The 111,804-nt window shown below is 63.2% G+C and carries 113 protein-coding genes, 1 tRNA gene and 1 riboswitch (1 of these 115 only partly in view); of the genes, 34 read left to right on the top strand and 80 right to left on the bottom strand.

Going from position 1 to position 111,804, the window contains the following annotated elements:
- The 11 genes from kefC to hppD all read right to left on the bottom strand — a co-directional run.
- Positions 1–234, bottom strand: the beginning of a protein-coding gene (kefC, locus tag RTQ46_RS00570) for a glutathione-regulated potassium-efflux system protein KefC (protein ID WP_312433954.1). The gene continues 1,578 nt to the left of window position 1, outside the view; the window shows 234 of its 1,812 coding nt (coding positions 1–234); its start codon is at positions 232–234; its stop codon lies beyond the left edge, outside the window.
- 52 nt (positions 235–286) lie between these two features.
- Positions 287–862: an SRPBCC family protein gene (locus RTQ46_RS00565; RefSeq protein WP_312433953.1), complete on the bottom strand. Its 576-nt coding sequence runs from the start codon at positions 860–862 to the stop codon at positions 287–289.
- Positions 859–1,440 (bottom strand): dual specificity protein phosphatase family protein, encoded by a 582-nt coding sequence (locus tag RTQ46_RS00560; RefSeq protein ID WP_312433952.1) that lies wholly within the window; start codon positions 1,438–1,440, stop codon positions 859–861. Before RTQ46_RS00560 ends, RTQ46_RS00565 begins: the two co-directional genes overlap by 4 nt.
- Entirely contained in the window at positions 1,437–1,919 is a 483-nt protein-coding gene (locus RTQ46_RS00555; RefSeq protein WP_312433951.1) for a hypothetical protein, read from the bottom strand. Before RTQ46_RS00555 ends, RTQ46_RS00560 begins: the two co-directional genes overlap by 4 nt.
- Positions 1,916–3,058, bottom strand: a complete 1,143-nt coding sequence (locus RTQ46_RS00550) for an MGDG synthase family glycosyltransferase (RefSeq protein WP_312433950.1) — start codon at positions 3,056–3,058, stop codon at positions 1,916–1,918. Before RTQ46_RS00550 ends, RTQ46_RS00555 begins: the two co-directional genes overlap by 4 nt.
- A gap of 79 nt (positions 3,059–3,137) precedes the next feature.
- Positions 3,138–4,283 carry an ankyrin repeat domain-containing protein gene (locus RTQ46_RS00545; RefSeq protein WP_312433949.1) on the bottom strand — a complete coding sequence of 382 codons (1,146 nt, stop codon included), beginning with the start codon at positions 4,281–4,283 and terminating at the stop codon, positions 3,138–3,140.
- A 116-nt stretch (positions 4,284–4,399) separates the two neighbouring features.
- Entirely contained in the window at positions 4,400–6,172 is a 1,773-nt protein-coding gene (locus RTQ46_RS00540) for a M14 family metallopeptidase (protein ID WP_312433948.1), read from the bottom strand.
- A gap of 225 nt (positions 6,173–6,397) precedes the next feature.
- Entirely contained in the window at positions 6,398–9,118 is a 2,721-nt protein-coding gene (locus RTQ46_RS00535; protein ID WP_312433947.1) for a TonB-dependent receptor domain-containing protein, read from the bottom strand.
- Positions 9,119–9,243: 125 nt separating this feature from the next.
- A complete protein-coding gene (locus tag RTQ46_RS00530) occupies positions 9,244–10,746 on the bottom strand; it encodes a S41 family peptidase (RefSeq protein ID WP_312433946.1) in 1,503 nt (500 codons plus the stop codon).
- Between the two features lie 127 nt (positions 10,747–10,873).
- On the bottom strand, positions 10,874–14,470 hold the full coding sequence (locus RTQ46_RS00525) for an indolepyruvate ferredoxin oxidoreductase family protein (RefSeq protein WP_312433945.1): 3,597 nt from the start codon (positions 14,468–14,470) through the stop codon (positions 10,874–10,876).
- A 354-nt stretch (positions 14,471–14,824) separates the two neighbouring features.
- Entirely contained in the window at positions 14,825–15,943 is a 1,119-nt protein-coding gene (gene hppD, locus RTQ46_RS00520; RefSeq protein ID WP_312433944.1) for a 4-hydroxyphenylpyruvate dioxygenase, read from the bottom strand.
- Between the two features lie 125 nt (positions 15,944–16,068).
- Here hppD and RTQ46_RS00515 point away from each other — a divergent pair, with 125 nt between their 5' ends.
- Positions 16,069–16,599 carry an Lrp/AsnC family transcriptional regulator gene (locus tag RTQ46_RS00515; protein ID WP_312433942.1) on the top strand — a complete coding sequence of 177 codons (531 nt, stop codon included), beginning with the start codon at positions 16,069–16,071 and terminating at the stop codon, positions 16,597–16,599.
- On the opposite strand, the gene RTQ46_RS00510 is transcribed toward RTQ46_RS00515, so the two are convergent.
- Genes RTQ46_RS00510 through RTQ46_RS00495 form a run of 4 tightly spaced genes read right to left on the bottom strand, consistent with a single transcriptional unit; the run spans position 16,600 to position 21,151 of the window.
- Entirely contained in the window at positions 16,600–17,301 is a 702-nt protein-coding gene (locus tag RTQ46_RS00510) for a GNAT family N-acetyltransferase (protein WP_312433941.1), read from the bottom strand. It lies immediately after the preceding gene.
- Entirely contained in the window at positions 17,298–18,413 is a 1,116-nt protein-coding gene (locus tag RTQ46_RS00505; RefSeq protein WP_312433940.1) for a multifunctional CCA tRNA nucleotidyl transferase/2'3'-cyclic phosphodiesterase/2'nucleotidase/phosphatase, read from the bottom strand. Before RTQ46_RS00505 ends, RTQ46_RS00510 begins: the two co-directional genes overlap by 4 nt.
- Before the next feature lie 9 nt (positions 18,414–18,422).
- Positions 18,423–19,139 carry a glutathione S-transferase family protein gene (locus RTQ46_RS00500; protein ID WP_312433938.1) on the bottom strand — a complete coding sequence of 239 codons (717 nt, stop codon included), beginning with the start codon at positions 19,137–19,139 and terminating at the stop codon, positions 18,423–18,425.
- Positions 19,140–19,153: 14 nt separating this feature from the next.
- Entirely contained in the window at positions 19,154–21,151 is a 1,998-nt protein-coding gene (locus RTQ46_RS00495) for a transglycosylase SLT domain-containing protein (RefSeq protein ID WP_409518278.1), read from the bottom strand.
- Between the two features lie 31 nt (positions 21,152–21,182).
- Between RTQ46_RS00495 and RTQ46_RS00490 the strand changes: the two genes are divergently transcribed.
- On the top strand, positions 21,183–21,782 hold the full coding sequence (locus RTQ46_RS00490; RefSeq protein WP_312433935.1) for a 5-formyltetrahydrofolate cyclo-ligase: 600 nt from the start codon (positions 21,183–21,185) through the stop codon (positions 21,780–21,782).
- Between the two features lie 13 nt (positions 21,783–21,795).
- Here RTQ46_RS00490 and metF read toward each other — a convergent pair whose 3' ends face one another.
- The 5 genes from metF to metK all read right to left on the bottom strand — a co-directional run bounded on the left by metF (position 21,796) and on the right by metK (position 26,538).
- Entirely contained in the window at positions 21,796–22,626 is an 831-nt protein-coding gene (gene metF, locus RTQ46_RS00485) for a methylenetetrahydrofolate reductase [NAD(P)H] (RefSeq protein WP_312433934.1), read from the bottom strand.
- Positions 22,613–22,969, bottom strand: coding sequence for a phage holin family protein (locus RTQ46_RS00480; protein WP_312433932.1), 357 nt, complete (start codon positions 22,967–22,969; stop codon positions 22,613–22,615). The genes metF and RTQ46_RS00480 overlap by 14 nt, the downstream gene beginning before the upstream one ends.
- A 195-nt stretch (positions 22,970–23,164) precedes the next feature.
- Complete coding sequence (gene ahcY / locus RTQ46_RS00475; protein ID WP_312433931.1) at positions 23,165–24,589, bottom strand: adenosylhomocysteinase; 1,425 nt, start codon at positions 24,587–24,589, stop codon at positions 23,165–23,167.
- A gap of 26 nt (positions 24,590–24,615) precedes the next feature.
- Positions 24,616–24,684: riboswitch (S-adenosyl-L-homocysteine riboswitch) on the bottom strand.
- Positions 24,685–24,747: 63 nt separating this feature from the next.
- Positions 24,748–25,248 (bottom strand): hypothetical protein, encoded by a 501-nt coding sequence (locus tag RTQ46_RS00470; RefSeq protein WP_312433930.1) that lies wholly within the window; start codon positions 25,246–25,248, stop codon positions 24,748–24,750.
- Positions 25,249–25,371: 123 nt separating this feature from the next.
- Complete coding sequence (gene metK, locus RTQ46_RS00465) at positions 25,372–26,538, bottom strand: methionine adenosyltransferase (protein WP_312433929.1); 1,167 nt, start codon at positions 26,536–26,538, stop codon at positions 25,372–25,374.
- 186 nt (positions 26,539–26,724) lie between these two features.
- Here metK and RTQ46_RS00460 point away from each other — a divergent pair, with 186 nt between their 5' ends.
- From RTQ46_RS00460 to dapF, 3 genes are read left to right on the top strand one after another with little or no spacing between them, the layout of a single operon-like run.
- The gene (locus tag RTQ46_RS00460; protein WP_312433927.1) at positions 26,725–27,594 is read left to right on the top strand and encodes a lysophospholipid acyltransferase family protein; all 870 of its coding nucleotides are present in this window, start codon (positions 26,725–26,727) and stop codon (positions 27,592–27,594) included.
- On the top strand, positions 27,591–28,472 hold the full coding sequence (locus RTQ46_RS00455) for a lipid A biosynthesis acyltransferase (protein WP_312433926.1): 882 nt from the start codon (positions 27,591–27,593) through the stop codon (positions 28,470–28,472). The genes RTQ46_RS00460 and RTQ46_RS00455 overlap by 4 nt, the downstream gene beginning before the upstream one ends.
- Before the next feature lie 5 nt (positions 28,473–28,477).
- Entirely contained in the window at positions 28,478–29,341 is an 864-nt protein-coding gene (gene dapF, locus RTQ46_RS00450; protein WP_312433925.1) for a diaminopimelate epimerase, read from the top strand.
- Here dapF and RTQ46_RS00445 read toward each other — a convergent pair.
- A complete protein-coding gene (locus RTQ46_RS00445; protein WP_312433923.1) occupies positions 29,338–30,801 on the bottom strand; it encodes a hypothetical protein in 1,464 nt (487 codons plus the stop codon). The two genes, dapF and RTQ46_RS00445, sit on opposite strands and share 4 nt — an antisense overlap.
- 130 nt (positions 30,802–30,931) lie before the next feature.
- Between RTQ46_RS00445 and RTQ46_RS00440 the strand changes: the two genes are divergently transcribed.
- The 10 genes from RTQ46_RS00440 (at position 30,932) to RTQ46_RS00395 (ending at position 39,597) form a co-directional block, all read left to right on the top strand.
- Positions 30,932–31,141 (top strand): hypothetical protein, encoded by a 210-nt coding sequence (locus tag RTQ46_RS00440; protein WP_312433922.1) that lies wholly within the window; start codon positions 30,932–30,934, stop codon positions 31,139–31,141.
- 84 nt (positions 31,142–31,225) lie between these two features.
- Complete coding sequence (locus RTQ46_RS00435; protein WP_312433920.1) at positions 31,226–32,305, top strand: porin; 1,080 nt, start codon at positions 31,226–31,228, stop codon at positions 32,303–32,305.
- A 153-nt stretch (positions 32,306–32,458) separates the two neighbouring features.
- Positions 32,459–33,130, top strand: coding sequence for a DUF484 family protein (locus RTQ46_RS00430; RefSeq protein WP_312433918.1), 672 nt, complete (start codon positions 32,459–32,461; stop codon positions 33,128–33,130).
- Between the two features lie 7 nt (positions 33,131–33,137).
- Entirely contained in the window at positions 33,138–34,085 is a 948-nt protein-coding gene (locus tag RTQ46_RS00425; protein WP_312433917.1) for a tyrosine recombinase XerC, read from the top strand.
- A gap of 145 nt (positions 34,086–34,230) precedes the next feature.
- A complete protein-coding gene (locus RTQ46_RS00420; protein ID WP_312433915.1) occupies positions 34,231–35,316 on the top strand; it encodes a GTP-binding protein in 1,086 nt (361 codons plus the stop codon).
- A gap of 482 nt (positions 35,317–35,798) precedes the next feature.
- A complete protein-coding gene (dksA, locus tag RTQ46_RS00415) occupies positions 35,799–36,251 on the top strand; it encodes an RNA polymerase-binding protein DksA (RefSeq protein ID WP_312433914.1) in 453 nt (150 codons plus the stop codon).
- A gap of 179 nt (positions 36,252–36,430) precedes the next feature.
- A complete protein-coding gene (gene hslV / locus RTQ46_RS00410; protein ID WP_312433912.1) occupies positions 36,431–36,967 on the top strand; it encodes an ATP-dependent protease subunit HslV in 537 nt (178 codons plus the stop codon).
- A 35-nt stretch (positions 36,968–37,002) separates the two neighbouring features.
- On the top strand, positions 37,003–38,355 hold the full coding sequence (gene hslU, locus RTQ46_RS00405; protein ID WP_312433910.1) for an ATP-dependent protease ATPase subunit HslU: 1,353 nt from the start codon (positions 37,003–37,005) through the stop codon (positions 38,353–38,355).
- A gap of 18 nt (positions 38,356–38,373) precedes the next feature.
- On the top strand, positions 38,374–38,565 hold the full coding sequence (locus RTQ46_RS00400) for a hypothetical protein (protein ID WP_312433909.1): 192 nt from the start codon (positions 38,374–38,376) through the stop codon (positions 38,563–38,565).
- A gap of 246 nt (positions 38,566–38,811) precedes the next feature.
- Positions 38,812–39,597 carry a helix-turn-helix transcriptional regulator gene (locus RTQ46_RS00395; protein WP_312433908.1) on the top strand — a complete coding sequence of 262 codons (786 nt, stop codon included), beginning with the start codon at positions 38,812–38,814 and terminating at the stop codon, positions 39,595–39,597.
- Here the strand turns inward: RTQ46_RS00395 and RTQ46_RS00390 are convergent.
- The 17 genes from RTQ46_RS00390 to gpmA all read right to left on the bottom strand — a co-directional run bounded on the left by RTQ46_RS00390 (position 39,570) and on the right by gpmA (position 57,763).
- Positions 39,570–41,807, bottom strand: a complete 2,238-nt coding sequence (locus tag RTQ46_RS00390; protein WP_312433906.1) for a patatin-like phospholipase family protein — start codon at positions 41,805–41,807, stop codon at positions 39,570–39,572. The genes RTQ46_RS00395 and RTQ46_RS00390 overlap by 28 nt on opposite strands.
- Before the next feature lie 29 nt (positions 41,808–41,836).
- On the bottom strand, positions 41,837–42,424 hold the full coding sequence (locus RTQ46_RS00385; protein ID WP_312433904.1) for a type II secretion system protein N: 588 nt from the start codon (positions 42,422–42,424) through the stop codon (positions 41,837–41,839).
- A gap of 32 nt (positions 42,425–42,456) precedes the next feature.
- On the bottom strand, positions 42,457–43,677 hold the full coding sequence (gene gspF / locus RTQ46_RS00380) for a type II secretion system inner membrane protein GspF (RefSeq protein WP_312433903.1): 1,221 nt from the start codon (positions 43,675–43,677) through the stop codon (positions 42,457–42,459).
- A gap of 10 nt (positions 43,678–43,687) precedes the next feature.
- Positions 43,688–45,109, bottom strand: coding sequence for a type II secretion system ATPase GspE (gene gspE / locus RTQ46_RS00375; RefSeq protein ID WP_312433901.1), 1,422 nt, complete (start codon positions 45,107–45,109; stop codon positions 43,688–43,690).
- Positions 45,110–45,119: 10 nt separating this feature from the next.
- Entirely contained in the window at positions 45,120–47,381 is a 2,262-nt protein-coding gene (gene gspD, locus RTQ46_RS00370; RefSeq protein WP_312433900.1) for a type II secretion system secretin GspD, read from the bottom strand.
- A complete protein-coding gene (locus RTQ46_RS00365) occupies positions 47,378–48,154 on the bottom strand; it encodes a type II secretion system protein N (RefSeq protein ID WP_312433899.1) in 777 nt (258 codons plus the stop codon). The genes gspD and RTQ46_RS00365 overlap by 4 nt, the downstream gene beginning before the upstream one ends.
- Entirely contained in the window at positions 48,151–48,681 is a 531-nt protein-coding gene (locus RTQ46_RS00360) for a type II secretion system protein M (protein WP_312433898.1), read from the bottom strand. The genes RTQ46_RS00365 and RTQ46_RS00360 overlap by 4 nt, the downstream gene beginning before the upstream one ends.
- Complete coding sequence (gene gspL / locus RTQ46_RS00355; protein ID WP_312433896.1) at positions 48,678–49,907, bottom strand: type II secretion system protein GspL; 1,230 nt, start codon at positions 49,905–49,907, stop codon at positions 48,678–48,680. The genes RTQ46_RS00360 and gspL overlap by 4 nt, the downstream gene beginning before the upstream one ends.
- 19 nt (positions 49,908–49,926) lie before the next feature.
- Complete coding sequence (gene gspK, locus RTQ46_RS00350) at positions 49,927–50,895, bottom strand: type II secretion system minor pseudopilin GspK (protein WP_312433895.1); 969 nt, start codon at positions 50,893–50,895, stop codon at positions 49,927–49,929.
- A complete protein-coding gene (locus tag RTQ46_RS00345; protein ID WP_312433894.1) occupies positions 50,892–51,542 on the bottom strand; it encodes a prepilin-type N-terminal cleavage/methylation domain-containing protein in 651 nt (216 codons plus the stop codon). The genes gspK and RTQ46_RS00345 overlap by 4 nt, the downstream gene beginning before the upstream one ends.
- Positions 51,542–51,925 carry a type II secretion system minor pseudopilin GspI gene (gspI, locus tag RTQ46_RS00340; protein ID WP_312433892.1) on the bottom strand — a complete coding sequence of 128 codons (384 nt, stop codon included), beginning with the start codon at positions 51,923–51,925 and terminating at the stop codon, positions 51,542–51,544. Before gspI ends, RTQ46_RS00345 begins: the two co-directional genes overlap by 1 nt.
- The gene (gspH, locus tag RTQ46_RS00335; protein WP_312433891.1) at positions 51,925–52,401 is read right to left on the bottom strand and encodes a type II secretion system minor pseudopilin GspH; all 477 of its coding nucleotides are present in this window, start codon (positions 52,399–52,401) and stop codon (positions 51,925–51,927) included. The genes gspI and gspH overlap by 1 nt, the downstream gene beginning before the upstream one ends.
- Before the next feature lie 21 nt (positions 52,402–52,422).
- Positions 52,423–52,875 carry a type II secretion system major pseudopilin GspG gene (gene gspG, locus RTQ46_RS00330; RefSeq protein WP_308923444.1) on the bottom strand — a complete coding sequence of 151 codons (453 nt, stop codon included), beginning with the start codon at positions 52,873–52,875 and terminating at the stop codon, positions 52,423–52,425.
- A gap of 99 nt (positions 52,876–52,974) precedes the next feature.
- A complete protein-coding gene (locus RTQ46_RS00325; RefSeq protein ID WP_312433888.1) occupies positions 52,975–53,736 on the bottom strand; it encodes a molybdopterin-synthase adenylyltransferase MoeB in 762 nt (253 codons plus the stop codon).
- Positions 53,737–53,842: 106 nt separating this feature from the next.
- Positions 53,843–55,345, bottom strand: coding sequence for a S41 family peptidase (locus RTQ46_RS00320; RefSeq protein ID WP_312433886.1), 1,503 nt, complete (start codon positions 55,343–55,345; stop codon positions 53,843–53,845).
- Positions 55,346–55,376: 31 nt separating this feature from the next.
- Positions 55,377–56,924 (bottom strand): murein hydrolase activator EnvC family protein, encoded by a 1,548-nt coding sequence (locus RTQ46_RS00315; RefSeq protein ID WP_409518284.1) that lies wholly within the window; start codon positions 56,922–56,924, stop codon positions 55,377–55,379.
- A 92-nt stretch (positions 56,925–57,016) separates the two neighbouring features.
- Positions 57,017–57,763 (bottom strand): 2,3-diphosphoglycerate-dependent phosphoglycerate mutase, encoded by a 747-nt coding sequence (gene gpmA / locus RTQ46_RS00310; RefSeq protein WP_312433885.1) that lies wholly within the window; start codon positions 57,761–57,763, stop codon positions 57,017–57,019.
- 106 nt (positions 57,764–57,869) lie between these two features.
- On the opposite strand from gpmA, the gene RTQ46_RS00305 reads away from it, so the two are divergent.
- From RTQ46_RS00305 to RTQ46_RS00285, 5 genes are all read left to right on the top strand, one after another.
- Positions 57,870–58,301, top strand: coding sequence for a rhodanese-like domain-containing protein (locus RTQ46_RS00305; protein ID WP_312433883.1), 432 nt, complete (start codon positions 57,870–57,872; stop codon positions 58,299–58,301).
- Between the two features lie 26 nt (positions 58,302–58,327).
- Positions 58,328–58,594 (top strand): glutaredoxin 3, encoded by a 267-nt coding sequence (gene grxC, locus RTQ46_RS00300; protein ID WP_312433882.1) that lies wholly within the window; start codon positions 58,328–58,330, stop codon positions 58,592–58,594.
- Positions 58,595–58,765: 171 nt separating this feature from the next.
- Positions 58,766–59,236, top strand: coding sequence for a protein-export chaperone SecB (gene secB / locus RTQ46_RS00295; protein WP_312433881.1), 471 nt, complete (start codon positions 58,766–58,768; stop codon positions 59,234–59,236).
- 238 nt (positions 59,237–59,474) lie between these two features.
- On the top strand, positions 59,475–59,918 hold the full coding sequence (locus RTQ46_RS00290) for an SH3 domain-containing protein (RefSeq protein ID WP_312433880.1): 444 nt from the start codon (positions 59,475–59,477) through the stop codon (positions 59,916–59,918).
- A 4-nt stretch (positions 59,919–59,922) separates the two neighbouring features.
- Positions 59,923–60,963, top strand: coding sequence for an NAD(P)H-dependent glycerol-3-phosphate dehydrogenase (locus tag RTQ46_RS00285; protein ID WP_312433878.1), 1,041 nt, complete (start codon positions 59,923–59,925; stop codon positions 60,961–60,963).
- 2 nt (positions 60,964–60,965) lie between these two features.
- Here RTQ46_RS00285 and RTQ46_RS00280 read toward each other — a convergent pair whose 3' ends face one another.
- Genes RTQ46_RS00280 through mscL form a run of 4 tightly spaced genes read right to left on the bottom strand, consistent with a single transcriptional unit; the run spans position 60,966 to position 63,706 of the window.
- Positions 60,966–61,310, bottom strand: coding sequence for a hypothetical protein (locus RTQ46_RS00280; protein ID WP_312433877.1), 345 nt, complete (start codon positions 61,308–61,310; stop codon positions 60,966–60,968).
- Positions 61,311–61,324: 14 nt separating this feature from the next.
- The gene (locus RTQ46_RS00275) at positions 61,325–62,029 is read right to left on the bottom strand and encodes a DUF2461 domain-containing protein (protein WP_312433876.1); all 705 of its coding nucleotides are present in this window, start codon (positions 62,027–62,029) and stop codon (positions 61,325–61,327) included.
- Positions 62,030–62,049: 20 nt separating this feature from the next.
- Positions 62,050–63,213, bottom strand: coding sequence for a Do family serine endopeptidase (locus tag RTQ46_RS00270; protein WP_312433875.1), 1,164 nt, complete (start codon positions 63,211–63,213; stop codon positions 62,050–62,052).
- 40 nt (positions 63,214–63,253) lie between these two features.
- Positions 63,254–63,706, bottom strand: coding sequence for a large conductance mechanosensitive channel protein MscL (mscL, locus tag RTQ46_RS00265; protein WP_312433874.1), 453 nt, complete (start codon positions 63,704–63,706; stop codon positions 63,254–63,256).
- Positions 63,707–64,117: 411 nt separating this feature from the next.
- Between mscL and petA the strand changes: the two genes are divergently transcribed.
- The 8 genes from petA (at position 64,118) to RTQ46_RS00225 (ending at position 70,450) form a co-directional block, all read left to right on the top strand.
- A complete protein-coding gene (petA, locus tag RTQ46_RS00260; protein ID WP_312433872.1) occupies positions 64,118–64,726 on the top strand; it encodes a ubiquinol-cytochrome c reductase iron-sulfur subunit in 609 nt (202 codons plus the stop codon).
- A gap of 2 nt (positions 64,727–64,728) precedes the next feature.
- Entirely contained in the window at positions 64,729–66,141 is a 1,413-nt protein-coding gene (locus tag RTQ46_RS00255; protein ID WP_312433871.1) for a cytochrome bc complex cytochrome b subunit, read from the top strand.
- 36 nt (positions 66,142–66,177) lie between these two features.
- Positions 66,178–66,942, top strand: coding sequence for a cytochrome c1 (locus tag RTQ46_RS00250; protein ID WP_312433870.1), 765 nt, complete (start codon positions 66,178–66,180; stop codon positions 66,940–66,942).
- A 122-nt stretch (positions 66,943–67,064) separates the two neighbouring features.
- On the top strand, positions 67,065–67,676 hold the full coding sequence (locus tag RTQ46_RS00245; RefSeq protein ID WP_010394154.1) for a glutathione S-transferase N-terminal domain-containing protein: 612 nt from the start codon (positions 67,065–67,067) through the stop codon (positions 67,674–67,676).
- 207 nt (positions 67,677–67,883) lie between these two features.
- Positions 67,884–68,399, top strand: a complete 516-nt coding sequence (locus RTQ46_RS00240; protein WP_312433864.1) for a ClpXP protease specificity-enhancing factor — start codon at positions 67,884–67,886, stop codon at positions 68,397–68,399.
- Between the two features lie 26 nt (positions 68,400–68,425).
- Positions 68,426–68,501 (top strand) — tRNA-Thr (locus tag RTQ46_RS00235).
- 204 nt (positions 68,502–68,705) lie between these two features.
- Positions 68,706–69,839 carry a helix-turn-helix transcriptional regulator gene (locus RTQ46_RS00230; protein WP_312433863.1) on the top strand — a complete coding sequence of 378 codons (1,134 nt, stop codon included), beginning with the start codon at positions 68,706–68,708 and terminating at the stop codon, positions 69,837–69,839.
- Positions 69,840–70,039: 200 nt separating this feature from the next.
- Entirely contained in the window at positions 70,040–70,450 is a 411-nt protein-coding gene (locus RTQ46_RS00225) for a hypothetical protein (protein ID WP_312433862.1), read from the top strand.
- 11 nt (positions 70,451–70,461) lie between these two features.
- Here RTQ46_RS00225 and RTQ46_RS00220 read toward each other — a convergent pair whose 3' ends face one another.
- Complete coding sequence (locus RTQ46_RS00220; RefSeq protein ID WP_312433860.1) at positions 70,462–71,028, bottom strand: recombinase family protein; 567 nt, start codon at positions 71,026–71,028, stop codon at positions 70,462–70,464.
- Positions 71,029–71,217: 189 nt separating this feature from the next.
- On the opposite strand from RTQ46_RS00220, the gene RTQ46_RS00215 reads away from it, so the two are divergent.
- Complete coding sequence (locus RTQ46_RS00215; protein WP_312433859.1) at positions 71,218–71,538, top strand: hypothetical protein; 321 nt, start codon at positions 71,218–71,220, stop codon at positions 71,536–71,538.
- Positions 71,539–71,695: 157 nt separating this feature from the next.
- Here the strand turns inward: RTQ46_RS00215 and RTQ46_RS00210 are convergent, their stop codons facing one another.
- The 21 genes from RTQ46_RS00210 to RTQ46_RS00110 form a co-directional block, all read right to left on the bottom strand.
- Positions 71,696–72,871: an AAA family ATPase gene (locus RTQ46_RS00210; protein WP_312433858.1), complete on the bottom strand. Its 1,176-nt coding sequence runs from the start codon at positions 72,869–72,871 to the stop codon at positions 71,696–71,698.
- Positions 72,868–73,185, bottom strand: coding sequence for a hypothetical protein (locus tag RTQ46_RS00205; RefSeq protein ID WP_312433857.1), 318 nt, complete (start codon positions 73,183–73,185; stop codon positions 72,868–72,870). Before RTQ46_RS00205 ends, RTQ46_RS00210 begins: the two co-directional genes overlap by 4 nt.
- Positions 73,182–73,637 carry a hypothetical protein gene (locus RTQ46_RS00200; protein WP_312433856.1) on the bottom strand — a complete coding sequence of 152 codons (456 nt, stop codon included), beginning with the start codon at positions 73,635–73,637 and terminating at the stop codon, positions 73,182–73,184. Before RTQ46_RS00200 ends, RTQ46_RS00205 begins: the two co-directional genes overlap by 4 nt.
- Positions 73,634–73,864 carry a hypothetical protein gene (locus tag RTQ46_RS00195; RefSeq protein WP_312433855.1) on the bottom strand — a complete coding sequence of 77 codons (231 nt, stop codon included), beginning with the start codon at positions 73,862–73,864 and terminating at the stop codon, positions 73,634–73,636. Before RTQ46_RS00195 ends, RTQ46_RS00200 begins: the two co-directional genes overlap by 4 nt.
- Positions 73,861–74,145: a hypothetical protein gene (locus tag RTQ46_RS00190; protein ID WP_312433854.1), complete on the bottom strand. Its 285-nt coding sequence runs from the start codon at positions 74,143–74,145 to the stop codon at positions 73,861–73,863. The genes RTQ46_RS00195 and RTQ46_RS00190 overlap by 4 nt, the downstream gene beginning before the upstream one ends.
- On the bottom strand, positions 74,142–74,420 hold the full coding sequence (locus RTQ46_RS00185) for a hypothetical protein (RefSeq protein ID WP_312433853.1): 279 nt from the start codon (positions 74,418–74,420) through the stop codon (positions 74,142–74,144). Before RTQ46_RS00185 ends, RTQ46_RS00190 begins: the two co-directional genes overlap by 4 nt.
- A 409-nt stretch (positions 74,421–74,829) precedes the next feature.
- Positions 74,830–75,135, bottom strand: a complete 306-nt coding sequence (locus RTQ46_RS00180; protein WP_312433852.1) for an STAS-like domain-containing protein — start codon at positions 75,133–75,135, stop codon at positions 74,830–74,832.
- Positions 75,113–75,976: an ATP-binding protein gene (locus RTQ46_RS00175; RefSeq protein ID WP_312433851.1), complete on the bottom strand. Its 864-nt coding sequence runs from the start codon at positions 75,974–75,976 to the stop codon at positions 75,113–75,115. The genes RTQ46_RS00180 and RTQ46_RS00175 overlap by 23 nt, the downstream gene beginning before the upstream one ends.
- A gap of 800 nt (positions 75,977–76,776) precedes the next feature.
- Positions 76,777–77,097 carry a hypothetical protein gene (locus RTQ46_RS00170; RefSeq protein WP_312433850.1) on the bottom strand — a complete coding sequence of 107 codons (321 nt, stop codon included), beginning with the start codon at positions 77,095–77,097 and terminating at the stop codon, positions 76,777–76,779.
- A 146-nt stretch (positions 77,098–77,243) separates the two neighbouring features.
- A complete protein-coding gene (locus RTQ46_RS00165) occupies positions 77,244–77,657 on the bottom strand; it encodes a DUF2280 domain-containing protein (protein WP_312433849.1) in 414 nt (137 codons plus the stop codon).
- A 206-nt stretch (positions 77,658–77,863) separates the two neighbouring features.
- Entirely contained in the window at positions 77,864–78,499 is a 636-nt protein-coding gene (locus tag RTQ46_RS00160) for a DUF6651 domain-containing protein (RefSeq protein ID WP_312433848.1), read from the bottom strand.
- Positions 78,500–78,583: 84 nt separating this feature from the next.
- On the bottom strand, positions 78,584–78,892 hold the full coding sequence (locus RTQ46_RS00155; RefSeq protein ID WP_312433847.1) for a hypothetical protein: 309 nt from the start codon (positions 78,890–78,892) through the stop codon (positions 78,584–78,586).
- A complete protein-coding gene (locus tag RTQ46_RS00150) occupies positions 78,873–80,303 on the bottom strand; it encodes a plasmid recombination protein (protein ID WP_312433846.1) in 1,431 nt (476 codons plus the stop codon). The genes RTQ46_RS00155 and RTQ46_RS00150 overlap by 20 nt, the downstream gene beginning before the upstream one ends.
- Positions 80,304–80,423: 120 nt before the next feature.
- Positions 80,424–80,822, bottom strand: a complete 399-nt coding sequence (locus tag RTQ46_RS00145) for a hypothetical protein (protein WP_312433845.1) — start codon at positions 80,820–80,822, stop codon at positions 80,424–80,426.
- Positions 80,822–81,064, bottom strand: coding sequence for a hypothetical protein (locus RTQ46_RS00140; protein WP_312433844.1), 243 nt, complete (start codon positions 81,062–81,064; stop codon positions 80,822–80,824). The genes RTQ46_RS00145 and RTQ46_RS00140 overlap by 1 nt, the downstream gene beginning before the upstream one ends.
- A 126-nt stretch (positions 81,065–81,190) precedes the next feature.
- On the bottom strand, positions 81,191–82,105 hold the full coding sequence (locus RTQ46_RS00135) for a hypothetical protein (RefSeq protein ID WP_312433843.1): 915 nt from the start codon (positions 82,103–82,105) through the stop codon (positions 81,191–81,193).
- A gap of 114 nt (positions 82,106–82,219) precedes the next feature.
- Positions 82,220–83,527, bottom strand: coding sequence for an integrase family protein (locus tag RTQ46_RS00130; RefSeq protein ID WP_312433842.1), 1,308 nt, complete (start codon positions 83,525–83,527; stop codon positions 82,220–82,222).
- Positions 83,528–83,978: 451 nt separating this feature from the next.
- A complete protein-coding gene (locus tag RTQ46_RS00125; protein WP_312433841.1) occupies positions 83,979–84,263 on the bottom strand; it encodes a hypothetical protein in 285 nt (94 codons plus the stop codon).
- Between the two features lie 7 nt (positions 84,264–84,270).
- Positions 84,271–84,600, bottom strand: coding sequence for a hypothetical protein (locus RTQ46_RS00120; RefSeq protein WP_312433840.1), 330 nt, complete (start codon positions 84,598–84,600; stop codon positions 84,271–84,273).
- Between the two features lie 84 nt (positions 84,601–84,684).
- The gene (locus RTQ46_RS00115; protein ID WP_312433839.1) at positions 84,685–86,094 is read right to left on the bottom strand and encodes an amidase family protein; all 1,410 of its coding nucleotides are present in this window, start codon (positions 86,092–86,094) and stop codon (positions 84,685–84,687) included.
- Positions 86,095–86,174: 80 nt separating this feature from the next.
- Positions 86,175–87,422, bottom strand: coding sequence for a cytochrome c peroxidase (locus RTQ46_RS00110; RefSeq protein ID WP_312433838.1), 1,248 nt, complete (start codon positions 87,420–87,422; stop codon positions 86,175–86,177).
- Between the two features lie 201 nt (positions 87,423–87,623).
- Here RTQ46_RS00110 and acpA point away from each other — a divergent pair, with 201 nt between their 5' ends.
- Complete coding sequence (acpA, locus tag RTQ46_RS00105; protein WP_312433837.1) at positions 87,624–89,756, top strand: acid phosphatase; 2,133 nt, start codon at positions 87,624–87,626, stop codon at positions 89,754–89,756.
- Positions 89,757–89,759: 3 nt separating this feature from the next.
- On the opposite strand, the gene RTQ46_RS00100 is transcribed toward acpA, so the two are convergent.
- Entirely contained in the window at positions 89,760–90,059 is a 300-nt protein-coding gene (locus RTQ46_RS00100; RefSeq protein ID WP_312433836.1) for a hypothetical protein, read from the bottom strand.
- 155 nt (positions 90,060–90,214) lie between these two features.
- On the opposite strand from RTQ46_RS00100, the gene RTQ46_RS00095 reads away from it, so the two are divergent.
- Complete coding sequence (locus RTQ46_RS00095; protein WP_312433834.1) at positions 90,215–91,189, top strand: EDSAP-1 family PEP-CTERM protein; 975 nt, start codon at positions 90,215–90,217, stop codon at positions 91,187–91,189.
- Positions 91,190–91,193: 4 nt separating this feature from the next.
- Here RTQ46_RS00095 and RTQ46_RS00090 read toward each other — a convergent pair whose 3' ends face one another.
- From RTQ46_RS00090 to RTQ46_RS00025, 14 genes are all read right to left on the bottom strand, one after another.
- Positions 91,194–92,168, bottom strand: coding sequence for a LytR C-terminal domain-containing protein (locus RTQ46_RS00090; protein ID WP_312433833.1), 975 nt, complete (start codon positions 92,166–92,168; stop codon positions 91,194–91,196).
- A gap of 11 nt (positions 92,169–92,179) precedes the next feature.
- Positions 92,180–93,121, bottom strand: coding sequence for a type II secretion system F family protein (locus RTQ46_RS00085; RefSeq protein WP_312433832.1), 942 nt, complete (start codon positions 93,119–93,121; stop codon positions 92,180–92,182).
- 13 nt (positions 93,122–93,134) lie between these two features.
- Positions 93,135–94,112, bottom strand: a complete 978-nt coding sequence (locus RTQ46_RS00080) for a type II secretion system F family protein (RefSeq protein ID WP_312433831.1) — start codon at positions 94,110–94,112, stop codon at positions 93,135–93,137.
- An 11-nt stretch (positions 94,113–94,123) separates the two neighbouring features.
- Positions 94,124–95,470 (bottom strand): CpaF family protein, encoded by a 1,347-nt coding sequence (locus tag RTQ46_RS00075; RefSeq protein WP_312433830.1) that lies wholly within the window; start codon positions 95,468–95,470, stop codon positions 94,124–94,126.
- 20 nt (positions 95,471–95,490) lie between these two features.
- A complete protein-coding gene (locus RTQ46_RS00070; protein ID WP_312433829.1) occupies positions 95,491–96,660 on the bottom strand; it encodes an AAA family ATPase in 1,170 nt (389 codons plus the stop codon).
- A gap of 30 nt (positions 96,661–96,690) precedes the next feature.
- Entirely contained in the window at positions 96,691–97,287 is a 597-nt protein-coding gene (locus tag RTQ46_RS00065) for a pilus assembly protein (RefSeq protein WP_312433828.1), read from the bottom strand.
- 1 nt (position 97,288) lies between these two features.
- Positions 97,289–97,771 carry a pilus assembly protein gene (locus RTQ46_RS00060; RefSeq protein WP_312433827.1) on the bottom strand — a complete coding sequence of 161 codons (483 nt, stop codon included), beginning with the start codon at positions 97,769–97,771 and terminating at the stop codon, positions 97,289–97,291.
- Complete coding sequence (locus RTQ46_RS00055; protein WP_312433826.1) at positions 97,768–99,177, bottom strand: pilus assembly protein TadG-related protein; 1,410 nt, start codon at positions 99,175–99,177, stop codon at positions 97,768–97,770. Before RTQ46_RS00055 ends, RTQ46_RS00060 begins: the two co-directional genes overlap by 4 nt.
- 28 nt (positions 99,178–99,205) lie before the next feature.
- A complete protein-coding gene (locus RTQ46_RS00050; protein WP_312433825.1) occupies positions 99,206–99,517 on the bottom strand; it encodes a hypothetical protein in 312 nt (103 codons plus the stop codon).
- Positions 99,518–99,533: 16 nt separating this feature from the next.
- The gene (locus RTQ46_RS00045; protein WP_312433824.1) at positions 99,534–100,976 is read right to left on the bottom strand and encodes a type II and III secretion system protein family protein; all 1,443 of its coding nucleotides are present in this window, start codon (positions 100,974–100,976) and stop codon (positions 99,534–99,536) included.
- A gap of 29 nt (positions 100,977–101,005) precedes the next feature.
- The gene (cpaB, locus tag RTQ46_RS00040; RefSeq protein WP_312433823.1) at positions 101,006–101,866 is read right to left on the bottom strand and encodes a Flp pilus assembly protein CpaB; all 861 of its coding nucleotides are present in this window, start codon (positions 101,864–101,866) and stop codon (positions 101,006–101,008) included.
- Positions 101,863–103,230 (bottom strand): ATP-binding protein, encoded by a 1,368-nt coding sequence (locus RTQ46_RS00035; protein WP_312433821.1) that lies wholly within the window; start codon positions 103,228–103,230, stop codon positions 101,863–101,865. Before RTQ46_RS00035 ends, cpaB begins: the two co-directional genes overlap by 4 nt.
- Positions 103,231–103,325: 95 nt before the next feature.
- Positions 103,326–103,859, bottom strand: a complete 534-nt coding sequence (locus tag RTQ46_RS00030; protein WP_312433820.1) for an A24 family peptidase — start codon at positions 103,857–103,859, stop codon at positions 103,326–103,328.
- Positions 103,860–103,914: 55 nt separating this feature from the next.
- A complete protein-coding gene (locus RTQ46_RS00025) occupies positions 103,915–104,097 on the bottom strand; it encodes a Flp family type IVb pilin (RefSeq protein WP_312433819.1) in 183 nt (60 codons plus the stop codon).
- Between the two features lie 459 nt (positions 104,098–104,556).
- Between RTQ46_RS00025 and RTQ46_RS00020 the strand changes: the two genes are divergently transcribed.
- A complete protein-coding gene (locus tag RTQ46_RS00020) occupies positions 104,557–105,603 on the top strand; it encodes a GGDEF domain-containing protein (protein ID WP_312433817.1) in 1,047 nt (348 codons plus the stop codon).
- 25 nt (positions 105,604–105,628) lie between these two features.
- On the opposite strand, the gene RTQ46_RS00015 is transcribed toward RTQ46_RS00020, so the two are convergent.
- A complete protein-coding gene (locus tag RTQ46_RS00015) occupies positions 105,629–106,855 on the bottom strand; it encodes an HD-GYP domain-containing protein (RefSeq protein WP_312433816.1) in 1,227 nt (408 codons plus the stop codon).
- Positions 106,856–107,003: 148 nt separating this feature from the next.
- Between RTQ46_RS00015 and RTQ46_RS00010 the strand changes: the two genes are divergently transcribed.
- Together RTQ46_RS00010 and RTQ46_RS00005 are read left to right on the top strand one after the other, a co-directional pair.
- Complete coding sequence (locus RTQ46_RS00010) at positions 107,004–107,945, top strand: LysR substrate-binding domain-containing protein (protein WP_312433815.1); 942 nt, start codon at positions 107,004–107,006, stop codon at positions 107,943–107,945.
- A gap of 162 nt (positions 107,946–108,107) precedes the next feature.
- Entirely contained in the window at positions 108,108–111,695 is a 3,588-nt protein-coding gene (locus RTQ46_RS00005) for an indolepyruvate ferredoxin oxidoreductase family protein (protein ID WP_312433814.1), read from the top strand.
- The last annotated feature ends 109 nt before the right edge of the window (positions 111,696–111,804 follow it).

Below are 111,804 nucleotides of genomic sequence, written 5' to 3'. Positions count from 1 at the left end.
CTTCGGCTCCAGCTCCAGCCCGATCAGGAACATCAGCAGCACCACGCCGAACTCGGAAAAGCTCAGGATCACTTCGACGTTCTTGATCAGGCCCAGGCCCCACGGGCCGATCACGACGCCGGCCACCAGATAGCCCAGCACGGCGCCCATGCCCAGGCGCTTGGCCAGCGGCACGGTGACGATGGCGGCGACCAGGTAAAACAGGATGTTCAATAAAAAGCTGTGGTGTTCCATGCGAATTCCGGAAAAACGTGACGGGAATCGCAATCATGCCTGAACTGGCCGATCAGCGTGAAGAAGCCGCCACCCGCGCCCGCAAGGCATCGAACATCGTCGGAATGCTGTCGCGGCTCATGCTGTCGACGATCCAGCCAAACCCCATCGGCACCGGCCCCGGGTCCGTGTACACCTGGTACTTGACGGCGGTCCTGGACGGATCTTTCGCGTCGGGCGCCAGCTGCCACGCGCCGCTGGTGTCGGCGATGGTCTCGTCGGGTTTCAGGCCTTCCATCGGCACCAGCTTCCACGCCAGCTGGCAGCTCGCATCCGTGACCCTGGGGGTCATCTTCAGGCGGTAGCGCTTGGTCTTCCCCATCGGCAGCTTGAGGGTGATATCGACCAGCGAGGTGCCGGCGCCGCCCGGCGCCACCGTGATCTTGTCGACGTTCGGCATGAACTGCGGGTAGCCGGCAAAATCCTGGATGGTGGCGCACACGGTGGCGACACTGGCCGCCATGGTGGTGCTGGCGGCAAAGGTCTTGCCCGGCATGCCAGGCTTGCTGATGTCCTGCAGGGCGACGTCGGCGGCGGCCAGGGCAAACAACGGGGCGCAGGCGGCGACAGCAATCAATAATCTCTTCATGGGGTTCCCTGGTCGATGCGCGCGCGGATGTCCTCGACATTCACGCGCGACAGATAACGTTCAATATTCTTCCACACGGCGTGATAGCCATAGCCGCCGTTTTTCAGCTCGTCGATCGCCTTGTCGCGCGGCCAGTCCTGGTACAGCATGCGGTACATGGCGATCATCATGCCGGTGCGGTCGGCGCCGTGCAGGCAGTGCAGCAGCACCGGGCCTTCCTGCTCGGCGGCGCGGATGCTGCGCATCGCCTCGATCACATGGCGGTCGCGGATGGCCCAGGTGTTGATGGGAATGCGCACGGTGCGGATGCCGCTGCCTTCGAGCACTTCGGTATCGGAGTGGAACGAGCGCAGGCTGATCACGGTTTTCACGCCCAGCGCCTGCAGCTGCGCCACGTCGACGCTATCGAGCCGCGCGCTGCGATACAGGGCGGGCGTGACCTGGTGCAGGTTCGAGACATGCGGCAGCGGCGTGGCCCAGTCGGGATTGCGCTCGGGCGCCCCAGGCTTCTGTGCGCCTGCCGGGGCCATCATCATGCAGAACGACAGCGCCAGCAACATCGCGGGTATCGACGTCATGATTTTCTCCGGTATGAAAAGAACAGCAGCACGGCAGCGACCAGCAGCGAGACCCAGTAGTCGGTCGGCGCAAATAACAGCCAGTGCTTGTGCCAGGCGATATGCGCCGGGCTGAAATGCGCCACGCCGTACGCAGGATTCATGACGAACCACAGATAGTCCTCGACCACCCAGAACAGCATGATGCAGCCGATCGCGCGCGCTTCCAGGCGCCACGACCACTGCGCCAGGAACAGCAGCGGAAAATGGAAGAACAGCGCGACAAACGGGAACACCCAGGCGTGGTAGCCCGTCATCGGCCGTCCGCCCCAGAAGATATCGAGCAGCCAGTGGTGTTCGATGCGCCAGGTGGGCAGGTTGGCGGCCCAGCCGGCCGCGCCTTCGATCTGGATTTCGACCTGCGCGAAAAACAGGCCCAGCAGACAGACCCAGGCCAGCGTCAGCGCGATCTGCCACGGCTTGACTACCGTGCCCTTCATGCTGGCGTTCCCAGTACCTGGGCCAGCACGTCCAGCGCCGCGCCCGGGCGGCCCAGCGCCAGTGCCTTGTCGCGCATCGATTGCAGCCGTTCGGGATGGTCGAGCAGATGGCGCACGCGGTATTCCAGCGTCACGCCGTCGAACGCTTTCAGCGCCACGCCCTGCTCCAGCAGGTAGTCGGCATTGCGCTCTTCCTGGCCGGGGATCGGCGAATTGACGATCATCGGCAGGCCCAGCGCCAGGCATTCGGAGGTGGTCAGGCCGCCCGGCTTGGTGATCACCAGGTCGGCGCAGGCCATCAGCCGCTCCACTTCGCTGGTAAAGCCCTGCGCCAGCAAACGGCCCGGATACTGCGCGGCCAGTTTTTGCAGTGCCGCCAGTGCCGCGGCGTTTTTCCCGGCCAGCACGATCAGCTGGAAGCCGCCATCGAGCGCCAGCAGGCGCGCGGCGATGGTGTCCAGGCTGCCCAGGCCCGCGCCGCCGCCCATCAGCAAAATCGTCTTGCGGGCGGGATCGAGTCCGAATGCCTGCGCGCATGCGCTGCGATCGAGCGCTTTGGCAAACGCCGGCATCACGGGGATGCCCGTCACGTGGATGCGCTCGGCCGGGATGCCTTCGTGGCGCATGCGGAACGCCACTTCGTCGGTGGCGGCAAAATAGCCCTGCATATGGTCGTGTACCCACATGCGGTGCAGGTCGAAGTCCGTCACCTGCACCCATACCGGACAGGCCAGCTGGCGTTCGCGCAAGGCGCGCGACAGCAGTTCGGCCGGCAGGAAATGGGTGCAGATAATGGCGTCCGGCGCAAACGCCGCGATCTGCGCCATCAGCGCGCGCGTATTGAGGCGCTCGACGCCGCGGCGCAGGCGCTGCATGGTGCTGTCCTTCGGTGCGTCGTGCGTGGCGTGGTACAGATAACCCCACAGCGCGGGCGCCTTGTTGACCAGCTTGATATAGAAATCCGTGTACATCTTGCGAAACGCGGGCGTGACGAATTCCATCACGTCGAGATGGCTGGCAATGGCGCGCGGACCGTGGCCGTCGTCCTGCGTGGCATACGCCTCGATGGCCTGCGCGGCGCGCATATGGCCGGCGCCGGCCGAGACGCTGAGGATAAGAATTTTTTTCTGCTGTGTCATGGAAACCGATGGGTTGAACAATGGGTTGGACAGGAGGCCGCCTGAGGCGGAAGGAGAAAATGTTTGCATGGCATGCCGGCTAGCCCTGGACGGTGTACGGCAAGGCCGACACTTTCCAGCTGCCTTTGAGCTTGCGTTCCATCAGGGCCTGCAAGGCAGCGCCATGCGGTGCGCCTTTTTTGGGGTATGTGACCGGTACCAGCAGATAAATGGTCACCTTGTCGTCGACGGGAATCTCTTCCTGCTGCGCTTCGCCATTCCAGCGCTTGTCGATGGCCAGCAGCGCATCGACGCCGTCGGGCCAGGCCAGGTCCGCCAGCAGTGGATCGTCGCGCCGCAGCAGCGCGCCTGCCGCCAGGCTGGCCTGGTCGAGCGTGGCGCGGCCCAGGCGCGCCAGCAGTTCGACCGGAAAGCGCCATCGGCTGTGCGCGGCAAAGCCGTTGACGGTCAGCGGCCAGCGGGTCGGCAGGCAGACGGCCAGTTCGGTCATCGGCATTTGCCGGAACAGGCCGACCGTAAACAGCAGCTTGAAATCGCGCTTGCCGCCGATGCAGCTGATGCCCAGTGAAAAACGCGCGTCGCCGCTGTCCGGGCTGCACACGGCCGGCAAGACCCAGCCGGCGCTGTTGTGCATGAAGGTGCGGATCGATTCCTGCGGCGAGCCGGCAGTCTGCGGCGGCACGTCGCCGATGCTGACGCCGCCGGCAGCGGCCAGCAGCGCGGCGATCTCGGGAAAGCCCCAGCCGGTCGCCATATCGAGCGGGGCGGTATTCCAGCGCGTATGCAGGCGGTTCGGATTGGCGCCTTGCTGCAGCAGCAAGGCGACCACGGCCTGGTGCCCGCCGATGCAGGCGCTGGCCAGCGGCGACAGGATATTGTCCGGCAGGCCGTCGACGGCGGCGCCATGGGCGAGCAGCCAGCGGCACGTGTCGAGGTGGCCATCGCCTGCCGCCGCGCACAGCGGAGTCGAGTTGCGGTGGCCCGGCAAAGGCAGGTCGACATCCATGCCCAGCGACACCAGCAAGGCGCACGCGTCGCTGCTGCCACTGGCCGCAGCGACGTGCAGCAGGGAGTCGCCATCGTCCATATTGAGCGAGCGCAGGGTCAGCAGTTGCGGCGCGGCCGCCAGCAGGCTGCGCAGCTGCTGCGCCTGATTGCCGCGCGCGGCGTCGCAGGCACTGAAAAATGCGTCCCGGTGCTGGTGGTACACGGTTTTGTTGCCCATCGCTGGCCCTTGCTGGTCATGGCGGCGCCATCATCGGGCGCAGAATAACATTTCTTAATATTAATCTACATGATTTGACAACTGCGGTGTGCGCCCTGCCCGGCTTGCCGGCGCTGCTATGGGGCCGGCGTCGCGTCGGTGCGCAGCACCGGGTACAGGTTCAGGCGCTCGTCCCACGAGCTGTGGCGGCGCGCGAAAAACTCCAGGCGCGCGTGCGGGCTGTTCGCAAAGGCCGGGTCGCTGGCCAGCCTGTCGCGGAACTGCGCCGCCAGTTGCGGATCGGCCGCCAGTTGCTTGCGCGCCACGTCTTCGGCCACGTATTCCTCCATGTACTCCTTGGACTCATACGCGGTATTGAAACTGCCCCAGGCCTGCAGCGAATCGGGCGCGCGCGGCTCCAGCAAGGCCACTACAAGGCGCGCCTTGGGCTGGTTGACCGGCACATACAGCGCGCCGGCGCCGATCTCGCGCTGTTCGCGCTGCCACTCGCCCGTCACCTGCGCCGTCTGGCGGCCTTCGAACGATTTCGCGCCGAACTTGACCTGCGTGGCGCGGAAGGTTTCGACCGGCAAGCGGCCCGGCGCGCCGGCCAGCACCTGGAAGCGCACGCCATGCTGGCGCAGCTTGGCGCCCACCATCGCCGCCTGCGCGGCCGGCACCAGGTAGCCGGCTTTTGGCGCCACTACGTTCAGGTCGGGCACGATCTCTTCGCGCAGAGGTACCGTCCATACCTGCGGCGTGGTTTCGTCATAGCGCGTCATCAGCGCGCCCGACACCTCGGACGGCGTGCGTGTGTAGGCGTAGCCGCGAAAATCGATCAGGCGGCTCTTGTCGGTGGTCCGGTAGCTGAGTGGCAGTTCGCTGCCGGCCAGCTTTTCCGCGCGCGCATCGGCCTCCAGCGCCGTCTTGCGCCAGCCGGCGCCATGCTGCGCCATCTGCTCCAGCAGCGAGACGATGGTGTTGCGCGTGATGCGCACGCGGGTCGGATAGTCCTTCCACGAATGGGTTTCCACCAGCATCGCGAAGCGGTTGCGCAATTGAAAATAGCCGGTGGAAAAGCGCGGGTTCGACACGGTATCGACAAAGCCCGACTGCGGATTGTCGTTTTCGGCAAACGAGATGTAATATGGTTTCGGATCCGAACCCTGTTTCGCCAGGTCGGCCATCACGTTGTCGCGCAAGGCAGCTCCGGCCACGCGCAGTGCGGCGTCGCCCGCATGCACGGGTTCGACCTGGATCGACACGTCAGGCTCGAACTGCGCGCCATCGGTCACGTGCAGGTCGACATAGGCCAGCGGGTCCCAGGCGTTGACCAGCGCCAGCATGTGCTGCATCTCGGGCGCATCGGCCTTCATGTAGTCGCGGTTCAGGTTGTAGTTTTGCGCCGTGCTGCGCCAGCCCATTTCCACCGGACCGCGCTGGTTCGGACGGTTCCACCGGCCGAATCGTTCGTGGCCGTCGACGTTAAACACGGGCACGAACAGCAGCACCTGTTTGTCGAGTGCACCGCGCGCCGCCTTGCCATCGAGCGCTTCGCGCAGCGCCAGGAAGCCCGCGTCCTTGCCATCGATTTCACCCGCATGGATGCCGCCCTGTACCAGCAGCACCGGCAGCTTGCGCCGCTGCGCTTCCTGCGCCGTCAACGCGCCCGTATTCGACACGGCCAGCGCCAGCATCGGGCGGTTTTCCGGCGTGCGGCCGAATTCAAGGCAGCGCACCTGTTTCGGATAGCGGGCCTGGAACTGTTTGCACAGGGTTTCCACTTCCGCATAGCGGCCGGTGCTGGCAAAGCCCGAGCGTTCGGCCACCGTGGTCAATGGCGAGGCGGCGTATGCAGAAGAAGCAAAAACGGATAACAAAGCGGCGGACAGCAGGACGGGGCGTAGCATGGGGAAGGCTCCAGCATCGGATGGGGAAGCCGGCAATTATATGGCCAAATGCCAAGGGTAAATATGGGGGAAAATAAAAGCCGGGAGAGCTGTTTGCTGTCCCGGCTTTCATATTGAACCCCAACGTCAAAGTGCCGGGGTCGGTCGCTTCGCGATCGGAATACGCCCCACTGGGACGTATTCCCCCTGAGGGTCCGACCCCAGGTCTTGCTGTTGGGTTAGAAATCAGCTACCAAAGTGGTAATTGAATTCCACCCAGCCCTGGCGTCCCACGGGGCTGTAGTTACCGATCGGATAGTACGGCCAGCCATTGCTGCTGTCGCGCTTGATCTTGTCGAACACGTTGTTGACAATGAGCGACACGGTGGCGCGGTCGTTGATGCGGTAGACGCTGCTGATATTGGCCAGCGCCGTCGGCGTCAGGTAGGCCGTGCCGGCGGAGTTCGGCACCTTGCCATAGCGGCTCACCAGCAGCGTGTTCGACCAGTCGCCCGCGCCCCAGTTGACGCTCAGGTTCAGCTTGTCAGGCCAGTCCATATTGGTCATCGATTTGGTTTCGTCGATTTCCTCGTCGCCCGCGAACTGCTGCGACTTCTTGCTCAGCACCTTCGCGTAGTTGGCCTTGAAGGCAAAGCGGCCGTAGTTGCTGGTGCGCAGCAGGTATTTCAGGCTGACGTCGATGCCGCTGCTGCTTTGCTTGGCAGCATTGATCGGGTTGACCGTGATGGTCTTGATTTCGCCTGCCTTGTTCAGCGCCGTAGCCGAGTAGCGCTCGATGCGGCCCAGCGTGTCGATGCAGGTCGGCGACGTGATGTCGGTCTTGCCCAGGCGGCAGTCGGCTTCGTCGCGCAGCAGCTTGTCGTCACTCAGGTTGGTGACCAGGTCATCGATCTTGATGTTCCAGTAGTCGACCGAGACGTCGAAGTTCGAGCTGGGCGACCAGACGGCGCCGATGCCGAACGACTTGCCTTTTTCCGACTGCAGGTCGCGGCTGCCGTTCTGCACGTAGTCGGCGCCCGGCGACTTGTTGGCGAACTCGCAGGTCTCGATCGGCTGGCCGGCGGCGCCGCAGCGGTAGTAGTCGGTGGTGCTCGAATAGTAGCCGGTGCCGCGCGCCTGGTAGATGTAGTTCATGTCCGGCGCGCGGAAGCTGGTGGCGTAATTGGCGCGGAACAGCAGTTCGGGCGCGGGACGCAGTTCCAGTCCGCCGTTGTAGGTGAACTTGCCTTCCTTGCGGCCGGCAAAGCTGTAGCGGTCATAGCGGCCGGCCAGCGTGCCGGTCAGCTTGTCGTGCAGCGGCAGGTTGACCTCGGCACCCAGCGCCGAACGCGAACGGGTGCCGGTGGTGAGGTTGGCGCCGCTGGCGATATTGAAATAGCCTTCGTTGATGCGCGCATCGGGTTCGTTGCGGAAGCCCTGCTTGCCCACTTCGGCAATCGTGGCGATCTTTGCCATGCCGGCCGGCATCTGGAACAGGTCGCCGTTGGTGGCCAGGCTGAGGGTATTGGTCCAGGCCTTGTCTGCGCTGTCGGCGTAGCCGGTGATGCCGTTGAATTCTTCCGGCGTCAGGCGGCGCGACAGGCGCGACGCATCGGGTGCATAGATCGCCACGCCATTGGCGTCGGTGCCCAGTTTGGGTCCCAGGAAGAAGCTGTCGATATTCGAGCGCATGCGCGGCACATGGCCTTCGCTCTTGTAGATCGAGGCGTTGTAGTTCGCTTCATACTGCCAGGCGGTACCGGGAATGCGGCCCTTGGCGCCCAGCGACACGGCGGTGGCCAGGTCGTCCCAGCTGCGGTTGTAGCGCTGCACGCCGCCGATTTCCTCGGGCGAGATAAAGCGCGTCCACTCTTCGTACGCGCCCGTGTTCTGGTTGTAGAACGAGTTGCCGTTCAGCGAAGCCGAGGTCCACGACGGGCCGCGCGTGTTGTTGACGGTCTTGTTCTTGCCGATCAAAAAGTCGGCAAACAGCGTGGTGTCGGCATCGAGCTCATAGTTGGCACTGCCGAACACGTTCTGGCTGCTGTTTTTCGTTTGCGTGGTCCAGAAGGTCGGACGCGCTTTCGGGCTGGCGCAATAGCTGCCGTTCTTTGCCGTATAGCTCGATACGCTGCCGCCGAACATGTCGCCGAACTGATTGCAGGTGTCGCCCAGGTCCACATAGCTGCCGGCCGTGCCGGCGCCCAGCGTGCGGCGCGAGGCCACCGTGGTCGGCACGCCCGAGCGGGTGGTCATGAAGTCGCGCTGCATGCTCGTCAGGGGATCGCGTTCGCTCAGTTCCACGCTGAACAGCGTATGGAGCTTGTCGAAGTTGCCGCCGCCCGTCAGCTGCACGCGCTGGCTGTTGGCGCCGCCGCGCGAGGTGCCGCCGGCCTTGACGTTGATGTCGAACCCTTCGGTCTGTTTTTTCAGGATCACGTTGACCACGCCGGCGATCGCGTCCGAGCCGTAGATGGCGGAGGCGCCACCGTTCAGGATCTCGATGCGATCGACGATGCTCGACGGGATATTGGCCAGGTTGGTGAAGTTGACCGCGCCGTCATAGGCGATCGGAAAGTCGGCCAGGCGCCGGCCGTTCAGCAGGATCAGCGTGTGGTTGGGGCCCAGGCCGCGCAGGCTGATGGTATTGGCCGATGGCGTATAGGTATTGCCATAGTCTTCGCCCTGGGTAAAGCCGCTGTTCTGCACCTGGTTGTTGAGCGCGTCGAACACGTTCTTGTAGCCCTGCTTGGTGATCTCGTCGCCGGTCAGGATGGTGACGGACGAAGGACCTTCCAGGCTGGCGCGCGGAATGCGCGAACCGGTGACGACGACGGCCTGCGGGGTGGCCGCCGGCTGAGTATCCGTTGCGGGCGACTGCGTTTGCGCGTGTGCCTGCCATGCGGAGCCGCCGAGCACGGCCAGTACGGCCAGTGCCAGCGGAGATAACTTGCATTGTTTGTGCATTGCTGAACTTCTTAAAGGTAAGAAATCGAGCAAGATAGCAAAATGCAAGTATTTACAGAACGAATGCTTTCTTCTTACCTTATATCAATATTGTTATAAGCAAAGATCCAGCATCGTTCCCAGGGTCAGCGCCGGATCGCGATTTCCTTGTATTGCGGACGCAACACGCGCAAGGCCACGCTTTCCGAGCTTTCTACCGAGCTCAGCAGCTTGCTCATGCCGGTGGCCGGGATGCAGCTGCCGCGCGTGCGCAGCAGCAGCGCCGACGCCAGCATCGCTTCGTTGCTGTCGCCCAGCGCATGCGCATAGTCATCGGCCACGCGGCAGGTCGGCGCCAGGCCATCGGCATAGTCGCCAAAGCCCTTCGCGTTGACGCCCTTGAACTGCACCGCAAAATAGGTGGTGCCGCAGTTTGGCTGCGGATAGAAGCCATAGGGCTTGCCGCAGGTGGTGTCGCCGATCAGGTTGACTTCCACATCGACGCCGCGCAAGCCGTTGATGATCGACTCGCTGGCCGAACAGGTATTGCCGGTGGTGAGCAGGGTGACGCGCTTGAGGCCCAGGTAAGGCAGTGCGGTGCCCTTGGCAATCGGGTTCGGTGCGGGCAAACCCTGGCTTTGCGCATGAAACGGCATCGGCGCGTCGGCCTTGACCTTGTCGTTGCCGATCACCTGCTCGAACGTCTTGCCGGTGGTCGCCTGCGGGCCGGCGATCATGTAGGCCAGCTCGCTGGCGATATCGAGATAGCCGCCGCCGTTGTAGCGCACGTCGAGCACCAGGTCGCTGATGCCGGCCGCCTGGAAGCGGCGCATGGTGTCGATCAGCTGGCGCTCGGCCACATAGTTATGCGTGTTGAAGGTCAGGTAGCCCACCTTGCCGGTGGCCGTGTCGATGATGCGCTCGTTCTGCACGGCGCTGGTATTGACTTCGATCGCCTGCAGGCTCGCGCCGAGGCTGGTCCCGCCACGGCTGAATGCCAGCGTGTGCCGGCCCTGCGCAGCCGGATACAGGCCCGCATTGATCAGATCGACGCTGGCCTGGTCCCCGGCGTTGACGAAGTCCACGCCATCGATGGTCTGCAGCACGTCGCCGCGCTGCACGCCGGCCAGCGCCGCCGGCGAACCGGGTTCGACGATCGTCACCACGGCCTTGCGCGGCGGCGTGGCCTGGCTGATGGCCAGCAGCATGCCGTAGCCCAGCTCAATGCCCTTGTTTGAGGCTTCCCATTCGGCCGTCGTATAGGTGAAGTGGAACTGGTCCCTGGGCTTGCCGCTGGCCGTAATCGCATTGGTTTTCAGCACATCGAAATAGGCGACCGGGGTGCTGAAGTTTTGCGGCAGATAGGTGCTCGGCACTTCCTGGTACCACAGATAGGTTTCATCGATCCAGCTGCGCACCCAGGTCAGTTCGTTGAGCAGGGTACCCTGGCGGTCGGTGGCGTTGCCGCTGCGCGGCTTTTCGCACAGGTTCTGCACGGTGGACGAGGCCACGATGGTGGGGCTGCTGCCGGTGACGGGCGGTGTCGGCGGCACGCTGGCCGTGCTGCCGCCATCACCACCGCCGCCACCGCCGCAGGCAGCGAGCAACAGGGGAATGGCCAGCAGCGCTACATTACGCAAAGTCTTCACAATTTTTCCATAAAGAAACTATTTGAAAGATTATAAACGTTTTCAGTCACATAGTTGCTTATTACGATACTGAAAAAAACATGTAAAAATGGCGCCCGCAGGCGCCATGCATGACCTCAGTGACAGATCAGGCCACCGTCGCGGCTACCGGCGCCGCCACGGCGGTCGGCAACGGCGGCGGTGCGTTGAAGGCGATCAGCAGGCTCGCCTCCTTCTCTTTTGCCGCCACCAGATGGCGCTCCTTCACGTGGCCATAGCCGCGGATATCTTCCGGTATGCTGGCAATGGCCACCGCCTGCGCCAGTTTCGCCGTGGTCAGCTTGGGCAGCAGGCCACCGACCGTGCGGCGATACTCGTCGATCAGCGCGCGCTCCATCTTGCGCTCGGCCGTGCGGCCAAAGATATCGAACGGGCCGCCACGCAAGCCTTTCATTTTCGCCAGCAGGCCGAACGCCTTCATCATCCACGGGCCGAATTCCTTTTTCACCAGGTGGCCCTGGGCGTCGGTTTTGGCCATGATCGGCGGCGCCAGGTGGAACTTGAGCTTGATGTCGCCTTCGAACATGGACGCGATCTTGGCCTGGAATGCGCCATCGGTGTACAGGCGCGCCACTTCATACTCGTCCTTGTAAGCCATCAGCTTGTAGAAGTAGCGGGCTACCGCTTCCGTCAGGCGCAGCTGCGGGCCGTTCAGCGCGCTTTCGGCGTTGCGCACCTGGTTGACGAAATCGAGGTACTGCTGCGCATAGGCGCGGTCCTGGTAGGCCGTCAGCAGCGCCACGCGCTTGTCGATGATGTCGTCGAGCGTGTCGATGCGCTTGAATTCCACCACCTTGGCCGGCGCCGTCATGCGCTGCAGGCTGGCCGTGTCATGCGCGCCCGCGCGGCCCCAGTTGAAGGCGGCCTTGTTGAAGGCCACCGACACGTTGTTGAGGTCGATGGCTTTCATGATCGCCGCCTCGCTCAGCGGCACTTTGCCCTTTTGCCACGCGTAGCCGAGCATGAACATATTGGTGGCGATCGAGTCGCCCATCAGCGCCGTGGCGATCTGGCCCGCGTCGATAAAGTCCACATGATCCTTGCCGCAGGCCTTTTCGATTTCCATGCGCGCCGAGGCGCCGGGGAACTGCCAGTCCGGGTTTTTCACGAACGCGGCCGTCGACGAACTGGTCGAGTTGATCATGGCCCAGCTGCGCCCTTCTCCCATGCGCGACAGGGCGTCGCGGCTGGCCGTGACGATCAGGTCGCAGCCGATCACGAGATCGGCCGCACCGGTGCCGACGCGGGTCGAATGGATATCGTCCTGGCGGTCCGCCAGGCGCACGTGCGACATTACCGGGCCGCCCTTTTGCGCCAGGCCGCTCATGTCCAGCACGGAACAGCCCTTGCCTTCCACGTGGGCCGCCATCGCCAGGATCTGGCCGACGGTCACCACGCCGGTGCCGCCGATGCCGGTGACCAGAATGCCGAATGGCTCGGCCGTGGTTGGAATCACGGGCGTCGGCAGGACCGGCACTTCAGGTCCGCCCTTGTCGGCGCTGGCCGCTTTTTTCGGCTTTTTCAGCCCGCCGCCTTCCACCGTCACGAAACTCGGACAGAAACCCGTGGTGCACGAAAAATCCTTGTTGCAGGACGACTGGTTGATCTGGCGCTTGCGCCCCAGTTCGGTTTCCAGCGGCTCCACCGACAGGCAGTTCGATTGCACGGAACAGTCGCCGCAGCCTTCGCAGACGGCTTCGTTGATCACGGCGCGCTTGGCCGGGTCCGGGTATTCGTTGCGTTTGCGGCGGCGGCGTTTTTCCGAGGCGCAGGTCTGGTCATAGATCATGGCCGACACGCCCGGCATGTCGCGCAGTTCGCGCTGCACGTCCATCAGCTCGGAACGGTGGCGCACGGTGACGCCTTCGGCCCAGGCGTAGTCGGACGGATATTTTTCAGGTTCGTCGGTGACGACGATGATCGGGCCCACGCCTTCGGCCGCGATCTGGCGCGAGATGATCGCCGGCGATAACGGCCCGTCGAATTCCTGGCCGCCCGTCATCGCCACCGCGTCGTTGAACAGGATCTTGTAGGTGATATTCACCTTGGCCGACACGGCCGCGCGGATCGCCAGGATGCCCGAGTGGAAGTAGGTGCCGTCACCCAGATTCGTGAACACATGCTTTTCGTTGGTGAACGGCGCCTGGCCGACCCAGGTCACGCCTTCGGCGCCCATATGGGTAAACGTCGACGTTTCGCGGTCCATCCACAGCACCATGTAATGGCAGCCGATGCCGGCCAGCGCGCGCGAGCCTTCCGGCACCTTGGTCGAACTGTTGTGCGGGCAGCCAGAGCAGAAGAACGGCGTGCGGTCCTTTTGCGGATCGGGTTTCACGCTGATGGCTTTCAGGACGTTTTCTTTCGCTTCCAGATAGGCGATGCGCTCCTTGACGCGCTGCTCGACCGGATGGCCGGCGTAGTAGCGCGAGATGCGGCTGGCGATCGCGCGCGCGATCATGGCCGGGTTCAACTCATAGGTGGCCGGCAGCAGCCAGTCGCCGTGGCCGGTGCCCTTCTGGTTGCTCCATTCGCCCGTGTCGTCGAACTTGCCGACCACGCGCGGACGCTCGCCATCCTTCAGGTTGTACAGCTCTTCCTTGAGCGCGTATTCGAGGATCTGGCGCTTTTCTTCCACCACCAGGATCTCGTCGAGGCCTTTGGCGAACTCGTGCACGCCGTCCGCTTCCAGCGGCCAGGTCATGCCGATCTTGTACAGGCGGATGCCGATATCGGAAGCCGTCTGCTCGTCGATGCCGAGGTCGGCCAGCGCCTGGCGCGTATCGAGGTAGGACTTGCCGGCGGTAATGATGCCGATGCGCGCTTTCGGGCTGTCCCAGATGATTTTGTTGAGCTTGTTGGCGCGCGCATAGGCCAGCGCGGCATACCATTTGTAGCTGTTCATCCGCACTTCCTGCTCCAGCACGGTGTCCGGCCAGCGGATGTTCAGGCCACCGGCCGGCATTTCGAAGTCGGTCGGCAGGGTGATCTGCACGCGGTCCGGATCGAAGTCGACCGCCGCGCCCGACTCGATGATGTCGGTCACGCATTTCATCGACACCCATAGCCCCGTGTAGCGGCTCATGGCCCAGGCATGCAGGCCGTAGTCGATGTATTCCTGCACCGACGACGGATACAGCACGGGAATGCCGCAGGCGTTCAGGATATGGTCGGACTGGTGCGCGGTGGACGAGGACTTGGCCGCATGGTCGTCGCCGGCCAGCACCAGCACGCCGCCATGCTTGGCGGTGCCGGCGTTGTTGGCGTGCTTGAACACGTCGCCGCAGCGGTCCACGCCCGGGCCCTTGCCGTACCACATGCCGAACACGCCGTCGTACTTGGCGTCCTCGAACAGATTGGTCTGCTGCGTGCCCCAGACGGCCGTGGCCGCCAGGTCTTCGTTCAGGCCCGGGTGGAACTTGACGTGGTGTTCGTCCAGGTATTTCTTGGCTTTCACGGCCGTCATGTCGACCGAGGTGACGGGCGAACCGCGGTAGCCGGTAATATAGCCGGCCGTGTTCAGGCCCGCTTTCAGGTCGCGTTCGCGCTGCATCATCGGCAGGCGGATCAGCGCCTGCGTGCCGGTCATGAAGGCGCGGCCGCGCTGCAGTGTGTATTTGTCGTTGAGGGAAATATCGGACGCGTGCGCGCCCGGCTCAAGATTCGAGCCCTTGACTGGTGCATTCATTACTTGTCTCCATTATTCTCTGTGCTACGCGTGCAAAGTCGGTTGAACTCACACGTACCGGCCCTGCCTTGTAAGCGCGCCGGTGCGGAAAAATGACTTGTTTGTCGTAGACTACCACAGGAATGCGCGCAGTTCTTTTGCTGCACTGCACACCTGCGTGGGTACCTTTTGGTGCTTCTTTTGGTGCTTTTTCTTGCTGCGGCCTTGTCGGGTTACGCCGTTCCGGCTAACCCGACCTACGCAAAACAGGGGGCGTAGGTCGGGTTAGCCCGCAGGGCGTAAGCCGACAAACACCCATCATCCGCGCAGGTCGGGTTAGCCCGCAGGGCGTCAGCCGACAAACACCGCCCAGGCTTACACCGCCGTCAACACGCCGCGCTTGATCTGGTCCAGCTCGATCGATTCGAACAGCGCGCGGAAGTTGCCTTCGCCGAAGCCCTGGTCGCCCTTGCGCTGGATGATCTCGAAGAAGATCGGGCCGATCACCGTCTGCGTGAAGATCTGCAGCAGCAGTTCGCGTTCCGTGTCCGTGCTGTGGCCGTCGATCAGGATGCGCAAGCGGCGCAGTTCATCGAGCTGCTCGCCATGGTTCGGCAGGCGGCGGTTGACCAGTTCGTAATACGTCTCGATGGTGTCCTGGAAATCGATGCCGGTGTCGCGCATGCCCTGCACCGAGCCGTAGATATCGTCCGTGCCCAGCGCGATATGCTGGATGCCTTCGCCGTGGTACTGGTCCAGGTATTCGGCGATCTGCGACTTGTCGTCCGACGATTCGTTGATCGGGATGCGGATCTTGCCGCAGGGCGAGGTCATGGCTTTCGACTTGAGACCCGTGTGCTTGCCTTCGATATCGAAATAGCGCACTTCGCGGAAGTTGAACAGGTTTTCATAGAAACCGGCCCACTCCTTCATGCGGCCCCGGTGCACATTGTGCGTCAGGTGGTCGATATAGGTCAGGCCATGGCCGACCGGATTGGCCACCGCGCCCGGAATCGCGACGAAATCGACGTCATAGATGCTGATGTCGCCGATGCCGCCCGGCGCCGGAGCGCCTTCCTTGTCCGCGCCCTTGCCGCGCCAGCGGTCGACAAAGTACAGCAAGGAATCGCCCACGCCCTTGATGGCGGGAATGTTCAGTTCCATCGGGCCGGTCTTGTTGTCGAAGCCCCAGGCGCCCAGTTCCAGCGCGCGGCGGTACACGAACGCGGCGTCGTCGACGCGGATGGCGATCGCGCACACGGACGGGCCGTGATGACGGGCAAAGCGCTGCGCGAACGAATCCTGTTCGGCATTGATGATGAAATTGATGTCGCCCTGGCGGTACAGGGTGACATCCTTGTGGCGGTGGCGCGCGATGGCCGTGAAGCCCATGTTCTCGAACAGCTTGCCCAATGCTTTTGGGTCTGGTGCTGCATACTCGACGAACTCGAAACCATCGGTACCCATCGGGTTATCCCAAGGTTGAAATTGCATGATGTCTCCTCCTAGAAGTAGGGCACAGTATAGGCGGGGCCGGCCGGCATTAAATGCCAAAGATCTCCCGAACAACCATGATTTGCGCAATAATATTGCGTGAAATTAGCCCTACCGGAGGAAGCATGAGCAAAATTACGCTGGATAAAACCGACCGCAAGATCCTCTCGGTGCTGCAGGCCGACGGCCGGCTGTCGAATCAGGACGTGGCCGAGCAGGTCAGCCTGTCGCCATCGCCGTGCCTGCGGCGCGTCAAGCGCCTCGAAGAAGCGGGCGTGATCCGCCAGTACGTGGCGCTGCTGGACCCGGAAAAGATCGGCCTGGGACTGCTGGCGTATGTGAACGTGCGGCTGGAAAAGCACAGCGACGCCACCGCCCATACCCACAGCACGGCGCGCGTGCTGGCGCCCAACCTGGTGACGACGACCTCGCCACGGGCCGACTTTGCCGTGGCCGTGTCGCAATGGCCGGAAGTGGTGGCCTGCTATGCGATGACGGGCGAAATGGATTATCTGCTGCGCGTGCACGTGGAAGACATGGAGCACTTTTCGCGCTTCATGATGGCGACGCTGCTGCGCCACCCGGCCGTGCTGGACGTGAAATCGAGCTTTGCCCTGCAGCGTATCAAGGATACGACCGCCCTGCCCCTGCTGTAGTCAGGCTGGCGGAGGCGTCTTCTTGCGCCCCGGCAAGCGATCCCACAGCTTGGAGGCGGCGCGCGCATTGGCCTTGAAGGTGTAGTCGAACATGGCGAACTGTTCCTGCACCGCCTCCTGCAGCATGCTGCTGGGGTTCGGCGGCAACAATTTCAAATATGCATCGGCTTCGCCGTATTCGCGCTGGATTTCCATGCCCGCCTTCTTGGCGATATGCATCATCGTCTTGTTGGACGACAGGCAATGCATATACAGCGTATCGACATCGTTGTTGCGGCAGTGAATCGCCGCCCGCTCGAACAGCTTCGAGCCCACGCCCATGCCGCGCATCGATTTCGATACCGACACGCCAAATTCTGCCACCTGTTCCTTGGTGGTTACCACGCTTTTCGCGGGCGACTTGTCTTTCGGCGCAAACGCCAGGTGGCCCACGCCGACCAGCTTGAAGGTGCTGCTGTAGACGCCGTAGACCATATCGCGCGAGAAATCCATCTTCTGCACGTATTGCGCCACCAGCTCGTCGGGCAGCGAGCTGCCGAAGCGCAGCAGGCGGTCGCTCTTTTCCAGCGACAGGAAATGCTTCATCATCCGGCGCCGGTCGCGCTCGTGCAGCTGCTTGACCAGCACGGCGGGACGCGCGTCGCCGCTGCTGCGGCTGAGCCAGCGGCGTAACGGATTCTGGAACAGTTTCGGCAATGTCATGGCACTTCCCGGCTGCTGATCGCATTGGTCACGGCTTCCACGCGCGCCGCATGGATCACGGCAGGAATCTTTTTCGGCTCCTGCGCGCAGGCCAGCGCCAGCGCGCCCGCATCGACACCGCGCACCGCCGCCAGCATCGCCTGCAGCCAGGCGGACTGCGGGAAATCGCGCGCCTGCCTTGTACGGGCATCGCATTCCACCGCCTGCAGCAGCTGCACGAAACGCTGCGGCTTGCGCAAGCCGTCGCAGCGCTCGCACAGGCTCACCAGCTCTTCGGCGCTCGAGGCCAGCGCACCGGCAATCGCAGCCTGCTCGCGCGCCGCCATCACGGCCAGCTCGCGGCAGTCGTTCGGCACGCGCAGCCGTTCGCCGAGCGCGATGATCTGTGCGACGGGAACGGCCAGCATCAGCACGGCAAAGCGCACGCACAATTCCAGGCCTGCGGCGGCGGCACGGTCGATCGCCTGCAGCAGGTGTGGGGCGATGTCCAGCTCGGGCAGGATGCGCGGCAAGGCGCCGCAGTCCTGCAGCACCGCCAGCATGCGCGACGGCTGCGCTTCCATCAGCCCTTTTGCCACTTCCTGCCAGACGCGCTCGGCCACCAGCGCGTCGACTTCGCCGTTGGCCACCATGCTGCGCATCAGCACCAGCGTGGCAGGCGCCACCGTAAAGTCGCCGAAGCGGGCGGCAAAGCGGGCCACGCGCAGGATGCGCACGGGATCTTCGCCAAACGCGTCGGAGACATGGCGGAAAACCTTGTTGTGGATATCGTCGACGCCGCCAAACGGATCGGTCAGCTGGCCGTCTTCGTCGCGGGCAATCGCATTGATGGTGAGATCGCGCCGCACCAGGTCGTCTTCCAGCGTGACGTCGGGCGCCGCGTGGAACACAAAGCCCCGGTAGCCGGGGGCCGTCTTGCGTTCGGTGCGGGCCAGCGCATACTCCTCCTGGGTCTTCGGATGCAGGAATACGGGGAAATCCTTGCCGACTGGACGGAAGCCACGGCGCAGCATGTCGTCCGGCGTGGCGCCCACCACCACATGGTCGTGATCCTTGACGGGCAGCCCCAGCAGCGCATCGCGCACGGCGCCGCCAACCGTATAAATCTTCATCTCAACCATTCAATCAGGCAAATCGGCGTCGTGTTTCGCCGCCACTTCCGTCTCGGCCAGCGCTTCGGCGATCCAGCGCGCCACGGCCGGGTGCGCCTGCACGCGCTCGCAATACGCGTTCAGGGCCGGCGCCAGCGACACGCCATAGGTACGGAAACGCATCACGACGGGCGCAAAATACGCGTCGGCAATCGAAAAATCGCCGAACAGGAACTGATGGTGGCCAAAGCGCGACAGGCACTCTTCCCAGATTTCGCTGATGCGGCCGATATCGGCCTGCGCGCCCGGCGTGCGGCCACGGCCCGGCAAATGGGCCTTGATATGCATGGACATATCGCTGCGCAGGTCGGCAAAGCCGGAGTGCATTTCGGCGCAGATACAGCGCGCCATGGCGCGCGCGGCCACGTCCTGCGGCCACAGATGCAGTTCCTGGAACTGCTCGGCCAGGTATTCGCAGATGGCCAGGCTGTCCCAGATGGTGATTTCGCCGGCCAGCAGCACCGGCACGCGGCCGCAGGCCGAATATTCGGCGATCTTGCTCGACGTATCTTTCTGGTCGAGCAGCACGCGCACTTCCTGGAATGGAATGCCGAACGCCGTCAGCGCCACCCACGGCCGCATCGACCAGGACGAGTAATTCTTGTTGCCAATAATTAAGGTCAGGCCTGGTTCGCGCGCTGCTGCCAGGGCTTGCGTCAGGCTGGGGTCAAGGACGGTGGTTTGCATGATCGGCGCTCAGTTCAGTTAGAGGAAGGCAAATCGGCGGAAATCGCGCTGTTTTTCGGGCCTACGGTGGACAGGCGCGCTTTCAGCGACTGCGGGCTCTTGTCGAACAGTGCCGCATAATAGGTGGCGTTGGCCATCACGTTTTTCACGTAGCCGCGCGTTTCCGTGTACGGGATGGTTTCCGCAAACACGGCCCCTTCCAGCGGACGCGTCATGGTGGCGCGCCAGATGCGCAAGCGGCCGGGACCCGCGTTATAGGCGGCGCTGGCCAGCACTTGCGAGCCGTCGAGGCCGCCCACCACCATGTTCAGGTAGTTGGTGCCCAGCAGCACGTTGGTACGCACATCGCTCAACGTTTCCGTTACGAAATCGGTCAGGCCGATCTTCTTGGCCACATAGCGGGCCGTCGACGGCATCACCTGCATCAGGCCGGAGGCGCCCACATGCGATTGCGCATCCATGATGAAGCGCGATTCCTGGCGGATCAGGCCATACACCCAGGCCTTGTCCAGGCCCAGCGACTTGGTGGCCGGATGCATCACATCATCGTGCGGGGTCGGATAGCGCTGCGTGTAGTCCACTTCCAGGCGCGTGCGGTCCGAGGTATTGACCATGCGGTCGAGCACATTGTTCTGGCGCGCAAATTCGGCCGCCGCCAGGTGCTGGCGGTCGGTCATCGAGCGCAATTCCCAGTTCCATTCGCGCGTGCCCTCAAAGCGCAGGCGCATATTGAAAAATTTCAGCGCGCGCTGCAGGCCGGGGTTGGCGGCCATGGCGGCGATTTCCGCCGGGCTGACGGGCTGGCCCGGTGGCGGCAGGACCAGGTGGTTGCCCAGCTCTTCATTGGCCAGCAGGCCATAGAAGTTCGCCTGCGTATTGATGCTGCGGTACAGCGCGTCAGCCTGGGCGTTCGGACGGCCCGGCGTTTCCGCCTGCAGCGAGCGCGCCAGCCAGTAGACCCAGGTCGGGTCCTGGCGCAGCGACACCGGCATGGCCTGGATGGCGGACTTGACCAGCGGCCATTGTCCTTCACGCAAGGCGATGCGCGCCTTCCATTGCATCTGCTCCTGCGTCAACGGTGCGCCATTCGCTTTCTGCCAGTAGTCGAACGCTTCCGGCGCCAGCGAATACGAGGCCTGCAAGGCCAGGTTGGACCAGCCGGTCGCCTGCTCCTGCGCCGTCAGTTTCGGCAGCGCCTTCTGCAGCGCCACCACACCCAGTTTCAGCGTGCTTTTGGCCATGCGACCCACGGCCACCAGGTACATTTCATGGTCGGCCTGGCTGGCGCCCGGCCCCTTGGCCAGCATCAGCGCCGGCAGGTCGATCGCCTGCGCCATTTTCGCGTCGGACGCGCCCAGCAGCAGCGCGATGCGGCGCGCCGGGCCGGTGGCATTGGTCTGGCCGGCCAGGCGGATCTGCGCCCACAAATCATTGCTGTCGAACTGGCCGCTTTGCGCCAGCGCCGTGATCAGGCTGCCGCATGCTTCACCATAGCCGGGCGGCGACTGCAGCAGCACGCGCGCCTCGTCCGCCACTTTCTGGCCCTTGGCCAGGCGCGACATCAGCGCATAGCACTTGAGCTGGGTATCGTCGTCGAGCGCGAATTGCGGGTATTGTTCATCGAAGATCACCCAGTTGCGCTGGCGGCCCAGTTCCAGCAACCAGTCGTTGCGGAAGCGGTCGGCGATCGCGCTGCCCTTGTAGCGGGCCAGATAATCGCGAATTTGCGCTTCCGTCAGCTGCCGGATGCGCGGTTTGAGCCGATAATAGTCGACATACGATGGCACCTGGTAATTGGCGAGCCGGCCGGCGTAGAAGTCGACCTTCTCCATGTCTTCCTTGCGCGAGGCGTCGCGCAGCAGCAAAAAGGCATCGTCTTCGCTGCGCGTATCGGGCACGGCAGCGGCAACCGGGTTAGCTGGAAGTGCGGCCTGGGCCAGTGCGGCCAGGGGTGACAAGGCGGATGCAACACACAGCATCGTACCGGCAATCCATTTCGGTGGGGAAATCAATGTACGACTCTCAATGTAAGCTGATGGTGATATGAATAGCGACCCTAGAATAACATGCGATCCGGCCAGTTCGCCACCCATTGCTCTACAGGAAAAAACTGCGCTGCGCAAAGCGCTGCTGGCCGACCGCCGCGCCCTGCCCGAGGCCACCCGCGGCAGCTGGGATGCGGCCATTGCGCAGCGCCTGCTGGACTGGTGTGCAAATGAAAACATTGCCGAACTCGCCGTCTACTGGCCGCTGCATGGCGAGCCCGACCTGCAGGCCGCGTATGCCGAACTGGCCGCGCGCGGCGTGGCCCTGAGCCTGCCGGTGGTGCTGGAAAAGCAGGCGCCGCTGGCGTTTGCACGCTGGACGCCAGGCGAACCCATGGTCAGGGACGGCATGGGCGTGGCCGTGCCGGCCACACTGCGCTTGATAGCGGCGCCTGCCACCTTGCTGGTGCCCTGCCTGGGTTTCAATCTGCAACGCTACCGGCTCGGCTATGGCGGCGGCTATTACGACCGCACCCTGGAACATGCGCCGCGTCCATTGACGTTGGGCATAGCCTACGGCTGCCTGCAGGCAGCATTTGTCAGCGGCCCATATGACATTGCCCTCGATCACATCATGACCGAGGGCAATTTGTTTTAGTACGCCAGACGGATTACTTGACCAGCCGCTGCCACAAGGCGGTGGTGGGCGCCGCCTGGTTCATGCTGTAGAAGTGCAGGCCCGGTGCGCCGCCTTCAAGCAGGCGTTCGCACAGGCTGGTCACCACATCCAGGCCAAAGGCCTTGATGGAGGCGCTGTCGTCGCCGAAGCTGGCCAGCTTCAACCGCACCCAGCGTGGAATTTCCGCGCCGCACATGTCGGAAAAGCGCATCAGCTGCGTGTAGTTCGTGATCGGCATGATGCCGGCCACGATCGGCACGTTGATGCCGATCTTCTGCGCCTGCTCGACAAACTGGAAATACGCGTCGGCATTGTAGAAGTACTGGGTGATGGCGGCATCCGCGCCAGCCTGCACCTTGCGCGCAAACGCCTGCAGGTCGTCCTGCGGCGATCGGGCCTGCGGATGCACTTCGGGATAGGCCGCCACTTCGATATGGAAATGGTCGCCCGTCTCGGCGCGGATAAATTCCACCAGCTCATTGGCATAGCGGAACTCGCCCGAGGCGCCATAGCCACTCGGCAAGTCGCCGCGCAAGGCCACGATACGGCTCACGCCAGCGGCCTGGAAGTCGGCCAGCACGGCGCGGATCGACTCGCGCGAACCGCCGACGCAGGACAGGTGCGGCGCAGCCTGTTCGCCGGCCGCCAGGATCTCGCGCACGGTGTCGAGCGTACCCTGCTGCGTGGTGCCGCCGGCGCCGAACGTCACCGAAAAATACTTCGGCTGCAGTTCGGACAGTTTGGCACGCGTGACGCGCAGCTTTTCCGCCCCTTCCGGGGTCTTTGGCGGGAAGAACTCGATACTGAAGTTATGGGTTGCCATCGGTTTTACTCAGAAGTAAGGTCGACAAGGCCCAGGAAATGATGCTGTACAGAATGGCGCCACCCACGGCCGACCAGAAACTGGCGACATGGAAGCCATCGACCACCTGCGCCACCAGCCAGAACAGAAAGCCGTTGATAATCAGGATAAACAACCCCAGCGACACGAACGTCACCGGCAGGGTCAGCATCACCAGCAGCGGACGGATCAGGGCATTGACCAGTCCCAGCAAGGCCGCTGCCACCAGCGCGGTCCAGCCGCTGCTCATGGTGATCGAATGCATCAGGTAAGGCACGGCAAACAGGGCTGCCGCATTGATAAACCAGATCAGGAGCAAGCGCATTTCTTTAGCCTGTCAAAGATGATAATAGACCGGCGACGGCCGGGCTTTTCAAATTACACAAGTGAGTCCCGTTGCCTCGCGAACCGTAGCGAGCGGATGCGCGGCGTGGCCGAGAAGCGCGGCTGTACGAAGGTACAGCGAGCATCGCCGGCCGCGCCCCGCGCCGCGCAGTAGGTTCCCGAGGCAACCAGCCGATTAGTAGCGGTAGTGTTCCGGCTTGTATGGACCTTCCGTACGCACGCCGATGTAGTCGGCTTGCTCCTGGGTCAGCTCCGTCAGCTGCGCATTCAACTTTTTGAGTTGCAGGCGAGCGACTTTTTCATCGAGGTGTTTCGGCAGCGTGTAGACGCCGACCGGGTAGTTGGCCGTGTTGGCATACAGTTCGATCTGGGCGATCGTCTGGTTGGCAAACGACGAGCTCATCACGTACGACGGGTGGCCGGTACCGCAACCGAGGTTGACCAGGCGGCCTTCGGCCAGCAGGATGATGCGGCGGCCCGACGGGAAGATGATGTGGTCGACTTGCGGCTTGATGTTTTCCCACTCGTATTGCTTGAGCGAAGCGACGTCGATTTCATTGTCGAAGTGACCGATGTTGCAGACGATGGCCTGGTCTTTCATGCGCGTCAGGTGATCGTGCGTCAGGATATGGTAGTTGCCGGTGCAAGTGACAAAGATGTCGCCGTGTTCGCAGGCGTAATCCATGGTCACCACGCGGTAGCCTTCCATCGCCGCCTGCAGTGCGCAGATCGGATCGACTTCCGTCACCCACACTTGCGCCGACAGCGCGCGCATGGCCTGGGCCGAACCCTTGCCGACGTCGCCATAACCGGCGATCACGGCCACTTTGCCGGCGATCATCACGTCGGTGGCGCGCTTGATGCCGTCGACCAGCGATTCGCGGCAGCCGTACAGGTTGTCGAATTTCGACTTGGTGACGGAATCGTTGACGTTGATCGCAGGGAAGGCCAGCTTGCCTTCTTTATGCATCTGGTACAGGCGGTGCACGCCGGTGGTGGTCTCTTCGGTCACGCCGAGGATTTCCGGCAGGCGCTTCGAGTACCAGGTCGGATCGACCAGCAGGCGCTGCTTGATCGAGTTGTACAGGCACACTTCTTCGTCCGAAGTCGGGTTGGCCAGCACGGAAGCATCGCTCTCGGCGCGCACGCCCAGGTGCAGCAGCAACGTGGCGTCGCCGCCATCGTCGAGAATCATGTTCGAGTAGACAGCCTGGCCGTCCACCGATGGCCATTCGAAGATGCGGTGCGTGTATTCCCAGTAGTCGTCGAGCGATTCGCCCTTGACGGCGAAGACAGGAGTGCCGGCGGCGGCGATGGCGGCGGCGGCGTGGTCCTGGGTCGAGTAGATATTGCACGATGCCCAGCGCACTTGCGCGCCCAGTGCTTCCAGGGTCTGGATCAGCACGGCGGTCTGGATGGTCATGTGGATCGACCCGGTGATGCGCGCGCCTTTCAACGGCTGCGCTGCCGCGAATTCTTCGCGGATGGCCATCAGGCCAGGCATTTCCGTTTCAGCAATCTTGATTTCTTTGTCGCCCCATGCGGCCAAGGTGATATCGGCGATGGTGTAGTCGTGTTGCGATTTGAGTACGGCGTTCATCACGCCCTCCTTTCAGTTGTGAAAAAGGTACGTGAGCGCAGTTGCAGGATATTCCGAGCCTGGCGAATTTCTTCGTCGCAACGCTCCTCGGACCCTGCATCATATCATTGGCTGGTCATCGACGGCAACCATTCGGCTGGCGAACGGCCCCCAATGCTTCAGCGCTGGAGCGACCAGCTGCGGCCCGGCCCCAGGCATTTGCCGCGCTCGTCATCGTCGAGGCGCTGCGCCATTTCATCGGCAATGCCGCGCAGCGTCGCCGCCATGTCCTTGTCGGCCACGCTGCCATCGAGCGGATAGCTGGCCGCGCGCGTGGCCCAGATGCAGGTGACCACGGGATCGGGCTTGGTATTGCTGCGCCAGGCATCGGGATCCGTGGCAAATAAACCACCATCCGCGTAGAGCGTGAGCACATGCAAACTCTGCCGCACCGACAATTGCTTCATCAGCGCGTTCAGCTCAGGACCTGTTTCGATCTGGCTGGCCAGGCCGCCATCGGGAAAGACCGCCTTGCCGCCGGCCGCCAGCATCAGCACCGCCTGGCGCTCGCCGCGTTCGGCCCGCTCCAGCAATTGGCCAACCGTCACCAGGGCGGGCGCGGCGGCCGAAGCCAGGCCGGACAGGGTCAACAAAATGGCGGCAACACTGGAGCGCAGCATGGAATTCCTCGGTTAACGTGTGGGCAATATTGCATCCTATCAGCATGACCGGCTTGCTGGCGCGCCAATAAAAAAGCGCCCTCGGCCTTGCGGCGAGGGCGCTCTTTCAAGCAGCAGAGGCGATTACTTCAGGCCGGCCGCATCGCGCAGCAGGGCGACCTTGTCGGTACGCTCCCATGTGAATTCCGGCTCTTCGCGGCCGAAGTGGCCGTAGGCGGCGCTCTTCTGGTAGATCGGGCGCAGCAGGTCCAGCATCTGCACGATGCCTTTTGGACGCAGGTCAAAGTGGGCCAGCACCAGTTTCGCGATTTCCGCGTCGGGAATCACGCCCGTGCCTTCCGTGTAGACGGTGATATTGATCGGCTTGGCCACGCCGATGGCGTAGCTGACCTGCACCTGGCACTGGCGCGCCAGGCCGGCGGCGACAATGTTTTTCGCCACGTAGCGGGCGGCGTAGGCGGCCGAACGGTCGACTTTCGACGGGTCCTTGCCCGAGAACGCGCCGCCGCCGTGCGGCGCTGCGCCACCGTAGGTGTCAACGATAATCTTGCGGCCGGTCAGGCCGCAATCGCCTTGCGGACCGCCGATAACGAAACGGCCGGTCGGGTTGACCAGGAATTTGGTCTCGTTCAGCCATTCGCGCGGCAGGATCGGCTTGATGATTTCTTCGATCACCGCTTCTTCGATCTGCGCATGCGTCATTTCCGGCGCATGCTGGGTCGACAGCACGACGGTATGCACGCCGACCGGACGGCCGTCGACATAGCGCAGCGTGACTTGCGATTTCGCATCCGGACGCAGCCATGGCAGGCGGCCATCCTTGCGCAGCTGCGACTGGCGTTCGACCAGGCGGTGCGCGTAGTGGATGGCGGCAGGCATCAGCTCGGCGGTTTCATCGCAGGCGTAGCCAAACATCAGGCCCTGGTCGCCAGCGCCCTGGTCGAGGTCGATCCCGGCGCCTTCATCGACGCCTTGCGCGATGTCCGGCGACTGCTTGTCGTAGGCGACCAATACGGCGCAACCCTTGTAGTCGATGCCGTATTCGGTATTGTCGTAACCGATGCGTTTGATGGTTTCGCGCGCAACTTGAATATAATCCACATTGGCGTGCGTGGTAATTTCGCCCGCCAGCACCACCAGACCGGTGTTGCACAGGGTTTCGGCCGCCACGCGGGCGTTCGGGTCCTGGGTCAGGATGGCGTCCAGAATGGCGTCGGAAATTTGATCGGCAACCTTGTCGGGATGGCCTTCCGAGACGGATTCGGACGTGAAGAGGTAATCGTTGGACATGCAAACTCCTGTTTACTATGTGAATGTTCTGTCGCAGTAAAGAGGATTTGCCTGCGACGCTTTAGCGATATTTATATTCCGCTTCGCAAGTTGTCTATTAACTCAGCGGATACTACAACGTGGTATTTTACGCTTCTTAAAAAATTTTGGCAGTGCAACACGCCATACTTTAGAAACAGATCATTCATGCTCGTCCCCATTTTCCGGTTTTTATCCCTGTTTCCCCTGCCCTTCCTGCATGCGCTCGGCGCTGCGATGGGCTGGGTGATTTACGCCATTTCGCCGTCGTATCGCCGCCGCATGCGCGAGAACATGCAAGGTGCGGGGTTTTCGCAACACTTGCATGCGGCCGTGTCCGAAGCGGGCAAGAGCGTGCTGGAACTGCCATTCATCTGGTGCGCGCCAGCCGAGCGCGTGGCGCGCCATGCGACGGTGGAAAACTGGGAACTGGTCGAGCGGGCGCTGGCGCACGGGCGCGGCATCGTGTTTTTGACGCCCCATCTGGGCTGCTTCGAGATCGTCGCCCAGCAGATCGCCCTGCGCACGGCGCTGACCGTGATGTACCGCCCGCCCAAGCGCGCCGCATTGAAACCGCTGATCGAAGGGGCGCGCGCGCGCGAAAACCTGATGCTGGCGCCAGCCAATATGTCGGGCGTGCGCATCTTTGCCAAATGCCTGAAAAAAGGCCAGCCGATCGGCCTGCTGCCCGACCAGGTGCCGCAGGAAGGCGAAGGCGTGTGGGCCGAATTCTTTGGCCGCCCCGCCTACACCATGACCTTGCCGGCCAAGCTGGCGCAGATGGGCGGCGCCGAAGTCATCATTACCTATGCGGAACGGCTGCCGGGCGGACGCGGCTACCGCGTGCACTTCGTGCCGTTTACCGGGTCGCTGGACGGCAGCTCGGCCGAACAGGCGCGCACCATCAATGCGGCGATGGAACAATTGATCGCGCGCAGCCCGGCGCAATACCTGTGGAGCTACAACCGCTTCAAGGTGCCGCGCGGCGCGCCGCCACCGACGCCACAGGCGCCAGCGGCTGACGGAGCGCCATCATGAGGCTGCTGATCGGCTTCATGTGGCTGCTGCACTGGCTGCCCTTGCCCATCCTCGGCCGTTTCGGCGCCGGCATCGGCAATCTGCTGTTCATCGTCATGGGTCCGCGGCGCGAGATCGCGCTGACCAATCTGCGCCTGTGCATGCCGGAACTGACGGAACAGCAGCGCCGCACGCTGGCACGCCAGCATTTCCAGGCTTATTCGCGCAGCGTATGGGAGCGCAGCATCTTGTGGTGGGCCTCGGAAGCGCGCCTGAACCGGCTGATCAAAAAGGTGCCGGCGTTTCCGGGCCAGCAGATCGCCAGCAGGCCCACCATCCTGCTGTGTCCGCATTTTGTCTGCCTCGACGTGGCCGGCGCCGCCACTGCAATGGAAATCGAAGCGTCGTCGATGTATGTGCAGCAAAAGAACGCCGTATTCGACAAGGCCTTGCGCGACGGCCGCTCGCGCTTCAAGCCGTCGCGGCTGTTTACGCGCCAGGACGGCATCAAGACCATCTTGCGCGCGCTGCGCGACGGCCTGCCCTACTTCATGCTGCCGGACATGGATTTTGGCGAAAAAGATGCCGAGTTCGTGCCGTTCTTCGGCGTGCCGGCCGCCACGCTGACAGCGACCGCGCGCCTGGCCATGGCCGCGCGCGCCCAGGTCATCCCCGTGATCGCCACCTTCCTGCCCAATTACCAGGGCTGGCAGGTAACCTACTATCCGGCCTGGGACGACTATCCGGGCGACGACGTCACGGCCGCCACGCGCCGCATGAACGAATTCATCGAGGAACGCGTGCGCGAAGCGCCAGCCGAGTATTTCTGGACGCATAAGCGCTTCAAGACCCGCCCGGCAGGCGAGGCGTCGTTCTATAACCAGCACAAACCAGACTGAACCGCATGAAACTGAACTTTACCAAGATGCACGGCGCCGGCAACGATTTCATCGTCATCGACGCCATCAGCCAGCAGATCGATTTCACGCCCGAACAGTGGCAGCGCCTGGCCGACCGCCGCTTCGGCATCGGCGCCGACCAGATCCTGGTCGTGGAACAGGCGCGCCTGCCCGGCTGCGATTTCCGCTACCGCATCTATAACAACGATGGCGGCGAAGTCGAACAGTGCGGCAACGGCGCGCGCGCGTTCGTCAAGTTCGTCAGCGAAAAAGGCCTGTCGGACAAACGCAGCATCAGCGTGGAAACCATGGCCGGCGTGATCGCGCCACGGCTGGAGCTGGACGGCAGCATCACGGTCGACATGGGCGCGCCGGTGCTGGCGCCGGCGCTGGTGCCCTTCACGGCGGACGGCCTCGATGGCGTCACGCAGGGTAGCGGCACCGTGTGGCCGCTGGACCTGGCGCTGCCGGGCGACGCTGGCACGGTGCTGGTGTCGGTGGTCTCGATGGGCAACCCGCATGCGGTGCAGGTGGTCGATGATGTCGACGCACAAGACCTGGAAACGTCGGGTCCGCTGATCGAACATCACCCGCGCTTTCCACGCCGGGTCAATGCCGGCTACCTGCAGGTGATCGACCGCCATCACGTGAAACTGCGCGTGTACGAGCGCGGCGCGGGCGAAACGCTGGCCTGCGGCACGGGCGCCTGCGCGGCCGCCGTGGCCGGCATCTTGCGCGGCCTGCTCGATTCCCCGGTGCGCATCAGCGCGCGCGGCGGCGAACTGTCGATCGCCTGGCAGGGCGAAGGCCAGCCGGTCCTGATGACAGGGCCGGCCGTCACGGTCTTCGAAGGCCAGATCGAAGTCTAAGCCGCCAGGAACTCCTGTTCCTGCGCCACGTCCAGCTCGGCCAGATAGCATTTCAGCCGGTACAGCCGTTGCCGGTAGTTGCCCTCCGGACCATCGACACTGCAGTCGACGCGTTCGAACAGGCGCAGCACCTGGTCGAGCACCTGGCGCTCCTGCGCCGAGCGGATCAGCGCCAGGCGCCGCTTGCCGCGGCCGTGGGTGGCGCTGATATCGATCAGCAGGCAATGGCCGTGGTCGGCCGCATGCACATCGAGCAACAGCGCTTCGGCGCGCGTCAAATGAAAACAGCGCGCCAGCGCCAGCCGCGCCGCCAGCAGCGGCTGGCTTTGATCGAGTTCGCGCTTGAGCGCCGCGCTGTGCGTGCCGGCAAACTGGCCCCAGTCGCCCGGCTCGCCGCATGGCGCGATTTTCGCCAGCACCGCTTCGGCCTCGCAGCTGCCTTGCGACTGCGCCTGCAACAGCCAGTACGCGGCGCGTACGTCGCTGTTGACGCCCTCGCGGCGGTTACGCCAGGCATGCATGCCGCATTCGAGCTGGGCCGGGCCATGCCCCAGGTCGGCTGCGCGCTCCAGGCAGCAATGCGCCTCGACCACATTGCGCTGCGAAAATTCCGGTTTGGTATAGATGCGTGACAGCACGAACCAGGCTTCCGCCAGGCCCTGCTCGCCCGCCTGCGTCAGCCAGCGCACGGCACGCTTGAAATTGGCCGCGCCATTGCGTGCCGCCAGCCTGCGTCCATGGGCATCCATGCGCGCATAGCCGAGCCCCAGCTCCAGCTGGGAGGCCCGGTCGCCGCCGTGCGCCGCCAGCTCGCAGCACTGCCAGCTTTCGGTACCGCCGGTGGGCGCCAGCGCCTGGGCGCAGCGCGACAGCAGCAGCACCTGCTGCGGGGCCAGGGCAATCGTGCGCGCACCGTTGACGGCCTGGCGCTGCAGCAATTCGCGCGCCAGCGGCATGGCATAGGTCAGGAAGCCCGCCTGGTCACCCGTCTGCCACGCCTGCTCCAGCCAGGCCTCGCTGCCACGCTGCTCCGGACGGGCTTCGGCGCCATCCTGCCGGGACAGCAGCCATAGCGCATCGGGCAGCCCGGCCTTGGCCGCCGCTTCCAGGCCCAGCCTGGCCTTGGCGCGCACGGGCTCGCCATGGCTGGCCGCATCGGTCAGCACCAACTGCGCCAGCACCAGTCCGGCCTGCGCCAGTCCGGCGTCGAACGCCTGTTCATAATAGGGAATGAGCGCCCTGGCCGCCGCTTGCGCCAGTTCGAACGGCACATGCGTGCCGATCAGCAAACATGCTTCTTCGCTGCCTTCCTGCGCCGCGCGCGCCAGCCAATGCAAGGCCGTCGGCACGCTTTTCGGTACCCCCTGGCCAAACAAATACACGCGTCCCAGCGCCAGCTGACAAACAACGTCGCCCGCACGCGCCCCCTTGATCAATCCTAATATTTCGCGATTTGCCATCGATTCTCGATATTGAGTCAATGATTCTAATAATCTGCTGTCTCCAGGTTCGCTACGGCCGTGCGGCCGTGTAAACCGTTCCATAGTGTAACGTCGTTGCGCGCCAAATCCGAGGTCGTGAAAGTTAAAATTGATTAAACGCAATATTTCCTTTGGTTTAAGTCATGCGCAAGAATACAGATCGCCGGCGGGACAGGGGGAGGAAGCGGCAATCGCGCGCCTGATGGGGAAAAAGCCGGCGTTACGAAAATACAACACGGCAAGCGGCTTGCCGCGCTTTCCACCAATCTTTTTAACCATATTTGACCAATCCCACGCGGACGCGGCGCCGACGAATTAAGGTTGACTCATCGAAACGCGGTACTCAACGCCTTTCAATCTGCTCGGATATCTGACGGAAACCACTTTAACCAGGGAAAAAGACATGAAAAAATCACTCGTTGCCCTCGCCCTCTTCGGCGCCTTCGCCGCTACCGCACAAGCTCAATCGTCGGTCCAGATCTACGGCACCGTTGATGCCGGCCTGGCCAAAGCCACCAATGGCACCACGTCCGTCAGCAAGCGCGACAATAACAAGCTGGGCTTCAAGGGCACGGAAGATCTGGGCAATGGCCTGAAAGCTATTTTCCAACTGGAAATCCGCTACGAGTCCGATACCGGCACGATTGAAAACACCTCGGGCGGCAACTCGCGTCCATTGTTCCAGGGTCAAAGCCGCGTCGGCCTGCAAGGCAACTTCGGTACCGTCCGCCTGGGCCGTGGCCTGACCGCTTTCCAGGAAACCAGCACCGCGTTTGAACCATGGTCGGGCATGCCAACGCAAGCCGGTTTCCAGACCGACCTGACCGTTGCCGCTTACAGCAGCGATCCGCTGAGCGCACCAGGCAACTCGCGCAACCGCTTCTCGAATGCCGTGTTCTACAACTCGCCAGTATTTGCCGGCTTCCAGATCAACACCACCATCGCTGCCAAGGAAGCCAATAACAACGCCGCCGTTGCCGCGACCGTGCGCAACCTGACGACAAACGCCACCGGCAACTTTGCGCTGCCGGCCAACGTCGCACCAGCGTCGAACCCGTACTCGATGTCGGTCACCTACAACAACGCCCAGTTCGCCGCCATGGGCGCCTACGAGCGCAATGGCCTGCAAGCCAAGCTGTGGTCGGTCGGTGCCTCGTTCAATCCGTCGCCGGAACTGAAACTGATGGCGTCGTACCAGCATCAGGACGACAGCAACTTCAAGATCGTCAACACCGATACCAAGGCATGGGTACTGGGCGCCAACTATGACGTCGGCCCTGGCAAGATCCGCGCCGGCTACGGCCAGAAAACCCCGGATGGCGTGGTCAAGACCAAGCAGGCTTCGCTGGGCTACGACTACAACCTGTCGAAACGCACCTATGTCTACGCAGACATCTCGAACAAGAAACAGGCTGCTGCATTGAACTACAATGCCTCGACCACCATCAACTACGTGGGCGTCGGCGTACACCACAATTTCTGATGACATGACGCCTGCAAGGGCGCCATGGATCAGGCAATATTGGGCGGCATGGGCAACCATGCCGCTTTTTTCATGGCCGCACGCGTTTGCGCCGTATTGCGGCGCGCTCTCGGTTAGAATCCAGGGGTTACTCTTTCTACTGTTCAATCATCAATGACCGCCACACTCGACTCCAGCACCGTCGCCCAGTATCTGAGCGAGCATCCGAACTTTTTCGAAGAACATACCGCCCTGCTGGGCGAGGTCAAGCTGAGCAGCCCGGTCACGGGACGCACCATCTCGCTGCAGGAGCGGCAGATGGAAGTGATGCGCGACAAATACAAGGCGCTGGAACTGCGCATGTCCAACCTGGGCCGCGTGGCCCAGGAAAACGGCGCCATCGCCAATAAATTCCATGGCTGGAACCAGGCCATGCTGCAGGTACGCGAGGACGGCGCCATGCCGCGCGTGCTGGTCGATGCGCTGCAAACCCATTTCAACGTGCCCCATGTCAGCCTGCGCCTGTGGCAGCTGGCGCCCGCATTCGCCGATGCCTGGTATGCCCAGGACGTGACGGCCGATGTGCGCATGTTTGCCAATGGGCTGCAAACGCCGTATTGCGGCAACAATCGCGATTTCGAAGCCGTGCACTGGCTGCAGGCTGGCAAGATCGAATCGACCGTCATGATCGCCCTGCGCGCGCCAGGCACCAGCAGCACCTTCGGCCTGCTGGTACTCGGTTCGCCCGACAGCGAACGGTTTACGTCCAGCATGGGCACCGATTTCCTCGTGCATATCGGCGCCACCGCCAGCGCCGCCCTGAACGCGCTGCGCGCACCGGCCTGAGTCAACGATGAGCCAGTCGCGCAGCAAGGCCGGTTGGCTGGACGCGTATCTGGCCCAGCTGGAAACCCAGCGCAAGCTGTCGCCGCATACCCTCGATGCCTACCGGCGCGACCTGCGTCAATTGCTGGCGCTGAGCGGCGAGACCGCCTGGCCGAAGCTGGGACACCAGGAAGTGCGCCGCCATACCTCGAAACTGCATGCCAGCGGCCTCGATCCCCGTTCGATCGCGCGCAAGCTGTCGTCCTGGCGCGGCTTTTTCGACTGGCTCGGTGGCGAAACCACGCTCGATGCCAATCCCGTCGACGGCATCCGCGCGCCCAAGCGTTCAAAAAGCCTGCCCAAGGCCCTGTCGGTGGACGACGCCGTGCGCCTGGTGGCGCCCGCGCCGCACCAGGAGGCAAAAGCCGAGCCTGATGAATTGTGCAGCCGCGCCATGTACGAACTGCTGTATTCGAGCGGGCTGCGCGTGTCCGAACTGACCAGCCTGGATACGCATTACTGCAAGGGCGGCGACGGTGTTGCGGCGTCGCCGGGCTGGATCGACCTGGCCAGCTTCGAAGTCATCGTCACCGGCAAGGGCAGCAAGATGCGCAAGGTGCCGATCGGCAAGGCCGCGCTGGTGGCGCTGTCAGCCTGGCTGGCCGTGCGCCCGCCGGCGAAGGACGGCAGCGCCGCGCTGTTCCTGAGCAGCCGCGGCACGCGCATCTCGCCGCGCGTGCTGCAACTGCGCCTGAAAGCCCACGCGCTGGCCACCGGCATTCCCGCCAATGTGCATCCGCACGTGCTGCGCCATTCCTTCGCCTCGCATGTGCTGCAATCGTCGGGCGACCTGCGCGCGGTGCAGGAAATGCTGGGCCACTCGAGCATCACCTCGACCCAGGTCTACACGGCGCTCGATTTCCAGCACCTGTCCAGGGTTTACGACCAGGCTCACCCGCGCGCCAAGCTCAAGTAGTTCCGTGTCGCTACGTGTGGCCTGATCCATGTCAAGCCGATTCCCGCGCATTTGCAAGCATCCGGAAAATTCCGGCATAATCGTCCGGATACGCCCGCCGGCCTTGGCACGGCGGCAACACCGATTCACCGCATAGGTTCCTTACATGGCAATGATCCCCGCTACCATCCTCACCGGCTTCCTCGGCGCCGGCAAAACCACTTTGCTCAACCGCATCTTGCAGGAAGACCACGGCATGCGCATCGCCGTGATCGAAAATGAATTCGGCCAGGAAAACATCGACAATGAAATCCTGGTGCAGGATAGCAGCGAACAGATCATTGAAATGAACAACGGCTGCATCTGCTGCACCGTGCGCGGCGACCTGATCGTGGCACTGACGGCGCTGGCGCAAAAGCGCGACGCCGGCACCCTGTCGTTCGACCGCGTCGTGATCGAAACGACGGGCCTGGCCAATCCGGGTCCGGTGGCGCAAACCTTCTTTGTCGATGAAGAGGTGGGCAGCCACTACATGCTCGACGCCATCATCACCGTGGTCGATGCGCGCCATGCGATGCAGCAGCTCGACGACTACGAAGAAGCACAGCGCCAGGTGGGTTTTGCCGACAAGCTGCTGCTGTCGAAGACCGACCTGGTCAGCGAAGACGAACTGGCCGCCTTGAGCCGCCGCCTGAAGCGCATCAACCCGCGCGCGCCGATCGGCAAAGTGGACTTTGGCCGCGCGCCGATCGCCGAGGTGCTCGACATCCGCGGCTTCAACCTGAACGAAAAGCTGGAACTCGATCCGGACTTCCTGGCCACCGAAACGGCGCACGTGCATGATCACGACCATCAGCATGACCATGCACACGGTCATGATGAGCACAAGCACGAGCACGGCGACGCCTGCGCCACCGATTGCGGCCATGCCGACCACCATCACGCGCATCACAGCGACGATATCGCCGCCTTTGTTTTCAAGAGCACGCAACCGTTTGACAGCGCCAAGCTCGATGAATTCCTCGGCGGCCTGGTGCAGGTGTACGGGCCGCGCATGCTGCGCTACAAGGGCGTGCTGCTGATGCAGGGCGCCGAACGCAAGGTGGTGTTCCAGGGCGTGCACCAGCTGATGGGCAGCGACCTGGGCGCCAAATGGGGCGACGATGAGGTACGTGGCAGCAAAATGGTGTTTATTGGCAAAAATCTACCAAAAGACATTTTTATTCGCGGACTCGAACAATGTTTGGTATAAACTAGCCGGGTTTTGTGATTTACCCGTTGCAAACAGGAAAAGAAAAGGGAAAGTTAAGTGCGCTTTCCCACCATCCGAAGACAATCTTGCCGGCATAATCTCTCAGGTGGCGATAGATGATCGCTCAGGCAACAAATCGGGATGGCAATATACCGCAAAGCGTGCCAAAATCAGCGACGAAAACGGCCCCTGTCGTTGGCCTGTCATGAAATGCAGGCAAACTGCCGATGGCAGCACGCCAGGCATGCAACCGATCCACCCAACACGCCAGTCGACGCGCCCAGCGCGAGACTGGCATAAAGCGGTAAAAAGTTATCAACATGGCATGATGGCCGGCCGGTAGTCCGGGCTGTGCCGGCAAGCCAAAGGTCGCAAGCAGTACATCCGGACAGCAATGCCCAGCGGAACCTGTACAGTTGCTCGGTATCGCCGCATCAACTGATCAATTTGAAAACTCTGTCGTATCGAAGGTAAGCGAAGTCATGACCAAAACTAATAAATCGAGCCCGGCCGCCAACCAAGACATCCCCGTCATCAGCGAAGAAGCGATTCGCGCCATGAGCGAGGATGACTACATGAATGCGGCACAACTGGCATTCTTCAAGGCCCGCCTGCAACAGCTGGAAAAAGACCTGCTGAAAAACGCCGGCGAAACCACGGAACACCTGCGTGAAACCGTGCTGGTACCCGATCCGGCCGACCGCGCCACCATCGAGGAAGAGCATGCGCTGGAACTGCGCACGCGCGACCGCGAACGCAAACTGCTGAAAAAAGTCCAGCAATCGATCGCCAGCATCGACGGCGGCGAGTACGGCTGGTGCGAAGAAACGGGCGAGCCGATCGGCATCCCGCGCCTGATCGCCCGACCGACCGCCACCCTGTCGCTGGAAGCCCAGCAACGGCGCGAACTGAAACAGAAACTGTACGGCGACTGATTTTTCGGTTGTCCCGAAGCAGGAAAAAAGCATGCGGCTCCGGCCGCATGCTTTTTTTTTGCCCCGCCGCGGCGATGTTCTGTATCGCTTGCAATTACCCGATCCATCCCCACGTTTGAGCCACCAGCGCGCAATGACGCCATTCTGCGCGAGTCTGCAGCATACTTTTTGAGGTCACTATGGAACAATTTCACGGCACCACCATCCTCTGCGTCCGGCGCGGCAAGCAAGTGGCTTTGGGAGGCGACGGCCAGGTCACGCTTGGCAATATCGTCATGAAGGGCACGGCCCGCAAGGTACGCAAGCTGTACCAGGGCAAGGTGCTGGTCGGTTTTGCCGGCGGCACCGCCGATGCCTTCACCCTGCTCGACCGCTTCGAAGGCAAGCTGGAAAAGCACCAGGGCAATCTGCTGCGCGCCTCGGTCGAGCTGGCCAAGGACTGGCGCACCGACCGCGTGCTGCGCCGCCTGGAAGCGATGCTGCTGGTGGCCGACAGCGAATCGACCCTGGTGATCACCGGCAACGGCGACGTGCTGGAGCCGGAAGACGGCATCGGCGCGATCGGCTCGGGCGGCACCTACGCCCAGTCGGCCGCCAAGGCGCTGCAGGAAAACACCGAATTGTCGCCGGCCGAAATCGTCAAGAAGTCGCTGACCATCGCAGGCGAACTCTGCATTTACACGAACATGTCGCACATTATCGAGACGCTCGACTGAGCGCCTGAGCCAAGAACAGAAAGCCAAATATGATCATGAACATGACCCCGTCGGAAATCGTTACCGAACTCGACAAACACGTGGTGGGCCAGGCCAAGGCCAAGCGCGCCGTGGCCATCGCCTTGCGCAACCGCTGGCGCCGCCAGCAGGTGGCCGAGCCGCTGCGCCATGAAATCACGCCGAAAAACATCCTGATGATCGGTCCCACGGGGGTCGGCAAGACCGAGATCGCGCGCCGCCTGGCCAAGCTGGCCGAGGCGCCCTTCATCAAGATCGAAGCAACCAAGTTTACCGAAGTGGGCTATGTGGGCCGCGACGTCGACACCATCATCCGCGACCTGATCGATATCGGCATCAAGCAGACGCGTTCGCTGGAAATGAAAAAGGTGCGTGCGCGCGCCGAAGATGCGGCCGAAGACCGCGTGATCGATATTTTGGTGCCGCCGGCGCGCGATTTCGGCTTTACGCCGAATGCAGCTGCGGCAGTGGATTCGGGCAGCGGCGACAGCACGCGCCAGACCTTCCGCAAGCGCCTGCGCCAGGGCGAACTGGACGACAAGGAAATCGAGATCGAAGTGGCCGATGCCGGTCCGCAGATGGAAATCATGGCGCCGCCGGGCATGGAAGAAATGACGGAACAGATCAAGTCGATGTTCTCCGGCGTGGGTGGCGCACGTAAAAAGGCGCGCAAGGTCAAGATCAAGGAAGCGTTGAAGCTGCTGGTCGAGGAAGAAGCGGCCAAGCTGGTCAACGAAGATGAACTGAAACAGAAGGCGATCCAGAACGTCGAGCAGAACGGCATCGTGTTCCTGGACGAGATCGACAAGATCGCCTCGCGTTCCGAGTCGGGCGGCGCCGACGTCTCGCGCGCCGGCGTGCAGCGCGACCTGCTGCCGCTGGTCGAAGGCACCACCGTCAATACCAAGTACGGCATGATACGCACCGACCATATCCTGTTCATCGCCTCGGGCGCGTTCCATCTGTCGAAACCGTCGGACCTGATCCCGGAGCTGCAGGGACGCTTCCCGATCCGGGTGGAACTCGAATCGCTGTCGATCTCGGATTTCGAGCGCATCCTGACCAGTACCGACGCCTGCCTGACAATGCAGTACGAGGCGCTGCTGGCGACCGAAAACCTGAAGCTGCAGTTCGCGCCCGAAGGCATCACGCGCCTGGCCGAAATCGCCTATTCGGTCAACGAACGGACCGAAAACATCGGCGCGCGCCGCCTGCATACGGTGATGGAAAAGCTGCTTGAAGAAGTGTCGTTTACGGCCAGCGAAGGCAGCAGCACCAGCGAGAACCTGCTGGTGATCGATGCCGCGTATGTGAATCAACGCCTGGAAGCGCTGTCGGTCAACGAGGACCTGTCGCGCTACGTGCTGTAACCGACGCAAGGGGGCGACATGGCAAACAAGGCCCTGGCGACGCGGCAGAAAATGCAGTTCCGCGTCGAACCCTCGCAGGCGCCGCGCAACCCGGTTGCCGCGGCCGCCAAGCAGCGCGCGGCTGGCGCGCATGTGAAAACCGTGTCCGGCCAGCGCCAGCAGGAAAAACGCCTGCTGGCCAGATTGCTCACGAAAATCTCTGAAAAGTAAGGCCGCCTGCGGACGCCCTTCAACAGGGCGTCCGCGATCAGGCCATCGGGGGCCGCGGCATCACCCACCCGTGTGATCGCCGCGGCGAAACCTGCCGCGCCTTGCTGCCGGTGCAACCGGTAACGGCAAGCGCGCACTGCAGTGTCATCGCTTTTTCCCCAAAGTACTATCATCTTGTGCAAAGTGGCATAAGCGGCTACATTCGGTATCGCCATACGCCACTGACATTGCAAAAAAGGATAGACCTTGAGCTCACCCGAACTGGTATTGCGCGTGCTGCGCGCCGAACTGCGCGCCGTCGGCATGACTTATAAAGTGCTGGCCGAACGCATCGGCATGAGCGAATCGAGCGTCAAGCGCATGTTCGGCCAGCACGACATGTCGCTGTCGCGCCTGGCCCTGATCTGCAAGGCGGCCGGCATCGCCATGGAAGACGTGCTGCGCGGCGCGGCCGACATCACGCCGCATGCCGATACGCTCACGCTGGTGCAGGAAAAGTCGCTGGTGGCGCACCCGCGACTGCTGCTGGTGGCGATCTGCTGCCTGGGGCACTGGAGCCTGGAACAGGTGGTGGAGACCTACGCGCTGACGCCAGCCGAATGCATCGGCTACCTGGCCGAACTGGACCGCCTGGGACTGATCGAACTGAAGCCGCTGAACCGCTACAGCCTGCGCGTCTCGAACGCGTTTCACTGGCTGGCCGACGGCCCGGTGCAGCAGTACTTCCGCGAACATGTGGTGGCCGACTATTTCAGCGGCCATTTCGATGGCGCCGGCGAAACGCTGATGTGCATTCCGGCCCGGCTGTGCCTGCCCAGCGCCCAGGAGATGGTGCAGAAGATCCGCCAGCTGGCCGAGGAACTGGCGCGCCTGCACCAGAACGACCGGCGCCTGGCCGCCGGTGAACGCGACGGCTTTACCCTGCTGCTCGGTTTTCGTTCATGGGAGTTTGCCGCGTTTACGGCCCTGCGCCGGGTCGCCCCCGCACCCGATCAGGCTTCCGCTTACCAGGCCGGCCCCAGGAACAGATAAAGCGTGCCGTCGCCGCCCTTGGTGGCGCCGGCCGCCATGTACACGGGGCCGAAGCGCGTATCGACCGCGATAAAGGCGCTGCCGGCCTGCGTGAATTTGCTGGTTTTCCAGCGCTCGCTCTGGTCGAAGCCGCCGCCCATCTCCAGCGAAAAGCCGGCCCGCACGGCGCCGCCAAAGGTCGCCGGCAGCGAACCGATGCGGCGCGCCATCACCACCCGCGCCAGCGCCACGCTGCGCCCGGCCACCGACTCGAACTCGGTGCCCGACAGGCGCAAAAAGCCGCCCAGGTTCAGCGGCGCTTCGCCCTGCTGCGAGCGCGCCCATTCGCCATACACATGGCCGGCCCAGTTGCCGCGGCCGAACGCCTTCATCGCCGTCACGGCCGAACGGCCCAGCCCCGTGTCACCGAGGTCGCCGGCCCTGGAGTGCATCCAGGTGGCGTCGAGCAGCACGCCGCGCGTGGGAAAGCCCGTGCCATCGAGCGTGTCGACGCGGAACTGCACGAAGTGGTTGGTGCCCAGCGCATGTTCTTCGGGCAGGCCGGGGTCGGCCGGGATCACCACGCTGCCCTTGACGCGGCTGCGCGTGACGCCGAACTGCAGGTCGCCCCAGTAGCCGAACTGGCGTCCCAGCACCAGCGAGGCGCCGTGGCCGCTGTAAGCCATGCGCGCGCTGCGCCGGCCCTTGTCGAACAGGTCTACCGCCGACGAGGTGTACTGCAGCGTGGGCGCGATATACCACGGGTTGCCGGCGCCCAGCGGCTGCCAGAACTGCACCCCGAAGTCGCGCGTGGTGCCGATCTGCGCGATGCTGCGCACTTCGCCGCCCCAGCTGTTCAGGTTGGACGCCACATGCAGCAGTTTCAGCGCGAAGGTATTGCTGTCCTTGAAGTCGCTGCCCAGTTCCAGCCCCACGCGCAGGCGGTTGCTGGCCCATGGCGCTTCGACGGCGTTGATGGTGACCGTGCGCTGCTCGCCCGCGTCGACCACCGCCGTTTCCACGCGCGCGATATCGCCGCGGCCATACAGGCGCGCCGCCGCCTTCTGTACCTCTGCCTGGCTCACCAGCTGGCCTTCCACCAGCCCGGATTGCGCCTGCAAGGTGCGTGGATTGATATCGCCCTCGCTTTCCACCGCCAGGCGCGTGAGCGGCAGCGCCACGTCCAGCAGGGCCGGCGCGGCCAGGCGCAGCTGCTCGCGCGCCGCATACTGCTCGGGCGGCAGCGCCAGTGGCGCCAGGCGGGCGGCCAGCGCCTGCGCCGCCTGTTCGCCGGCGCGCATGGCGCGCGCATAATTTGTAAAGTCGAGGAAACTGACGCCGTTCAGGTCGGGCGCCACCAGGATATCGTGCGGCCCCAGCTCCTTGAGCGAGCGCTGCACGTTCTGCTCGGTGAGGATCTGCAGCATCTGCTGCGCCACGCCGATCGCGCTGCCCAGTTCCTTTTCGGGCGCCAGCGGCGTGCCCACGTTGACGGCGATGACGATGTCGGCGCCCATCGCGCGCGCCATGTCCACCGGCAGGTTGCGTACCAGGCCGCCATCGACCACCAGCCGGTTGTTGACGCGCACGGGAGAAAACACGCCGGGCACGGCCAGCGAGGCGCGCATCGACAGGAACAGGGGCGTATCGACCAGCTCCACCAGTTCGCCGCTGACCAGGTCCGAGGCCACCGAGCGAAATGGCAGCGCCAGCTGGTTGGCCGGGCGGTCGCGCATGCCGGCCGGCAGCAGGCGGTTCAGGGCCATTTCCAGCGCCGCATTGCTGGCCGCGGCCGGCGGCGTCGAGATGCCGTCGCGGCTGACGCCGAACTCGATGCGCGACGCCAGCAGCAAATCTTCTTCACGGCGGCGGAACGCCAGCTCTTCGCGCGGCGGGCGATCGGCCACCACCCGCCCCCAGTTGGTCTCGCGCGCCATCTTTTCCAGATCCGCCACCGAGGCGCCGGCCGCATACGCGCCGCCGACCACGCCGCCCATGCTGGTACCGACCACCATGTCGACCGGCACGTGCAGTTCCTGCAGCACCTTCAATACGCCGATATGGGCAAAGCCGCGCGCGCCGCCGCCCGACAGCACCAGCGCGATGCGCGGGCGTGCCGGTGCCGGCGCCGGCGCAGCGGCGGCATCAGGTTCAGGCGCGGCATGGAGCGGCGCCAGAGGCAGCGCGCACAGCACCGCCACGCCGGCCAGCACGGCACGGATCAGGGACATGGGAACTCCGGGACAGCGCCGTTGAACAATCAGTTCGCCGGCGGATTATTCGGTGGCTGGCCGGTCATCACCTGGCCGGCCGGCGCCACGGTCACGGGCGGGCGCTGCGCTTCCATCGGCAGCGGCGGCGGCACCAGCGAGGTAGCCGGTGCCTGCACCGGCGCAGGCGTCGGCGTGGCCACGGGAGACGGCATCACGGCCGGCAGCGCCAGCGCCTTGTCGTCGGTGGCCAGCTCGATGCGCTTGCTCACGCCGCCGTCCTGCAGCAGCACGTAGCGTGCCTGCACCTCTTGTACCCGCACGCCGGGCGCCACTTCCGCGCCAGTCGGATACGCCTTGGCCGGCTGGCCATCGGTGGCGATGATGGCCACGCTGCCGCGGCCATTGCCGGACGCCACCACGCCCTTCAGCTGGTAGTTGCTGGCAGCAGCGGCCACGCTGACCTGGCCGCCGAACAGCGAGGCGCCCGCTTCCACGCTGGCGTCCTGCACCACCGGCACGGGCGGCGGATTGATCGGCCGCTGCGGCGCCTTGAACAGCTGCATGGCCCAGTAGGCCAGCGACACCGACAGCGCCACCAGGGCGAGCAACGTTACGAATTGCGGCAGACGCTTCATGATTTCCTAGATTTCTTTGCTTATTAACTGGATTACCGCACCAGCTGGTTGATTTCAATAATCGGCATCAGCACGGCCAGCACGATCAGCAGCACCACCACGCCCATCGCCAGGATCAGCGCCGGCTCCAGCAGGCCGGCAATGGTCAGCGTGCGGCGCTCGAGGTCCTGCTCCTGGGCGCTGGCGGCACGCTCCAGCATGGCCGGCAGTTCGCCGGTGATTTCGCCGGCCCGTATCATGTGGATCAGCATCGGCGGGAAATGCTTTTGCGCCGACAGCGCGCGCGCCAGGCTGACGCCCTCGCGCACCGCGCCGCTGGCCTCGGCCACCAGTTCCTGCATCGCCACATTGGTCAGCGTGTCGCGGCTGGTGTCCAGGGCGCGCAGGATCGGCACGCCGGAGCCGGTGGTGATGGCCAGCGTGCTGGCAAAGCGCGCGGTATTGAGGCTGCGCTCGAACTTGCCGTACAGCGGCGCCGTCAGCAGCCAGGTATGCCAGCGCCGCTTCAATGCCGGCTGCTGCAGGGCGCGCCGCCAGGCGAACCAGGCGCCGACCAGCGCAATGCCCACGATCAGCCCGTAATGGCGCACGAAGTCGGACAGCGCCAGCATGATCACGGTCAGCATCGGCAGCTTCTGCTTGGTATTGGCAAACACGGACACGATCTGCGGCACCACGTAGGTGAGCAAAAAGATCACGATCGAAAACGCCACCACCGTCACGATGGCCGGGTAGGTAAACGCCAGTTTCACCTTCTGCACCAGCGCGTTCCTGCGTTCGATATAGTCGGCCAGGCGGGAGAGAACCCGCGACAGGTGGCCGATCTGCTCGCCCGACGCCACCAGCGCGCGGTAGATTTCGGCAAAGTCGCGCGGATGGCGCGCCAGCACGTCGGAAAACGCGGCGCCGCCGATCACCTCGGAGCGGATCGAGGCGATCAGGTCGCGCAGGTAGGGCCGCTCGGCCTGTTCCAGCAGCGCCGAAAACGCCTGTTCCAGCGGCAGCCCCGCTTCGAGCAAACTGGCCAGCTGGCGCGTAAACAGCGCCAGTTCGGTGGTTGACAGGCGCTCGCCGAAGCCGCGCCGTTTGGTGACGCCGGCCGCATCGACCTGCGCGGCGATCAGGTCGACGGCCAGCGGCACCAGGCCTTGCAGGCGCAGTTCGGCGCGCGCGGCGCGCGGGCTGTCGGCATTGAGCACCCCCTTGCGGGTGGCGCCCACGGCATCGACGGCTTCATAACGGAATGCGGGCATGGTGGCGGGCCTAGTCTTTGGTCACGCGCAGCAGCTCGGCTTGCGTGGTGGTGCCGTCGCGCAGCCAGCGTTCGCCGTCTTCGCGCATGCCGGTCATGCCGTCCTGCAGGGCGACGGCGCGCACGTCCGCCTCCGAGGCGCGGTTGTGGATCTGCGCGCGGATCTGCTCGGTGGTGCGCAGCAGTTCATACACGCCCACTCGGCCCTGGTAGCCGGTCTGGCCGCAGTGTTCGCAGCCGACCGCCTGCCAGTATTGACCGTCGAAGGTCTTGCAGGAAATGCACAATTTGCGCACCAGCCGCTGCGCCAGCACGCCCAGCAGGGACGACGACAACAGGAACGGCTCGATCCCCATGTCCAGCAGGCGCGTGACGGCCGCCGAGGCGTCGTTGGTGTGCAGGGTCGCCAGCACCAGGTGGCCAGTCAGGGAAGCCTGCACCGCGATCTGCGCCGTTTCCAGGTCGCGGATCTCGCCGATCATGATCACGTCCGGGTCCTGCCGCAAAATGGCGCGCAGGGCCTTGGCAAACGTCATGTCGATGCGCGGGTTGACCTGCGTCTGGCCGACGCCCGCCAGGTCGTACTCGATAGGATCTTCCACCGTCAGGATATTGGTGGTGGTGGCGTTGAGCATCGACAGCGCCGCATACAGGGTGGTGGTCTTGCCCGAGCCGGTCGGCCCGGTGACCAGCACGATGCCGTGCGGCTGCGTGATCAGGCCGTCGAACTGCCCCAGCATCGGCGCGCTCATGCCCAGGTGCTGCAGGTCGAGCCGGCCCGCTTCCTTGTCCAGCAAGCGCAGTACGGCCCGTTCGCCGTGGCCGGTCGGCAGGGTCGAGACGCGCACGTCGACCGGTTTGCCGCCCACGCGCAGGGTGATGCGGCCATCCTGCGGCAGGCGTTTTTCGGCAATGTCGAGCTGCGCCATGATCTTGATCCGCGAAATCAGCGAACCATGGATGGCCTTGCGGGGCCGCACCACGTCGCGCAGGCTGCCGTCGATGCGAAAGCGCACCACCGAGGTCTGCTCGAACGGCTCGATATGGATATCGGACGCGCCTTCGCGCAGCGCCTGCGTCAGCAGCGCATTGATCATGCGGATCACCGGCGCGTCGTCGGACGATTCGAGCAGGTCCTCGATGGCCGGCACGTCCTGCAGCAGCTTGGTCAGATCGAGGTCGGCATCGAATTCGTCGGCCATCTGCGAGGCGTCGCCGCCACCGCCGGCATAGGCGCCGGCAATCGCCGCGTCGAGGTCTTCGCGCGGCAGCACCTTCAATTGAATCTGGCCGAAGCGGCGCGACACTTCGGCAATCGCCGCTGGCGGCGTCGACACGGCCACCAGCACCTCGACCGCGCCGCCCTCCTGCGCGCCGGCCCGGGCCAGCAGGCCGAAATCGCGCGCGTAAGCGTAAGGAAGCAAATTACTCATGGCTGGCCGATCACTGTTGCGGGTTCTGCTGCGGAGGGTTTTGCAAATTCTGCTGCTGGTACTGCTGCAGCAGCGGCGTGGCCGCATTGGCCGGCGCGCCTGGCGGCGGCAGCGGCGCCGGCGGCACCGGACGCGTGACCATATTGCCGCCCACCGGCTGGCCGTCCTGCAGCGCCGGCAGTACCGGCGTACCCAGGTCTTTGAGCATCAGGTTGCCGGTGGCCGGCACGGCCGCCGTTTCGGCCGCGCGCATGTAGTCGTAGCGGTCCGACGCCAGGCTGCCGCTCTGCTCCTTGCTGCGCACGATGACCGGGCGCAGGAAGATCATCAGATTGGTTTTCTTGCGCTCGCGCGTCTGGTACTTGAACAGGTTGCCCAGCACGGGAATATCGCCCAGGCCGCGCACTTTTTCCGCATTGTCGCCGGTGCTGTCCTCGATCAGGCCGCCCAGCACGATAATCTGGCCATCGTCGGCCAGCACATTGTTTTCGATCACGCGGTTGTTGATGGTGATGCCGCTGACGGCCGACGCGGTCGATTTGTCCACGCTCGAGGTCTCGTGATAGATACCCAGCTTGATGGTGCCGCCTTCGGAAATCTGCGGACGCACCTTCAGGGTCAGGCCCACTTCCTTGCGGTCGATGGTCTGGAACGGGTTGGTATTGGTGCCGGCCGTGCTGGTGTACTGGCCCGTCAGGATCGGCACGTTCTGGCCCACCTTGATGGTCGCCAGTTCGTTGTCCAGCGTGATCAGGTTCGGCGTCGACAGGATATTGGCGTTGCCGTCCGATTCCAGGGCATGCGCCAGGGCGCCCAGGCCCAGCGCGCCGTTGATCTGCTTGAAGATGCCCAGCGTCAGGCCGCCGGTCGGCAGCACGGCGCCCTTGCCGGTGGCCAGCGCGGCGATATTGTTGGTGGTGCCGGTGGCGAACGACTGCAGCGCGCCGACGCGGTAGCTGCTGGAGCTGTCGCCGGACAGGCCCAGCCACTGCACGCCGAATTCGGAGGCCTTGGACGACGTCACTTCGACGATCAGCGCCTCGATGTAGACCTGGGCGCGGCGCACGTCGAGCTGGTCGATCACGGCCCGCAGGTTGCGGTAGACGGCTTCGTTGCAAGTGAGGATCAGGGTATTGGTCGAGGCATCGGCCTGGATGAAGCCGGCCGCGCCACCCGAAGACAGCTGCTGCGGACCGTTGTTCAGCGACGCGCCACCAGTGGTGCCGCTTTGCGTGCTGCCGCCCAAACCGCTGCTGTTGATGCCGCTGTTGTTGGTGCCCTGGTTGTTATTGAGGGTGCTGGTATTGGCATTGGTGCCCTGCTGCGCAGTGGCGGCCGAGCCGTCCGAGGTCACTACCGAGCGCAGGGTCTGCGCCAGCTTGGTGGCGTCGGCATTCTTCAGGTACACCACGTGCACATTGCCCAGTTGCGTGGTCGGCTGGTCCAGCTTGGAGATCAGCGACTTGGCCAGGTTGGCGCGCGCCGCCGATGGCGCGCGCAGCACCAGCGAGTTGGTGCGCGGATCGGCCAGCACGGACACGCGGCCCGTGTCGGCGCCGCCAGCGGTACCGGCGCCGGCGTTACCGCCTTCCATCAGCTTGTTGACCATCGCCGCCAGGTCGGAGGCGATCGCATAGCGCACCGGGATCACATCGAGATCGGTCGATGCCGGCACGTCGAGCGCGGCGATGATTTTCGCCAGGCGCTTGAGGTTGTCGGCGTAGTCGGTGATCACCAGCGAGTTGTTGCCCGGGTTGGCGTTGATCGTGTTGTTCGGCGAAATCAGCGGGCGCAGCACGGCCAACAGGTTGGCCGACGATTCGTAGTTCAGGTAAAACACCTGGGTAGCGATCTGGTCGCCCTTGACTTGGCTGGCGCCATTGCCCACCTGGGTCGGCACCGACTGCAGCTTGGCGTCCGCTTCCGGCACCACCTTGGCGTAGCCGTCGCCGGACACCACCGCATAGCCTTGCAGGCGCAGGGCCGAGGCCAGCAGCGCAAAGGCCTGGGTCTTGCTGATCGAGCGCTCCGACACCAGCGTGATGGTGCCCTTGACGCGCGGGTCGATCACGAAATTGATGTTGGTGTAATGGCCCACCGCCTTGATCACCGACTCGATGTCGGCGGCAACGAAGTTGAGCGCCGCTTCGTCGCCGGGCGCGGACCAGGCAGGCGCCGGCAGGCCGGCCACCGAACAGCACAGCAGGGCGGCGGCGGAAAGGCGGCGCAGCGAGAAGGTAGGTTTGATTGGGCTCACGGATGATTTTTTCATTGTCTAAACTCTAGGGCGATGATGTTTTTTTCGCTATTGCTACGGCGCTGTCCCAGCAAATTCAACAAACTCGCCAAGGTCTCTTCATATCCTGCTGCGGCCTGGGCCTGGCCGGAAAACTGCATGCGCCCCTGATTCAGGCTGCCGCTGCCATCGAGCAGCAACGGCCCCTTCATCGAACGCAGGGTCAAGCTGGCGTTTTGCCCCTGCCAGTCGAAATCGAGTTCATAGCTGCCCAGCGGGCGCAGCGACGACAGGCGCGAGGCCATGTCCGTCATCTGCAAGGTGGTGCGGCCAAACGCGGAAAACTGTTTCTGCGCCAAAGCCAGCTGCAAGGTGCTCCACGACAGGCGCATGCTGCCGGTCGGCGCCACGGTGTTCAACGGCGCACCGAGGCCGCCCAGGCCGTCGGCCGGCAGCAGCAGCGCGGCTGGGCTGACCTGCCAGTGCGACCATGAACCGCGCAGGTTGACCGGCTGCGACAGCGCCTCGGCGTTCTGCAGCTCGACATCGACCGATCCCCACAGGACGGATGGCGAAATGCGCCAGTTGAAGCGCCCCGGCAGCAGCGGCGTGACGGCGCCACCCGCGCTGGCCGCGCCGCCGATAAAGGCCGAACCGCGCCACAGGGTACCTTGCGCGTCGCCCAAGGTCAAACGCCCGCCCGTCTGCTTTTCGACGATGCCGGCCACCCAGGCGGCCGGAAAGAAAATCAGCAGGGTCAGGCAGACGCTGGCCACGATCGCCAGCAGCCAGAGCAGCATGCGCTTCATCGGGTCACGCCCGGGCTCTGGTGCAGCGAGATGGTGGCGTCCACCAGCCCCGCCTTGCCTTGCGCCGTGATCTTTGCTTCCTGTACCGCGATGCGGCCTTCGCGGCGCAGGCCGTCGAGCCACAGCATCACGTTGGAAAATGGCACGCCGTTCAGCTGCACGCGCGCATATTCGCCCGTCAGCGACAGCGATTGCGGCGCCAGCCCGCGCGCCTTGAGCGACGCGTCGAGCCCTTCGCGGTTCATGGAGGCCACTTGCACCGGCGCCTGGCGCGACAACTCGCCCGCTTCGCGCGCCAGCGATTGCAGCACGGCCGCTTGCTGGCGCAGTTCGGGCAGGCTTTTTTGCAGCGCGATGCGGCCATTCCAGGCCGGCTCGAAAAACACCGCATAGACCAGCGCCACGCCGGCCACCACCGCGCCGATGCAGAGCAGCTTGCGCTCCTGCGCCGTGCGCCCGGCCCAGAACGCCTGCATGCTCTGCTGGCGCGCGGCCAGTGCCGCCCGTCCCTTGTTTACTGCACTCATGATGTCACTCCCGTGGCGACCGTGATTTTCCAGACGCCAGGTTCCGTCTCGTTCAAGGCCAGCTTGCGCGCGGCCAGTCCCTGCTTGACCTGCGCCTGCGCGCTGGCATCGACCATGTCGGGCTTGATGCGCACGATCAGGCTGCGCTCGCGGTATTCGAGCGAGGCGACCACGCCGCGTCCGGCCAGGCCGCCCAGGGCTTCGCCCAGCGACGCGCTCATGCTGGTGAAATCGTCCATGCTGGCCTGGCCGCCCTGCAGCCGCGCCGCGGCGATATTGCGCCGCATCTGTTCCGCTTCCAGGCCATATACCGGCGCCTCGTTCGGATAGGCGGCCTTGAAGGTCTGCTGCATCGAGGTTTGCACCGTGGCCGCTTCGCGCTTCAAACGCGACCACTCGATATTGAGGCCCGCCAGGTTGACGATCACGGCCAGCAGCGCCAGGCGCAGCGGCCAGCGCCAGCGCACCCAGTCGCGCGCGGCGGCGCCACCGGCACCGAGCGCCGGCGCCAGGTCCAGCGTGGTATTTTTAGCGCCCGAGATCCAGTGCGCCCAGTGTTCCGCCTCCACCGTCACGCCGGCCAGTGCCTGCGCCAGCTGCTGGTAATGCGCCACGTCGTCCTGCGCCACATACACCGTCAGCGGCACATCGCCGGCAAACGCGCGCGTGGTGGCCAGCGCCTGCTGCGGATCGTCCGGCAGCACCAGGCCCAGGCCTTCCTGCGGCGCCTGGCGCAAGGCCAGTTCGATACCCTGGCTACCCGTCTGCAGCGAAGCGCTGACGCCGCCGGCCTGCAGCGGCAGGCACAATTGCGACGGCAGCACGGCCACCTTGCGCGCGCCCAGCGCCAGCAAGGCCTGCACCAGCACCTGCAGCCAGGCGCGCTGCACCACCGCTACCGTGCGCATGCCGGCGGCGTCGGGCGCGCCGGCGGCCAGCACGCAGTCCTGCGCGTCGCCGAGAATATGTTCTTCCACCAGGCCAGGCAGGGCCGCGCGCAGGCGGGCGCCGGCCAGCGGCGGGGTTTTCAGGCGCAGCAGGGTCACGTCCGCCGCCGCCAGCAGCAGCACCACCTGTTTCGCACCGGCGATCAGCTGGCCCAGGCTGCCCATGGCGGCACTGCCCTGCTGCAGCAGGGCGCCGCCGTCGCCGGCCAGCACGAAAGCGCAGATGGCCGCGCTGTCGGTGGACGCCTTGGCCGGATGCCGGATATACAAAGTTGTCAAAGGGACTCGCTTTCAGGTTTTAATTTTCCCGCAACCAGACCAGGCTGGTGGTGCGCTGTGGGTTGGGCTGGCGCCACACCAGCGCCTGCGCATCGAGCGCGGCGCGGTCCAGCCGTACCCGGATGACGGTGAGGAAATACTGGCTCTTCACATCGAGCGCCACGCCGTCGATCGCATTCTTGCCATTGATATTATTGAGGAAATTGGCGCGATCAACAAACTTTTTGCGCGGGTTCGACAGCGTCAGCGCGCTGGCCTCGGAGACCGACATGTCGGTGACGGCCGACAGCACCTCGGCCGACGCCGTATTGACGTTAATTGGCGTCACCTGCGGCAGCACGATCACGTAGTCGCGCAGCTTGTCGATGATCTGCGGGGTATAGCCAGGTATCGCCAGCAGATCCTCGAGCTGCGTCATGGCCACCGGTTCGCTGCTGCCGGACGTGGTGGTCGCGGGTTTCGCGTCATTGCTGCCAGCCGCCGCGCGCACCTTGGGCCGCGCCCGCACCACCGCATCGGCGGTGGCCTGCGCCAGCCCGCTATCGAGTTGCAAGTTGCCCAGCAGGCGCTGATACGCCTGCAGGTGGGGCGGGCTGGGGTTGCCCATCACATCGACCAGGTTGGTGAGGTTGAAACGGCCCTGTGCGTCGAGCGCGCGGCCCGAGACGGTGGCGTCGAATTTTTCCATTTCGACCTTTTCGCGGTCCACATAATCGTCGAGCCGCGCTTCCTCGATCGGCGTGGCCCACACGCCGTCGAGCGCCGTCAGCGACGGATTGTCCTGGCGCAGCCAGAAGCGCGCGAAGTCGACCATGCCGCGCATGGCCCATTGCGTCTGCAGGCGCTGGCGCTGGTTTTCCATCGAGCGCACCTGTACCTGCTGCTGCCAGAACAGGCTGGCCACCACCGTGATGGCCAGCGCCGTCAGCAGCAAGGCCGTGATGACGGCCACGCCGCGCTGGCGAGCCGGAAGACGGAACGGTTTCATCCCGGCCCCAGCAAGAAGACTTTGGACAGGCCGGCCACCTGGCCCGGCAGCTGCAGCGTCACTTCGATGCCGACCAGGTCAGCGGTCTTGCTGCCATTGGCCAGCGTGATCCACTCGGGCGCGGCGCTGCTGGCGAGGCTGCGCTGGCCGCGCAGCGCCATGCTGTCCACGCCGCGCATCAGCACCACGTCGGCGGTGCTGGTGTCGGTATCGTCGCGCGCCGCCTGCCACAAGGTGTCGAGCACGGCCAGGTCGCGCGTGCCGTTCGACTCGCGCCGCGTCAGCACGCCGCCCAGCAGCCGGTAGGTCACCACCTGCAGCTGCTGCGGTTCGAGTTCGGAGGCGGCCAGGCGTACCAGGATCAGCCGGTCCTGCTCGGCCGACAGGTTGGCGCGCCCATTGAGCAAAGTATTGGTGACACCCGCAGCCGTATTGGCGCCGGCCAGGTGGTCGCAATCGCTCTGCATCTGCGCAAACGTCAGCTGCATGCCGCGCGACTGGTCCAGCTGGGCGTTGAGCACTTCGCGCGAGCGCACGATGCTGTCCAGGCCACGCCAGCCCAGCACCGCGACCATGGCCAGGATGCCGATCGCCACCAGGAGTTCGATCAGCGTGAAGCCGGCGGCAGGGGAACGCGGGCGCGCCATCAGTCGTTGAACGCCAGCAGGACCAGGCGCACGATGCGCCGGGCCGGATATTGGGCGTCATAGACGTTCACGCGCACCTGCCGCATGCGCGGGTTCGGCGTGGCCACGACTTCTTCTTCGCAGATCAGTTTCAGGTCGCCCTGCGGGCAATCCTCGGTGCGCTTGCCGGTCTGCGGAAAGGTCTTTGCCAGGCGCAGGCGCACCAGGTGGTTTTCGGCCGACCAGGTGGCCATCATGGCGCTGCGCAGGCCGTCGCTGTTCTGCGTCAGGCTGCCGACGGCGCGCAAGGACGCGCCCAGCGCCGTGCCGACGATCACCAGCGCCACCAGCACTTCGAGCAAAGTGAAGCCGGACTGGCGCTGTTGGCGGGAAAAAAATCGCATTATTGTTCGACCGTGAAGTGGCCGATGCCGTCGGCGCGGATAGCCACGCTGCGCTCGCCGCTGGCCAAGGTCAGCACGAACGGCTTGTCGACCGGCTCGCGGCCGAACACTATGCGCAGCGGCTGCGCCACGCTGGTCGACGGCTGCACGCTGAGCAGCATGGGGGTATTGGCAAAGCTGCGTTCGCGCAGCAGATCATCGTTGGTCACGGCCTGCCACAGCTTTTCATTGAGGACCAGGAAACGGTACTGGTTTTCATCGGCTTCGAACGCCACCTGGCGGCTGCGCACGATCGCCTCGTCGCGCGCCAGCTGCAGCAGCAGCGCGATGCGCTCGGCTTCCTTTTGCAGCGCCTGCTGGCCGTTGGGCATGGCGTTGAGCGACACCAGTCCCAGCGTGACGCCGATGATGACCATCACTACCAGCAGTTCGATCAGCGTGAAGCCGCGCTGGCGCAGCTGGCGTTTGGCGCTCATGGCAGGCGTGCAATGAAAGACTTACTGGTCCCAGGAACCGATATCGGCATCGTCGCCGCTACCGCCAGGCTGGCCGTCGGCGCCCAGCGAGATGATGTCGACTTCGCCCTTCAGGCCCGGCGACAGGTACTGGTAAGGATTGCCCCATGGGTCTTTCGGCATTTTTTCCAGGTAGCCGCCCGCTTTCCAGCCATTCGCGGCCGGGCCGACGGTCGGTTTTTCCACCAGCGAGCGCAAGCCCTGCTCGGTGGTCGGATAGCGCTGGTTGTCCAGTCGGTACAGTTTCAGGGCCTGCATCACGGTGGCGATATCGACTTTTGCCGCCGCCACTTTCGATTCGCCGGTACGGGCGATCAGCTTGGGCACTACCAGCGACGCCAGGATGCCCATGATCACCACCACCACCATGATTTCGATCAGCGTGAAGCCGCGCGCGCGGCGCTGCGGTATCGAACGAGTTGCTGCGTTTTGCATAAGAAGAGAGAAGTAAGTCTGTGGAATCCAGAGTATAAAGCCGAAATATGACAAAGCCTGTCATATGGGGGAAATTTATGAAAATTTAACTCTATGTGTTCAGACCGACAAGGCGCCATTTCCACAGACGGGGCAGTCCGGATCGCGCGCCACGCGCATGCTGCTCCATTCCATGTGCAGGCCGTCGAGCAGCAGCAGCCGGCCGGCCAGCGACTCGCCGATGCCCATGACGAGCTTGAGCGCCTCGGCCGCCTGCATGCTGCCCACCACGCCGACCAGTGGGGCGAACACGCCCATGGTGGAACAGGCTTCGTCGGAGAACTGCTGGTCCTGCGGGAACAGGCACGAATAACACGGCTGCGTGCCGCTGCGCGGATCGAACACGCTGACCTGGCCGTCGAAACGGATCACCGCGCCCGACACCAGTGGCACCCGGCGCGCCACGCAGGCGCGGTTGACGGCGTGGCGGGTGGCGAAATTGTCGGTGCAGTCGAGCACCACGGTGGACTCTGCCACCAGCTCGGCCAGGCGCGCATCATCGACGCGCTCCTGCAGGGCGACCACGTCGATATCGGGATTGATGGCGTGCAAGGTGATGCGCGCGGAAGCGGCCTTGGGCTGGCCCACGCGCTCGGTGACATGCGCGATCTGGCGCTGCAGATTGGTCAGGTCGACCGTATCGTCATCGACCAGCGTGAGCTTGCCGACGCCGGCGGAGGCCAGGTACATCGCCGCTGGCGAGCCGAGGCCGCCGGCGCCGATCACCAGCACACGGGCGTCAAGCAGGGCCTGCTGGCCTTCGATGCCGATCTGGTCGAGCAGGATATGGCGCGAGTAGCGCAGCAGTTGGTTGTCGTTCATGACCACTAACCCCAAACAAATACTGGGGGCAGGACGGGGACGCCGAGTCCCTGAGGGTCCGACCCCGGCCCTTGCGGTTGGGTTTGGGGTATATCGACAGCGTTTATCAAGGCTTCTGCACCGGAATCTTTTTATCCTCGGCCTTGATATCGGACTTGATCTCGGGCTTGTCGGCGATCTTGACCGCCTTGGCGTCCGCCTTCGGTTCCACCTTGGACAGCTGCACCGGCAAGCCCTGGAAATGGTTCAGCGCCTGCTGCAGCTGGAAATCGTCCTTGGCGCCGTATTCGAGCGGCTTGCGCTTTTTCGCGCTGGCGACCAGGCGCTGCTCTTCTTCCAGCTGGCTCTGCACGGTGCCAAGCGTCGGCGCGCCCACTTCGGGCTGGCCGTCGTCGCTGTGCAGGTGCTTTTCCAGGTCCGCTTCGCGCACGCGCAGGCTGTTCCAGCCGTCGCCATCGGCCGTTTCATCGACCAGCATGTCGGGCACGATGCCGCGCGCCTGGATCGAGCGCCCTTTCGGCGTGAAGTAGCGGGCGGTGGTCAGCTTGACGGCGGTGTCGGCGGTCAGCTGGCGCAGCGTCTGCACCGAGCCCTTGCCGAAGGTTTGCGTACCGATCACGGTGGCGCGCTTGTAGTCCTGCAGCGCGCCGGCCACGATTTCCGAGGCCGAGGCCGAGCCGGCATTGACCAGCACCACCAGCGGCACGGTTTTCAGCGCGGCGGGCAATTTGGCCAGCGGATCGGCCTTGGCGCCCGGCGGCGCATAGAACTCGCGGCGGCCATAGAACACCTGTTTCGATTCCGGCAGCTGGCCGCTGGTCGAGACGATCACGGAGTTGCCGGGCAAGAAAGCGGCCGACACGCCGATGGCGCCCGGCACCACGCCGCCCGGATCGTTGCGCAGGTCGAGCACCAGGCCCTTGAGCTTGGGGTCCTGCGCATACAGCTCGTTGATTTTCCTGACCATGTCGTCGACGGTCGGTTCCTGGAACTGGGCGATGCGCAGCCAGGCGTAGCCGGGCGCGACCATCCTGGCCTTGACGCTCTGCACGCGGATCTCTTCGCGCACGATGGGAAACACCAGCGGCTTGCTCTCGCCCTTGCGCGACACCGTCAGCACCAGCTTGCTGCCGGGCTGGCCGCGCATGCGCTTGATGACGTCGTCGAGCTGCAAGCCCTTGAGCGGCACGTTGTCCAGGCGCGTGATCACGTCGCCGGCCGCGATGCCGGCCTTGAAGGCCGGGCTGTCCTCGATCGGCGAGACCACTTTCACGTAGCCGTCTTCCATGCTCACTTCGATGCCGATGCCGACAAACTTGCCCTGCACGTTTTCGCGCATTTCCCGGAAGGCAGTCTTGTCCAGGTAGACGGAATGCGGATCAAGCGAGGAGACCATGCCGGCGATCGCTTCGGACAACAGCTTCTTGTCTTCCACCTTTTCAACGTAATCGCTCTTGATCAGGCCAAACACGTCGGACAACTGGCGCAGCTCGTCCAGCGGCAGCGGCGCACCGGCTTTTTGCGCGATGGCGGGAAACTGCAAGGTCGCGCCGATGCCGGCCACGAGGCCCAGACCGATCAAGCTGATACTTCTTACTGTGATGCCCATATGTGATTCGCAATCTGCAAGTACGTTGTTGCTAAAACTTCACCCAGGTTGCGGGGTCGAAGGCGCGGCCCTGGTAGCGCAGCTCAAAGTATAGTCCTGATTCCTCGTTGCCGCCGCTGTTGCCGGCGCTGGCAATCGCGTCGCCGCTCTTCACGCTGTCGCCGGCGCGTTTGAGCAGCGCCTGGTTATTGCCATAAATACTCATGTACTGGCCGCCATGGTCGACGATGATCAGGTTGCCGAAACCGCGCATCCAGTCGGAAAACACGATGCGCCCGGCAGCGACGGCATGCACTTCGCTGCCCTCGCCGGTCTTGATGAACACGCCCTTCCAGCTGGGTCCGTCGCCGCGCTTGCTGCCGAAACGGGCCGCGACGCGTCCCGACACCGGTGGCCGCAGCTGGCCTTTCAGGCTGGCGAATGCGCCGGCCGGCGGCGCGGGCGCCAGGGTCGGCCGGGCCGGTTCCGGCGCTGCCGGTTCAGGCTTCGGCTCGGGTTTGGGTTCGGGCTTCGGCTCGGGCTTGGGCGTGACCTTGGCGATCTGCGGCGGCTCGTCGTTGTCGATCGGGTCGAGCTTGACGGGCGGCGCAGGGACCGGGACCGGGACGGGAACAGGTACGAGCACAGGTGATGGCGTCTGCGGCTTGATGGTGCCCGATTTGTTCTGCTGCTGCCTGGCCAGCCGTTCGCGCTCAGCCAGTGCCCGCGCTTGCGCCTGGGCCTGCGCCTGCGCTTCGGCCTTGGCGCGCGCCGCGAGCAAGCGCTCACGTTTTTCTTCGGCGGCCCTGGCGGCGGCAGCGGCTTTGGCGGCGGCGCGCTGTTCGGCCAGTAGCTGCTGGCGTTTCTTTTCGGCGGCCGCAGCGGCGGCCTGTTCTTCGATCAGCTTGGCCAGCTTGTCGACCAGGTTGCCCATCCGCTGTTCATCGCGCTCGACGCTGCCCGCTTCCTTGCGCTGCGCCACCAGGCGCTGCGACAGGTTGGCCAGCATGGCCGCGCGGCGTGCCTTTTCCTGCACCAGCAGGGCTTTCTGGTCGCGCTCTTCCTGGGCGATTTCTTCCAGTTCATCTTTGGCGTTCTGGACCTCGGCCTGGTTCTTTTCCACGGCCTGCAAGTTGGCGCGCAGCGATTCGAGCAGGCGCGCCTGCGCCTGCGAGACATACGCCATCAGTTGCAAATCGCGGTTGATGCGGTTCGGATTGTCGCCCGACAACAGCAGTTTCATGCGGTCTTCATTGCCGGCGACATATTGTTCGCGCAGCAATTTCGACAATTGTCCTTTTTGCTTGGCCACCGTGGCGGTCAGCTCGCGGTGCTCCTTGTCCAGTACGGTGAGCTTGACGCTGGTGTCGCTCTGTTCCTGCGCCAGGTCGCGCAAGGCGCGGTTGGCGTTGGAGATCGCCTCTTCCGACTCGGCCAGCGTATCGGCCGCGTCGTCCTTGGCGCTTTCGGTCTGGCTGATATCGCGCTTGAGCGCAGTCAGCTTCTGTTGCAGGCCGGCCCGCTGCAATTCCGCGGCCGCCTTCTGCTTGCTGCGTTCGGTGAGCCTGGCGCCCTGCGCGCTGCCGCACGAGAGCAGCAGGGCCAGGCACAATACGGCGCCGGCGCGCCAGGCCGGCAGGGGACGTTCAGCAGAGGGGGCGATGACTGTGCCGCGGAAGAAAGACTGCAAAGTTACTTGGCCTTCCCTTGGTTCGCTACGGCAGCCTGGGCTGCTGCAATCGCTGCCGGGTCGCCCAGGTAGTAATGGCGGATCGGTTTCAGGTCGGCATCGAGTTCGTACACGAGCGGCTGGCCGTTCGGGATGTTCAGGCCGACGATGTCGCTGTCGCTGATGCCGTCAAGCATCTTGATCAGCGCACGCAGGCTGTTGCCGTGGGCGGAAATAATGATCTTCTTGCCGGCACGGATCGCCGGTGCGATTTCCTCGTCCCAGGCCGGCATCACGCGCGCCACGGTGTCCTTCAGGCATTCGGTCAGCGGAATCTGCGCCTTCGGCAGGCCGGCATAGCGCGGATCGTTGAACGAGGCGCGGTCATCGCCCTCTTCCAGCGCCGGCGGCGGCGTGTCGTAGCTGCGGCGCCATACCAGCACCTGCTCGTCGCCGTACTTGGCGGCGGTTTCCGCCTTGTCCAGGCCCTGCAGCGCGCCGTAATGACGCTCGTTCAGGCGCCAGTCGTTCTTGATCGGCAGGTACATCATGTCCATTTCGTCCAGTGCCAGCCACAGGGTGCGCACGGCGCGCTTGAGCACCGAGGTGTAGGCCAGGTCGAAGGTAAAGCCTTCCTGTTTCAGGATCTGGCCGGCGGCCTTGGCTTCGTTGACGCCTTTTTCCGTCAGATCGACGTCGGTCCAGCCGGTGAAGCGGTTATCGAGGTTCCAGGTGGACTCGCCGTGACGCATGAAAACGATTTTGTACATGGTTCTATCTTCTAAAAGGTTTCAGTCAAAAAAGCAAAAGGTAAAAAAGAACTGTTCCGGCTTCTATTTTATAATGCGCGGATTGACTTAAACCATTGGACCCTTCGTGAAATTCATTATCGACCACATTTTCCTGTTTGCCATCGTTATCCTTTCCGGCGGCGCCCTGCTCTGGCCACTGCTGTCGATGCGCGGCAAACGCGCCAGCGTACTGGAGGTCACCCAGCTGATCAACCGCGGCAAGACCATCATCGTGGACGTGCGCAATCCGGAAGAATTCGCCAAGGGCAGCCTGCCTGACGCCAAAAATATTCCGCTGCCGGAGCTGGAAAAACGCGTGGCAGAGCTGGAAAAATTCAAAACGCGCCCCATTGTAGTGGTTTGCCAGAAAGGGTCGCGCTCTGCAACCGGCGTTGCCGTGCTGACCAAGGCTGGCTTTGCCGAAGCAACCAGCCTGGAAGGCGGCATTGATGAATGGACCAAGCAGGGCTTGCCATTGAAATCGCCGTCGCCGGCCAAAATGTCGCTGGCCAAGTAAGCGTTACTCACTCAAGGAGAAACACCATGTCCGTCCCCGTCATCGTTTATAGCACCGCCGTGTGCCCGTACTGCATTCGCGCCGAACGCCTGCTGGAAGCCAAGGGCGTCACCGTGCAAAAAATCCGCGTCGACCTCGATCCGGCCGAGCGCGTCAAGATGATGGAACGCACCGGCCGCCGCACGGTACCGCAAATTTATGTTGGCGACACCCACGTGGGCGGTTTCGATGACTTGTATGCGCTCGATCAAGCCGGCAAGCTGGACCCCTTGTTAAATGGCACGGCAACCTGATATAAAGCGGGGTCGAGAAATTGCTTGGTTTTAGGCGGTATTGTTTTGATACAATTGTCCTCGCACCCCTGCAAGCGGCGCCTATCCGGCGCGGTTTGCTGCAAGCACCGTAGTCGTACGCACCCTATTTGAACGGTGTGCCGTTCTTGTCCATTACAACGAAAGCGTTCCATGTCTGACGAAAATCTGCAACCAGTCTTCCAAATCCAACGCGTCTACCTGAAAGACATGTCGCTGGAGCAACCAAATTCCCCAGCCGTGTTCCTGGAGCAGGAAGCGCCGGCCATCGAAGTTGCACTGGACGTGGGCGCAGCGCCTCTGGCCGACGGCATCTTCGAAGCTACCGTGACCATCACCGTGACGGCCAAGGTCGGCGATAAAGTCGCTTTCCTGGTTGAAGGCAAGCAAGCTGGTATCTTCGAAGCGCGCAACATTCCTGCCGATCAACTCGATCCGCTGCTGGGAATCGGCTGCCCGAACATCATCTACCCTTACCTGCGCGCCAACATCGCCGACGTGATCACCCGTGCCGGCTTCCCGCCAGTGCACCTGGCCGAGATCAACTTCGAAGTGTTCTACCAGCAACGTCTGCAAGCCATTGCCGACGCCGCTGCGGCAGCACCAAACGAAACCATCAACTAAGATCACCTGACATAACCTGCTGGGCGTCGCGATTTGCGGCTTCCGATGCTCACTGTGCATGCGCACAGCTCCGCTTCTCGGCCACAACTCGCTGCCGCTCGCTACGGTTCTGTCAGGCGCTCCAGGTTTCGGCAAGACTTCGCCAGCCCTTCCCGGGTTGGCCCGACACGGCGGCTGATGATATTGGCCGCCGTGTTTCATTCAAGGTTCACCAGACAACATGTTGAAAAGTACGGTCATGAGCAAATTGCGTTGGATGTCGGGCGCCCTGCTGTTGCTGGCCACGGCCGCCAGCCACGCCGTCGACTTCAAGACGGTGGGCGCCGCCCCCGTGATCCTGTATGACGCGCCGTCCGCCAAGGGCGGCAAGCTGTATGTGGCGCCGCGCGGCATGCCGCTCGAAGTGGTGCTCAGCTATGGCGAGTGGGTCAAGGTGCGCGACGCCAGCGGCGAAATGGCCTGGACCGAAGCGAAGGGCCTGTCCGCCAAGCGCAATGTGGTGGCACGCGCCGCCAACCTGAAGGTCCGTGCCAGCCCGGACGACACCTCCTCGCCGGTGCTGCTGGTCGACAAGGGCGTGCTGCTGGAAATGAGCGAGCAGCCGAGCGGCAACTGGCTCAAGGTGCGCCACAAGGACGGCCAGGTCGGCTACGTCAAGACCAGCGAAGTGTGGGGCCTGTAAGCGCATGCCTGCCATTTCCGAAGTAACTGCGGCCGGCGCACCCGCGCGCCGCCGCATCACCATCCTGGGCGCCGGCGCCTGGGGCACGGCCGTCGCGATGGCGCTGGCTGGCCGCCACGACGTGATGTTGTGGGGCCGCAACGCCGAGGCCATGGCCGCCATGGCCGCCAGCGGCGAAAACAGCTATCTGCCCGGCTTTGCCCTGCCGCCCCAACTGCGTATGTCAGCCGATTTCGATGCCGCCATCGCCCATGCGAGCGGCGAGCAGGCGATGCTGATTGCCGCCTGCCCGGTAGCGGGCCTGCGTCCGTTGCTGCTGCAATTAAAAGACAAGAACATTCCCAACCTGGTGTGGCTGTGCAAGGGCTTTGAAAACGGCACCGGCCAGCTGCCGCACCAGATCTTCGAGGAAATATTAGGCAACACGGTCGCCGGCGGCGCCCTGTCCGGCCCCTCGTTTGCGCAGGAAGTGGCGCGCGGCCTGCCGTGCGCGCTGACGATCGCCTCGCACTGCGCCAAACTGCGCAGCTGCGTGGTGACCGCCTTGCATGGCGGCAGTTTCCGCGTCTATGCCAGCGAAGACCTGGTCGGCGTGGAAGTCGGTGGCGCCGTGAAAAACGTGCTGGCGATCGCCACCGGCGTGGCCGACGGCCTGGGACTGGGGCTGAATGCGCGCGCCGCGCTGATTACGCGCGGCCTGGCGGAAATCACGCGCCTGGGCACGGCACTCGGTGGCCAGACGGAAACCTTCATGGGTTTGACCGGCATGGGCGACCTGATTCTGACCTGCACCGGAGATTTGTCGCGCAACCGCCGTGTCGGGCTGGGCCTGGCGCAGGGCAAGCCATTGGCCACCATCGTGGCCGAACTGGGCCATGTGGCCGAAGGCGTGCCGTGTGCGAAAGCCGTGCGCGAACTGGCGCAGCGCATGCAGGTCGAAATGCCGATCACCAATGCGGTGGCCGGCGTGCTGTTCGATGGCGACCTGCCGCACGAGATGGTGCAGCAACTGCTGGCGCGCGACCCGCGCGATGAAGCGACCTGACCTTATCTGCCGGCCTTGGCCATGAGGATCGTCAGCAAAAGCAGACTGTCCTCGCGCGCTTCCAGTGCATGGGCCTGGCCGCCGTGCAGGTACACCATCTGTCCCGGCCCCAGCAGCTGCACGCTGCCGTGGGCGTCGAGCGCCACCTGCCCTTGCAGGCACAGCAGCGTGATTTCTCCCAGCACATGATGCTCGGGCATGGTCTTGCCCTTGGGCATGCACATGCGGATCAGTTCCAGCTCGTCCGTCTTGGCCAGCGCGATCGCGGAGAACTGCGACAGGTCTTCACCCTCGCTCCCCTGCACCTTGATTACCTGTCCTGACTTTGCGTGTTCCAGTGCCATCATATGCTCCCGGTGGGTTAGTCGGCTGCTTCCTCGGACTCTTCCAGTTCTTCTTTCGCGCTGCGCATCCATTGCACCAGGGGATAGGCATCCTTCAAGCCTTCCGCCACCATCGACAACAGCTGGTCCGGGTCGTTCAGCGGCAGCGGCTGCTCGGTCCAGACAAAAAAGCTTTTCAGCTTGATGAACTCGATATGTTCGGCGTCGGCGTCGAAACCCTTCGGTGGACGCTGCAGCTTGCCCTCGTCCTGGATGGTGCCGAAGCGCGCCTTCAGGCGCTTATTCTTGAGCACTTTGGAAAAACCTGGCGCATCGTTGACCATGTGTTCGCGCAGTGCCTTCAGGCGGCCCGGTGGCGGCATATATTCGCCGGCGCCGAACAGTACATTGCCGTGGCCATCGACCTGCACGTAGTAGGTGGGTCCGCCAGCCTTGCTGGGGCGGCGCATGTCGTTCGGCGCAATCGCCGCCGAAAAGCGCGTTTTATAGGGGCTTTTATCGTGGGCAAAGCGCACGTCGCGGTTGATGCGGAACATGGCTTTCTTGGGATTGCAGAATTTTACGGCCGGGTCGAACTTGCCCAGTTCACCGATCAGGCTGGTGACAAAGGCGAGGAATTCTTCGCGCAGGATGTCGTAGCGCGGCTTGTTCATCACAAACCAAGGACGGTTGTTGTTCTCGCTCAGTTCTTTTAAAAATTGGGTCAAATCACGTACATGCATGTATCGGTTCCGATTCGCGGCTATTTGTTCAGTTCCTTCGGGGTGGGACGCTTGCCCACCACCACGTCCAGCGCCGCCTCGCGGCTCTTGCGCAGCACCGTCATTTTAGCTTTTTCGCCGGGCGGCAGTTGCGCGATCAGGTTCAGCATTTCGGTGGTGTCGCCCACCGTCTTGCCTTGCACCGACAGCAGGATGTCGCCCGGCTTGATGCCGGCCTTGTCGGCCGGCCCGCCGCGCACCACGCCGGCAATGATGGCGCCGCTGGTGCGCTGCAGGCCGAAGCTGTCGGCCAGCTCCTGCGTGATGTCCTGGGTTTCCACGCCAATCCAGCCGCGCACCACGTGGCCGTTCTTGATGATCGCTTCCATCACCGTCTTGGTGGTGGAGACAGGAATGGCAAAGCCGATGCCGACCGAGCCGCCGCTTTGCGAATAGATGGCCGTGTTGATGCCGATCAGGTTGCCGCGCGTATCGACCAGCGCGCCGCCCGAATTGCCGAAGTTGATGGCCGCATCGGTCTGGATAAAGTTTTCAAAGCTGTTGATATGCAGGTTGTTGCGGCCCAGCGCGGAGATAATGCCCATGGTCACGGTCTGGCCCACGCCGAACGGATTGCCGATCGCCAGCACGGCGTCGCCCACGCGTGCCTGCTCGGACTGGCCCAGCACGATCACGGGCAGCTTGTCGAGCTTGACCTTGATCACGGCCAGGTCCGTTTCCGGATCGAGGCCCACCACCTGGGCCGGCGCCTTGCGCCCGTCCGTCAGCACCACTTCGATTTCGTCGGCGCCTTCGACCACATGGTTGTTGGTAAGAATATAGCCTTCATGGCTGACGATTACGCCCGAGCCCAGGCTGTTCTTCATGCCGCCGGCGCCTTCGTCCAGCTCCGGCGTGCGTTCGCCGAAAAAGCGCTTGAAGAACGGGTCGCGCATCAAGGGGTGACTGCCGCGCTTGGGCGCCTGGGTAGTCAGGATGTTGACCACCGCCGGCATGGCGCGCGCCGCCGCGTCGCGGAACGAGCCGGGCGCCAGGCTGCTGGACGCCGTTTCCACCACGGGGATCGGCGTGGCGGGCGAGCCGAGCTGCTGGACCCGGCTGGCCGGGCGCAGCGCGCCGTAGACAAAATACAGCGCCAACGCGATGGTCACGGTTTGCGCAAACAACAACCAAAATCGTCGCATAAAGCTTTATCCAGTGTCAGCCGGCCCGTGCCGGAACGGTTTATTGTGCCAGATCGTTGTTTTTCGGCGCGCCCTTGAGCGAATCGCGGATTTCGCGCAGCAGCACGATGTCTTCCGGCACGGCAGCCGGCTTGGCCGGTTCAGGCGGATGCGCATGGGCGCGGCGCGCCTTGTTCATCAGGCGTACCATCTGGAAGATGATAAAGGCCAGGATGATAAAGTTGAGCAGGATGGTAATGAAGTTACCGTAGGCCAGCACGGCGCCGGCTTTCTTGGCTTCCACCAGCGTCATGGTGGTGGCCTGGCCGTTCAGCGGCAGGTAGTAATTGGCAAAATCGAGGCCGCCGAAAATGCGGCCGATCGGCGGCATGATTACATCCTGCACCAGCGAATCGACAATCTTGCCGAAGGCGCCGCCAATGATGACGCCGACCGCCAGATCGACGACATTGCCCTTCATTGCAAATTCTTTAAACTCTTTCATCATTGCCATGATCTCTCCTTCGGGTGGCTATAAAAACATGACGATCATACTATTGATTCCTGTCGGCCCGAGTTTTTGCATGTGCGATCGCAGCATTGTTGCCTGACGCAACCTTTCTAGTTCGAAAGAACTAGCCACTGCCTGCAAAAGTATATAAATTATGGTACAAGCAACGTTTTGGTTTTATTCGTTGTTTGCTTCACTTATAATTTGCGGTTGCCAATGGCGGCTTTTTCGCGCTGTGGCGATTAACAAGAAAATGGCAAAAGCTGCGCCATTGACCGAAGTTCCGCAGGGATGTCGCCACGTTATCGTCCAAAGAGACGCAGACGGGCAAACGGTGGGAAAGCGCTTCGGCGACGGATTTTTCGCGGCTGCCATTCATAATAAAGATTCGCATTTTGACTGATTGGGGTTTGCATGAGTAACGAAAAGCAGGTCGATTCAGGCCGCCGCGGCTTGCTCGTCGCCACGTGCGCGGCGGGCAGTGTAGTAGGGTTGGCAACCGCGGGAGCCTTGGTAAGCACCTTCCAGCCGTCGGAGCGAGCGAAAGCCGCCGGCGCGCCGGTCGAAGTAGATATCGCCACCTTGCAGCCCGGCGAAATGCGCACCGTCGAATGGCGCGGCAAACCGGTCTGGATCCTCAAGCGCACGCCGGAAATGATCGCGTCGCTGAAGAAGACCGATGGCAAGGTCGCCGATGCCAATTCGCAACGCAATCCCGCCGAGTTTACGCCGTCGTACTGCATGAACGAAGCCCGTTCCATCAAGCCTGAAATCCTCGTCGCCGTCGGCATCTGTACCCACCTCGGCTGCTCTCCTTCCTCGAAATTTACCCCCGGCCCACAACCATCGCTGCCCGATGACTGGGAAGGCGGTTTTTTGTGTCCGTGCCACGGCTCCACCTTCGACATGGCCGGCCGCGTGTTCAAGAACAAGCCGGCACCGGACAACCTGCAAGTGCCGCGTCATATGTACCTGAGCGACACCAAACTGGTCATTGGTAAAGACGATAAAGGCGAGGCTTGATCATGGCTGCTTTCAAAGAAACCAAATTTCCGGCCGATGCCCCGGCCGCCGAAAAAGCGCTGGGCTGGGTCGATGACCGCTTTCCCCTGACCAAGCTGTGGAACGATCAATGGGGCAAGTACTATGCTCCGAAAAACTTCAACTTCTGGTACATCTTCGGCTCGCTGGCCATGCTGGTGCTGGTGCTGCAGATCGTCACCGGCATCTTCCTGACCATGCACTACAAGCCCGATGCGGCGCTGGCCTTCAATTCGGTCGAGTACATCATGCGCGAAGTGCCATGGGGCTGGCTGGTGCGCTACATGCACTCGACCGGCGCCTCCGCCTTCTTCATCATCGTCTACCTGCACATGACGCGCGGCCTGCTGTACGGCTCGTACCGCAAGCCACGCGAGCTGATCTGGCTGTTCGGTTTCGCCATCTTCCTGTGCCTGATGGCCGAAGCGTTCTTCGGCTACCTGCTGCCATGGGGCCAGATGTCGTACTGGGGCGCCCAGGTGATCGTCAACCTGTTCGGCGCGATCCCGTTCATCGGTCCTGACCTGTCGCTGTGGATCCGCGGCGACTATGTGGTGTCCGACGCCACCCTGAACCGTTTCTTCGCCTTCCACGTGATCGCCATCCCGCTGGTACTGCTGGGCCTGGTTGCAGCCCACCTGATCGCCCTGCACGAAGTCGGTTCGAGCAATCCGGACGGCATCGAAGTGAAGGAAACCCTGGGCGCCGACGGCCATCCGCTCGATTCGATCCCGTCGCATCCGTACTACACCGTGCACGACCTGTTCGGCGTGTCGATCTTCCTGGTCATCTTCAGCGCGGTGGTGTTCTTTGCGCCGGAAATGGGCGGCTACTTCCTGGAATACAACAACTTCCTGCCGGGCGACTCGCTGAAGACTCCGCTGCACATCGCGCCAACCTGGTATTTCACGCCGTTCTACTCGGTGCTGCGCGCCACCACGGCCGACTTCATGTATGTGCTGATGGGCGCGGTGGCCGCCTACGTGGTGTTTATCTGGCTCAAGTCGCGCCTGTCGATCAAGGTCAAGACGGCGATTGCCGTGATTGCCCTGCTGGCCATCGTCGGCATGCTGCCACAGGTGCTGGATGCGAAATTCTGGGGCGTGGTGTTCTTCGGCGGCTCGGTGGTGATCCTGGCGTTCCTGCCATGGCTCGACCATTCGCCGGTGAAGTCGATCCGCTACCGTCCAAGCTGGCACAAGATCGTGTATGCCATCTTCGGCCTGTCGTTCCTGATCCTCGGCTACCTCGGCACCCAGGCGCCAACGGACGCCAAGACCATCGTGTCGCAGGTGTGCACCCTGATTTATTTCAGCTTCTTCCTGCTGATGCCATGGTGGAGTGCCATGGGCAAGTTCAAGACCGTGCCGTCGCGTGTGACGTTTCACCCGCACTAAGCCGATCCCACGCCACGCTCAAAGGACATACATCAAATGAAGATTGCAAAACAACTGCTCGCCATCCTGGCGTTCGTGCCGGCCATGGCCTTCGCCAACGAAGGCGGCTTCCCGCTGGACAAGGCACCTGACCGCCAGACCAACATGGCGGCGCTGCAACATGGCGCCAAACTGTTCGTCAACTATTGCCTCAATTGCCACGCTGCCGCCTCAATGCGCTACAACCGCCTGAAAGACCTGGGCCTGACGGAAGACCAGATCAAGCAGAATCTGCTGTTCTCCGGTGATAAAGTGGGCGACCTGATGACCACGGCGCTGGCGCCGAAGGACGCGAAGGCGTTTTTCGGCGTGGTACCGCCCGATTTGTCGGTAATTTCGCGCGCGAAATCATCTTCCGCTGGCACAGGCGGCGACTACCTGTATACTTACCTGCGTACGTTCTATAAAGACGACACGCGGCCGACCGGCTGGAACAACATGGTCGTGCCGAATGTTGCCATGCCGCATGTGTTGTGGGAGTTGCAAGGTATCCAGTCTGCCAAGTTTGTGGAAGAGAATGATCCGCACGAAGCGGGCAAGAAAATCCACAAGTTTGTCGGCTTCGAGCAAGTCAAGCCAGGCACGTTGAACAAGATCGAGTATGACACTGCGGTGGCCGACCTGGTCGGCTACATGGAGTGGATGGCCGAACCGGCACAACAGACACGCAAGCGCCTGGGCGTCTGGGTGCTGCTGTTCCTGTCGGCTTTTGCTCTGCTGGCATGGCGCCTGAATGCGTCGTTCTGGAAGGAAGTCAAATAAGTGAGGCGCCGGCTTAACGCCGGTTAATGCCTGTTTCTAGCGTTGTCCGCACGAGTGGACAAGCGACCTTGGGGTGAGCCGTTCGCGGCTTCACCCCCTTTGTTTCTAAGGAACTATAAAAAATGATGGTTCTCTATTCGGGTACAACCTGCCCATTTTCGCAACGCTGCCGCCTGGTCCTGTTTGAAAAAGGCATGGACTTCGAAGTGCGCGACGTCGACCTGTTCAACAAGCCGGAAGACATTTCGACCATGAACCCGTACGGCCAGGTGCCGATCCTGGTCGAGCGCGAACTGATTCTGTATGAATCGAACATCATCAACGAGTACATCGATGAGCGCTTCCCGCATCCGCAGCTGATGCCGGCCGATCCGCTGATGCGTGCCCGCGCGCGCCTGATGCTGTTCAATTTCGAGAAAGAACTATTCGTGCACGTGCACGTGCTGGAAAGCGAACGCGCCAAGAGCAACGACAAGGCCCACGACAAGGCGCGCGCGGAAATCCGCGACCGCCTGACGACGCTGGCGCCGCTGTTCCTGAAAAACAAGTACATGCTGGGCGACGAATTCTCGATGCTCGACGTGGCTGTCGCGCCGCTGCTGTGGCGCCTGGACCACTACGGCATCGAACTGTCGAAAACGGCCGCGCCGCTGATGAAATACGCCGAACGCATCTTCTCGCGTCCTGCCTATATCGAAGCGCTGACGCCGTCAGAGAAAGTAATGCGCCGCTAAGATATCCCCATAAAGCTAGTGCGCAGCCGCTCTCGACTTGGCGTTACTCGCCGTACGAAAGTACGGCTGCGTTACTCAAGCCGATATCGGGCTTGCTCGCTACGCTTTCTGGGGCATCTTGGATTATTTTCAGTTGCTCTGTTTCATTGAATTACCGGTGCGCCGCCTTGTCCCCGACAGGCGCGCTCCCGCCTCACAGTGCCTATCATGTCTGAAATCTCAACCAAACCTTATATGCTGCGCGCCATCTACGAGTGGTGCACCGACAGCGGCTACACGCCCTACCTCGCGGTCAAAGTCGATTCGCGCACCACGGTACCGATGGAATACGTGAAAAAAGGCGAAATCGTCCTGAACATCAGTTTCGGCGCCACCAGCGGCCTGAAGATGGACAACGACGCCGTGCGCTTCCACGCCCGCTTCGGCGGCGTCTCGCGCGAAATCTACGTCCCGGTCGACAACGTGATGGCCATCTACGCCAACGAAAACGGCCAGGGCATGGCGTTCGAACCCGTGCTCGGCAACGACGACCCGCACGGCCAGCCCACCGACAGCCCCGCATCGACCGACGCGCCACCACCGCCCGCCCCGGCAGCGACCGGCCCGACCCTGTCATCGGTGCCGACTGGCAACACCGGACCGACCGAACCCCGCGACACGCCGCCCGGCGACGACGAGCCACCAAAAAAAGGCGGCCGCCCGACCCTGACGCGCATTAAATAGCGTATAATTCGCAACGCGCAGTTTTTGCCGACTTAGCTCATTTGGTAGAGCAGTTGATTTGTAATCATCAGGTGGCCAGTTCGAAACCGGCAGTCGGCACCAGAATTCAGTAGGAAAATCAAAGGGTTACAGAACTATTTCTGTAACCCTTTTTTGCTCACGGCTTCATTACAGATTCTGTGTAGGCACCGTGTAGGCAAATTCGCCTTATTTAACTTATGTTGCTCAATGGCAACCATCCTTGGCAGAATTACTTAAATTGTTGATTTAACTTGACAATTTACTATTCGACCTCATACTGACACAATGGATTCTCGTTTAAATACCCCTCAGATTGCGCGTGCGGTGCAAGCTCTAAATCTGAGCTACGACGACTTAGCGCGTCGGCTGGAGGTCGTACCTGCCGCCGTAACGCAATGGCTGTCTGGAGAGGCCTTCCCTGCAGCAAATCGCCTGTTAAAGCTTTCTTTCATTTTGAACATGTCTTTCGACGACATGGTCGTGAATTCGTCGCCAAAGCTCCCGGAGCCTGTAGTTGCGTATCGTAGAAAAGCGCAAAAAATAACGACAGAAGTTGAGATAGAACTCGCTCGAACTAAAGGTCGACTGCTTCGTCCCCTCGCGAACTATTTGGACAATCGTCATGTTAAGGCGGCGACTTTCCGCGAACCGTCTCAGGATTACAACTACATCCAACAGGTAGTGAGCGACCTGCGCAAATCCCTTGGTATGTCCGATGAATCAATTATTAGTTATGGCAATCTCATTGCTAAATTCAATGAGCTCGGCGCGGTACTTGTTCCCGTCATGTGGGGGGAAAGAGAGAAACACGGCAACGCACTGCATATTTTTCTGCCGGAATCCAACGCCACGTGGGTATATCTAAATCTAGACGCGAACGTATGCGACTTTAATTTCTGGATGGCACATGAGCTTGCGCATGTTTTCACACCTGATTTGGCAGGCTCGAACGACGGTGAAGATTTCGCCGATGCTTTCGCTGGGGCGCTACTTTACCCTCGCGCATGCGCAGCAAAGTTATATCAACAATTAATCGGAAAACACGATGGTGTGGCGGTCAATCTGATAAAAGCAGCTGCGCAAGAACGTGTTATTTCCCTGTACACTGTGTACTTGGCGATTAACAACTATGCCAAGCATAACGGGCTGCCAGTTTTCAAGTTCAGCATTTTTGGCGCGATGAAGAATTTTGAAAAGCAATTCCCTACTGTGACCCATTTGTTATTCCCAAAGGGCGCGCCGGATGCAGCGACTTATATTGCTACTACAAAGGAAGCTTTTGTCACTCCGTTTTTTGATATCTTGGTGTCATACCTTCGAGACTCTGCGCAAGGTCCGGGATGGCTTGCCGAGGTGCTTGAAACGTCTATCCTCGACGCCAAAGAAATGTACTTGGCACTTGGCGGCAACGCCTCCTAATAACTGCTGAGTTTAAGTTGCTATATTTACTTGACACGTGTTCATATCTTCGGCTTGCCTACAGCATCAATCCACTGCTTGGAACCAATTTTTATCCTGCGCCCGAAAAGGCCGTAGTTACTCCAGAGGTGCATTTAGAGTGGACTAGGGCACCTCGCCTGCAGACTAAATTCCACTGGGCTGGTCAGGCTCCGTACGCATTGAATCGTCGACAAAATCTGATCCCGATGGATGCAGCAAAGTCTTCCCAAATAAAGATGATGCGCTCCAACATCAAAGCGCATTCGATTAGTAGCGTAACTGCTATTAAGGCAAATAGATACACGCTGCCATCAACCAACGACTGCGAGGTGCTAGCTCATGCTTATGTATTTACCAACTCAGGCGTTCCAACTACCGCAGTGAGTGACGACGGCGGAATGGGGTGGGTTGCAGGAGACCTGCAAATCCCATTCATAACTACATTGGACCTCGTGCATCGAATGGTGATAGCGCAAAAGCAGACGCTGGCGAACGTTAAAGCTTTGGCTGGGTATCTGGACTATGAAAAGGACTTGCCGCCAAATTGGCGAAAAAACGGTTTGACAATATTTGGCATTCAACTGCCATAAGTTCGCATTGCTTAGGTGAGCTTAACCACACCCAAGATGTTTGCTCGTGATACCGTATACGCCCGCGCCAAGGCACTGACGCTCTCACCAGCGGCATATCTTGCGATTATGTCTGCGCGCTGCTCGGTGTTGGTCTTCGCTGGGCGCCCCAGCGTCTTGCCTTCACTTTTGGCACGGGCGAGGCCCGCTTGTGTACGCTCCACCAGCAAATCGCGCTCCATCTCGGCCACAGCTGCCAACATGGTCATCATCATCTTGCCTGCTGGCGAAGTCAGGTCTAGCTTGCCCAGTTGCAGCACGATTACAGCAATTTTCCGGGCGGCCAGCAGCTTGACGGTGGCGCCGACGTCCTGCGCATCACGGCCCAGGCGGTCCAGCTTAGACACTACCAGAGTTTCGCCATTGCGAATCTGGGCCAGCAGCGCGGCGAACTCCGGGCGCTCGCTGGCGCTGGTCTTGCCACTGATGGTATCCGCATACCAGTAATCGACCTGGTGGCCGGCCGCTTCAATTTCCATCTTCTGGTTGTCTGCGGTTTGCTCTTTGGTGCTGACGCGGCCGTATGCGAAGGTTGCCATGGTGTTACTCCGGTTAAGACTGTTAGAAAACACTGTTAGAATATATCTACCTGTTAGAAATAGCAAGCCCTATATTTCCAACATGGATTTATGTTGATGTTTGTAGATGTTAGAAATCGTTCGTTTTCTAACAGTATGTTTTTCCCCACTCTGCGATAGAATTTCACATATAACAACTAAAGGTAATGTATGAAACTTTCTCGCAATTCTTTCAGTTCTGGCCTCGCCGTGCTCTGTCTTCTGACCTTGCCCGGCTGCGCAACAGTGAAGGAGAGTTATGGACCAGATGGAAGAAAAGCGTATGCATTGAACTGCAGCGGCACTGCACGGGGATGGGATAAATGCCTGGCCGCAGCAGGTGATATTTGTGGCAGCGCTGGTTACGATGTACTCGATAAGTCAAGTGAAGCCGTGTCGATAGCGAGCGCTGCAGCAAGCAACGGCTCGTTTGGCGCATCAGCTGTAAAAACTTCAGAACGCACTATGCTGGTTGCATGTAAGGCGAGATAAGACATTTTCAAATGGCCGTCAGCGACTCCGACCTGCCGCCAATGTCTACTGGTCGCCAGGTCAACTGCAGCGGCATCAAGCCGGTCCGAAGGGAGCGCGAAGGGAGCGAAGGGAGCACTATTTTTTCTGCGCTCCCTTTGCTCCCTTCGCGCTCCCTTCACGCTGTAGTTTCCGGAAGGCACCATACCCAGGCGCCGCCCATACTGAGTTTCTTGGCCTCAACGCCGAGTGATTTCTTGAGTCGCTTGGCCGCGTCCCATGAGTGTCCAGCGTCGCGCACCTCAGCCTGTAGCGCCTTCGTGGCCATCTTGCCGCCCGCCTCACGGAGGGTATCAACCAGCATGCGCTCTAAGTCTTGGCGCGCGTCGCCATCCTCGCCACTGTCGTCGTGCTCAACGTCGCCCAAGATTTCCCGCGCCGTGCCTTCGATGGCGCCGGCCCAGACCGCATGCGTCGCCTCGATGCCGCCGTCGATGGTGGTCAGCTCCAGCGAGTAGGCTACGCCACCATCATCCGGGGCAATGTTCGATTTCGCCCTGGCCATTACACGCCGGTTGCTGCCCTCTTCCTTCGCAGTCACCAGCACCATGCGGGCCAGCGCGCCGAAGGCCTGGGAGCCGATAACGCGGTCCTGTGGCGCTTTCCCTGCGCCGCCCTTGGCAAAGTGCGTGATACCGATGACGGCGCAGCCGTGGGCGTCAGCGAAGTCCACCACCGCCTGCAGGCTACGGCGCACATCGTTGGCACGGTGCATGTCGCCGGCGACGGCGGACACAATCGGGTCTATCAGCAGCAGGCTCACGCCGCCAATAGCATCGACCGCGCGGCGCAGGTCCGGTATGTCCTGCGACGGGTCGAAAGGCACGCTTTCGCCATCCTGGGCGATACCCTCAATGAAGTGGCAGCGCGCCAGGTCGGCGCCGGAGGCAATCAGCCGCGGTACGAGCGTATCATCGGCCACGTCCTCGCTTGACCATATCAGTACATTGCCACCGCCCTTACACTCGCTACCATCTGGCCACCGGCCGCCCGTCGTGATGACGCCGGCCAGCGCCAGCGCAAGGGTAGTCTTGCCGGTACCGGCGGCGCCGGCAAGGATGGTCAACTTTCCCGCCGGCACCCAGCCAGGCCACAGCCAGGTGATGGGCAGCGGCTTGATGTCGGCACCACAGCGGATTTTCACCACACGTTCACCCCTCTGCATGCTCCGGTCGAACTGGCGCGCCGTTTCTCCCTGGCGGTCCAGCTCGATGCGGGCGGCCCGCGCAGCATCATCCTCCCTGCCCAGCGTAAAGCCGGCCATCTGGCCATCTGTGTGTTTGTCCGTCATCATGATTCCGCCAGTTTGAGAAAGGCCGTGCGTTTGTGGTCGCCGTCGACCAACAACAGCCGGCGCGGCCTGGCCTGATACAGCCGGTCGGACAGTGTGCGCAGCGCGCCGTACCTGGTCAGCTTTCCGGGGAATATCAGCACCACGTCCAGGCCGGCAACCGCGCGGCACTCCAGCGCGGTGGGCAGGTTGGCCGGGTCGATTTCGATGGCGTTGCGTTTGGGCGGCAACATGCCGACGCCCAGCCACAGGACACCGTCCACCGGCGCCAGTCCATACTCGGCACGTATGCGTGCCAGTTCCGCCAAGGTACTCATATGCGACCGCCGGGCATGTCGAAGTGGTAGGGTAGCACCAGCAGAATGCGAGTGCGGCCAGGTTCGGCGAAGTGGTCAATGTAGCGCAGCGCCTGCTCAAGCTTCATGCTGACCAGGCCAGCAGGTGCGCGCGCTTGAATCGTCACCTTGCTGGCATCCTCAAGGCCAAGGGTTCCACCGCCATATACCAGCGCCGGCGGCGGCCCGACTTCCGGAGGCTCGGGGAGTTGGTACCGGCTGACTGCTTGCCGCTCGCTCTGGTGGCGAATGCGCACGGAGCGAATTGATAGCTCACGGTAGGCGGGGCAATCCTGTTTGGCTTGCTCTTCGCAGACGAATGCATGCGCTGCATCACATGTGAGGTCCAGCGCCAGCACTTCGCCGGTTTCGGTCAGGACATCGTACAGGGGCTCGTCGGCCCCACTATCGCGCGGCGCGCGCGGGGCGTTCATTTCGGCCCCCGTTGGTTGTCGGTGCTGACCAACTGGATAGCGGGCGGCGCAGTGGTAGGCTTTTCCAGCGGGAACATCTTTGCCACGGTATTGGCGAAGTCAACGATGTCGGCGCGCCAGTACGGTGCCGTGGCGCGGTAGCGCTGCAGCAGCGTGCTTTCGTCGGCGGTCAGTGAGAGCGGCACCAGCGCAAGGGCAGCGGCCTCTTCCTTCGATGGCGTTTTCATGCTTCACCGCCTTCCGCTACCAGGGCGGCTATCTGGTCGGCGGCGTCGCGCATCAGCACGCCATTGCGCAGGGCACAGGTAATGAAGCACTCCACCGCGTCGACCGCGCTGCGCGTGGCCTCGTCCCTGGGTTTAATGCCGTCCAACTTGTCGACGGCTTCCAGCAGCAAGATTTCCAGCCGGGCCGCGTGCGCGCTGATATCGGAGGCATGCTGGCGGACGGCGGCGCCATCCAGCACTTGGCCGCTGGCGCTGGTCGGCATACTGCCGGCGGCGCTCATGCGGCACCGCCAATCTTTGCTGCGGCAGTGCGCCAGATGGTCTTGCCTTCTTCGATGCCGGCAAAGAAAGCATCAGCTGCGGCCGTGCCTACCTGGTAGGGCATGTCGAAGTCCTTGCGCTCGATGCGGTGCTCAAGCGCCATGCGGGCGCCGGCCTTGTATTCCTGACTGCGCGGCGTGCGGCCGTTGTAGAACGCGGTTTGATAGAGCTGGTCGACGGACAAGGCCGAAGCTAATACTGCGGATTGTGTGGGCGTAGGGGTGCTATTGACCATGATGGCCTCCTGTGTGGTGGTGAACCGCACAACCCGCTGCTAAACGGGGTGAGCGGCAAATGGCAGGGTTAGCAGACCGGTACACAGGGAAACCGGCAGGCCGAAGCCTCCCCACCACCGCCGCTCATAGAGACGTGATGGTACGGACGAAAAAAAGCCGCCAGTGGCGGTGTCCGCCTTGTGTAGTTCCGAGCTGCTAAACCCGTTCCCCTCTTTATCGGGGACGTTTTTAGGATAGACCGGCGTTAGGCAGGCGTCAAGATTTTTCGTGGCGGAAGTCTATCAGTGAAAGCGATATGTTAGCAATGAAAATAGCAATATTAATTTTTATATCACTACCTTGCTTGAACATCTAGATGTAAAAAACGCCTCATCAAGGGAGGCGTTTTTAAAGGCTAAATCTGGTTGTTCAATGGGTCACGGCGCTACACCGAGTAAGAATTACATGCTTCACCAATGGCCGGCTTGACTCTTGCAGATTCACCAGCTTAACCCGATTTTTGAAGTCACTAAGTCCAACATGGGCAGCAAGCTGCCCGATGCATTCGTCTGCGAAGGAAGGAGTAAGGCTCTTGTTATGGAAGTCGATTTCAATAGACTCATACTCATCTAATAGGCCTAAAAGTATCGAACGCGCCTCGGCACCGACCGGGCGTGTCGTCAGCTCGCTGGCGACTTCGTCGATGTCGATTCTAAATGAAGAAATCATCATCATCTAACCCCTCTGGAAGCGGAAAACTTTCATAAACTACTTTGATATCCATTTGCTGGTCTAAGTCCCACTCGATTACAAGTAAAGTACCATCCCATTTCGAATCGGTGGAAAATTTCTGCGCTGCGTTTGATGACAAATAAAACGCTTCATGGCCCGAGCGCACATACAGAACGCCATTGTTTCGTTCTAGCAGCCCTCTTGCAACCGCCAGACCGTAGCCCGAATGTCCTTTACCAGGCTTCCCTGTCACACCATACTCCGTTGCAATCTCACAACTGTTCTCAACGTTCAGTCTATCAAACAATAGATGGTTCTGCTGCAAGGAGGCTCGAATTCCAATACCTGAGTCCGCGAGCGCAATTTGAGCCTTTCGTCCGCCAGCCCAAACCTGCGCGCAAATAACCCCATACACCCCATCTGTAACCGCCGAGTGCGCGTAGCAATTTCCTATGAGTTCTCGCAGCATCGTTTGGATAGCATCAATAGTCCGTTCGTTAGAACACACAGAACGAAATAAGTTGGCTAGAGCGGTGGCAGCACCATCGATTGACGCCTCATCTTTGAGCAATTCAACAGGGTGATAGCGCCCTGCCGCCCGCCTTTCTTTAGGCGGAAAAGGCGAGACGATATCGAGCGCCCCCCATAAATTCATAGTGTCCGCGTATCCTTCTATCTTCTCTGGCAGCGCCAACTGTGTAGCGTTTCGCTGCCGTAAGCTATGAGCTAACGTTGCGAGATGGAACGGCTTCATAAATCGCGGTGAGTCACATCGTTGAGTCTGTTGCAATGTTTCAAGCTGGGAGAGCCAGTGTTCAACATCAGCGGAGCTAGTTCTGTTCATTGTTGACGTCTGCATCTTATTAATAGAACGAAAACATCCTACAGAGTATCTGCTTAGCAATTCTATTCAATTCTCACAATCCGGTGGGATACAGGTGAGGCGTCAAGTTGCATTATGTGTGTTCGGATGGGACCTCCGAGCGGTGCGCACGACCTTAATGGTCAGGCTTGCCCCCCCGCAAGAATGGCGTTTGAAACGCGCGCCTTGAGCTGCGCACCAATCATCGCGTTCTGGCTTCGTATCGGACACTACTGGCATGGTATTGGCAATGAAGCGTTCCCACCGTTGTGGCCAAGATGTCCATCAGATGGACGGCCCTGGTGGGTAGCGATGTGCGGACTTCGATGGGGCTGCGAAGGGTCTTACAAGGGGCTTCGATGGGTTCCACAAGGCTTCCAGAACGGTATCGAAAGGGTTGCCAAAGGGTTTCCTGCAACGGCCTGAAACGCGTTGCAGGCGTTACAGGTGCCGTTGCAGCTCGCATACCGGGATTTCGCCGGATTGCACTGGCCCGAATTTTTAGGCCAGTGCTGGCGCTGGTGGGCAATCTACTGAAATCTCAGGATATGGATGCGGGGCAGAATCCGATTATCTGACTTCGAGGCTATGCAGGGCTAACGATATCAGGGAGTTTGACGCGTGCAGCACACGTGCCTGACGCGTGACGCCAACGGTGGACTTAATACGGGAAAATCCCGTATTAGAAACGAAGAGCAGGAGTGGGGCCGACGATAGGCGCCGCGTCTTGCCAACGGCGTAGTGCCAACACGCACGGCAGTAGAACAAAGGCGAGCAACCAGTCAGAAATCGGAGGTGATGCTGATAAGCGCATGCTCCTGGCATCCTGGGAGGTCATTACGAAAATTGATGGTCACCTGCCGGTTCTCATTGCTCGCGACAAGCACCTTTTGTGCGCAAACATTATGAATTTCGAATGGCCCGGAATAGCCGGCGGGTATCGGGATTGGGCCATCGTCGATGCAGAATACTTCGAGATTCTGGTCAAGCTTGCTGAGCTGGGCAATAAGGTCTTTAACTTTCACGCGTCCTCCAGGGGTGCCTGAGCGGGGCCGGGTGGCCGCTGCTGCATCGATATTATCACCTTGCTCCGGGCCGGCCATCCAGACCACCTATGCGCAACAAAATGCGTACTTATTTGCTCGTGCCATGTTCTTGAAACATGAGGATTTCGATAGAATTATTGTGCCGTTTCCCCTATGAGGGGCGACATTCGCCGCTCACGCGGGAATCGCGCTGATGGTGCGCACTATCCGCGCACGCCGAGCGTACTGTCTTTGCCGGTCCGGTGGGCGTCGCTCAGGCGCATGTCGCCAACCTCCCTGGCCGCCTGCTCAATGATGCGAGCGGCCAGCAGCAGATTACCCATGCTTTCGGCCTGGGCAGCTACCCGTTCCAATACGCGCAGGCGGTACGCCTGGCAGGCAATGGGGATATCGTCCAGCTGGGCCAGCAGCCGCGCCCTGGTGTCATAGAACATGGCCCGCCACTTGGGGCTCAGCTTAGCGCCGGCCCGGCGCTCCGGGTGGTATGCCTCGATGCGCTGGCGCGACAAGGCCAGGCCAAAGCGTTGCTTGACGGTGGTGGCCACTTGGGCGGGCGTGTCGAAGCATGCCAGCTCTATGACAATGTGCAGGATTACGGCGGTTGGAAGGGCTGTCATCGTTCTAAATCCGTCAAGGCAGGTCAAGCAAGGCGGCGCCTGTGTGCTGTATGCCAGTGCAAACCATGCGCATCCGTTTGTGGTCGTTATTCATATCGTCAGCGTCGGCGGCAAGGGCCAGAATCGGGCCGTGGTGGCACGAACGGCCCTCGCCTGATGTGCTGGCATAGCCAAGCAGCGCCAGCCGCTCAGTAGGCCGGATTTCGTCAGCCTTCGATGGTTCCGCCCGATTTGCAGTACGCAGCGCGGTCAATGTGAGGCATCTGCTCGAACTGCGCGCGTTTCACCACCTTGGCACCGTGCGCGGGGGTAGCTGGCGCTGGCTTGCTGGCGCCGTCTGCGACGGTGCCGCCGGCTTTGATGTGGCTCATGCGCTCTTGCGGGTTCATGGCGTCGAACTGCTGGCGGCTGACCGCGCCGCTGGTACCGGGCTGGCCAACTTGAACCGCACTGCCGGCAGCGCCAGGACCAGGCCCGGCCGGCGCGCCGCCTTCCCGCTGAATCATCGCCTTGTTTGGGTAGCCATCCACCAGCTTGCCGAACGCCTCATCGAAGTTCGCCACCTCGCCGTGGCGCGTAGGCGAGTACAGCGGCATGCCGTGCTGGTCGACCGCCACCAGCTTGCCGCCCTCGATGCGGAATGCATCCGAGAATGCGGCGGCAGCAAGGTCGTGCGGGATTTTTAGCCCGGCCATTGTCGGCGAGGTCTCGAAGTGCTTGCCCAGCGCCAGCTTCCATGCAGCAGGGGCGTCGAATGCTTCTTCGCGGCCGTTGGCGTGCACGTACACGGGTTTGCCATCCCTGACGACGGCCGAGCCGTCCTTGTTCAATTTCAGTTTCATGATGTTGCCTTTCGTTGGTGGAGTGATTTGCTATTTGCTACTGCTGGGCGCCCGCCGGCACCTGGTCGGCGGGCGAGAGTTCGTTTATCCGGCAACCAGGCCGATGCGGTCGTATAGCCGGCGCAATGCCGCGCTCCCAGCAGCATCGCAAGCGCGGCGCGCCATGACTGCCGTGCGTGCGGTGATTTCGCACCTGGCCAGCAGCGTTGCCAGGATGTCGACCTGCGGGAAACGCTGGGCGCCGGCCGCTGCCAGCACGCCGTCAATCAGGCTACGGGCGAACTGCTGCGCCTCCGGTGTCAGGTCATCCGGGCAGCCGTACAGCGCCTCTGCAGCGGCCAGCAGCATGCCATCGGGCGTGTTGGCGTCGGGTTCAATGGTCTTGATGCTCATGCTTCGACTTTCTGCCCGGAGGCCGGGCGATAGGTGTAACGGATTCCAGGGCGTTGCGCAGGGTGCGCGCGCTGGGCGGGCCGGTGGCGGGCATGAACTCGCCGCGCTCGCTGTCCCAATGCTCGGCCGGTTGGTCGGCGTCACGCTGGCGGGTGTAGTTGCCGGGCACGTCGTGGGCGGCCGGGCTGGTGCTGGCTGGCCGGCCGGCTACCGGGCGGACCGGGCCACACTCGGGCGTCGAGAACACCAGCTCGGCGGGCTCGATACCGGGCGCCGATGGAATGCCGGAAAAATTTCCTGCTTCTGCTTTGGCCTGGTGCTGCGCCAAACTGACGGCCTGAAAATAACCGTGTGTCGAAGCGGCGTCGATATCGGCCAGCGCGGTGGGCGTGCCGCTGGCGGTGGTGCTGCTGGCGCTCGATGCCGCTGGTGCGCTGGCCGGCAGGTCGCGGCGCATGCTGGCGCTGGCCGGCCCGATTGCCTGCTGGGGGGCGGTGCTGCAGCTGGCAATCTGGTGCTGGAAACCGTTGGATTTGAGGGCCGCGACTTCGGCAACCCCTACACAGGATAGGGGTTGCTCACTTTTCGGCATGCTGTCCGACATGAACCCTATAGGCTTTGAACGTGCAACCCCTATAGGCTTCCGCTCAGGCTTACATGGCCGCGTCATGATGCCGGCGAAGGTGTCTGCGCGCTTGGTCTTCGGCTTCACCGCTGGCATGGCGATGCCCAGCGCCAGCAAGAGCGGTTCCGGGTTGGCCTTGTGCGGTTCCAGCAGCACGCGCAGCAACCCAGCTTGCAGCCCGCTATTCGCTTCAAGCACAACGAGGGCCGCATCTATCGCCTGCTGGCGGTGCGCGGCGCTGGGACGCGCTGGCGCTGCCTGGCGAGCCAGTCCGTAGCGCTGCCCTACCTTCGCTTGGAAATCGCCCTGCATCGCCATGATTTTTATGCGGTTGCCCATCAGCTCGCTGCCGCGCATCCGGCCATCGACCAGCGGCAGCAGGATTACATGGCAGTGCGGTGCCGCTTCGTCGTTATGGACGATGGCACTGAGGATGGGCACGGAAAACCACTGCTCGGCCCACGACAGCGCATCATCAAAGAATGCGCGCTGGTCGACGGTGGTGCCGGCTGGCAGGCTGAAAATAATTTCGAGACCGCGCAATGCATCCTTGCGCAGCGTCGCAATGCCAGCGGTGGCCATCAGCGCGCGCGCCTCGCTGGCCACGCCGGCGGCTGTTGCCGGGCCGCGCAGTATGCAATTCAACGGCGTGCGGCTCGGGTCGATGGCCGCGCCCTGGTTGCCGTCCAGTTCCGCCAATATCTCGCGCAGGTTGTGCTTGGCCGCCGTCACGATGATGGCCTTGCCCTTCAAACCTTTCATCCGCAGGAAATGCGTATCAGTCATGCGCATCCCCACGCTGCAGCACAGGCCACGACCAGCACCAACAGCGCAGCACAGCACGTGGCGCTGGTGGTGGGCAGGCATGCGGGGCCAGGCCTAACCACGCACAAAAGCTCTGATGCGTCATTCACCCGCCTTTTTATCGCGCGTACGCAGCCACGCATGGATGGCGCGGCGGCCGGCTTCGGCCAGGTGGTAGATGCCGCGTTTGATTTTGCGGCCGTCCTGGTCGTGGTCGTCAATCATGCTGCAAGGCAGGCCGGTGAGGCCCAAACCTAGTTCCCGCAAGTTTGCAATCAGGTCAGGACCATTACTGCAGCCTGCCACACGGTCGAGATGCTCGCGGGGTACAGGACGAAGCAAGAGCGCATGCAGGGCGCGCAGATAGCGCGGGTTCTCAGTGCCGGCGAAGCGAACGACTGAGGTAGAATGCGGCTGAGGTATTGTATTTCCGAGAAGGTCCGGTTCTGCTTGGCGGCGGCCGGACTTTTTCTTTTTGGGTGTCGGTGGAGGGAGCTCCATTACGCCCCCGAGCTCAGTGCTTGGGCCACGTCCGCGACAGGCCACAGTAGCAGCTTGCCGCGCTTGATGGGGCGCACGCCATAGCACTCGCCCTTGAGACAATGGTTTTTCAACGCAGTCTGCGGCGCGCAGCACATGGCGCGGGCAAACTCGGAGGTGGTGATGTGGTCACGGCCTTGCGCAACGGCAGCAAGTGCCGGTGGCATTACTGGGATTTTCGAGTGGTAGGAGGTTTGCATCATCTTCCCTTTCGTGGATTGGATGATGCAGAAATCTACGCATAGCAACCGGCGCAACTGGTTGCGGCAACCACGCTCCCCAACAACCATGAGGGTTGCAAAGCGATTTATGCAACTTCGCAACGCAACCTATTTTTTTCGGCTACCCCTACCTAGGCCATCGAATGCACCGGCCTTCTTGGGGACTAAACTTCCCCGCGCTTCAGTCAGCTTACGTGCGATGAACTGACGCGAAACTCCGTATATCTTTGCCAAAGTCTCCTGCGTCGCACCCGGCGCGTTATATTCAGTTAGCAGCTTTTGACAAGCCACCTCGTCCCATATTCTAGGCGCCACGCTTGGGTGTTCAACTGTCGACGAGGTGTTGGTTGTTCCGACTGAAATGGCGGCCAAAGCATACTCAGATTCGATTGCCTTTATATCCTCCATCGTGGCGAAGAGGTCATCGGCTGTTATCTTTGTCTTTGGATGCAAACTTACGTCCTCAAGTGCGACTAAGCGCCCCTTGAGCAATTGCCCGGGTGCCTCTGCATTCGGCACATACCAGGCTGGTGAATTCGGATAGAAGGCTTTCAACGGGAAGGCAGCTAAACCGTGGTCCGCGACATCTTGTAATGTCCTTGGAGCTGCGCGTAGTGCGCCGTTACGATGAAACTGCTGGCGCGCTTCGTTTCGCTCCTCATTCATCTCAGTGGAAATTTTAAGTAATTTCTTTTTCCCCTCGATTTCAATGCGTAAATTACGGACGTCTTCTTCTGAAAGAACGTCTTCCCATTCAGTTAAGGTAAGAAGGCCTTTGAGGTGTTGAACGTTACGCTGCAATGTATGCTCTGCACCTTCTATATTAGCTGCAAGCCTCGAACTCTCAGAAGCTGCCCTCCAGTCATGCCCGTAACGAAGCCTGTCTGCAACGTCGAAAACTAAGCCTTCAAAGTGAAAATACACCGGCCAATTTTTTTGTATAGCGTGCGTTAATACGTCGTGCACGGAGTAGCCCCAACGTGTGGCGAGTTGGCTCACCGTCTGTGTCAATGGTTCAAACATGTGCACCCCTTCAGGTGTCCGCCCTCATGGAATAGGTGCTGCAACCAGGTCGGTGAAGGAGCCGACTTTTCCCCCGCTAAAGGTAGGCTGCAGCGTAAATCGTGCCTGATGCGGTCAGGCGGCCGGGACCAGGCGTAATGCTGCTGGCGCTGGTTGGCACTGGACTGCCGCTTGCTCCAATATCCACTCTTCTATTTTAACGTGCCATTTCCGCAGCAAGTCCAGTGGGCGGCGAATGTAGTTCTGCTCGCGGACACCCTGGGGTGCATGGCCTTGAATTTGCGCAGCGATGCCGGCCGGCGTCTCGGTCCACTCGCTCAATGTTGCGAAGCTTCGGCGCAGGCCGTGCAATGTCAGGTGCGGCAAGCCGGCGGCGGCCACCGCCTCGTTATGAGCAATGCGTGGCTCGGCCAGCTTGCCCGACTCGGCGCTGGTGCTGCTGAATACCCACTCATTGCGGCGCGGCAGGGCGGCCAGCAGGTGCGCGACATAGGGTGTCAGCGGCACCATACGAAAATCCTCTACCTTGTCTCCCAGCTTCATGCTCCCCCACTGAAAATCGACGTCGGCCCAGCGCAGCCCGGCCACCTCTTCGCGGCGAGCCCCAATCAGTAGCAGAGTCTGCAGGTAGGCGGCGATGACCGGATTACCTATCTTGCGGACCTCGCCGAACCAGGCCTTCAGCTGCTCGCGCTGCAGCAGGTCATGCTTCACCTTCGGCTTACCAAGTATTTCGCGCGCCTTGGCGCTTTTGGCTGCGTTTCTGGTGACAATACCCGAATAGTGCGGGTGGGCCGTACACCAGTTCAAAAAGGCTTTCAGCAGACGCATGGCCAGGCGCGCACTGGACGGACGCGTCTGAGCTTCGACTTTCGCCCACGCCTCAATACGCGCATCGGTCAAGTCGACAAGGCGCTCGGCGGCGAGAACGGAAAGCGGTCCCGGCTTCGTCGGCTTGGGACTGCGCTTGCGCCCTTCCCCGCCGGCCTGAATGATTTTTCGATGCGCCGATATCTGATGCTCGCCCCAGTGCGGGGTACGCTCCGCAACGTAGACAGGCCACACGGCGCCAAGGGTGACGGACTCCCGCAACGCAGCGGCCGCTGTTTCGACCTTTACTGCCACCTGCGCTGCAACCTGTTCGGCGCGCACCTGGCGCGGGTCAATGCCCTGGTCGGTCTGCGCCTTATGGCGCGTGGCCTCCGCCTGGGCCTTGCCTACCGTCCATGTCCGGACATCGCCGATGGTGATGCGGATGGTCTTGCCCTCAAGGCGAGTTTCAAAGATATAAGAGCGCGCGCCGGCGGCTGTAACGCGCAGTCCCAAGCCTGGCGTTTTCGCGTCCCACATGATGCTCTGCTGCTTGCCGGCCTCGCATTGAAATGCGGCCACCCGGTCGGCCGTAAAATTAACCTTCGCCACCTGTCTGCTCTCCCCTGTGTAGGCACCATGTAGGCACTGTGTAGGCAGATTCTATCAAACTAAGGGAAAGTATCGGCAAGTCCAGTCGCTGCCAATATGACAAAAATCGGCAATTTTCCCTATGAGAGAGGCATTTTTCGACCTCAAAAGGAAACTATCGAAAACCAAAATCCCAGCGATTTGTAATCATCAGGTGGCCAGTTCGAAACCGGCAGTCGGCACCAATAAATTCAAGCACTTAGCCCAATCCTCAGGATTGGGCTTTTTGCTTTCTGGATCCCCTGCAGGCGCTGTGGCACCGGGCTTGATCAAAACTGCGTCATTTGTTTTTCCAGCTATACTCGACATATCTGTTATTCGAATAAATTGACTATCTGCATGTCAGATAATATTGATATATCTGCATAACGGATACCGCACATCTCCTTCTTGACTTCCACCCAACGTCTCCTCATGGCGTCGCAGCTCGGGCAGTTGCTCGTATCGACCCGCAAATGGCATAAGCACACCCAGGCGACGGTGGGCCGGCGACACGCCAGAAAGACTGGCGCAGGTCGATGGCATTGTTCTTGACGAGGAGGACATTGAGCGGCACCTGTTCGATTTCGTTGCCCGCACACCCGCCATCGTGGAAAAGCTCCGCAGCGAACTGCCTGTGGGTTTTTTGGAAAAGGTGGCCGACAAAATTCTGGGCGGTCTGCCCGATACGGCAGCCGCCCTTCAACGGATGCGGCAAGCCTGACTCAATACCGCATCGCCGGCATGCCGCTGGCGGCGATCAGCGCCAGCGTGATCGGGCCGGCCATGCCCAGCAGCGTGCCGCAGATGATGCCGGCGCTCCACCACCAGCTTTTCCAGCGCGCCAGCAGCAGGGCCACCGCCATCTGCGCCAGCATCGCCAGTACATAGAGCGGGAAAAGGCCGATCTGGTCCAGTTCCATCCAGAACGGCCCGCTGTAGTCGCGCAGGTTCCAGCAAATGGCGCTCCAGACCACCACGATCAGCAGCGCGAGCAGCATGCCGCGGCCAAAGCGGCGCCAGTGGCCGTCAGGGAGCGGTGTATGGGTTGACATGATATTTTCCTTTGCCTGGGCCGAGCGCCCGGTCCAGCCATATATTACCGGGTTCGGCGGCTGATGCAGCGCATGCTGGTGCAACTATTCGTGAGCCTGCACCGGCGCCATCCGCCGCCCGATCACGCTTTCGATCCCCTCCCCCACCCGCAGCACCACCGCATCGGCGCCCGGCGTTGAAAACACCGTCACGCCAAATGGCAGGCCATCGGCATCCGCTCCCAGCGGTATCGCCAGCACCGGCGCGCCGGCCTTGCCCGTACATTTGGCGGCGGCGCTCATGGGCGCGAGCAACACGTCGGCGGCGCCGGCCTGCAGCGCGGCATGGATGCCTTGCTCGAGGCTCAGCGCCATATCGCGCTGGCGATCGGCCAGGTAGTGCGGCGAATCGAGGCCGGGCGAGGCCTGGGCCGCTTCCAGCAGTGACTGTCCATAGGGAATCGCCTCGGGATGCGCGCGGTTCCAGGCTATGATGTCTTGCATCGAGCGCATGCCGCATGGCTGCAACTGCGCCAGCAGAGCGTCGAGGCTGGCCTTGAACTCGGTGCGAAACACGCTGGAGCGCACTTCGTGCAGTTGTTCCGCGCTGGGCAGGTCGCACGGGTCGACGATGGTGGCGCCGGCTTGCGCCAGCAGTTGCAAGGCATGCTCGAACGCAGGTTTGCGTGCGTCGGTCAGCACGTTGTCGGCGATAAAGCGGCGCGGAATGCCGATGCGCAAGCCTTGCAGGGAGCTGATCATTGTCAGGCTGTCGATGTCGGCCATGGCCTGGAATACCAGTGCGGCATCAGACACGTTCAAGGCCAGCACGCCCGGCGCATCCTGGCTCGGCACCAGCGGCATGACGCCATCACAACTGATGCACCCGACAGTCGGCTTGAAGCCGACAATCGAGGTGTGCAGCGCGGGCGCCTGGATCGAGTTCTGCGTTTCGGTACCGATGGCGAAAGCGCACAGGCGCGCCGAGACCGCCGCCGCCGAGCCGACGCTTGATCCCTGGCCACGCTCATAGCGCAGGCCCAGCGGGTTGCGCACCACGCCGCCGGCGCCGCTGAATTCGGACGGCATGGTATCGGCGACAAAATCGGCAAACTCGGTCAGGTTGGTCTTGCCCAAGAGGACGGCGCCGGCGTCGCGCAGGCGCGTGACCAGCGTCGCCTGGTACGGTGGCACAAAGCTGGCGATGGCCTGGCAGCCAGCTGAAGCGGGGCTGCCGTCGGCGGTAAAGACATTGTCTTTCAGCAGGTACGGCACGCCATGCAGCGGTCCGCGCAGCCGACCTGCCGCGATTTCCGCATCGGCCTGGCTGGCTGCCGCCAGGGCCAGCGGCGAGATGCTGCGCACGCAGTTCAGGCCACCGTCGCCGCCGTTGCATTGCGCGATACGCGCCAGATACCATGCGGTCACTGCCAGAGAACTGGTGTTGCCTGCGGCAATCGCGGCACCGATGGCTTGCGCCGTCGCGCTGCCAAGGAAAGTGGAGAGGTCGTGCATGGTTGCGCTTTCAAAGGCCGGTACAAACCTTCGATGGTAAATAAAGCACCCGCGTTTTACCCATCCCATTCGATAAGGAGCTACGCCCCCTTGACCACATAGCCATCCGTCAGCGTCTTCAAAAACACGATCACGTCGGCGATTTCCTTCTCGCTCAAAGCCGGCGCCTGGCCCTTTTTCCGGTTGAACGGCGGCTCGGCATTGACGTTCGCTTCCAGTCCCGGCGGCAGGTCGTCGTACTTGTGCACGCGGCCATCAGGATTTTTCGGATACCACTTTTGCGGCGCCGTATCGCGCTGCACGTAGAAGCGCAGCACCTGCTCCAGGCTGGTGAAGCTGCCATTGTGGAAGAAGCGTTGACGCAGCGCCACGTTGCGCAGGGTCGGGGTCTTGAAGCTGCCGCAGTATTCCCGATGGTCCGTCAGATCCGTGCGCTCGGGGCCGCACAGGCCCATGTCGAAATACTGCGGATCGGCGTTGGCGGGCAACTGGTTGTTGCGCGGTACGCCGATGTTGATCAGGCCGTAGTCGGTAAATTGCGGAAAGGCGCCGCCGGGCGCGATCTGGCTGATATGGCAGGCGGCGCAGTTGCCCTTGGTTTCATCGTTGAACAGGGCCAGGCCGCGCAGTTCCTGCGGACTCAATTTGACCTGCTTGCGCAAAAAGGCGTCGTACTTGCTGGTATAGGGGTAGAAGTCGGCCGGGCTTTCCTGGAATACTTCCAGCGACATCAGGGCCCAGCGCAAGGCCTGCTCGGGCTGTTCAAAGATGTTCTCGCCATAGGTTTTGCGGAACTGCGCCGCCAGCGGGCCGTGCTGCAGCCTGGCCAGCACGGCGGCGGCGTCAAAGTTGCCCATTTCATGTTTCGACAATAGCGGCGTCAGGGCCTGCTCGTGGCCGGACCGGGCGCGGCCGTCCCAGTTGCGTCCGCCCGTAGGGCCAGCGTCGATGCTGTCGTCGCCATCGTCGTCGTGGAAATGCTCGGTGAACGACGGCGCGTTCTGCAGGTAGCGCAGCGACGGCGCGGCGCGCGTGCCCATGTCGTTCAGCCCGGGGCCGCCGAGCTGCACCGCCAGGCTGTTGGGCGGACCATACGCATGGTCCGGGCTGTGGCAACTGGCGCACGACAGCTTGCCCGATACCGACAGGCTGGGCTCGAAAAACATGGCGCGTCCCATCGCCGTCATGCTGGCCACCGACGGTTGATGCTGCGCCGGTGCGTACGCCGCATTCAGGTAGGCAGGCGCGGTGGTGGTGGCGGCAGGCTTGGCAACCTGCTGCGGCTGGCAAGCGGCCAGCAAGAGCAGGAACGGTAGCAATTTCTTCATGGTGAGATCGGCCAGCAGGGGAACATGGGCGGCCAGCGTAGCAACGCCATATGACCGCTGCGTGACAAACCGGCCGCAAAAGCGGCGCGAACATTACCGCATGTATCGCATGTAACCAAACATGGACATGTCACGCAGCGGACATATTGGCTGCCTAGCATCCGTGCTTTTCCACCACCCTCGCACCCGGAAGGCATGAGCATGAAACCGCACGCACGATTGGCATTACGTCCCCTTCCCATTTTGATATCGCTGGCCCTGGGCGCCGGCCTGGTGGCCTGTGGCAGCAACTACGCCCTGGCGCCCACCGTCAAGGGCCAGGTGATCGGCAGCTACTATGAAAACGCCCAGGTGTGCATGGAAAGCACGAGCGCCAAACTGACCTGCGCCAGCGATTCGACGCCGGTGCGCACGGCTGCCGATGGCAGCTTCTCGGTCGAAGGCGACGGCGCCGTGCTGGCCATCGTCGGCACCGATGCGGTCCGCCACGAGACGGTGGGCGACGCCGGCAGCAAGGTCGCGCAAAAGCTGCTGCTGCGCGCGCCCGCCGGCCATGCGGCGTTTGTCAGCGCCTTGTCGACGGAACTGGCGCAGGTGATGGACGGCAATGGCGGCGATTTCGCTGCCGCCAGCGGCAAGCTGGCGGCGCGCATCGGCGTGTCGGAAGCGAGCTTATTGAGCGACTTCAACCGGGCCAGCGGCGACGAGCTGGCCAAGCTGAAAGCGGAGAACACCAGCGCCACCGCAGTGATCGCCGGCGCCAGCGCGCAGGCCGCGCCCGCCGATGCACTGGCCGCGCTGAACAGCGGCCTGGCGCTGAACAATATCCAGACCATCGTGGTGATCTATGCGGAAAACCGCGGCTTCGACAATCTGTACGGCCTGTTCCCGGGCGCCAATGGCGTACCGGGCGTCAACCCCACCTCAACCGGCGGCTATGTGGCGCAAAAGGATATCGACAACAGCACCCTGCCCGTGCTGCCGCCGACCTGGGGCGGCATGACAGCCGCCGGCCAGAGCACGGTGGTCACGCAGGCGCAATCGGCCAACCTGCCGAACAAGCCGTTCCGGATCGACGACGCCAGCAGCGCCATCAACCTGCCGCAGTCGGTCGTCACGCGCGACCTGGTGCACCGCTTCTACAACAACCAGATGCAGATCAATGGCGGCGCCAACGACAAGTTCGCGGCGTATTCCGATGCGGGCGGCCTGACCATGGGCTACTACGACGGCAGCAAGATGAAGCTGTGGGATATTGCCAGGCAGTATGCGCTGGCCGACAACCTGTTTATCGGCGCCTTTGGCGGCTCGTTCCTGACGCACCAGTACCTGATCTGCGCCTGCGCGCCGACCTATCCGAATGCCGACACGTCGGTGGCCAAAGGCTCGATCTCGAAGATCGATGTCGACGCCAAGGGCAACTTCGTGCGCCTGACGCCGGCAGCGACGTCGCCGGCCACCGTCCTGAATGGCGCGCCCGTCTATGCCAACGACAGTACGCTCACGCCTGCCGATGCCAGCGGCATGTTCTATGCGGTCAATACCATGCAGCCGGCCTTCCAGCCCAGCAGCAATGCACCGGCATCCGGCGACAGCAGCAAGCTGTATGCGGACACCAGCAAGGCCAATACCCTGCCGCAGCAGACGCAGACGAATATCGGCGACCTGCTCTCTGGCAAGAACATCGACTGGGCCTGGTATGCGGGCGCCTGGAAGGACACCACGGCGCTGGCCACGGCCAGCGCGCGCGGCAGCAGTTTCCCCAGCCCGCCGAACTTCCAGTTCCATCACCAGCCGTTCAATTACTTTGCCAGCATGGACCCGGTCAAGGCGCCGGCCTACCGCGCCGCCCACCTGCGCGATTTCGACAGCCAGTTCCTCAGCGACGCGGCCGCCGGCAAGCTGCCGCCGGTGGCTTTCTACAAGCCGCAGGGCAACCTGAACCAGCATGCCGGCTACGCCAGCGTGGCCGACGGCGACGCGCATATCGCCGACGTGATCGCGCAGCTGAAAAAGAGTCCGCAGTGGAAGAACATGCTGGTGATCGTCACCTACGATGAAAACGGCGGCTTCTATGACCATGCGGCGCCACCGAAAGGCGACCGCTGGGGCCCGGGCACGCGCGTGCCGGCGATCCTGGTGTCGCCGTACGTGAAGAAGGGCCTGGTCGACCATACGCAATACGATTCGGCCTCGATCCTGCGCGCGATCACCCGCCGCTTCTCGCTGCCGGTGCTCGACGGCTTGAGCACGCGCGACAAGGCGCTGGTGGCCAATGGCGGCAAGCCGATGGGCGACTTCAGCGCGGCGCTGGCCTTGCTGCCGCAGGAGTAAAACTTAACCCTTGCGGCTGTCGAGCCAGTCCTGGCCGCCGGCCGCGAGGGCGGTGGCGATCACTTTTTCCGGCAGGCTGTAGACGGTGGCCCAGCTGGCGCGGCCGTCTGCCGTGTTGGCGGGAAAGCTGTGCGTCTCGATCGGCCAGTGGTATTTGCGTTTCAGTGCCTTGACGATGGCGGCCAGCGAGACGCGCCCCTGCAAGGGTTCGGCGCCGGACTGGTCGCGGTTCGACAGCAGCACGGCCAGGACCTGGCCGCGGCCCGTGCGTGCGCCGGGAAAGGTGGGGGTTTTGTTTGCCATCGCCTATTTTAACGGTCCCGGCGCTGTCGGTGTTTCTTACAGTCAGCTTGTTCTTCTCCAGCCCGCTTTATACAAGTCCTTGATTCGTGACGATTTTTTGGTTTGGCACGCAAGATGCTTAGCCATATCGACCCGACCACGATAATGAGGCTGCCATGAATGTCGATCACCCACGAAGCAAGACCCTTTGCCTGCTCGGCGCGCTGGCTGCGGCAGGCGTGCTGGCCACTGGCCAGGCGCAAGCCGGCGCCTACGGCCTGGCCGTCAATGACATCAACAATTTCCGCATCACCACCAGCGCCGGCACCCTGACGCTGGCGGGCGCCAACCGCAATGCCAGCGACAGCACGTATTTCGAAGGCGCCGCGGCCGTCAACCCGCGCGCCGTCAATACGGGACCGGCCGCCAATGCCGATGTGCTGCAGGTATGTGCCGGCGGCGGCTGCACCGGCCTGCCGCAAAACAACTATGCGCCCAGTCCGGTGCTGGAATTTGCCCGCGGCGACGCCCACTCGTTCGGCAACATGCTGACGGTTGGCGGCGCCACCATGCGGGCCGTGTCGGAAGCGCAGCGCGATACGGTCGGCGCCGCCTCTGCCACGGCGGGCGACACCCTGACCGGCTCGGTCAACCTGACCTTGTCGAGCGCCGGTTTCATTACCTTCAGTTTTCTTGCGCGGCGCGACCTGCGCAGCAGCGTGACCACGCTGGGCGACAAGTCGAATGTGTCGATCATGGATATTTTCAGCATTGCCTGCAACGCCAACAGTCCTGCCGGCTGCGCCACACGCGCCAACTCCGACGGCATCGTGTTCCAGTTTGCCCCTGACGGCGATGCCAATAACGGCAGCGACGTGAACGGCAACCATGCCACCGGCAGCCTCGACCCGTTCAGCCTGAACCTGACGGCCGGCACCAACGATCCCGCTACCTCGCGCGCGTTCACGAATGCCTTTACGCAGTTCTCGCTGACCTCGAATTTTGCCTTGCCGGCCGGCAGCTACACGCTGAATTTTTCCAAGTCGACGCGCACCGATATCGTCGTGATCGAACAGGTGCCGGAACCGGACACGCTGCTGCTGCTGGGAATCGGCCTGGCGGCGCTGGCAACCACGCGCCGCCGGACCTGATGTGTCAACCGAGCCGCGCCAGCGCCTGGCGCGCCCGCTGCAATTGCTCCAGCTGCCGCACGTAGTAGCGGTGCAAAATGGCCGGGTCGAGGTCGCGCCCGAGAATCAGGCGCACCTCGCTGGCGGGGCAATCGAAGGCGACCGCTTCGACGCCGGGTCCCAGCTGGCGGGCCAGCCGGCGCGCCAGCTGCTCCTGCGCCGGCCGGTACTCGACACGCGTGCGCGCCACCTGGAACGAGGCGGCATTGCGCGTACGGACTATCTGCAAGGCGCCGGCGGCCAGGCTGCGCGCCATCGCGGCTGCCACGCCCGGCATGCCATTTCCGTTGAGAATTTCCAACCGGGGACGCAATGCCGTTGCAGGCACACGCTGCAGGCGCGCGATGCCCGCGCTTTGCGTGATCTCGATGCGCTCCATCGCGGGCGGCACGAGTGCAGATACGGATGCGGATACGGGAACGGGCGCAGGAACGGTAACCGCCTGCGCACGCAGCAATGCCTGGTCACGCTGCATGTCATGGGCCTGCAGGCTGTGCGCCTGCGCCAGCATGCGCGCCGCGCGTTCATGCTGGCCCAGCCTGGCGAGCACCTGCGACAGGCGCTGCCAGGCCAGTGCATGGAGCGGGTCGAGCAGGCAGGCTTGTTCCAGTACCGGCAAGGCATCGAGGTCGCGGCCGGCCAGGGCATAGGCATGGCCCAGGTTGCGCAGCACATAGGCATGGCGCGGCTGCCGCAGGCCGCCAGCGGCCAGCAGCGCTTCCCAGATGGCGATGGACTGCCCTGCTTCGCCGCGCTGCGCATGCAGCACGGCCTGACCATTGCGATTGGCCAGGTCGATGGGGTCAGGCAAGGCAAGCGGACCGGGATCGGCGAGGCGCCCAAGGCTGGAACTGGAGGTGGGGGCAGGACCCGGGCTGGCACAAGCGCCCAGCAGCAGGCAGGCGCTGGCGACAGCCAGGCGCGAGAGCGAAGATGACATGGGACGTCCTTTCATCGGTTGGCCATGGCCGGCACCAGCACGCGGTAGACTTCGATCACGGCCGGTCCCATCAGCACCAGCATCAGGGTGGGAAACACGCAGAAAATCAGCGGGAACAGCAGCTTTAATGCGATCTTGGCGGCCGCCTCCTCGGCCAGCAGGCTGCGCTTGCCGCGCAGATTGTCGGAGTGCACGCGCAGCGAATCGCCCATGCTGGTGCCGAAGCGTTCGGACTGGATCAGCATGGCCACCAGCACGTCGACGTCTTCCACGCCGCTGCGCAGGGCCAGGTTGCGCAGCGCCTTTTCCTTGGAAAAGCCGGCGCGCATTTCCATCAGCACCAGCTGCAGCTCCTGCGCCAGCACCATGCTCTTGATATGGATTTCACCCGATACTTTCACCAGCGCGCGCTCCAGGCTCAGGCCCGCTTCCACGCAGACGGTCAGCAGGTCGAGCGCGTCGGGAATGTTTTCAAAGATGTCGCGCTGGCGCCGCCGTGCCGTGCTGGCCAGGATCAGGTTCGGCAGGTAGTAGCCGGCGGTGGCGCTGATGCACAGGAAAAACAGCAGCACGCCGCGCATGCCGGCCGCCATGCTGCTGGCCGCATACAGCCCCAGCACGGTGGGAAACAGCAATGCCAGCACCGACTTGGCGGCAAAATACAGCGCCGGCGCGCTGGCCTGGCGCCAGCCCGCATTCATGAAGCGCGTGCGCAGCGGCGAGCGCTCCCAGCCCTCCTCGGGCAGCGACAATTTCGAGAACGGCTGCGCCACGCGCGCCACCCGCTCCACCCAGCCGGTGTCTGGCGCCGCCGCACTGGTGTCCACCGGCGCGGTGGCGCCGGACAGGCGGCGGCGCAAGGTGCCGGGAAAGAAAATCAGCGAGGCCGCCACCGCCAGGCCCGCCACCACGGCAAACACGATCAAGAGAAAAAGCACTTGCTGGCCAGTCATGGCACACCTCCTGTCAGATACGGATCCGGATGACCTTGCGCATCCACGCGACGCCGAGAGCCACCATGCCGGCCGCATACCACAGCAGGCGGATGCCGCTGGGATCGGTCCACAAGAGGCTGATGTATTGCGGATTGACCAGCGACATCACGCCGATCATCACCACCGGCATCAGGCCCAGCACCCAGGCCGACATGCGCCCTTCGGCCGACAGCACGCGCACCTGGCCCAGCAGCTTCAACCGCGCGCGAATGATGCGCGCGATCGACACCAGCACCTCGGCCAGGTTGCCGCCCGATTCGCGCTGCACCAGCACGGCGATCACCAGATAGCGCAGGTCCGTCAGCGGAATGCGCACCGCCATGTTCTGCAGCGCTTCATTCATCGGCACGCCATAGTTGATCTCTTCATGCGCCAGCTTGAATTCGCCGCTGATCGGTTCACTCAATTCGTCGCCCACCATCTGCAGCACGTTGGAAAACGAGTGGCCGGCGCGCAGCGCGCGCGCCAGGAAGTCCGCCGCCTCGGGCAGCTGCGCCTCGATTCTCTGCAGCCGCGCCGTGCGCGCGCGCAGCAGGAACAGAGCAGGCCCGCCGCCGGCCATGCCGAGCAGCAGCAACACACCGGGCAAGGGCATCGGCCAGGCGACCAAAATCAGCAGCGCCGCCAGCAGCAGGCCGCCGGCCAGCGCCAGGAACTGCGCCACCGACCAGCCCAGGCCGGCCTGCAGCAGCAACCGGTCCAGCGCCGCGCATTGCGGCACGCGCCGCAGCAGGCGCTCGAGCGCCGGCGCGCGCGCATAGCGGCGCTGCTTGAGGATCGAGATCCGCTCGCCGCCGGCCTCGCCGCGCGCGGCCATCAGCCGCAGGCGCCGGTTGATGCGCCGCGCGGCGCTGCCATGCGTGCCCGCCCACCACAGCCAGGCGCCTTCCACCATCAGGATGCAGGCGGCAAACAGGACGATGGCAAAACCGTAGAACACGAGGTCCATGGCGCGCCTCCTTACTCGTAAATGCGGTCGGGATCGAACACGCTGTCGGGGACGGGCGCGCCGAACATGCGCAGGCGCTCGGTAAAGCGGGGCCGCACGCCGGTGGCGCAGAAGTGGCCCAGCACGCGGCCACTGGCGTCCACGCCGGTCTGCTCGAAGCGGAAGATTTCATGCATGGCGATGATGTCGCCCTCCATGCCCGTCACCTCCTGCAGGCTGACCAGCTTGCGCGCGCCGTCGGTCAGGCGCGACACCTGCATCACCACCGTCACGGCCGAACAGATCTGCTGGCGCGTGGCGCGCGGCGTCAGGTTGACGTTGGCCATGCCGACCATGTTTTCCAGCCGCGCCAGCGCGTCGCGCGCCGTGTTCGAGTGGATCGTCGCCAGCGAGCCTTCGTGGCCGGTGTTCATCGCCTGCAGCATGTCGAGCGCTTCGGCGCCGCGCACCTCGCCCAGGATGATGCGGTCGGGCCGCATGCGCAGCGCATTGCGCACCAGCGCGCGCTGGCTCACTTCGCCTTTGCCCTCGATATTCGGCGGACGCGTTTCCAGCCGCGCCACGTGCGGCTGGCGCAGCGCCAGTTCGGCCGCATCCTCGATGGTGACGATGCGCTCGCTGCCGGGAATAAAGCCGGACAGCACATTGAGCAGGGTGGTCTTGCCGCTGCCGGTGCCGCCCGAGATCAGGATATTGACCTTGGCCTGGCCCAGCGCCTGCAGCACCTGCACCATCGGCGGCGTCAGGCTTTTATAGTCGAGCAGGTTGGCGATCGTCAAAGGCTGCACCGCAAAGCGGCGGATCGACAGCAGCGGGCCGTCGACCGCCAGCGGCGGAATGATGGCGTTGACGCGCGAGCCGTCGGGCAGGCGCGCGTCGACCATCGGACTCGATTCATCGACGCGCCGGCCCACGCGCGAGACGATTTTTTCGATGATCTTCATCAGGTGTGCATTGTCGTGGAACGTCACGTCGGTCAGTTCCAGCCGGCCGCCGCGCTCGACGTACACCTTGTCGCAGGTATTGACCAGGATGTCGGACACGCCCGGATCGGCCAGCAGCGGTTCAAGCGGGCCGAAGCCGAGCATCTCGTGCTGGATGTCGAGCACCAGGCTGTGGCGCTCATGCTGGTTCAGCACGATGCGCTCGTCCTCGATCACGCGCTGCACCAGCAGCGCCAGCTCGTGCTTGAACTGTTCCGCCGTCAGGCGTTTCAGGCGCTCCAGGTCGATGCGGTCGAGTATCGTCTGGTGCATCGATTTCTTCAGTTCCTGGTAGGCGTGCAGCGCCAGCGCGCCATGCGCATCGATGGTCGGGCGCGCCTGTTCATTGGCGGCCAGGCGTTCGCGTAGTGTCATCTCGGCTCCTCGGTAAATGATCAGGTGTCGCTGCGGCTGAACAGGCGGTCGAACAGGCCGCGGCTTTCCGTCACGCGGCGCGCCGTCACCTGCTCCACCAGGTCGGCCAGGCTGCGCGCCACCGCGCTGGTGCGCGACAGCTGCAGCAGCGGGATGCCCTGGTTGACCGAATCGGTGGCCGCCAGGTAGTCGTTCGGCACCGTGTGCACCACGGCCGCACCCAGCGCCTGCTCCAGGTCGGCCAGGCGCAGCCGCCCGCCCTTTTCATAGCGGTTGACGATCAGCCGCAAGCGCTCGCCCGGGTAGCCGAGCGAGCGGAAGATGTCGAGCAGGCGGCGTCCGTCGCGGATGTCGGGCAGGGCCAGTTGCAGCACCGGGTAGATGGCGTCGGCGCTGTCGAGCGCGCGCAGCGACAGCGCGTCGATCTGGCGTCCCACGTCGAGCACGATGTAGTCGTAGTGCTGGCGCGCCACGCCCAGGATGCGGTCCATGTGCTCGGGCTGCATGTCGACCTTGTGGCCCGGGTCGTCGGCCGCCGCCAGCACGCCGAAGTTCGGCGTCACGTGCACCAGGCACGAGGCCAGGAAAGCGCCATCCATGCGCGAGATCTGCGCGCAGATGTCGGACAGTGTCATGGCCGGCTTCTGGTCCGACACATACAGGGTAGCGTCGCCGAACTGGCCGTGCAGGTCGATCAGCAGCACCTTGCAGCCGGCCAGCGCGGCCAGCGCATAGGCGAAGTTGGTCGACAAAAAAGTGGCGCCGCTGCCGCCCTTGCAGGAGATAAAGGCCAGCACCTTGCCATCGCGCATTTGCGTCACGCCGGCCTGGATATCGACCCGGTCCATCGCCTCGTGAAACGCCTTGTGCACCAGCGGCAGCTGCAGCACTTCGCGCATGCCGGCACGCATGGCGCGGATCAGCACATCCTGCTGCTGGCCGCGCGTGAGCAGCATCAGCACGGCGGCCGGATACTGGCGCGCCAGCCGTTCGAGCAGGTCGGCCTCGTCGGCGTCGATGCCGCTGGCGTCGACGATCACCAGTTCGGGCGCGTCCGGCAACATGCGCTCGACGGCGTCGCGCAGGCTGGGACGCCGCTCCAGCAGGCGCAGCACCGGCATGCGCGCGGCCCCCTGGGCGGCGATTTCATCATGCAGCTGGGCGTCACGGCTGATCATCAGGGCTTTCATCGGGCATCCTCACGGCTAACGGTCTTGCGTTCAAGGGCAAAAGGCGGGGTTGTCCTGGTAGCCGAGCGACTCGGCCACGGCCACCGTCACGCCGCTGGGCAGGCTCACCGCCCGGGTACCCGCCGTAAACAGCTTGCCGAGCATCGGCAGGATGGGCCGGTACGGTACCCGCTCGCAACTGCCAGCCGTGCCCGGCACGCACAACTGCGCGCGCACGAAACGGATGCAGCTGGCGCCATGCGGATTTTCCAGGCAGTTGATGCGGTTGCGTTGCGGGCAGCCGGGCATCGCGTCGATCTGCGCCACGTCCTCCATGCTGCTCGCGCCCACCGGCAGCGGCAGATACTCGATGCGCACATAGGCGTCGTCGATGGCGCCGCCCAGCGGCAGCCGGCCAGGGGCGGCGCGCAGGACGGCCTGCGCGCGCACCGCCTGCAGCCGGGCGGCATTGCTGAAATCGGCGACGGCGGCGGCGCGCGCGGCGCGGCGCGTGATTTCCGGCACCAGGTTCCACAGGTAGACGGCGCGCGCCACCTCCAGCAGCGCGAACAGGAACATGAAAAACACCCCTGCGGTCATCGCAAATTCCACGGCAAAGACACCGGCCTGGCGCTGGCGCCTGTCCATGCTAGTTCGCATAGCGCAGGTTCGCATTGGCGCGCAGCGGGACCGAGACCAGCTCCGGCAGCCACTTGCTGGTCAGGCCCGGCAGGAACGTGACCGTCAGGTCGGTGGCGAATTTGACGCGCACCTGCAGCGGCTTGCTGGCAAAGGTGCCGCACGGATAATCGCCATCGGTGTAAATACAGTCAACGCGGATCAGGTTCCGGCTCAAGACAGGGCCTGTCTGCTCCAGGGCGTCGCGCACCATCTGTGCCGCAAACAAGGCGGCGTCGTTGGCGCTCGATTCATTCGTCATCTGCTGCAGCGGCAGGGTGGCCATGTAGCGCGCCGCGTCATGCGCGCCTTTCTGCATCGCCGTGTACAACAGCATGGCACGCCCGCCCAGCAGCACCACCGGCAACAAACCCATGAAAAACAGCAGGATCAGCGCCAGCTCGATGGTTGCCACCCCTTGCTGGCGCAGCGATGGGGAGCGGGGCCGTTTCATTGAAACAGCTCCGCCGGGCCGGCCAGCGCCTGCTCGGCCGCCACGCCGGCAAACTCGCCGCTCAGCACGCTGCCGGTGGCCGGCGCCGTCATGAAAAAGCGGCCGATGCCCAGCACGGTGGCCAGCACGTCGCTGCCGGCCGGCAGCGGGCAAGCCAGCAAGGGGATGTGCAGCACGCGCCGCTGCGCCACGCCCGCATTGCCGGCCGGCGGCGTCTGGAACGCCGTGGCCAGGTACGGCGTACCGCTGGGCGGATAGGAACTGTTGCTGGCCGGCGCGCTGGGCAGGCCCGGATACAGGCCGGTCCAGGCCGTGGTGGCAAAGGCGCTGTAATCGCCGGGCGGCTTGGGATCGGCATATTCCACCGCCTTGGCGAACGACCAAAGGGGGCCGTAGCTGGCCGGCGCGATATTGGTGGGCAGGCCGGTGGCAACTGGCGGCAGGTCGGCCACGGTCAGCAGGGGTACGCCGCTGGTGGCCACCGCGTTCGAGCCGGACGGCATGTTCATCCACCAGTTGGAGGCCGTGTTGGGAAACACGCGCACGTTGGTGTCGGGTGGTGCCGTGATCCTGTTGCAGCGGCTGTCGGCATACTGGTTGAAGCGCGCGTTGAACGCTCCCCACAGGGCGGTGGGAAACGGCCGGTGCACGTGGATCGCGGTGCTGCCGATCGCCGTGTGCAGCACGCTGCCGGTACAGATGAACTGTTCCACGCTGGCGGCGTCCACTTCCACCGGCGAGCCGATGGCGCCCGGCGCGCCGAGCGGATTGAGCACGAAATGCTCGGGCGCCGCGCCATGCGGATTGAGGTTGAACAGGTTATACGCCACGCCGCGCCGGAAACCGAATTCGAGTGCTTCCCTGCGCTCGGGCGGGCCCGGATTGGTGCGCAGGGACGCGGGCGCCGGCGACAGCGCGCAGATGGCCAGCGGCGTGATGCGCAGGCTGCGGTGGCCTGCCACGGCCCGCCCGCGCGTGTCGAGCGTGCGCAGGGCCGGCGACCAGGCCCCCAGGAAGGCGGTCGCCACCTGTCCCAGCGCCGGCGTATTGTTGTGCGTGTCGACACGCACGAACAGCGCTTTCGCCGGGTCGGGCACGGCGCCGGCCGCGTGCCAGGCGTTGTCGGGTGCATCGGGTGCACTGGCAAAGCGGATGCTGTCGTCGGACAGGATCGCACCCTGCATGCGGCGCCGGTACAGGGTCTGGCCGGCGGCGCTGCTTTTCGCCTTGCTGACGGCATTGGCCAGGCCTGCCGCAGTGCCCACCAGTTCAGGCGCCGCCGCCAGCGCCGCGTTGTCGGCCAGGTTCTGCAGCTCGGTCTTGCGGCCGATCACCTGCCCCACGTCGAGCGCCAGGCCGATAAAGCCCAGCACCACGATCAGCATGATGGAAAAGACGATCAGCATCGCCCCCCGCTGGCGCGGGCGCGGGCACCTATTTTCCACCGTTGCCTCCCAACAGGAATTGCACCGGCGGCGCCACCTGCCCGTTCGGCTCGGCAAACGAAGCGCGGTAGCGCTCCATCACGGCGCGCGCGCTGGCGCCGTCGAGGCCGTTGGCCGGTGCGGCATTGGCCACGGCGGACGGATCTTGTACCTGCTGCGCCATCGCCAGGCGCGTGGACGCGCCGAAGCGCGCATCGAACTGTGGCGTGCTGCCATGGGTGCAGGCGGCCAGCTGCAGCAGCGGCGCCAGCAGCGCGAACAAACGGCAGCGCCGTATCAAGGTGGGCATGGTCGGATGCATGGCATGGCTCCCCGGTTTATTGCAACTCGAATCCGCCCGCCACCGGCGTGGCTGGCGTGGGCGAGACATTCGGCTGGCCCGGCGGCGGCGTGCCTTCCATCCTGCCCTTCAACATCAGATCCAGCCGCGAAGGCGGCGCCAGCTGCGCCGTCGGCAAGGCCGCACCGGGCGGCAGCGGCTTGACCAGGTGGGCGGTAATGACGAACAGCAGCTCGCTGCGGTCGTGCTGGAAATCCGTGCTGCGAAACAGCGCGCCCAGGATCGGCAATTCGCTGAGCCATGGCAGGCCGGTGATATTGCTGACCTGGTTATTCTTGATCAGGCCGCCAATCGCATAGCTCTGGCCGTCGTACAGCTGCACCGTGGTCGAGGCGCGCCGCGTGGTAATCACCGGCAGGATCGAGCGCCCGCTGACGCCGGCAGTGGTGAGGCCGACGCCCTCGCGCGACAGCTCCGACACTTCCGGCGCCACTTTCAGGTTGATGCGCCCGCCCGACAGCACGGTGGGCGTGAAGCGCAGGCCGACACCGTACTCGCGCTCTTCCAGCGTGACCTTGTTGTTGTCCTGGCCGACGGGAATGAAAATCTTGCCGCCAGCCAGAAAACTGCCCTCCTGTCCGCTGATCGCCATCACGGTCGGCTCGGCCAGGATGCGCACCAGCCCGTCCTGTTTCTGCGCCTCGATGGTCAGCTGCTGGCCGTTCGACTTGCGCAGGTCGAGCAGGCCATTGGCCGCGCCGGTCAGGAAATTCGACAGCAAGGTGGTGCCCCAGCTGCCCGAGGCAAAGCGCAAGGTGGCGCCCACTTCGAGCCGTTCCAGCAGCGACTTCGACACTTCGGCGATCTGCACCGCCAGCATCACCTGCTGCGGCGCGCTGACGTTGAGCAGATTGATAATGCGTCCCGAGCCGCCGCTTGCGCCGGCAGCCGCCGCCGGCGCCGGTGCCGTGCCGCCATCGGCCGGCCTGGGCAGCGCCAGCGGCGTGGTGGCGCGCCGCACATGGGCCTGCGCCAGCTCCACCGCGCGCAGCACGGCGCCGGCGTCCTGCACCGTGCCCGACAGCACCAGGCTGTCGGCGGCGGCCGTGACGCGGATGGCCGGTTCGTCCGGCATCAGCTCGGCCAGGGTCGCCTGCAGGCCGGCGGGGTCCATGCTGACGGTGACATTGACCACGCTGCACACGCCGCTTTTGCCCTGGATAATCATGTTGGTGCTGCCAACATCGACGCCCACCACGTACAGCGTGTCGGGCGCCACCAGCATCGCTTGCGCCACGGCCGGATTGCCGACGCTGCGCTGCTGCACCGCTTCGGGCAGGCGCAGCATGCTGGACTTGCCCACTTCGAGCTGCAGATGGCCGGGCGTGGCGGCCTCGCCGCCGCAGCGCGGGCCGTCCGCCGCCACCACGGGCAGGGGCAGCAGCAGGAGGAGACACAGGGTCAGCAGGGCGCGGTTCATGTCGGCATGTCCATGGTTGGGGGCGGGCGTCAGAAGCATTCACGCGAGGTGCGCGTGCCGTCGATCAGGCCGCTGCAATGACGTGGCGGCGGGGCCACCGCCGCCACGCGGCGCGGCGCGGCCGGCTTGACGGCGGCGGCCGGCGCCGGCGCAGGCGGCGCTGCCGATGGGGCCGGCTCCGGCGCGCCCAGCAAGGTCAGCTTGGTGGCGCCATCGGTGACGCCCGGCTGCGGATCGACCTGGTTGCGCAGCACCAGCGACAGGCTGCCCACGCTGCGCGCCAGGTCCAGGTTTTCCGCCTGCGCCGGCGTCACTTCCAGCGTCACGGCATTGACCACGCGCGGCTTGGTTTCGTCGCGTCCCACTTCCTGCGCCACCGCCAGCACCAGGATGCGTTCTAGCACGATCTTGGAAATACTGCGGCTTTGCGGATACATGCGGTCGCCCGCATCCTGCTGGGTACTGACAATGATGTCGACATAATTGCCGGGCAAGGCAAAGCCGGCCACGCCGATCACGTCATTGACGCGCACGGTGATGGCGCGCCGCCCTTCCGTGATCAGCGCCGACAGGCCGCCCAGGGTGCCGGCCGGCGCCAGCTTCGCTTCGCTCAGGGGTTCGCCGCGCAGCACGCTGGTTTTCAGCACGCGGCCGGACAGTTTCAACGGATCCCGCAGCGCGCCTTCCGGCAGGCTTTCGGCCGGCCACTCGGCCAGGCGCAGCATGTCGGGACTGAGGCGCTGCCCCAGGCTGACGTCGGCGGCGGCCACCACCACCTTGCCCTTGCCGGCGGGATTCTGGCGCAGCAGCCAGTGCGACGCCAGCAGCACCGCCACCAGTCCCAGCACGATGGCCAGCGCCATCATCGTCAGTGCGCGGCGGTTTTTCATGCGATGCGCTCGTCGAGAAAGGCGGCCGTTGCATCGCAGCTGGCAAACAGGCTGCTCCAGGCCTGCTCCAGCGTGGCCACCGTCAGCTGCGCGTCGCTGCCGGCAAAGCCGGCAAAGTCGGCGATCCGGTCCAGCAATTCGCGCGGCGTGCTGGCCAGCAGCGGCCGGCCGCTGGCGCCATGCAGCTGGCGCAGCAGATGATTGAGCACCAGCTCGTCAAAGGCGATGCCGGTGGCGCGGCATTGCTGGCGGAACAGCAGCCGGTACGCGCTCTCGCCCAGGGGACCCACCTGCACCTTGTAGCCGATCCGGCGCAGCAGGGCGGCGTCGAGCAGGGAGGACGGCGGCAGGTTGGTGGCCAGCAGCAGCGCATGGTCGAGCGGCATGCCGATGCTGGCGCCGCCGCGCAGGCCCAGCTGGTCGACGCCCAGCGCCAGCGGCTGCATCAGCCGCGTCAGCAGCTGCGGCGCCGGCATGCGCTGGCAGCCGAGATCATCGATGATCAGCATGCCATTGTTGGCGCGCACATGGGGCGGCGCCTGGTAGCAGCCGCCGCCCTCGTCATGGCGCAGCTCGAACGCGGCGGCATCGAGTTCGCTGCCGACCCGGATCACGGGGCGCTGGCACAGCACCCAGCGGATATCGGTGCTGCGCCGCTCCAGCGCCTGGCGCGCGTGGCCGCCATGCTGCGCCGGCGGCAGGTGCACGGCCGGGTCATGCAAGGTGATGATGTCGTGGCCGACCAGCACCGCATACGGCACCGCCACCAGGCCGTGCAGCAGTTTGCCCAGCTGCAGCGCCAGCGAGGATTTGCCGCTGCCCGGCGGCCCGTACAGCAGCAGCGAGCGTCCCGAATGCAGGGCCGCCCCCACGGTGTCGAGCATGCCCGGCCCGGCATGGGCGCCACCCAGCACCGCCGCCAGGTCGTCGCTGGCCACGCGCTGCTCCTGCGCCCGCCACGACTGGCGCGCCACCATGCTGCGGTAGGCTTCCAGCGTGACGGGAGCGGCTCCGAGGTAGGCGCAGCGTTCGAGAAACACGGCGGCGCGCTGCTTGCCGGCGCCGGTCAACTGGTACTGCACATCGATCTCGGACTCGCCGCGCCACGCCACTTCGGCCAGCTGTTCGCCTACCATGAAATCGAGCACTTCGCGCAGCACATTGATCGACAGGCGCAAGCGCGTGGTCAGCACGGACAGGTGGGTCTTGCCGCCAACCAGGACCGCCTTGGCGATCAGCTCGACCACCAGCTGGCGTTCGAGGCCCGTCTCGCGCAGGCTCCTGGGCTGTGGCGGCAACGGCGGCATCAGCGCCAGGTCGGCGGGACGGCTCGTCTCGGCAGTGAAATAATCGACCTCGCTCATGCGTTTTCTCCCACCTTGGTCAGGATTGCCAACAACAGGATTTCATTCTAGCCAGCGACGTTGTGCATCCCTTGATTCAAAGCAATGAATGCGTTTCAGAAATAATTGCTTCCTTGCACCAGCAGCGTGCCCAGCGCGATGGCCAGCCCGTACGGCATGTTGCCGACGCTGGCTCGTCCGTGCAGCGGCGTCGATGCCGGCGGCAAGCCGGCCGTGCGCGCCATCAAGGGCCACAGCAGCTGGCGCAGGTTGCGCAGGCAGGTGCGCCAGTTGCCCTGCCAGCTGACGATCAGCACCGCCATCAGCCCGCCCAGCACAAAGGTGGCAAAACAGATTTGCAAGGTCGGCCAGGGGGCGGCAAAGGCGCCCACCATGGCGATCAATTTGACATCGCCGGCGGCCATGCCGCGCAGCAGGTACAGCGGCAAAAACAGAAAGAAACCGGTGGCCATGCCGCCGGCGCAGTCCAGCAGTGTCGACGGTGCACCGAGGGTGCCATGCAGCGCCAGCGCGGCGAGCAGGCCGGCCAGCACCAGCCGGTTGGGTATCTTGCGGCGCATCAGATCGCTGACGGCGGCGGCCGTCACGAATACCAGCAGCAGCAGGTCAGACAGCACGCGAACGGACATTGGGCAGCTCCCGATGAAAAACCCGCCGCCGGTTGCCCGGCGGCGGGCACCTGTTTTAAGACGTCAACACCAGATTGGTCGAAATGTCGGTGAGGACAGCCAGCAGGTTAGTCTTGATCAGCAAGAAACCGGCCGTGATGGCAGTGGCCATCAGGGCCGCGATCAGGCCGTATTCGATTGCCGTAATGCCATCCTCATCCTTGACAAACTGCTGTACTGCCGACAGGAAGGTTTTCATGACAGGCTCCCAAAAGTGAAACACAAGTCCCTGGCGCAATCGCGTGTGAAACATTGCCCTTTCCTGCTAATATGTTTCTTGCTGTAAACTTCTGCGCCATTGCAATAACTATAAAATGCTGGCAATTTGCTGAATTGACGCGCCACAAGTTTCCACATGGCAATTATCAAGCTGGGCTGGAATGGTGCGGGAGCACGGGGGAATGGACCGAGGCGGCTGCAGCGACAGTTTTTGCAGAGTGGTGCAGGAATCTCATGTTTTTACATGAAATATTGCATACGTAATTGCCTATCAGGCAAAAAAACATTATCCTGCTTAGCTCTTCTTTGGAAAGGCCGCTCGCCGCTGGTCAGTGCCACCAAATAACCCTTGGCTTCTTGTAGACGGACGCGAACATGCTTTTGCCTGACGCAATGCTGGTATGAAGAATCTTGTGTGACCACTTTCCAGAGAAAGACGATGGATTCCCTACTGAAACACATGGTGGACATGACCGGCTACCGCGATCACACGATGCTCGACATCTCGGTGATCTCGGCGGTCCAGGAACTGGCTTGCGCAACGCAGACCCGCATGCTGGCGCTGACCACCGTACGCGGCCAGATTTTCGTACGGGCGCGGGCCATCATCGTGGCGGGCGGCAAGGCGCGCATGGAAGAACACCAGGACCCGTCGCTGCACGGTGATCCGCTGTCCGACTTTCCGGCCCTGGCCGCCTGCATCGCGCGCCATGAAACGAGCTGCGATGCGCTGAGCGCGGACGGACGCCATCTACTGTGGCTGCCCATCTGGATCGGCGACCAGATCACCACCTGCCTGGAAATCACCGATCCCACGCCGTACACCGGCGCCACCATCCAGGTGATCGGCGGCGTGGTCAGCGTCTACCGCAATTTCCAGAACCTGCTCGACTACAGCGAACGCGATTCGCTGACCGGCCTGCTGAACCGCAAGACCTTCGACGACCAGCTGGCCAAGATCCTGCAAACGCGCGGCGACGCCGACCCGGAAGCGGCGCGTCCGGCCGAGGAAGAGCGCCGCCACCAGAGCAACGCCGAGCGGCAATGGCTGGCGGTGGTCGATGTCGACCATTTCAAGCTGGTCAACGACAAGTTCGGCCACCTGTACGGCGATGAAGTGCTGATCCTGATCGCCAATCTGCTGCAATCGTCGTTCCGCTCGCAAGACCGCATCTTCCGCTTCGGCGGCGAGGAGTTTGTCGTGCTGCTGCGCTCGATCACCCTGGACAACGCGCAGAAAATCATCGACCGCTTCCGCATCAACGTGGAAAGCCACGAGTTCCCGCAAGTGGGACGCGTCACCGTCAGCGTCGGCTTCGTCAGCATCAGCGCGTACGAAGCGCCGGTGATCATCCTGGGCCGTGCCGACCAGGCGCTGTACTACGCGAAAAGCCACGGCCGCAACCTGGCCTGCCATTACGACGAGCTGGTGGAAAAGGGCATGCTCACCGCCGTCGCATCCAATGACACGGCCGAATTCTTCTAGAAGTTCGCTAGCAAGACAAAACCTTTCAGTTTTCCGCCAGCGATAAAAACCGCATCGGATCGACCTGCCATTTGGCGGCCGATTCGTGGCCGACGATCTTGTCGCCGCCGCCGAAACCCAGGCCGCGCGACAGGTCGACGGTTTCCGGCTTGATGTAGGCATTGCTCCTGGTGCTGAAGAAAACATTGACCTTGGGCGCCAGCAGATTGCTCTCGTGCGCCTCGATCACCACCGCCAGCCGGCCCGACTCCAGCTTGACCATGGTGCCTACCGGATAGATACCCACGCAGCGCATGAAGTCCTGCGCGAAGACGGGATTGAAGTGATATTTGCTCCATTCGTAGATCTTGCGCAGCGCCTCGGCCGCCGCGATGGCCTTGTGATAGCAGCGCTCGGATGTGAGCGCGTCGTACACGTCGACGATCGCCGCCATCTGCGCCAGTTCACTGATGGCGTCGCCAGCCAGGCCGTCCGGATAGCCGCTGCCGTCGCGCCGTTCATGGTGGTGCAGGGTGATATCGAGCGGTATCGGCCCCAGCTCGGGCGTGCGCAGCAGGATCTCGTGGCCATCGCGCGGATGGCGCTTGACCAGTGCGAACTCTTGCGGACTCAGCGGGCCCGGCTTGTTGAGGATAAGGTCCGGCACCAGCGCCTTGCCCGTATCGTGCAGCAGGCCGCCCAGCCCCGCCTGGTGCGTAGTGGCGGCGTCCAGCCCGCGCGCGCGGCAGAACGCCACCATCAGCGCGCACACGCTGACCGAATGCAAAAAGGTGTAGTCATCCTTGGTCTTGATGCGCAGCAGCCCCATCAAGGCGCCCGGATTGCGCAGGATCGATTCGGTAATGTCCTGCACCATGGGCTGGACCCGGTCGATGTCCACCGCGTTGCCCAGGCGTACATCGGCCATCACCGTGCGCACCATGCCTGCCGCCTGCTTGCGCAATTGCGTCGCGCGCGCCAGCTCCATGCCCAGCGACACGCGCGTGACCACCTGCGGCGCCGTGGCCAGCTGGATCAGTTCGCGTTCGGTGGCTTCCGCCGCCTGCGCCACCGTCGGCGCATCCTGTACATCGAGACCCTTGGTATTGTCGATCACCACGTCGTGGATGCCGGCGGCGATGATCTTGCGGATCTCCTCGTCGCTGCGCAACAGGAAACGGTTGCGCACGAACGGATGCGTCATCCAGTCGCAGCTGAGATCATGGATATACATACCCACTTTTAATTGCGAGGAATCGACTTTTTTGAACATGGTTGCATCCCACAGTACGTCGGCACACGCGCTGGAACAGGCCAGAAGCGCTAGAATGAGTATAGCAAAATTGCAAGGCCCGGGGATGTCCGCGGCAGAGCATGGTTTTTGCGCCACAGGCGCCCGTTTCCCTCACAGATTGCAGACCATGGAATTGCGTCAACTTCGCTACTTTGTTGCCATTGTCGACCACGGTTCGCTGTCGCGCGCCGCCCTGACGCTGCACGTGGCGCAGCCGGCCCTGACGCAGCAGCTGCGCCAGCTGGAGGAGGAACTGGGCGTGCAGCTGTTGCACCGTTCGGCGCAGGGCGTGCTGAGCACCGACGCCGGCAAGATCTTTTACGAGCACGCCCAGGCCATCCTGAAACAGGTGGCGGACGCCCGTTCAGCCGTCACGCAAAGCGCCACGCGCCCGTCCGGCAATGTCACGCTGGGCCTGCCGCACAGCATTTCCGGCGCGCTGGCGCTGCCGCTGCTGCTGGCCGCGCGCGAACAGTATCCCGAGATCACGCTGCAGCTGACCGAGGAAATCACCGGCAACCTGACCGAACAGCTCAAATCGGGCCGCATCAACCTGGCCGTGCTGTTCGATGACGGCCAGCTCACGCCCTTTGCCAGCAGCGCGCTGGTGGAGGAAGAGATGCGTTTCATCTGCAGCAGCGACGCGCCGTTCGCGCCAGAGGGCCGTGCGCTGTCGTTCGAACAGGCGCTGGCCACCACCCTGATACTGCCCGGTGCGCAACATGGCGTGCGCCCCCGTATCGACAGCCGCGCACGCGCGGCCGGCCTGGCCGCGCACAAGGTGATCGAAATCAATTCGATCGCCATTTTGAAGTCGGCGATCCTGGCCGGCATGGGCGCCACCATCCTGCCGGCCGCTCCCATGCTGGCCGAACTGGACAGCGGCGCCATGCGCAGCTACGCGATCCACAGCCCGGCGCTGACGCGCACGGTCGCCCTGTGCGCCTCGAAGAATATCCCGCTCACCAATGCCGGCGCGGCCGTGAAACAGCTGGTGCGGCAGGTGGCGGCGCAGCTGTGCGACAGCGGCCACTGGCAAGGCGCACAGATGATCGCGCCGGCGGCATAAGCCAAACTTATACCCCCATCGGCAAAGCGTATTTGCTCCCTCCCCCACCGCGCCCTACACTGCAGCAGCCGCCCACTGGCGGCAATCCCGTCTGCCCAGCGCGCGCCTTACCGGGCGCTGCCGTTCCCAGACGTCATCTGAAACACCCTTTTGGAGACAGCCATGTCCGTGACCACGGAAAACGGCTCCGCAGCGTTCGTCAGAAACGCCGGTGCCGCGCCATCTACACCGCTTGAACCTTCCCGTTTGACCACCGTCAGCCTCGACGACAAATACACGGCCACCTCGGGCGCGATCTTTTTGTCCGGCATCCAGGCCCTGGTGCGCCTGCCGATGATGCAGCGCCTGCGCGACCAGGCCGCCGGCCTGAACACGGCCGGCTTCATTTCCGGCTACCGCGGCTCGCCCCTGGGCGGCCTCGATGAAAACCTGTGGAAAGCCAAAGCACAGCTCGAAGCGCACCATGTGCAGTTCGTGCCCGGCGTGAATGAAGACCTGGCCGCCACCGCCGTCTGGGGTTCGCAGCAGGTCGACCTGATCGGCCCGGCCAAATATGACGGCGTATTCGCCATGTGGTACGGCAAGGGACCGGGCGTGGACCGCTGCGGCGATGTCTTCAAGCATATGAACCACGCGGGCACGTCCCTGCATGGCGGCGTGCTGCTGGTGGCCGGCGACGACCATGGCGCGTATTCCTCGACCCTGCCGCACCAGTCCGACCATCTGTTCTCGGCCTCGATGATCCCGCTGCTGTATCCATGCAATGTGCAGGAATACCTGGACCTGGGCATCCACGGCTGGGCCATGTCGCGCTTTTCCGGCTGCACCGTGGCTTTCAAGGCGCTGGCCGACACGGTGGAGTCTTCGGCCTCGGTCGACGCCGATCCGTTCCGCGTGGACGTGAAAATCCCGCACGATTTCGTCATGCCCGAAGGCGGCCTGAACGCACGGCTGTCGAGCATCCCGCTGGGCCAGCAGGCGCGCAACCAGGAAGCGCTGATGCAGGACTACAAGATCTATGCGGCGCTGGCGTATGCGCGCGAGAACAAGCTCAACCACACCACCATCGACAGCCCGAACGCCCGGCTCGGCATTATCGCCTCCGGCAAGTCCTACCTCGATGTACTGGAAGCGCTGGAAGAACTCGGTATCGACGAAACCATGGCGGCCGAGGTCGGCCTGCGCCTGTTCAAGGTCGCCATGCCGTGGCCGCTGGAGCCGGACAGCGTGCGCGAATTCGCCCAGGGCCTCGATGAAATCCTGGTAGTCGAAGAAAAACGCCAGATCGTCGAATACCAGCTGAAAGAGCAGTTGTACAACTGGCGCGACGATGTCCGTCCGCGCGTGATCGGCAAGTTCGACGAAAAGGGCGAATGGGTGGCGCCGCGCGGCGAATGGCTGCTGACCTCCAAGGCCGATTTTTCAGTCTCGCAAGTGGCAAGAGTGATTGCCAGCCGCATTGCGCGCCTGATCGTCGACCCCGTCACCTGCGACCTGATCAAGGCACGCCTGAGTTTTCTCGACGCCAAGGATGCGGTGCTGAAAAAGGCCGTCAATACGCCGTTCCGCCCGGCGTTTTACTGCTCCGGCTGCCCGCACAATACTTCGACCAAGGTGCCGGAAGGCAGCCTGGCGCTGGCTGGCATCGGCTGCCATGTGATGGCGACGTCCATCTATCCGGAAATGAACAAGCTGACCACCCACATGGGCGGCGAAGGCGCGCCGTGGATCGGCCAGGCCGCGTTCTCCACCCTGCCGCATGTGTTCCAGAACCTGGGCGACGGCACCTATTTCCACTCGGGCTACCTGGCGATCCGCGCGGCGCAGGCGGCCAGGGTCAACATCACCTACAAGATCCTGTACAACGACGCGGTGGCGATGACGGGCGGCCAGCCGGTCGACGGCCTGATCACCGTGCCGATGATGGCGCAGCAGGTGGCGGCCGAAGGCGTGGCGCGCATCGCGCTGGTGACCGAGGACCTGTCGCGCTATGCGGACCGCTCGAATTTGCCGGCGCACCTGACCTTGCACGACCGCAAGGACATGGATGCGGTGCAGCGCGAACTGCGCGAGATTCCCGGCGTGTCCGTGCTGATCTATGACCAGACCTGCGCCGCCGAAAAGCGCCGCCGCCGCAAAAAAGGCGAATATCCCGACATTGCCAAGCGCATGGTCATCAACGACGCCGTCTGCGAAGGCTGCGGCGACTGCGGCGTGCAGTCGAACTGCGTGTCGATCCTGCCGAAGGAAACGGAGTTCGGCCGCAAGCGCACCATCGACCAGTCGTCGTGCAACAAGGATTATTCGTGCGCCAAGGGTTTTTGCCCCAGCTTCGTGACGGTCGAAGGCGGCAGCCTGAAAAAGACCAAAACCGGGACCAGCAAGGAAGACGATTTCGGCCCCTTGCCGGAACCCGTGCTGCCGGCCTGCGACGCACCGTACAACATCCTGATCAACGGCATCGGCGGCACCGGCGTGATCACCGTCGGCGCGCTGATGGGCATGGCGGCCCACCTCGAAGGCAAGGGCGCTTCCGTGCTGGACATGACGGGCATGTCGCAAAAGAACGGCTCCGTTACCTCGCACGTGAAGATTGCCGCCACGCCCGCGCAGATCCGCGCGCAGCGCATCGCCACCGGCGAAGCCGATTTGATCCTGGGCTGCGACATGCTGACGGCCGGCGCGCAGGATGCCGTGTCGAAAATGCGTCCGGGCCGCAGCCTGGCCGTGGTCAACCTGCACGAGCAGCCACCGGGTACCTTCGCGCAGAATGCCGACTGGCAATATCCTGCAGCGCAAGTGCGCCAGCTGATCGAGGAATCGGTGGGCGGCGCCGAGGCGGCCGATTTCATCGACGCAACAAAGTTGGCCACCGCGCTGATGGGCGACTCGATCGCGGCCAACCTGTTCATGCTCGGTTACGCCTGGCAAAAAGGCCGCATTCCGTTGACGCAGGCGGCGCTGCTGCGCGCGATCGAACTCAATGGTGTCGGCATCGAAGCGAACAAGAAAAGTTTCCTGTGGGGCCGGCGTGCCGCCGTCGACGTGCGCAAGGTCACCCAGATCGCCACGCCGTCGCAGGCGATCGTGATGCAGCTGCCGCAAAGCCTGGACAGCGTGCTGAAAAAACGCGTGGAGTTCCTGACCGCCTACCAGGACGCCGCCTATGCGCAGGGCTACCTGACCCTGGTCAACCAGGTGCGCGACCGCGAAAACGTGCTGGGACTGGGCCAGAAGCTGTCGATGGCGGTGGCCAGGTCTTACTTCAAGCTGCTGGCCTACAAGGACGAATACGAAGTGGCACGCCTGTACACGGATGGCCGTTTCGTGGAGCAGCTGCAGCAGCAGTTTGAAGGCAACTTCTCCGTCAAATTCAACCTGGCGCCGCCGCTGTTCGCCAAAAAAGATGCGCAGGGCCATCTGGTCAAAGCCGAGTTCGGCTCCTGGATGTGGCGCGCGTTCCAGCTGCTGGCCAGGGCCAAGGGGCTGCGCGGCGGTGCCTTCGACGTGTTCGGCTATACCGCCGAGCGCAAGATGGAACGCGCGCTGATCGTCGAGTACCGCGAACTGCTGGCCAACCTGCTGGTCAACCTGTCGGCCGACAACTACGCCGGCAGCGTCGAACTGGCCAGCCTGCCCGAAAAGATCCGCGGCTTCGGCCACGTCAAGGAGCAGGCTGTCGCCACCTATCGCCAGGACAAGGCGCGCTTGCTGGCCTTGCTGGCAGATGGCAGCCGGCACGCGGCGTAAAGTCGTGGAGAAAATGTGAAATCAAAACGCAATGCTCCGGCATTGCGTTTTTTTATGGCTATGTCACTGTCATGTGTGGAAAAAAACCGAGAGTGGCTTTGAGCAAGCT

Origin of the sequence: Janthinobacterium sp. (genome assembly GCF_031995485.1) — a bacterium.
Taxonomy (GTDB): Bacteria; Pseudomonadota; Gammaproteobacteria; order Burkholderiales; family Burkholderiaceae_D; genus Janthinobacterium.
The sequence above is the reverse complement of the archived record's forward strand: the minus strand, read 5'-3'. Positions and strand labels throughout refer to the sequence as shown.

Excerpts from the sequence above, each read along its gene's own strand:
- RTQ46_RS00565 (WP_312433953.1), bottom strand. The coding sequence starts at position 862 with ATGAAGAGATTATTGATTGCTGTCGCCGCCTGCGCCCCGTTGTTTGCC.
- RTQ46_RS00560 (WP_312433952.1), bottom strand. The coding sequence starts at position 1,440 with ATGACGTCGATACCCGCGATGTTGCTGGCGCTGTCGTTCTGCATGATG.
- RTQ46_RS00555 (WP_312433951.1), bottom strand. The coding sequence starts at position 1,919 with ATGAAGGGCACGGTAGTCAAGCCGTGGCAGATCGCGCTGACGCTGGCC.
- RTQ46_RS00550 (WP_312433950.1), bottom strand. The coding sequence starts at position 3,058 with ATGACACAGCAGAAAAAAATTCTTATCCTCAGCGTCTCGGCCGGCGCC.
- RTQ46_RS00545 (WP_312433949.1), bottom strand. The coding sequence starts at position 4,283 with ATGGGCAACAAAACCGTGTACCACCAGCACCGGGACGCATTTTTCAGT.
- RTQ46_RS00540 (WP_312433948.1), bottom strand. The coding sequence starts at position 6,172 with ATGCTACGCCCCGTCCTGCTGTCCGCCGCTTTGTTATCCGTTTTTGCT.
- RTQ46_RS00535 (WP_312433947.1), bottom strand. The coding sequence starts at position 9,118 with ATGCACAAACAATGCAAGTTATCTCCGCTGGCACTGGCCGTACTGGCC.
- RTQ46_RS00525 (WP_312433945.1), bottom strand. The coding sequence starts at position 14,470 with ATGAATGCACCAGTCAAGGGCTCGAATCTTGAGCCGGGCGCGCACGCG.
- hppD (WP_312433944.1), bottom strand. The coding sequence starts at position 15,943 with ATGCAATTTCAACCTTGGGATAACCCGATGGGTACCGATGGTTTCGAG.
- RTQ46_RS00515 (WP_312433942.1), top strand. The coding sequence starts at position 16,069 with ATGAGCAAAATTACGCTGGATAAAACCGACCGCAAGATCCTCTCGGTG.
- RTQ46_RS00510 (WP_312433941.1), bottom strand. The coding sequence starts at position 17,301 with ATGACATTGCCGAAACTGTTCCAGAATCCGTTACGCCGCTGGCTCAGC.
- RTQ46_RS00505 (WP_312433940.1), bottom strand. The coding sequence starts at position 18,413 with ATGAAGATTTATACGGTTGGCGGCGCCGTGCGCGATGCGCTGCTGGGG.
- RTQ46_RS00500 (WP_312433938.1), bottom strand. The coding sequence starts at position 19,139 with ATGCAAACCACCGTCCTTGACCCCAGCCTGACGCAAGCCCTGGCAGCA.
- RTQ46_RS00490 (WP_312433935.1), top strand. The coding sequence starts at position 21,183 with ATGAATAGCGACCCTAGAATAACATGCGATCCGGCCAGTTCGCCACCC.
- metF (WP_312433934.1), bottom strand. The coding sequence starts at position 22,626 with ATGGCAACCCATAACTTCAGTATCGAGTTCTTCCCGCCAAAGACCCCG.
- RTQ46_RS00480 (WP_312433932.1), bottom strand. The coding sequence starts at position 22,969 with ATGCGCTTGCTCCTGATCTGGTTTATCAATGCGGCAGCCCTGTTTGCC.
- ahcY (WP_312433931.1), bottom strand. The coding sequence starts at position 24,589 with ATGAACGCCGTACTCAAATCGCAACACGACTACACCATCGCCGATATC.
- RTQ46_RS00470 (WP_312433930.1), bottom strand. The coding sequence starts at position 25,248 with ATGCTGCGCTCCAGTGTTGCCGCCATTTTGTTGACCCTGTCCGGCCTG.
- metK (WP_312433929.1), bottom strand. The coding sequence starts at position 26,538 with ATGTCCAACGATTACCTCTTCACGTCCGAATCCGTCTCGGAAGGCCAT.
- RTQ46_RS00460 (WP_312433927.1), top strand. The coding sequence starts at position 26,725 with ATGCTCGTCCCCATTTTCCGGTTTTTATCCCTGTTTCCCCTGCCCTTC.
- RTQ46_RS00455 (WP_312433926.1), top strand. The coding sequence starts at position 27,591 with ATGAGGCTGCTGATCGGCTTCATGTGGCTGCTGCACTGGCTGCCCTTG.
- dapF (WP_312433925.1), top strand. The coding sequence starts at position 28,478 with ATGAAACTGAACTTTACCAAGATGCACGGCGCCGGCAACGATTTCATC.
- RTQ46_RS00445 (WP_312433923.1), bottom strand. The coding sequence starts at position 30,801 with ATGGCAAATCGCGAAATATTAGGATTGATCAAGGGGGCGCGTGCGGGC.
- RTQ46_RS00435 (WP_312433920.1), top strand. The coding sequence starts at position 31,226 with ATGAAAAAATCACTCGTTGCCCTCGCCCTCTTCGGCGCCTTCGCCGCT.
- RTQ46_RS00430 (WP_312433918.1), top strand. The coding sequence starts at position 32,459 with ATGACCGCCACACTCGACTCCAGCACCGTCGCCCAGTATCTGAGCGAG.
- RTQ46_RS00425 (WP_312433917.1), top strand. The coding sequence starts at position 33,138 with ATGAGCCAGTCGCGCAGCAAGGCCGGTTGGCTGGACGCGTATCTGGCC.
- RTQ46_RS00420 (WP_312433915.1), top strand. The coding sequence starts at position 34,231 with ATGGCAATGATCCCCGCTACCATCCTCACCGGCTTCCTCGGCGCCGGC.
- dksA (WP_312433914.1), top strand. The coding sequence starts at position 35,799 with ATGACCAAAACTAATAAATCGAGCCCGGCCGCCAACCAAGACATCCCC.
- hslV (WP_312433912.1), top strand. The coding sequence starts at position 36,431 with ATGGAACAATTTCACGGCACCACCATCCTCTGCGTCCGGCGCGGCAAG.
- hslU (WP_312433910.1), top strand. The coding sequence starts at position 37,003 with ATGAACATGACCCCGTCGGAAATCGTTACCGAACTCGACAAACACGTG.
- RTQ46_RS00400 (WP_312433909.1), top strand. The coding sequence starts at position 38,374 with ATGGCAAACAAGGCCCTGGCGACGCGGCAGAAAATGCAGTTCCGCGTC.
- RTQ46_RS00390 (WP_312433906.1), bottom strand. The coding sequence starts at position 41,807 with ATGTCCCTGATCCGTGCCGTGCTGGCCGGCGTGGCGGTGCTGTGCGCG.
- RTQ46_RS00385 (WP_312433904.1), bottom strand. The coding sequence starts at position 42,424 with ATGAAGCGTCTGCCGCAATTCGTAACGTTGCTCGCCCTGGTGGCGCTG.
- gspF (WP_312433903.1), bottom strand. The coding sequence starts at position 43,677 with ATGCCCGCATTCCGTTATGAAGCCGTCGATGCCGTGGGCGCCACCCGC.
- gspE (WP_312433901.1), bottom strand. The coding sequence starts at position 45,109 with ATGAGTAATTTGCTTCCTTACGCTTACGCGCGCGATTTCGGCCTGCTG.
- gspD (WP_312433900.1), bottom strand. The coding sequence starts at position 47,381 with ATGAAAAAATCATCCGTGAGCCCAATCAAACCTACCTTCTCGCTGCGC.
- RTQ46_RS00365 (WP_312433899.1), bottom strand. The coding sequence starts at position 48,154 with ATGAAGCGCATGCTGCTCTGGCTGCTGGCGATCGTGGCCAGCGTCTGC.
- RTQ46_RS00360 (WP_312433898.1), bottom strand. The coding sequence starts at position 48,681 with ATGAGTGCAGTAAACAAGGGACGGGCGGCACTGGCCGCGCGCCAGCAG.
- gspK (WP_312433895.1), bottom strand. The coding sequence starts at position 50,895 with ATGAAACCGTTCCGTCTTCCGGCTCGCCAGCGCGGCGTGGCCGTCATC.
- RTQ46_RS00345 (WP_312433894.1), bottom strand. The coding sequence starts at position 51,542 with ATGGCGCGCCCGCGTTCCCCTGCCGCCGGCTTCACGCTGATCGAACTC.
- gspI (WP_312433892.1), bottom strand. The coding sequence starts at position 51,925 with ATGCGATTTTTTTCCCGCCAACAGCGCCAGTCCGGCTTCACTTTGCTC.
- gspH (WP_312433891.1), bottom strand. The coding sequence starts at position 52,401 with ATGAGCGCCAAACGCCAGCTGCGCCAGCGCGGCTTCACGCTGATCGAA.
- gspG (WP_308923444.1), bottom strand. The coding sequence starts at position 52,875 with ATGCAAAACGCAGCAACTCGTTCGATACCGCAGCGCCGCGCGCGCGGC.
- RTQ46_RS00325 (WP_312433888.1), bottom strand. The coding sequence starts at position 53,736 with ATGAACGACAACCAACTGCTGCGCTACTCGCGCCATATCCTGCTCGAC.
- RTQ46_RS00320 (WP_312433886.1), bottom strand. The coding sequence starts at position 55,345 with ATGGGCATCACAGTAAGAAGTATCAGCTTGATCGGTCTGGGCCTCGTG.
- gpmA (WP_312433885.1), bottom strand. The coding sequence starts at position 57,763 with ATGTACAAAATCGTTTTCATGCGTCACGGCGAGTCCACCTGGAACCTC.
- grxC (WP_312433882.1), top strand. The coding sequence starts at position 58,328 with ATGTCCGTCCCCGTCATCGTTTATAGCACCGCCGTGTGCCCGTACTGC.
- secB (WP_312433881.1), top strand. The coding sequence starts at position 58,766 with ATGTCTGACGAAAATCTGCAACCAGTCTTCCAAATCCAACGCGTCTAC.
- RTQ46_RS00290 (WP_312433880.1), top strand. The coding sequence starts at position 59,475 with ATGAGCAAATTGCGTTGGATGTCGGGCGCCCTGCTGTTGCTGGCCACG.
- RTQ46_RS00285 (WP_312433878.1), top strand. The coding sequence starts at position 59,923 with ATGCCTGCCATTTCCGAAGTAACTGCGGCCGGCGCACCCGCGCGCCGC.
- RTQ46_RS00280 (WP_312433877.1), bottom strand. The coding sequence starts at position 61,310 with ATGATGGCACTGGAACACGCAAAGTCAGGACAGGTAATCAAGGTGCAG.
- RTQ46_RS00275 (WP_312433876.1), bottom strand. The coding sequence starts at position 62,029 with ATGCATGTACGTGATTTGACCCAATTTTTAAAAGAACTGAGCGAGAAC.
- RTQ46_RS00270 (WP_312433875.1), bottom strand. The coding sequence starts at position 63,213 with ATGCGACGATTTTGGTTGTTGTTTGCGCAAACCGTGACCATCGCGTTG.
- mscL (WP_312433874.1), bottom strand. The coding sequence starts at position 63,706 with ATGGCAATGATGAAAGAGTTTAAAGAATTTGCAATGAAGGGCAATGTC.
- petA (WP_312433872.1), top strand. The coding sequence starts at position 64,118 with ATGAGTAACGAAAAGCAGGTCGATTCAGGCCGCCGCGGCTTGCTCGTC.
- RTQ46_RS00255 (WP_312433871.1), top strand. The coding sequence starts at position 64,729 with ATGGCTGCTTTCAAAGAAACCAAATTTCCGGCCGATGCCCCGGCCGCC.
- RTQ46_RS00250 (WP_312433870.1), top strand. The coding sequence starts at position 66,178 with ATGAAGATTGCAAAACAACTGCTCGCCATCCTGGCGTTCGTGCCGGCC.
- RTQ46_RS00245 (WP_010394154.1), top strand. The coding sequence starts at position 67,065 with ATGATGGTTCTCTATTCGGGTACAACCTGCCCATTTTCGCAACGCTGC.
- RTQ46_RS00240 (WP_312433864.1), top strand. The coding sequence starts at position 67,884 with ATGTCTGAAATCTCAACCAAACCTTATATGCTGCGCGCCATCTACGAG.
- RTQ46_RS00230 (WP_312433863.1), top strand. The coding sequence starts at position 68,706 with ATGGATTCTCGTTTAAATACCCCTCAGATTGCGCGTGCGGTGCAAGCT.
- RTQ46_RS00220 (WP_312433860.1), bottom strand. The coding sequence starts at position 71,028 with ATGGCAACCTTCGCATACGGCCGCGTCAGCACCAAAGAGCAAACCGCA.
- RTQ46_RS00215 (WP_312433859.1), top strand. The coding sequence starts at position 71,218 with ATGAAACTTTCTCGCAATTCTTTCAGTTCTGGCCTCGCCGTGCTCTGT.
- RTQ46_RS00210 (WP_312433858.1), bottom strand. The coding sequence starts at position 72,871 with ATGATGACGGACAAACACACAGATGGCCAGATGGCCGGCTTTACGCTG.
- RTQ46_RS00205 (WP_312433857.1), bottom strand. The coding sequence starts at position 73,185 with ATGAGTACCTTGGCGGAACTGGCACGCATACGTGCCGAGTATGGACTG.
- RTQ46_RS00200 (WP_312433856.1), bottom strand. The coding sequence starts at position 73,637 with ATGAACGCCCCGCGCGCGCCGCGCGATAGTGGGGCCGACGAGCCCCTG.
- RTQ46_RS00195 (WP_312433855.1), bottom strand. The coding sequence starts at position 73,864 with ATGAAAACGCCATCGAAGGAAGAGGCCGCTGCCCTTGCGCTGGTGCCG.
- RTQ46_RS00190 (WP_312433854.1), bottom strand. The coding sequence starts at position 74,145 with ATGAGCGCCGCCGGCAGTATGCCGACCAGCGCCAGCGGCCAAGTGCTG.
- RTQ46_RS00185 (WP_312433853.1), bottom strand. The coding sequence starts at position 74,420 with ATGGTCAATAGCACCCCTACGCCCACACAATCCGCAGTATTAGCTTCG.
- RTQ46_RS00180 (WP_312433852.1), bottom strand. The coding sequence starts at position 75,135 with ATGATGATGATTTCTTCATTTAGAATCGACATCGACGAAGTCGCCAGC.
- RTQ46_RS00175 (WP_312433851.1), bottom strand. The coding sequence starts at position 75,976 with ATGAACAGAACTAGCTCCGCTGATGTTGAACACTGGCTCTCCCAGCTT.
- RTQ46_RS00170 (WP_312433850.1), bottom strand. The coding sequence starts at position 77,097 with ATGGCCGGCCCGGAGCAAGGTGATAATATCGATGCAGCAGCGGCCACC.
- RTQ46_RS00165 (WP_312433849.1), bottom strand. The coding sequence starts at position 77,657 with ATGACAGCCCTTCCAACCGCCGTAATCCTGCACATTGTCATAGAGCTG.
- RTQ46_RS00160 (WP_312433848.1), bottom strand. The coding sequence starts at position 78,499 with ATGAAACTGAAATTGAACAAGGACGGCTCGGCCGTCGTCAGGGATGGC.
- RTQ46_RS00155 (WP_312433847.1), bottom strand. The coding sequence starts at position 78,892 with ATGAGCATCAAGACCATTGAACCCGACGCCAACACGCCCGATGGCATG.
- RTQ46_RS00150 (WP_312433846.1), bottom strand. The coding sequence starts at position 80,303 with ATGACTGATACGCATTTCCTGCGGATGAAAGGTTTGAAGGGCAAGGCC.
- RTQ46_RS00145 (WP_312433845.1), bottom strand. The coding sequence starts at position 80,822 with ATGGAGCTCCCTCCACCGACACCCAAAAAGAAAAAGTCCGGCCGCCGC.
- RTQ46_RS00140 (WP_312433844.1), bottom strand. The coding sequence starts at position 81,064 with ATGATGCAAACCTCCTACCACTCGAAAATCCCAGTAATGCCACCGGCA.
- RTQ46_RS00135 (WP_312433843.1), bottom strand. The coding sequence starts at position 82,105 with ATGTTTGAACCATTGACACAGACGGTGAGCCAACTCGCCACACGTTGG.
- RTQ46_RS00120 (WP_312433840.1), bottom strand. The coding sequence starts at position 84,600 with ATGTCAACCCATACACCGCTCCCTGACGGCCACTGGCGCCGCTTTGGC.
- RTQ46_RS00115 (WP_312433839.1), bottom strand. The coding sequence starts at position 86,094 with ATGCACGACCTCTCCACTTTCCTTGGCAGCGCGACGGCGCAAGCCATC.
- RTQ46_RS00110 (WP_312433838.1), bottom strand. The coding sequence starts at position 87,422 with ATGAAGAAATTGCTACCGTTCCTGCTCTTGCTGGCCGCTTGCCAGCCG.
- acpA (WP_312433837.1), top strand. The coding sequence starts at position 87,624 with ATGAAACCGCACGCACGATTGGCATTACGTCCCCTTCCCATTTTGATA.
- RTQ46_RS00100 (WP_312433836.1), bottom strand. The coding sequence starts at position 90,059 with ATGGCAAACAAAACCCCCACCTTTCCCGGCGCACGCACGGGCCGCGGC.
- RTQ46_RS00095 (WP_312433834.1), top strand. The coding sequence starts at position 90,215 with ATGAATGTCGATCACCCACGAAGCAAGACCCTTTGCCTGCTCGGCGCG.
- RTQ46_RS00090 (WP_312433833.1), bottom strand. The coding sequence starts at position 92,168 with ATGTCATCTTCGCTCTCGCGCCTGGCTGTCGCCAGCGCCTGCCTGCTG.
- RTQ46_RS00085 (WP_312433832.1), bottom strand. The coding sequence starts at position 93,121 with ATGACTGGCCAGCAAGTGCTTTTTCTCTTGATCGTGTTTGCCGTGGTG.
- RTQ46_RS00080 (WP_312433831.1), bottom strand. The coding sequence starts at position 94,112 with ATGGACCTCGTGTTCTACGGTTTTGCCATCGTCCTGTTTGCCGCCTGC.
- RTQ46_RS00075 (WP_312433830.1), bottom strand. The coding sequence starts at position 95,470 with ATGACACTACGCGAACGCCTGGCCGCCAATGAACAGGCGCGCCCGACC.
- RTQ46_RS00070 (WP_312433829.1), bottom strand. The coding sequence starts at position 96,660 with ATGAAAGCCCTGATGATCAGCCGTGACGCCCAGCTGCATGATGAAATC.
- RTQ46_RS00065 (WP_312433828.1), bottom strand. The coding sequence starts at position 97,287 with ATGGACAGGCGCCAGCGCCAGGCCGGTGTCTTTGCCGTGGAATTTGCG.
- RTQ46_RS00060 (WP_312433827.1), bottom strand. The coding sequence starts at position 97,771 with ATGAAACGGCCCCGCTCCCCATCGCTGCGCCAGCAAGGGGTGGCAACC.
- RTQ46_RS00055 (WP_312433826.1), bottom strand. The coding sequence starts at position 99,177 with ATGCTGATCGTCTTTTCCATCATGCTGATCGTGGTGCTGGGCTTTATC.
- RTQ46_RS00050 (WP_312433825.1), bottom strand. The coding sequence starts at position 99,517 with ATGCATCCGACCATGCCCACCTTGATACGGCGCTGCCGTTTGTTCGCG.
- RTQ46_RS00045 (WP_312433824.1), bottom strand. The coding sequence starts at position 100,976 with ATGAACCGCGCCCTGCTGACCCTGTGTCTCCTCCTGCTGCTGCCCCTG.
- cpaB (WP_312433823.1), bottom strand. The coding sequence starts at position 101,866 with ATGAAAAACCGCCGCGCACTGACGATGATGGCGCTGGCCATCGTGCTG.
- RTQ46_RS00035 (WP_312433821.1), bottom strand. The coding sequence starts at position 103,230 with ATGAGCGAGGTCGATTATTTCACTGCCGAGACGAGCCGTCCCGCCGAC.
- RTQ46_RS00030 (WP_312433820.1), bottom strand. The coding sequence starts at position 103,859 with ATGTCCGTTCGCGTGCTGTCTGACCTGCTGCTGCTGGTATTCGTGACG.
- RTQ46_RS00025 (WP_312433819.1), bottom strand. The coding sequence starts at position 104,097 with ATGAAAACCTTCCTGTCGGCAGTACAGCAGTTTGTCAAGGATGAGGAT.
- RTQ46_RS00020 (WP_312433817.1), top strand. The coding sequence starts at position 104,557 with ATGGATTCCCTACTGAAACACATGGTGGACATGACCGGCTACCGCGAT.
- RTQ46_RS00015 (WP_312433816.1), bottom strand. The coding sequence starts at position 106,855 with ATGTTCAAAAAAGTCGATTCCTCGCAATTAAAAGTGGGTATGTATATC.
- RTQ46_RS00010 (WP_312433815.1), top strand. The coding sequence starts at position 107,004 with ATGGAATTGCGTCAACTTCGCTACTTTGTTGCCATTGTCGACCACGGT.
- RTQ46_RS00005 (WP_312433814.1), top strand. The coding sequence starts at position 108,108 with ATGTCCGTGACCACGGAAAACGGCTCCGCAGCGTTCGTCAGAAACGCC.